The following is a 110135-nucleotide window of genomic DNA, read 5'->3' as shown; positions in this document are numbered from 1 at the left end:
CTGGCGCGCGTGAACGGGGCGAGGGCGCCCTCGTCGGGCAGCCGGTCCTCCGACCGGTGGTGCAGGATCGACCGCAACGGGCGACGGGTCGCCTCCTCATCGGCCATTGTGCACCGCCCTCCCCGCGCTCTCGCCGGCCCGGCGGGCCATCGCGTCCACGTCGACGATCGCATCGGCGAACGCGCGCGGCGCCTCCTGCGGGAGGTCGTGCCCGATCCCTCCGGCGACCTCGCGGTGCTCGTACGGCCCGGTGAACCGGTCGCGGTAGGCCTCGGCCGGGGGATGCGGTGCGCCGTTGGCGTCGCCCTCCAGCGTGATCGTCGGCACCGCGATGGTCGGGCGGGCGGCGAGCCGCTGCTCGAGGTCGGCGTGCGCGGCCTCCCCGTCGGCCAGGCCGAGTCGCCACCGGTAGTTGTGGATGACGATGTCGACGTGGTCGGGGTTGGCGAACGATGCGGCGGTGCGCGGGAACGTCGCCTCGTCGAACTGCCACTGCGGGGAGGCGGTGTGCCAGATCAGCCGCGCGAACTCGTCGCGGTTGCGGTCGTAGCCCAGCCTCCCGCGCTCGGTGGCGAAGTAGAACTGGTACCACCACGAGAGCTCGGCGGCGGGAGGCAGCGGCTGGGCGTTCGCCTCCTGGCTGCCGATCAGGTACCCGCTGACGGCGACCTGTCCGCGGCAGCGCTCGGGCCAGAGGGCGGCGAGGACGTTCGCCGTGCGGGCTCCCCAGTCGAATCCGCCGACGACGACATCGCCGATGCCGAGGGCGTCGAGGAACGCCACCGCGTCCGTCGCGAAGACCGCCTGCTCCCCGTTCCGCACGGCGTCGTCCGAGCGGAACCGGGTGCCGCCGTATCCGCGGAGGTTCGGCACGAGCACGCGGTAGCCGTCGGCCGCGAGCATCCCGGCGGCCTCGTCGAAGCTGTGGAGGTCGTACGGCCAGCCGTGCAGCAGCAGCACGGCCGGCCCGTCGCGAGGCCCGACGTCCGCGTACTCGACGTCGAGCTCGCCCGCCGTCACGTGCGCGAGGCCTCCCGTCGCGTCGCTCATCGCAGCGACCGGAACGCCGCCCGGACCTCCTCCGAGAACAGCTCGGGCTGCTCCCAGGCCGCGAAGTGGCCACCCTTCTCTAAGCGGTTGAAGTGGATGAGCTGCGGGTACGCCCGCGTGGCCCAGCTGCGCGGGGCGGCGTAGATCTCGTCCGGGAAGACGCTCACCCCGGTCGGCACCGGCACGCCCTTCGGCGCGAAGAACGCCAGCTTGCTCTCCCAGTAGAGGCGCGCGGACGACACCGCCGTGTTGGTCAGCCAGTACAGCGTCGCGTTGTCGAGCACGTCGTCGCGGGTCAGCCCCTCGGTGCCGCCGGCGAAGACGCGGGCGATCAGGTCGTAGCTGCGGGCGTCGTGGTCGAGCATCCACGCGGCGAGCCCGACCGGCGAGTCGGCGAGGGCGTAGAGCGTCTGCGGGCGCCCTCCCATCTCCTGCGCGTAGGCCAGGCCGTGCGCGTAGAAGAATGCCAGCTGGTCCCAGGCGTACCGCTCCTCGGCGTCGAGGTCGGCTGGCGGGTCCTCGTGGGCGTCGAGCGCGGCCTGGATCTCGTCGGGCACGGTCGCCGGCATGTTGGTGTGGATGCCGATCAGGCCGTCGGGCTTCAGCAGCGCGAGCTGCTCGGTGACGGCGTTGCCCCAGTCGCCGCCCTGCGCGACGTAGCGGTCGTAGCCGAGGCGCCGCATCAGCTCGGCCCAGGCGCGCGCGATCCGGATCGGGTCCCAGCCCGGCTTATCCGGCTTGGCCGAGAACCCGTGGCCGGGCAGCGACGGGATGACCAGGTCGAACGCGTCTTCGGCGCTCGCGCCGTACATGGTCGGGTCGGTCAGCGGGCCGACGATCTTCAACTGCTCGATGACGGAGCCGGGCCAGCCGTGCGTGACGATCATCGGCAGGGCGCCTTCGTGCCGCGACTTCACGTGGATGAAGTGGATGTCGAGACCGTCGATCTCGGTGACGAACTGAGGGAGGCTGTTGAGCCGGGCCTCCACCCCGCGCCAGTCGTGATGGTCGCGCCAGTACTCGAGCAGGTCGTTCACGACCTGCAGGCGCACGCCCTGCGACGTGTCGTCGACGGTCTCCCGCTCGGGCAGGCGCGTTTCGCGGAGCCGTCGCTTCAGATCGTCGAGATCGGCCTGGGGCACGTCCACGCGGAACGGTCGGATGGCGGTCGGGTCGTCGCTCTGGTCGGTGCCGGAGTGCGGTGCGGCGATGGACATGTCTGATCTCCTTCTGGGTCCTCCGGCGCACGGGGGTGCGCCGCCGCGAGACACATTCCTCCTGGCGGCGACCGACCGGCTATACGGGACACCCCTCAACCTGAGGCGCGTGCGACCGCGAGGTGCGGAGAACCACTCAATTCGGTCGCCGGGGCCGCGGAGCTCAGAAGAACTCGCCGTCCTCCTCGGCGTCGGTGGACCACTGACTGGTGCCCGCCGCATAGCCGTAGGGGAACAGCGCGATCGCCACCGGGGAGGCCATGATGTGCGCGGCGATGACCGGCAGCAGCGGCCCGAGGATCCGGGTGAGCTCGCCGGGCCGGGAGGCGTCCAGGTCGGTCGCCACACGGGCGAGCGTCTCCGGCCGGTCGTCGACGGGCCGGTCGGCCTCGTCGGCGATCTCGGCGGAGAGCCGGCCGCGCAGATCGGAGCGCTGCTCGTCGGTCAACGCGGCGAACGCCTCCGCGTGCACGCGGTAGAGCTGATCGGGCTGGCCTGTCGCGAGCACGTACTCATAGCGGTCGATCGCCGCCTGGTCGTCGCCGGATCCGCGGTGCTTCCTGAACACGAGACCCGAGTGTAGACGCGGGCGCGCGCGGTGGGGAGCGTCAAGATCGTGTGGCCTCACGCCTCCGGGATCACCATCGCGAAGCGCTCGGGCCGGGGCACGTCGGGGTCGGGGCCGTTGCGCACGCCGGTGTCGAGGGCATCGATGCGGGCCAGGTCGGCGTCGCTGAGCTCGAAGTCGAAGACGTCGAAGTTCTCGGCGATGCGACCGGGATTCACCGACTTCGGGATGGCCGACCGGCCCTGCTGGAGGTGCCAGCGCAGCATGATCTGGGCCGGCGACTTGCCGTGCGCGGCGGCGAGCTCGGCGAGCACCGGGTCCTCCATGACGTTGCGGCGCTGCTCGCCCCAGCCGGGGTAGAAGGTGATCCCGCCGATCGGCGACCACGCCTGAGTGACGATGCCCGCTGCCGCGTCGGCGGCCTGCACCTCCGGCTGCGCGAAGTACGGGTGGAGCTCCACCTGGTTCACCGCCGGCACGACGCTCGTCTCGGCGAGCAGGCGCTCGAGGTGCTGCGGCATGAAGTTGCTGACGCCGATCGCGCGCACCTTGCCGTCGGCGAGGAGGGACTCCAGAGCCTTGTACGCCGCTATCGTCTTCTCGAAACGGTCGGGAGCGGGCTGGTGGAGGATGAGGAGGTCCAACTGCTCGATCCCGAGCTTTCCGGTGGCCTTCTCCCACGCGTGCAGGGTCTCGTCGTACCCGTAGTCCGACACCCACACCTTGGTCTCGACGAACACCTCCGACCGGTGGAGGCCGGAGCGGCGGATGCCCTCGCCGACCTCCCGCTCGTTGCCGTAGGCCGCCGCGGTGTCGATGTGCCGGTAGCCCGTCGCGAGCGCGGCCTCCACGGCGGCGGTGGTCTCCTCCGGCGGGCTCTGGAAGACGCCGAGCCCGAGCGCGGGCATCGTGACGCCGTTGTTGAGAGTGAGTTCGATGGTCATGGGTCCACGCTAGACGCGGACCGCTGCGCGAGGGAGGCCGTGCCAGTGCCTCCCACGGCCGTGGCCCGCAAAGTGCGGGAGTTCCGGAAGCGCAGCGCTCAGCGCGCGGGCGGGGGTGCGGTGCTCTCGCGGATGACGACGGTCGGGCGCTCCGAGGAGAACTTGCGCACCTTGCCACCGCTGATGACGGTCTCGAGCAGCTCGTACGCGCGCGAGCCGAGGCCCGCGAAGTCCTGGTCGACCGTCGTGAGCGGCGGCGTCCACATCCGGGCGAGCGGGTGGTCGTCGAACCCGACGACGCTCACGTCGGCCGGCACCGACTTTCCGCCTTCGGTCAGCCCCCGGATGACGCCCATCGCGATCTCGTCGTTGCCGCAGAACACGGCGGTCACCGACGGGTCCGCGGCGAGCGCGAGCCCGATCTCGCGGCCCGACTCCGGCTCCCACGAGGCGTCCACCGGAGCGGGGACGGGCGCACCCGCGGCGACGAGCGCGCGGCGCCAGCCGGTCGTGCGGCCATCTTCCTTGCGCGAGGGCGGCACCCGCACGTGCTGCACCGTCTCGTGCCCGAGCCCGAGCAGGTAGCCGACGACCTCTTCGGCGGCGTCCGCTTCGGCGAGCACCGCCTGTGGCACCCCGGTCTCGCGCACTCCCGAGATCGACACCGTGGGGATGGACTTGGGGATGCTGTGCAGCGCGGCCACACCTGGAGGGTCGAACTTCAGCACCACGACACCGGCGATCGGCTGGTCGAGCACGAGCGAGACCGCGCGCGCGACCGTGTCGTCGTCTGCCGACTCGACGACGGTGATCGACACCGTGTAGCCGGCGGCGCGCGCGCTCTCCTCGACCCCGCGGATCGTCTCCGCGTAGCCGTAGCGGGAGGTGTTGCCGGCGATCACGGCGATGAGCTTCGGCTGACGGGCGACGAGCGCGCGGGCCGCCGCAGAGGGCCGGAAGTCGAGCTCCTCGATGGCCTGCATCACCTTCGCGCGCTTCTCCTCCGACACGTACGCGGCACCGTTGAGGACGCGCGACACGGTCGGCACCGACACCCCGGCCCGGCGCGCGACATCGCTGATCACGGGCGGTTTCGGGGCGTTCATCGTCCTCAGCATAGCGAGGCCCCTCCCCCAGCCCCCGGCGCGGTCACTTGACGGCGCCGCTGGTGATGCCCGAGATGATCTTGCGCTGCATCACCGTGAACGTGACCAGCAGCGGGAGGCTCATCAGGATGATGTAGGCGAAGATCAGGTGCCAGTTCTGCAGGTACAGCCCGGAGCTCGCCACCTGGTACAAATTGAGCGGAAGGGTGTCGAGCCGGCCTCCCACCACGAACAGCGCGTAGAAGACGTCGTTCCAGATGTAGAGGCAGATCAGGATGGTCGCCGTCGCGAGCGTCGGGCCGAGCAACGGCAGGATCACCCGGAAGAAGATCTTCACCGGTCCGGCGCCGTCGACGCGGGCGGCCTCCTCGAGCTCGACCGGGATGGTGCGCACGAAACCGGTGACGAAGAAGATCACCGTGGACAGGTACATGCCCATGTAGACACCGATCATGCCGAGCGGGGTGCCGGCGAGACCGATCTGGCGCAGCAGCAGCACGATCGTGACCACGGCGGGCGGGAGGACGATGCCGCTGATCCCGAGCGCATAGACGAACGCGATCGGCTTGCTGCGGCGCCGGCCGAGGATCCAGGAGGCCATCGCGCCGAGAAGCAGTACGCCGAACACCGAGGGCACCATGATCAGGAGACTGCCGAAGAATGCGACCACCATGCGGCCCTGGTCGAGCACGGTCGCGAAGTTCTCGAGCAGGTGCCAGGTGGTCGGCAGGGCCAGGCTCGGGTTGAGCGCCTCGGCCTGGTCCTTGCCCGCGGTGACGACGACGAGCCAGAACGGCACGCCGAGCAGCAGCACGACTAGCAGGATGGCGACGATCGGCTGGATGACGCGCACCGGCGTGAGACGGCGGCGGATGCGACGCGACGAGCTGAGGACGCTCACAGCACGTTCTCCCTTCTGCGCAGGAAGTAGATGACGGGGAAGGCGAGGATCGTCACCATCAGGAACAGGCTGAGGCTCATCGTGGTCGCCTGCGCGAACAGCCCCTGCCCGAAGGTGCGGAAGATGAAGATGTTGAGCAGCTCGGTCGTGCCGCCAGGGCCTCCCGCGGTGGTGGCCTGAACGATGTCGAAGCCGTTCATCGAGCCGAGCAGGGCCGTGGCCACGTTGAAGGTGACCGCCGGGGCGAGCAGCGGGAAGCGGATCGTGCGGAACGTCGTCCACCAGCCTGCGCCGTCGAGCCGCGCGGCCTCCAGGATGTCCTCATTGATCGTCTTGAGGCCGGCGAGGTAGATGAGCATCGAGAGTCCCATCCATTTCCAGGCGTGGATGAGGGCGACGACGACGATGGTCCAGGTCGTGCTGCCGAGCCACGCGATGGTCACGTGCTGCCCGGTGACAGACGACAGGATCTGGTTGAGGCCGCCCTCGGGCTTCAGCAGCGCCTGGAAGATGTAGCCCACGGCGAGCGCGGACATCACGACCGGCACGAAGAACGCAACGCGGGCGAAACGGTTGATGCGGGTGTCGCGCTCCAGCACCAACGCGAGGATGAGCCCGAACAGGTTCTGGAAGATCGCGACCAGGACGGCGTAGATCAGCGTGATCCGCAGGTCGTTCAGAAGGCTGCCGTTGCCGAACAGCGCAGCGAAGTTGTCCACGCCGACGAACGAGATGCTGCTGTGGAAGCTCGACCAGTTCGTGAAGGCGTAGACGAAGTTGAAGATCGTCGGGACGAAGAAGAACACGACGAGCACGATCAGGGCGGGCACCAGGAACCACGCGGGGTGGTCCTGCCGCCTCCTGCGGCTGCGCCGCGGCGCTGCCGCGGTTCGCGGCGGCGCCGCGGCCGGGGCCTGGCGGGTGAGCTGAGCGGTCATCGGGGTGCGTTGCCTTTCGTGGTTTGCATTCCGGCGGCGGGCGGGGGAGGCTGCCTGCCGTGGAGCCGGGGCGGCGGTTCAGCACCGCCCCGGCTCCCGGGTGCCGGGGTGTCGGGCTAGAAGCCCTTCACCCCCTGCGCCTTCGCGAGCTGGGCGAACTGGTCCTGGGTGGTTTGCGCCACCTGGACCGGCGTCTTGGTGCCCTGGATCATGTCCGCGAGGTTGAGATACAGGTCGGGGTTCGCCACGGCCAGCGCCTGCATCGAGCCGACCGACCCGTCGAGCGACTTGGCGACGTCCTGGAGCGCCGTCGGGACGTCGCTCGGGGTGTCGACGCCCTTGATGAGCGACACGGTGGACTGCGCCTTCACGAAGTCGGCGTAGCCATCGCCGAGCCAGTAGCTGAGGAACTGGCGCGCTGCAGCCTCTCGCTTGCTGTCACCGGTCTTGAAGGCGACGAGGGCGTTGGACTGGTCGGGGATGAAGGTGCCGACGTTGCCCTTGGGCGAGATCGGGAAGAAGCCGATCTTCTTGTTCAGCTCGTCGGTGTTGGAGGTCGCCTGCAGCTCCCCAAAGAACGAGTTGACCTGCATGACCATGGCGGCCTTGCCGTCGAGCAGCGCCTTGCCCTGGTCGACGAACGTCGCCGTCTTGATGTCGGAGTTGAACAGCCCCTGCTGGATCAGCGTCTGGTAGTTGTCGATCGCGCCCTGGATGGTCGGGTCGGTGAACTTCTCCTCGTTCTTGTTCACCTTGTCCCAGAGGCCGTCCTTGGCGGCGTCGGCGAGCTGCGCCTGCACCCACCACTGGGTGGCCCACTTGTCGCCGCCCATCTCGTAGAACGGGTCGACGCCCTTGGCTTTGAGAGCCTGCGCGTCGGCGATGAACTCGTCCCAATTCTTCGGGGTGGAGGTGATGCCGTTGGCGGAGAGGACGTCCTTGTTGTAGTAGACGCCGATGACGGCCGGAGTGGTGACGAGGGCCGCGTAGCGGGTGCCGTCGAGGATGCCGGTCATGTCACCGAGGTTGCCCGTGTAGTTCTTCACCCAGGGCGCGCCCTCGAGCGACTGCAGGTTCTGCTTGGCGTTCAGAGCGGTGAGCTCGGACGCGGTCGGCTGCCAGAACGCAAGGTCGGGCTTGTCACCGGTCGCGACCTTGGTCTGGATGCCCTGCTCATAGGGGTCGGGGATCGTGACGACCTTCACCGTGGCACCGGTCGCCTTCTCGAATCCCGAGATGACGCTGTCGGCGGTCTTGTTGGAGTTCTGGGCGGCCCAGATGGTCAGGGTGACGCCGTCGAGCTTCGTGTCCTGCGCCGGCCACGAGGCGGCTCCGGTGTCGGAGCCTCCCGAGCCGGGGTCGCTGCATCCGGTGAGGACCAGCGCCGCTGCGGCCGCGATGGCCGCGACAGTCGCGGCTCCCTTCCAAGCGATCTTCATTGAACTGCTCTCCTTGATATGTCGTAGCGAGGTTAACGCCACGGGGTTCGAGTTGCGGAATGTGCTGCGGTCGCAAGCTGCCCTCCGCTGGAGGGGCCGGCGGCCTGGAGGCGGAGGACGCGCGCGCCTGCTTCATCGGCAGGGCCGGCGACACGCAGCCGTCCGTTTTCCGCGTCCCAGTGGGTGGACCACTCGGGTAGCGAACGCGGAAAGATCGTCGTGACCGTGAGGTCGGCGCCGGCGAAGCGGCGCAGGTCGAGTTCGACCGCACCCGCGGAGGGGTCGCGGTTCCACACGGTGAGGAGGGCGCCGCCGTCGACGGCGAGGCCGAGCGCGGTCCAGGGCGCCTCCCAGGTCGGTACGCCGAGAGGCCAGAACGGTGCGGACACGGCGAGCTCGCCGCGCAGGCTTTTGGCCACGGTGACCGCCTCGGCGACCAATGCCAGCCTCGGCTCGTCCATCCGACCCAGGTGCCCCGATACGTAATAGCGGCCGAGCAGGCCGGTGGCGAGGCAGAAGGCCGCCTCCTCCTCGGTCATCTCGGGCTGCGGGTACGCCCAGCTCGCGGCCTGCTCCGGAAGGATGGATGCCGGCGCCGCGGCGGCGATGGGCGGGTACTTGAGGAAGTCCTGCTGGTCGGAGGTCGACTGCATCTGGAGGCGCGACAGCATCGCGTAGTCGGCGCGCATCCCGCCCGAACCGCAGTTCTCGAGCACGAGGTCGGGGTGGCGATCGAGCACGCCCTCCAGCCACTCGAGGTGGGCGCGGTTGTGCGCGAGGAGGCCCGCGCCGACGCTGTCGGCGTCGCGATCCGTGCCGGGACCCGGGTTGATGTTGTAGTCGAGCTTGAAGAAGCCGACACTGTAGTCGCGCACGAGGCGGTCGACGACCTCGTCGAGATGAGCTCGCGCCGCCGGGTGGCGCAGGTCGAGGTGGTAGCGGTGGTGCTCCACGACGCGCTTGCCGCCGCGCTGAAGGAACGCGGCAGCGGGCAGCCGTTCGGCCATCGGGCTGTTGACGCCGATGACCTCGGGCTCCAGCCACAGGCCGGGCACCATCCCGGCTGAGCGGATGCGGTCGATGACCTCTACGAGTCCGCCCGGGAAACGCGTGGTGCTGGGCAGCCACTCGCCGACGGTGTCCCACCAGTCCCCGCTGTCGTCGTACCAGCCTGCGTCGATGCAGAAGATCTCGGCACCGACCGCGGCGGCGGCGTCGATGAGCGGCAGGAGCTTCTCGGTGGTCGGGTCGCCGTTGAGAGTGTTCATGTAGTCGTTGAAGACCACCGGCATCGCCGCGTTGTCCGGGTGCGGGCGGCGCGCTCTGCGACGGTAGGCGGTCAGTTGGGCGATCGCCGCCGTGAAGTCGGGGGCGAGTGCGAGGGCGACCGGGACGGTCTCGAACGCGTCGCCCGGGTGGAGGGTCTGCGTCCACTGGTGGTCTGTGTCCGTCGGGCCCGAGAGTGCGACGTAGCCGCTGGCGGTGTCCTCGCCGATCTCCCAGCGCCACGCGCCGTTGTGCTCCACCTGCCAGGCCCAGGCGGCACCGAGCCGGGCCGAGCCGACGGCCGCGACGGGGAGGTGCTTGCCGGTCGACCAGGTACCGGTCGAGATCACGCTGAACTCGCCCCGCGGGTTGTGGTTGGTCAGGTGCTGCTCGAGGCGCGGGAACCGGACGCCGTTGAGCGGCTCGGTGATCCAGCGACCCTCACCCAGCCAGTCGCTGAGCGCGTGGTGCACATCCCAGTCGCGGATGCTGCTGGAGGCGTCGCCGCCGAGATACAGTGCGAGCGAGGGGATGGAGCGGAGCACGAGGTCGCTGTCGCCGCGGTTCGCGACCGTGACGGAGGAGCGGAGCACCGCGAGGCCGTCGGGGAGCTGCAGGAGCAGCTCGATCGCGAGACCGGTGCCCGCGTGGTGCAAGCGGATCCTGAGCTCGCGACCTGCGTCAGTCGTCCGGTCCTCGTGCGCGACGTAACGGGACTCGTGGCCGATCACGGTGTGCACGAGGCGGTCGTTGGCGAGCGAGTGGCCGTGGCACACGGTGAGCACATCCACCAGCGGGAGGCCGGCTGGCATCTCGAGTCGCACTCCCCCGGCGGTGACCGCTGCGATGCGCGGGGCGGAGTCGGCCGACCATTCGAGTTCGACGGTCAGGGTGCCGTTGCCCCAGCTCAGGCGGTCGGTCATCGGGTTCCTCTTCTTCGCGGATGCGGTGATGCGGCGCTTCGTTCGGACGGTGGCGCTCGAATCATGATAGCGGTATCAGAACAGAACGCAACTTGCATTCTGATAGCGGTATCAGCCATGTGAACATTGGAGTCGCTTCCCCCTTGCGAGGGTAGACGAAATCGCTATCATGATAGCGGTTTCAGGTTGTGCCGATGTGACCGGAGCCGTCCATCCATCCCGTACGAAGGAGTACTGCTTTGACCGCACCACAGGCCCGGCGCTCTCGCCGCCGAGCACTACTGCCCGCGATCGCCGCCTCCGCCGGCATCGCCCTCACGGTCGGCTGCTTCGCGGCCGCTCCTGCCTCGGCGGCGCCCGCCGATCCGCTCAGCGTGGACTTCTCACAGACGACGGGAGCCTTCCGCGGCGGCGCCACCGGCACCCTCTACGGCCTCGGCGACGACGGCGTCCCCAGCCAGGCCGTGCTCGACGGCGCTCGCATCACCAACACCTCACAGAAGCCGCCGCAGGGGGCGCAGCACCCCAGCGGCGACGCCCTGCAAGTCGAGAAGTCGTTCTTCGCCGGAGGCGGCCAGGACCTCTACGTGTACGTGCAGGACATGTACCCCGACTGGCCGTACAACGGGGGCAAGCGTCCTGGCGACGCCAACGCTGACGGTGTCTGGGACTATCTCCCCATCCTGAAGCAGGCGGTGGAGGAGGTCGCGACGAAGTCGCAGGATCCGTCGAAGTACGTGTTCATTCCGTTCAACGAGCCCGACGGCGGCAACTGGTACCCGAACTGGTCGACGCAGAAGGACCAGTTCCTCGCCGACTGGACGGCGGCCTACGACACCATCCAGAGCGTGTACGCCGAGCACGGCCTCGGCCACGCGCGGATCGGGGGTCCGGGCGACTCCGTCTGGCACGCCGACCGCAGCGCGGACTTCCTCGCCTACGCGAAGCAGCACTCCGAGCTGCCTGACATCTTCATCTGGCACGAGCTCGGCACGAACAACCTCGCCTCCTTCCGCGGTCACCACGATGCGTACGAGGCACTCCTGAGCCGGCTCGGAATCCCGCCCATCCCGGTGAACATCACCGAGTACGGCATGCTGCGCGACATGAGCGTGCCGGGGCAGCTCGTGCAGTGGATCTCGATGTTCGAGAGCGAGAAGGTCGATGCGCAGACCGCGTTCTGGAACTACGCGGGCAACCTATCCGACAACTCGTCACGCACGAACGGCGCGAACGGCGGGTGGTGGATGTTCGACTGGTACGGCGATCTCGCCGGCTCCCGGACCGCGACCGTCACCCCGCCGCATCTCAACACCCCGGACAGCCTTCAGGGCCTGGCCGCGATCGACACCGCGAACCGGAAGGCAACCGTGCTCTTCGGAGGAGGGTCGGCCGACGTCGCGCTCGACGTGAAGGGGCTCGACGTCGCCACCTTCGGCAAGACCGTCCAGGTGCAGGTGCGTGCCGACCGGCTCAACGGCGCCGAGGGCGCCTCGCTGCAGCCGCCGGTGATCCTCTCGACGACCGCGAAGATCCGCGACGGCAAGATCCAGCTCACGGTGCCGAACAGCGACCGCTACGCGGCATACCAGCTGCAGGTCACCCCGCAGCAGACGGACCCGCAGCCGGTCTCCGCCGCACTGGTGAACAGCACGGAGGCCGAGAACGCGACGATCGCGAACGCGACGGTCTACACCCAGGACCCGTCGCGCGAGTGGTCGTTCATGGCTTCCGGAGGCAAGGACGTCGGCTCGTTCAACAAGGCCGGATCGTCCGCGACCTGGAACGTGACAGTTCCCAGCGCCGGTGACTACCGGCTCTCAGTGCTCGCGGGCGCCAACCAGTCCCCCGGCCAGCACGCCCTGTTCGTCGACGGCACCTACAACCGACTGGTGAAGTACTCGGCCGATCTGAGCTGGACCTACCGCGGCACGACCGACGTCACTGTCCACTTGACGGCGGGCACCCACGCCCTGTCGCTGCGCGCCAGCGCGAACGGGTCGAGCGTGCTGCCCGGCGCCGACATCACGCTCGACCGGTTCGACCTGTACGACGTGACAGACGGCGAGCAGGCCACGTACCCGGCAGTCGACGCACGCCTCGCGGGCGGCGCCTCCTTGTCGTGGCAGCAGCCCGCCGCACGCGGCTACGCGGCCGTGTCGGGCGACGCGAGCGCCACGTTCTTCGCGACCACTGCGGAGACCGGATACTACGACGTCACCGTGCACTCGGCGACGAGTGGAGGCGGCGCCACGCTGGCGCTCGCGGTGAACGGACGCACGGTCACGCTCCCGGCGACCACCGGACCCGGCACATTCGACTCGACCGCGCGGGTGTTCCTGCCGCAGGGCGTCAACGAGCTCGCGGTGCGAGCCGTGTCCGGCACGGCGCTCGTCGGGGGAGTCTCGACCCTGCGAGGCGCTGCCCAGAAGGCGGCCGACGCTGACCCGGCGGCGGTGTTCCACAGCGAGGCGGAGGCTCTGCCTCGCTCCGGAGCGGCCATCGTCCAGACCGACCCGGCGAATTCCAACGGCTCGGCCGATGCGAACGGCGTCGTGCACGACGTCGGTTACATCGGCAACGGCGCGGCGAACACGCTCAGCGTCCCGCGCCCGACCGGATTCGGAGCAGGCGACTACCAGCTGGTGATCTCGGCGGCGAACGCTGACAAGTCCGCCGCGATCAACTACAACCCGCAGGTGATCAGCCGCTTCCTCGACATCACCGAGGCCGGCGGCGGCAGCCAACGAGCGGCGTTCCGCCACAACTACTCGTGGAACAGCTTCTGGGACACGACCGTGCCGCTGACGCTCACCACGGACGGCGGCGCACTGACCCTGGGCAACGCCACCGCCTACGGCCCGAACGTGGACACCATCACGCTCGCGCGGTTCGTGGTGGGTGCACCCAGCACGACCGCGGTGCAGACAGGCCTCGGCCAGTCCCACTGATCGGCGCGGCCTCCGGGCCGTGAACGACGCCGAAGGGCACGTTGTTGTCGCTTTTCCGGGTGGAAAGCGACAACGACGTGCCCCTCGGTGACGTGCTCCTCGGCGGGAGCGTGCCTCAGGTCACTTGGCCGGAGGCATCAGGACGGAGTCGATGAGGTACACCGTGGCGTTGGCCGTGTGCACGCCTCCGCAGATGACGTTCGCGTCGTTGACCTTCAGATTGTCACCGGACCCGGTCACAGTGAGCGTGCCGCCCTCGACGGTCTTGTGGGTGCCGACGATGTCCTTCGGTGCGAGCTGCCCGGGGACCACGTGATAGGTCAGGATGCTGGTCAGCGTCGGAGCGCCGGCATCGGTCTTGAGGGTGTCGATGGTCGCAGGGTCGATCTTCTTGAAGGCGTCATCGACCGGCGCGAACACGGTGAAGTCGCCGCTGTTGAGGGTGTCGACCAGATTGACCTTCGCGTTCAGCTTGCCGGAGACCGCGGCCACGAGGGTCGTCAGCAGCGGGTTGTTGCTCGCGGCGGTCGCGACGGGGTCCTGCGCCATGCCGGCGACCGAGCCGGAGCCCGAGGGCACCTGCTTGGCGTACGCCGCGCATCCGGGACCGACCAGGTCGGCCGCCGGATCCATCGAGGCGGAGGCCTTCGGTGTCGAGGAGCTCATGGACGAGCTGGTGTCGGTCGTCGCCGAGCCGGCTCCCGACGAGCAGGCCGTGAGCGCGAGTGCGGCGGCGGCCAGGATTCCTGCCGCGGCGAGGCGAGTGGTGGATCGCATGTTCTTCTCCTTCGAGACGTGCTTCGAGCGGTGCGGTTCGCGAAGCCGCATCGGCGGCTGTCAGGAGGGGTTCGGCCCGGAGGCCCGATCGGATTGGATCCGGTGTTCGGCGACCGTGGCCAATCCGGGAGGCCCCTCGGCGCCGAACAGCACTCGTGAGCATCAGCAGAAGACGTGTGGCGACCTGGGGATGGGCCGCGCTCGCCGGCGCGGTGAGCGGCGTGCTCTTCGTGGCCGTCGCCGAAGTCGTGGCGCTCGTCGCGGCCCGTGACGCGAGCCCCCTGATCGCGGTCGGGTCGTTCGTGGTCGACATCGTCCCCCGCTGGGCGAAGGAGCCCGCCATCCAGCTGTTCGGCTCGAACGACAAACTGTTCCTGCTGGCCACGGTGGGGGCCGCCGCACTGGTCGCGGCGGCCGTCGCCGGCCTCCTCGAGCTCTGGCGGCGCTGGGCGGGCGTCGTCGCGTTCGCGGTGGCCGGAGCGGCTGCGCTCGCGGCGAGCGTGACGCGGGCCGACGCGAGCCCGCTGGCGTTCCTGCCTCCCGTCCTCGGCGCGGTCGCGGGCGCGGCCGGCGTCCACGTCCTCGTCGAGGCGCTGCGACGCTGGAGGGAGGCCGATGCCGGCGATCCGGCCTCGACGGGTGTCGACCGCCGGCGGTTCCTGTGGCTCACGGGAGCGGGCGCCGCCATCGCCGCGATCGCGGGCGTCGCCTCCCGGATCGGGTCGGCCGCGACCTCCTCCATCGCGGGCGTCCGCGCTGCGTTGCGCCTGCCCGCGCCTGCCACCCGGCTGCAGGTGCCCGCCGGAGCGGAGCTGCGCGTCACCGGCCTGTCGCCCCTCTTCACTCCGAACGCCGACTTCTATCGCGTGGACACCGCGCTGACGGTGCCGTCCGTCGACCCGTCCGGCTGGCGGCTCACCGTCGACGGGCTGGTCGAGAAGCGGGTCGAGTTGAGCTTCGACGACCTCCTCGGGATGGGCCTCCACGAGTACGGGATCACGCTCACGTGCGTGTCCAACGAGGTCGGCGGCAACCTCGTCGGCAACGCCCGGTGGCTGGGCGTCCCCGTTCGCGACGTGCTCGCCCGCGCGCGCCCGCGGCGCGGCGCCGACATGGTGCTGTCCCGCAGCGTCGACGGCTTCACGGCGGGCACCCCGCTGAGCGCGCTGACCGACCCGGGCCGCGACGCCATCCTCGCCGTCGGCATGAATGGCGAGCCGCTGCCGTTGGAGCACGGGTTCCCGGTGCGGATGGTGGTGCCCGGGCTGTACGGCTATGTCTCGGCGACCAAGTGGCTGACCGAGCTGAAGGTCACGACCTTCGCCGCCGACCAGGCCTACTGGACTCCCCGCGGCTACAGCGAGAAGGCCCCGATCAAGCTGTCCAGCCGCATCGACACCCCCCGCGTCGACAAGCCGCTCTCAGCGGGCCCGACGAAGATCGCCGGCGTCGCCTGGGCGCAGACGGTCGGCATCCAGAAAGTGGAGGTGCAGATCGACGGCGGCGGGTGGCAGGAGGCGACGCTCTCCGCGCCGATCAACGCGGACACCTGGGTGCAATGGTCGCTGGACTGGAACGCCACCAGCGGCAGCCACACCCTCGCGGTGCGCGCGACCGACCGCGCCGGCCGCCTCCAGGAGCAGAAGCGGACGGCGATCGCCCCGAACGGGTCGACGGGGTGGCAGTCGACGCTGGTGCGGGTGGGGTGAGTCTCCGGCGCTGAGACCCCGCGACCTTCGTCACGAATGTCACGATTCGTGGCACGAATGTCGACATTCGTGACGAATGTTGGGCCCGGGCACGGAGAAGCCCGCCCGGTGCGCTGGATGGCTGGACGCACCGGACGGGCTGGCGATTCGCGTCGGGCTGCTCAGCCGTCCGCGCCGGCGGGCGTCGTCGTGGTCTTGTAACCCTCGAGCTTGTTCGCCGCGTCCGCGTACTTGTTCGTGAAGGTGTCCGAGATCTTCACCTTGGAGGTGTCGACGCCGATGGTCTTCTCCATGTCGAAGATGACCTTCGGGCCGCCGGCGGGCATGATTCCGTCGGGCAGGAACTGCCCCTTGTCGGTGCTCAGCCCGTCGATGTACTGCTGCTTGGTGATCGTGCTGTTCTGCACGAAGTCCTGCGGCATCTTGTTCGCGATGTCGGCGGCCGAGTGCGACGCGATCCAGTGCATCGTCGCGACGAGCGCGTCGACGACCTTCTGCGCGGCGTCCTCGTGCGACTTCACCCAGCTGGCGTTGGCGAGGAGGCCGGCGGCCGGCCACGCTCCGCCGAGGGCCGCAGTAGCGCCCTTCGTCGTCGCCATGTCGACCGCGGACACCGCGAGCTTCTGCGAGGTGAGGGCGCCGACGGTCGGCTGGGTGGTCATCACGCAGTCCGCCGAGCCGCGCTGGATCGCCGCGATGGCGGTCGAGCCGGCGTGCACCGCGATGGTGTTGTACTGCTTCTTGTCCACGCCCTGCTTGGCGGCCAGGAACTGGGTGAGCTCGTCGGTGCCGGAACCGAGGTCGGTGACGCCCATGTTCTTGCCCTTGAAGTCCGCCGCCGACTTCACGTTCGCCTTGGGGCTGCACATGACGCGCTCGCCCGGCGCTCCCGAGAGCTGCACCAGGTTGATGACGTCCTTGCCCTTGGACTGGAAGTCCACGGTGTGGATGTACCAGGCGCCGGCCATGTCGACCTGGCCGGAGGCCATGGCGTCCTCGGCGCCCACGCCGCCGTTCTGCTCGGTGGAGAGCTCGACGTTGACGCCGTACTTCTTGTAGAACCCGAGCTGCTGGGCGAGCTGGTAAGGGAGGTAGATCTGCTTGTCGATGCCGCCGACCATCATCTTGACGGTCGGGACCGAGCCGGAGCCGGAGCCGCCGGCGGCCGCGGTGCCGCCTCCCCCGCCGCTGCAGGCCGCGAGGCCGAGGGCCACGACGCCCGCCGCCGCGATGGCTGCGATGCTGCGCTTCTTCATGGGATGTGTTTCCTTTCGTCGTGCCGGCCGGGGCCGGCTCTGCTTCATTGCAGGACTCGCGGGCGGGATGCGCCCTAGATCGCCTGGGCCTCGGAGCGGCTCGGCGGACGCCACTTGAGAAGCGACTTCTCGAGCAGGGTGATGAGGTACTCGGCCACGAGCGTGACCACGGCGACGATCACCATGCAGGCGAAGACGGTGTTCGGGTCGAAGTTGCCCTGCGCCTGGCTGATGATCAGACCGACGCCGTGCTGAGCGCCGAGCACCTCGGCGACGAGCGCGCCGATGATGGCGAAGCCGAACGCCGTGTGGAGGCTCGCGATGATCCACGTCATGGCCGACGGGATGGTGACGTGCCGCGCGACCTGGAACGGCGAGGCGCCGAGCACGCGCACGTTCGCGATCAGGTTCTGGTCGACCTCCCGCACGCCCTGGAAGGCGTTGAAGAAGACGACGAAGAAGACGAGCACGGCCGCGAGCAGCACCTTGGGGAAGACCCCCAGGCCGAAGGCGACGATGAAGATCGAGCCGAGCACGATGCGCGGGATGGAGTTGACGACCTTGATGTACGGGCCGAACACCGACGCGAGGTAGCGGTTGGAGCCGAGGAGGATGCCGAAGACCACGCCCAGCACCGTGCCGAGCAGGAAGCCGAGGAACGCTTCCTGGACGGTGATCCACAGGTTCTCCCAGATGGTGCCGAACGCGGTGCCCTGCGTGAACAGGTGCACGAGGCTGTCCCAGATGCCGGACGGCTGGCCGTAGAAGAACTTGTCGATCCAGCCGGCGGTCGTGAACCACTGCCAGCCGCCGAGCACGACGACGGCGACGGCAGCGCGGCCCGTCCACACCCAGGCGGTGCGTCGACGGTGCGTGCGGCGGGCGGAGGCCTTGAGCTCGACCTCGCGCTCGGCTGTGCTGGGGGTGAGGTTCTCTGCAATGGTCATGGTGGTCACGCCGCCGCTCCTGCCGTCTGCTGGTACGCCCGGGTCACTTCGTCGCGGAGGGACTCCCAGATGCGCCCCTGCAGTTCGATGAACCGCTGCTCGTGCCGGATCTCCTGCACGTCTCCGCGCGGCCGCGGGAGGTCGATGTCGAAGACGTCCTTGACCGTCCCCGGGCTGCTGGTCATGATCACCACGCGGTCCGAGAGCGCGACGGCCTCGTCGAGGTCGTGGGTGATGAAGAGCACGGAGGGCCGCAGCTCCTCCCACAGCGTGAGCAGCTCGGTCTGCATGATCGCTTTGGTCTGCACGTCGAGCGCGCCGAACGGCTCGTCCATGAGCAGGATGCGCGGGTTGTTGATGAGCGCCGCCGCCATGGCGACGCGCTTGCGCATGCCGCCGGAGAGCTGGTGCGGGTAGCGGTCCTCGAACCCGGCGAGGCCGACGCGGCGCAGCCAGTCCAGCGCGAGGGCGGTGGCCTCCTTCTTGGGCGTGCCGAGGAGGATCGGGCCGATCATCACGTTGGCCAGCACGGTCTTCCACGGGAAGAGCGAGTCGGCCTGGAACATGTAGCTCACCCCGCTCGTAATGCCGTCGACGATGCGGCCGCCCACGCTCACGGAGCCGGCGCTCGGCCGCTCGAGGCCCGAGACCTGCGCGAGCGTGGTCGACTTGCCGCAGCCTGTCGGGCCGACGATCGCGCAGAACTGGCCGGGCTCGACCGTGAGCGTCACGTCGCGGATCGCGGTGAAAGTGTCGCCTTTCGGCGTCAGGAAGCGTTTCGTCAGTCCGACGATGTCGATGCGCGCCGCCTCGTCCGCCGCGGAGGCGGCGCCGGGGGCGCTGCGGGGTCGGTGTTCACCCATGAGCCAAGACCTCTCTGTCTTCGTTGCAGGCCCGGCCGTTGGTTCGAGGCCCGGTGCCTGTGGAGATCGATGCTCGTCGAGCGGAGGGGCGCCTGTCTCGCTTGAGGGCGATTCGTCCGGTTGTGTGCGTTGTCGCAGGTTTTGGGCGTTCTGCGCGCATGCGGTCGCCAGCCGCAAGTGAAACAATCTCGGGTGATGCGACGACGGATCAGACGACTCTCGAGCCAGATACTGCTGGCTCAGCTGGCGATCCTCGCCGCCTCGATGCTGATCGGCTTCCTGCTCCTCGCGCAGACCGCGCGGGCCAACCTCGACGCCGATTACCAGGCGCGCGCCGCCGCCATCGCGCAGACGTTCGCGGGCATGCCGGACATCCAGAACTGCATGACGACCGGAGGGACCGGCTGCGCCACCACCGTGCAGAACCTCGCCTCCCAGACCGCGAACCGCACGGGCGCGGCCTACGTCGTCGTGATCGACAGGAACCGCGTGCGGCACTCGCATCCCGACGCGGCGCTGATCGGCCAGAAGGTGGAGGAGCCGCTGGTCGCCGCCGACGGCAAGGTGCACCTGGGCACCGACCAGGGCGCGACCGGCCTCAATGCGAACGCCCGCGTCCCGCTGTTCGCGCCGGATTCCGACCGCATCGTCGGGGAGGTGTCGGTCGGCATCCGCGAGAGCTCTGTCGCGAGCGAGTTGCTCTCCGAGCTGCCCGCGTACGGGGCGTGGTTCGTGCTCGCGCTCGCGATCGGCGCGCTCGCGTCGTTCGCGCTCGCGAGCCTCCTGAAGCGCCGGACGTTCGGGCTCGAACTCGACGAGATCGCGCGGCTGCTGCAGGAGCGGGAGGCCACCCTCCACGGCATCCGCGAGGGCGTCATCGCGATCGATCCGGCCGGCCGGATCACCGTCGTCAACGACGAAGCCCAGCGGCTGTTGCGCCTCCCGGAGGGCGCACGGGGCCGCCTGCTGAAGGACGTGCTCGTCGCGGGACCGATCCGCGACACCCTGACCGGCACGACGGAGGTCAAGGACGCCATCGCTCTCACCGACGACCACATCCTGGTCATCAACCGGATGCCCGTGACGATCGGCAGCCGACAGCACGGCGCGGTGTTCACCCTCCAGGATCGCACCGAGCTCACGGGTCTCACCCGGGAGCTCGACGGCGAGCGCAGCTTCAGCGAGTCCATCCGCGCGCAGCAGCACGAGTTCTCCAACCGGATGCACGCGGTGTCCGGGCTGCTGGAGCTCGGGAGGACGCAGGAGGCCCTCGAGTACCTCAACGAGATCCGCGGCACCACCGCCGACCTCGACGCCACGCTGCGGTCGCACATCGGCTCGCCGATGATCGTCGGGCTGCTGCTCGGCAAGGCGGCGGAGGCGAACGAGCGCGGCATCGACCTCGTGATCGCGCCCGACACCGACCTCGGGGAGGCGCCGGAGCGGGTGCACGCGCTGACGACGGTGCTCGGCAACCTGATCGACAACGCGTTCGACGCGCTCGCGGGGGCTCCGGCGCCGCGGCGGGCCGTCGTGAGCGTCGTCGAGACGCCGGAGTCGGTCACGGTGCGCGTCGCCGACAACGGGCCGGGCGTGCCGAACGCGGAGCTGCCGCGGATCTTCGAGAGCGGCTACTCCACCAAGCGCGGCTCGCTGGTGCGGCACAGCGGGCTCGGGCTGTCGCTCGTGCACACCACCGCGACCAAGCTGGGCGGCAGCGTGACCGTGTCGGGAGGACCGGGCGCGGTGTTCACGGTGGTGCTCCCTCGCGCGGGCGCGGGCACCAGTGCGACAGGCGCACGCGTGGCGCCGACCGGAGGTGCGCGATGAGCGGCGACTCCGGCACCACGGCCTCCCCGTCGCTCAGCGTGCTCGTGGTCGACGACGACTACCGGGTCGCCTCGGTGCACGTCGGGTTCGTGGAGGCCGTGCCCGGCTTCCGCGTGGCCGCGCAGGCGCACAGCGCCGCCGACGCTCTGCGCCTCGCGAGCGAACTGCATCCGGATCTGGTGCTGATGGACATCTACCTGCCCGACGGCGACGGCCTCCAGGTCGTGCGGCGACTGCTCGCGGAGCCGTCGGCGCCCGCGGTCATCGTCATCTCGGCGGCCAACGACGTCGCGACCGTCAAGCAGGCCGTGCAGCTCGGCGCACTGCACTACCTGGTGAAGCCGTTCGGCTTCGCGCAACTGGCCGAGCGGCTCACGGCGTTCCGGCGGGCCTACGACGATCTGAACGGCTTCCCCGCCGAGGCGACGCAGCACGACATCGACCGGATCTTCGACCTCCTGCGCCCGGGCACACCGGCCCAGACGGAGGCCCTGCGCCGGCTCGCACCGACGTTGCAATCGGTCTACGACGCCGTCGCCGCCAGCGACGGCAGCCTGTCGGCCAACGACGTGGCGACCGCGATCGGGATCAGCCGCACGACGGCGCAGCGGGCCCTCACCCAGTTGGAGCAGAGCGACGTGCTCAAGCTGGAGCTCCGCTACGGCGCGACCGGCCGGCCGGAGCACCGCTACGGAGTCAAACGCCGCTGAACGACGAGGGCGTCTGCGACGACCGCGATCACGACGACGACCAATCCCGCCGCGAGAGCCAGTCCGATGTAGAGGCCGGTGCGCTGGATGCGCTGCTCGGTGCGGTGCAGCGACTGGCCCGCCACGATCGAGCCCTTCCCGAACGGCTGGGCCACGATCGCGAACCGGAGGCCCGGCTCGGGCTCCCAGCTGACGGCGTCCTCGCCGGCCGCACGCGCGTTCTGCAGCACCCCGAACGGCACCTGGGCCAGCGACCCGCGGAGGACACCGTCGCCGGCGACCGGTGTGCCGGCGGCGTCGTACCGCACCCAGAAGGTGCCGCGGTACTGCTCGAGATCGAACCGGCGCGACGGCGAAGCGGTCACGGCCGACGCTCCCGCGGACAGCAGCACGCGCGGGGCGTCCTCCGCCGCGCTCCGGCCGTCCTGCTGCACGACGACGTACAGTGTCGCGAGGCCGCCCGCGAACAGCGCGTAGGCGGCGACCGCGACGATGATCCTCCGGAGCCACATGCAGGAATCATGCTCCTGCACCGGGCTCGGCGGCATCCCTCTCTCGATGGATACCGGCCAGCACGCGGACGCGCCCCCAGGTCCTCCCCCGCGCGGAGGCGCAGCGGGAGGACCTGGGGGCGCGAGGCCGTGTGTGCGTCAGTGGGCCGCGGTGACCGTCTGCTCGACCTGGTCGGCGACCTGCTGGATCTGCGCGCCGTAGCCGCCGGAGAGCGCCGTGGTCGCGATCCGCTGCACGTCGGCGGTGCGAGCGGCCGCAGGCGCCGTAGCGAGCTCCGAGAGGTCGTTGCGCAGCGAGTCCGGGAGCTTCGACGCGAGCTCGCTGTCACCGGTCACGGTGGAGGCGATGCCCGCCGCGTCGGCGCCGAGCTGCGAGGCGGCGCCAGAGCCGGAGCTCAGGAGGTCGCCGCTGCGCAGACCCTGGAGGAGGCCCTTCACGTCGAGGCCCTTCACGTCGAGGCCGCTCAGCGCGTCGTCGTTCTTGCCGTCGGCGGCTTCGCTGCCCTTGAGCTGGGTCGCGAGCTTCTGGATGGCGCTGCCGTAGCCTCCCGAGAGCGCCGTCGACACGATCTTCTTCGCGTCGGCCGTGCGGTCCTGGGCGGAGGCGCCGGCGAGGGACTTCAGGTCCCCCTGCAGGCTGTCCGGCAGCAGCGAGAAGACCGCGCCGTCCGCGACGATCCGCTTGGCGAGCTGCTGCGCCTTCTCGCCGTTGACGTGTCCGTTGAACAGCGCGTGGGCCTGACCGGCCAGGGAGGAGCCGTGCGTCCCGCCGCTGAACGAAGCGGCGCCTCCCGCGCTCGCGCCGCCGAACGGCGTCGAGGCGGTCGCCGACGCCGAGCCGGAGCCGCTCGCACCGGTGTCGCCGGTCGCCGCGAAAGCTCCCTGCGCCCCCACGCCGATGAGGGCTCCCGCCGCCACGACCGAGGCGGCGCCGATCACGAAACGCCGCGCGCCGAAGGCGGTACGGCTGGAGGTGCTGGGGGCGGAGGTGTTCTGGATGGTGTTCTTCACGTGGATCCTTTCCGTCGCCCGCGACAGGGCCGGCTGGGGTGCCGGCCTGTTCCGACCGCGGGCATCCGGCGACGCTACGGGACGGTTCTGGACCTCCCGTCCGTACCCTCTTCGAGGTCACGAAGAGCACTTGAGGTGTCGCCGCCATCGCGGTATCGGGCGGTGCGCGCGGTGGCTTCCAGGCTCTTGCACCGCAGCACGCACAGCGCGAGGATCGTCGCCAGGAGGCACGAACCATGGACGATCTCGAAGGTACGGCGGCCGAACGCCTCGACCGCCTGGCACGGCTCGGCGAGGCCGACGGCGTCTCGCACGAATGGACGCGCAGACAGCTCGAACGCGCCCTGCGGGACTGGGCGATCGACCAGGACACGCTCGCGGTCCTGGGCGAAGGCCGCGAGGACTACTGACTCCTGTTACGCGCCGGGTACGACGGCCCTAGACAGCGTGCGCGCGGCAGCGATAGCGTCCGAACACGTCCGTCCGCTCCACCAGAAGGGTCCCGCGATGTCCACTTCTCAGCCATCCGCTTTCGCGTCGTTCTCGCTCAACGGCAGAGACCTGACGCCTGCGGTCATCAACAGCGTGCGCGTCGCACTCGGCATCAGCGGGGCCGTCGCGCTCATCATCGGTGTCATCATCGTCTTCTGGCCCAAGACCGCAGCGGCCGGGCTGACGGTCCTGATCGCGATCTCGCTGCTCGTCTCCGGGATCGCCTACCTCGGCATCGGGATCTTCGCCAAGGGGATCGGCGGAGGCGCCCGAGCGCTCGACATCATCTTCGGCATCCTGCTCGTGATCGCCGCGATCGTGGCGTTCGCCAACCTCGCCGGCACGACCGCCTTCCTCGCCGTGTTCATCGGGATCCTGGTCGGCATCGCGTGGATCGTGGAGGGCGCCGTCGCGCTCGCCCAGCTCGGCGACTCTCCATCGCGAGGCTGGTCGATCTTCTTCGGCATCCTGAGCATCATCGCCGGCATCGTGCTGCTGTTCAGCCCGCTCTGGGGCATCGTGGTGCTGTTCATCCTGGCAGGCATCAGCCTGATCGTGCTCGGGATCGTGCAGATCGTGCGCGCGATCACTTTCGGTCGCGGAGTGGCCACCCCCTCGGCGTAAGTCTCAGCAGGAGTCGGAGGTCGGTGGAACACTGAGGACGTGCTCCTCGAGACGGTAGTCACCACACTCGATACGGTCGCGGCCACACGCTCGCGGCTGGCCAAAGTCGACGCGCTCGCCGGCCTCCTCGGCGAGCTGGCGCCCGACGAGATAGCCCCGGCGGTCGGGTTGCTGGTCGGCAAGCCGCGGCAGGGTCGCGCCGGCGTGGGCTGGCGCGGCGTGTCCGCGGTGATCGGGGAGCCGGCCGACGAACCGACGCTGACCGTCCTCGACCTCGACGCGCTGCTGGAGGAGCTGGCGGCGCTCGGCGGCGCCGGCTCGGCGAGCGACCGCAGCGCGGCTCTGCGCGACTTCGCCGCGCGCGCGACGGCCGGCGAGCAGGACCTCCTGCGCCGCGTGCTCCTCGGAGAGATGCGCACGGGCGCGCTGGAGGGCGTGCTGATCGACGCGATCGCGCGCGCGGCAGGTCGCCCCGGCCCGAGCGTGCGCCGCGCCGCCATGCTCACGGGCGATCTCGGCGAGACCGCGGTGATCGCGCTGACCGGCACGGCGGAGGAGCTCGACGCCGTCGGCCTGGAGGTCGGGCGTCCCGTGCTGCCGATGCTCGCCGCGACCGCGTCGTCGGCCGCGGCGGCGGTCGAGACCACGGGACCCGCCTCGGTCGAGTACAAGCTCGACGGTGCGCGCATCCAAGTGCACCGCTCCGGCGACAGCGTGCGGGTGTTCACGCGCAACCTCGCCGACATCACGCACCGCGTGCCCGAGGTGGTCGAGATCGTGCGCCGGCTGCCCGCTCGCGACCTCATCCTCGACGGCGAGACGCTGTCGCTCGACGAAGACGGAGGCCCCCGGCCGTTCCAGGAGACGATGGCGCGCTTTGCGCGGTGGAGCTCAGGGGCAGCGCGGAGCGATGCCGCGACCCCAGCGCCGAGGGAGCCTGCGACCGAGGGTCCCGCGGAGGCGGCGCGGGAGACGACGCTCCATCCCTGGTTCTTCGACATCCTCCACGTCGACGGGCGCGACCTGCTCGACGAACCGCTCTCGGTGCGGCGCCACGAGCTGGAGCGGGTGGCCGGCGAGTACCGGATCCCCGGCGAAGTCACCGACGACCCCGAGACCGCGGAGCGGGTGTCGCGCGAGGCGCTCGCGGCCGGCCAGGAGGGCGTGGTGGTGAAGGCGATCGACTCGTCCTACGCCGCAGGGCGACGCGGGTCGAGCTGGATCAAGGTCAAGCCGGTGCTCACCTACGACCTGGTCGTTCTCGCGTGCGAATGGGGTTCGGGGCGCCGCCGCGGGCTGCTCTCCAACCTCCACCTCGGCGCGCGCGATCCGGACGGCGCCTTCGGCGAGCCGGGCGGCTTCGTGATGGTCGGCAAGACGTTCAAGGGGCTCACCGACGAGCTGCTGCGATGGCAGACCGAGGAGTTCCAGCGCATCGAGGTGCGTCGCACCCCGGGAACCGTCTGGGTCGCCCCGACCACCGTGGTCGAGATCGCGATCGACGGCGTGCAGCGGTCGTCCCGCTACCCCGGCGGCATCGCCCTGCGGTTCGCGCGGGTCAAGTGCTACCGCGACGACAAGCCGGCGGCGGAGGCCGATACGATTGCGACCCTCCGCTCACTGCTGCGCGAGTAGGGGCGGCGCGGGCGACGCCCGGGCGCTACACCCGCGCCGGTTCCGCCGAGGGTTCCGCTGCCTCCTCGGCAGGCGCCAACACGTGGTGCCGGCGCTCCAGGGCCGCGCCTTCCACGTCGACGTTCGGCATGATGCGGTCGAGCCACTTGGGCAGCCACCAGGCCGAACGGCCGAGGAGGTGCATCAGCGCCGGCATGAGCAGCATGCGCACGACGAACGCGTCGACGAGCACGCCGAAGGCGAGACCGAAGCCGATCGAGCGGATCATGGTCGACTCGCTGAAGATGAAGCCGCCGAAGACGGAGATCATGATGAGCCCGGCGGCGATGACGACCGAGCGGCCGGCCCGGACGCCCTTGACCACGGCGAGCCGCGCGGAGGCGCCGTGCACATACGCCTCCCGCATCCCGGAGGCCAGGAACAGCTGGTAGTCCATCGCGAGGCCGAACAGGATGCCCACCAGGATGACCGGCAGGAAGCTCAGGATCGGCCCGGTGTGGATGCCGAGCGCGTCGGCGCCCCAGCCCCACTGGAACAGTGCGGTGATCGCGCCGTACGTCGCGAACAGCGACAGGATGAAGCCTCCCGTCGCGATCAACGGCACCAGAATCGACCGGAACACGAGGATCATGATGAGCAGCGACAGGCCGACCACCACCGCCAGGTAGAGCGGCAGCACCGAGGCCAGGTTCGCCGAGATGTCGAGGTTGATCGCCGTCTGGCCCGAGACGCCCAGCTGGTACTTGCCGTCGACGGCGTCGAGGCCGCGGAGCGCGTTGACGAGGTTCTCGGTCGAGACGCTGTTCGGGCCTTCCTCCGGCACGACCTGGAACGCGAACAGCGTGCGGTCGCCGGACACGGCGATCGGCGCGACGGCCACGACGTCCTTCTGGTCGGCGAGGGTGCGCGCGATGTCGAGCTGCACGGAGGTCACGTCGTCTTTCGCGACGGCGTCCTTCGCGGTCGCCGTGACGAGGAGCGGGCCGGTGGTGCCGGCGCCGAAGGCCTTCTCGGTGACCGTGAACGCATCGTAGGTGGTCGAGCCGACCGGCTCGGAGGAGCCGTCAGGCAGCCCGACGCGCATCGAGAGCGCAGGGATGGCGACGATCAGCAGCACGACGGCGGCACCGACCGCAGTGACCACCGCCCGCCAGGTCTTCATCGGCTTGGCCGTGGTGTCGTCGTGGTGCACCTGGCCGACGCGCGCGCGAGCCCGGCGACCCAGCACGCGCAGCTTCAGGAGACCGAGGATCGCGGGGGTCAGGGTGACGGCGATCAGCACAGCCAGCACGACCGCGATGGCGCCGACCGTGCCCATCAGCCCGAGGAACGGCACCCCGGTGACGTTGAGCGCCAGCAGGGCCACGACCACGGTGGTGCCCGCGAACACGACCGCGTTGCCGGAGGTGCCGTTGGCGAGACCGATCGACTCCCGCGGCTCAGCGCCCTCCAGCAGCTGCTTGCGGTGCCGGTTGACGATGAACAGGGAGTAGTCGATCCCGACCGCCAGCCCGAGCATGATCGCCAGCACCGGGGTGACGGAGGCCATGTCGACGACGCCCGAGAACGCCAGCGACCCCAGCGCGGCGACCGCGACGCCGAAGAGCGCGGTGACGATCGGGAGGGCGGCGGCGATGACGGAGCCGAGCACCACGATCAGCACGATCGCGGCAAAGACGACACCGACCGCTTCGCCGACGCCGACGATCTGCGGCACGCCCTGAGCGATGTCGGTCGAGAACGAGACGGTGACGCCCTCCACCTTCGTCGACTCGAAGTGGTCGATGACGGCCTGCTTGGCGTCTTCGGAGAGCTCGAGCCGCGGCTTGGTGAAGGCGACGTTCACCAGCGCCGTCGAGCCGTCGGAGGAAACCATGCGGATGTTCTCGGAGAGCTTCAGCAGCTCGGCGCCCTGGTCGAGCTGCTTCTGCTGGGCGGTGAGCTGCGACTGCTGCGCGGCTAGCTGGGCGAGACCGTCGTCGATGGTCTTCTGCTGCGCCGCGAGCTGGGCCTGCGCAGCGGCGAGCTGCTGGGCCGGCATGCTCCCCGCCGGGGCGGCCTCCAGTTGCGCCTTCGCGGCGTCGAGCTGCTGCTGGCCCGAGGTCAGCTGCGCCTTGGCCGCGTCGAGCTGCGACTGGCCGGCCGTGAGCTGGGACTGTCCGTCGGTGACCTTGGCCTGCTGCGCCGAGCGCTCGGCCTCGGTCGAGAACGGATCGATGACGCCGGAGACGTCGGGGAGTCCGTCGGCGTCGGCGATGAGCGAGCTGATCGCCTTCTTCTGCGAGTCGCTCAGAGCCGACCCGTCGTCGGTGCGGAACACGACCGTGCCCGAGGCGCCGGCGTAGTCGGGCAGCTTGTGCGTGAGCTCGTCGACCACGGCGCCGGCCGCGGTGCCGGGGATGTCGAAGGAGCTGGTGAGCCCCTTGAAGCCGACGAGGAAGCCTCCCACCGCGATGCCGAGCACGACGAGCCAGGCCACGATGACCGTCCAGGCGCGGCGCGCCGAGAACTTCCCGAGGCGGTAGAGCAGTTCGGCCATGTGCGGTCCTTTCGACGTCCCGCCGAGAAGAATACGCAACGGTCCGTCTCGTTGAATGTATGTAGGCTGTGAGCATGCCTGAAGGTCGACGGGGAGCCGTGCGCAGCGAGGCCGCGCGCGTCGCGATCCTCGAGGCGACGGCGGCGCTCTTCGCCGAACGCGGCTACGACCACCTCAGCATCGAGGGCATCGCCGCGCGCGCCGGCGTCGGCAAGCAGACCGTCTACCGGTGGTGGTCGGGCAAGAGCGCGCTCATCGCCGACTGCCTCCTCGAGGGGATGCTGCTGCCCGAGCGCTTCGCCGTGCCCGACAGCGGCGACCTGCGCGCCGACCTGATCGCGTGGCTCGCCGCGGTGGAAAGCGTGCTGGACAGCCCGGCCGGGGAGGGCCTGTTCCGGTCGTTGATCGCCGCGGCGTCCGAGAACGCCGAGGTCGCGCAACGGCTACGCGAGTCGCTCGCCGACCCGCGGTTGTTCGCGCCGCGGCTGCGCGCCGCCCGCGACTCCGGAGAGGTGCGGGCCGACCTCCCCGTCGACGAGGTCAGCGAGGCCCTCATCGGCGCGATCATGCTGCGCGCGCTGGCGCGCACCCCCGCCGACCCCGGCCTCCCTGAGCGGCTCGTGGATCTGACGCTCGGCCCGCGCCCGGCGTAGACCGCGCGCTCCTCGGCCGAGGGGCACGTCGTTGTCGCCCTCGGGCCGCGAAGGGGACAACGACGTGCCCTTCGAACGGACTGTTCGCCGGTGCAGGCGCCGGGATAGGGTGCGGGTACCGCTGAGCGGACGGAGGAGCGACGTGACGAACAAGACGCCTCGCGAAGAGGAGATCCAGAAGGAGCAGGAGGCGAAGGACGCCGAGAAGGAGCGCCTCGAACGCGAAGAGGAGAACCGCCTCCGCTGAACCTCCCGACAGGCGCGTCGAGGGGCACGTTGTTGTCCCCCTCGACGCGCGAAGGGGACAACAACGTGCCCTTCGGCTGGGTCAGCGGCGCGCGGTGGCGCGGGCGCCCGCGTCGTGCGGGAGCAGGAAGGCGCCCCCGAGCGGGATCAGCAGCAGTGCCGCGGCGAGCGCGAACGCCCAGTGGTAGCCCGGCAGCGGTGAGCCGGTGACGCCCTCCGCCACCGCGGTGGAGGCGCGCACGAACACCGCCACGACCGCCAGGCCCAGCGCGGTCGCGACCTGCTGCAGCGCGGAGGCCAGGGTGTTCGCGTTGTTCGTGTCGGCGGCCTCCACGTCGGCGAACTGGAGCGTGTTGTACGCGCTGAAGCCGATCGACCGGAACACGCCGCTCGCCACCAGCAGCAGGAGCAGCACCGGCAGCGGCGCCGCCGGGCCGATGCCGACGAACGCGGCCAGCACCAGCATCCCGAGCAGGTTCGACCAGATCAGCACGGTGCGGAAGCCGAACCTCCGGATCAGCGGGGTCGTGAACGGTTTGATCGCCAGGTTGCCGACGAAGATCGCGATGACGGTGAGGCCGGCGACCGTCGCGCTCCACCCGTAGGCGAGCTGGAACAGCAGCGTGAACAGGAACGGCGCCCCGGTGATGATCATGCGGTACACGCCGCCGCTGATGTTGCCGGCGCGGAACGAGTGGAGGCGCAGAACACTCCAGTCGAAGAGCGCGTGCTCCCTGCCGCGCGACGAGCCGATGGCGACCCAGCCGATCGCGATCGCGACGAGGATCGCGGCGCCGCCGGCGAGCTGGAACCGGGCGTCCTCGGCGCTGAGCCCCTCCGCTCCGGCCGTCAGCAGCACCAGGGCGAGCGCGATCGCCGCATAACCACGGCCGTCGAAGCGGAGGCCGGGCTCGCGGATGGTCTTCGGCACCAGGACGAGCCCCGCCACGAAGGCCGCGATGCCGAGCGGGAGGTTGATCAGGAAGATCCAGCGCCAGCCGACCGTGTCAGAGAGGATGCCGCCGAGCGCCGGGGCGATCACCGGCGCGATGAGCGCGGGCCAGGTGAGGTACGCGATCGCGTCGAGCAGGTCGACCGGGTCGATGTCGCGCAGCACCGCGAGCCTCCCCACCGGCACCATGAGCGCGCCGCCGATGCCCTGCAGCACGCGCGCGACGGTCAGCAGCGTCAGCGAGGGCGCGAACGCGCACAGCAGCGACGCCGCGGTGAAGACGACGATCGCGGTGATCAGCACCGGACGGATGCCCAGCCGCCGCGACAGCCAGCCGGTGGCCGGGATGCCGGCGGCGACGGCGAGGAGGTAGGCGACCATCGCGACGCTCACGTCGGCCGGCGCCACGCCGAACTCGCGCGCCATCGTGGGTGCGGCGGTCTGGATGATCGTGCCGTCGAGGTTCTCCATGAAGAACGTCGCGGCGACCAGCAGCGCGAGGCCGCGGCTGAACGAGACGGCGGTGCGGGTCACCCGCTACACCGAGCGTCCTCGATTACGCCGACGCACCTCCCGCGGCGCCCGCCCCGCGAGGAACGAGCGACCGGGGTCGACGACGAAGCCCTGGCGGAGGGCTTCCCTGCCCACGAGCATCCGGAACCCCATCTGGTCGCGGTTGCTCAGCGTGGTCTCGGCGAGCACGGTCTGCGCGCCGAGCGAGAGTTCGAGCAGCACCACGATCCGCTCCTCCGTGTGGCCGGAGGAGCTGCGCACGACGCGGCGGTCGTGGATGGGGCGCTCGACGACGGTGGCATCGCTGTCGGCGTCCTGCCAGGGGTGCACCGTGAAGCGCACCCGGTCGCCGGGCAGCTCCTCCAGATCGAACGCGTGCAGGGCCGAACTGCGTGCTCCGGTGTCGACCTTGACTTTGATCCACGGAATGCCGATGCTGGGCAGGCTCGCCCATTCACGCCACCCCACGACCAGGGTGTTTGAATGGAGGTCACCGGCCATCCCCCTATCTTTGCAGGATCCATCGATGAAGCTCGCCATCCTCTCTCGCGCTCCGCACGCGTACTCGACCCAGCGCCTGCGCGCCGCGGCCCGGGACCGCGGCCACACCGTCAAGGTCCTCAACACCCTGCGGTTCGCGATCGACCTCTCGGGAGAAGAGCCCGACCTGCAGTACCGGGGTCGCCTGCTGTCGGACTACGACGCGGTGCTGCCGCGCATCGGCAACTCGATCACGTACTACGGCACCGCGGTCGTGCGGCAGTTCGAGCAGATGGACGTCTACACCCCCAACACGGCCAACGGGATCACCAACTCGCGCGACAAGCTGCGTGCCAACCAGATCCTCTCCCGTCACAACATCGGCATGCCGGCGACCACGTTCGTGAACAGCCGCGCCGACGTGCGCATGGCGATCGAGCAGGTTGGCGGGGCGCCGGTCGTCATCAAGCTGCTGGAGGGCACGCAGGGCATCGGCGTCATCCTCGCCCCGGAGGCGAAGATCGCCGAGTCGATCGTCGAGACCCTGCACTCGACCAAGCAGAACGTCCTCATCCAGAGCTTCATCTCCGAGAGCCGCGGTCGCGACATCCGCGCCCTCGTGGTCGGAGACCGCGTCGTCGCGGCGATGCGCCGGGTCGCGAGCGGCGACGAGTTCCGCTCCAACGTCCACCGCGGCGGCACGGTCGAGAAGGTGGAGCTGACGCCCGAGTACGAGGAGGCCGCGGTGCGCTCGGCGCAGATCATGGGCCTCCGCGTCGCCGGCGTCGACATGCTCGAAGGCCACGAAGGCCCGCTGGTGATGGAGGTCAACTCCTCCCCCGGCCTGGAGGGGATCGAGCGCGCGACCGGCCTCGACGTCGCCGGCGCGATCATCGACTTCATCGACAACCAGGTGGCGTTCCCCGAGATCGACGTGCGGCAGCGCCTGAGCGTCTCGCGCGGCTACGGCGTGGCCGAGCTGCTCGTGCACGGCAACGCCGACCTGATCGGCAAAACCATCAAGGAGTCGGGGCTGTGGGACCGCGACATCACGGTGCTGACCCTGCACCGTGGCGCGACGGTGATCCCGAACCCGCGCAGCGGCGTCGAGCTGCAGGCTGGTGACCGGCTGCTCTGCTTCGGCAAGCTGGAGGAGATGCGCTCGATGATCCCCGACCGCCGCAAGCGTCGCCAGAAGGTGCGTCGCCTGCCGAAGGAGCCGCTGGTCGAGGCGTGACCGTAGCGGCCTGCGTCACTCTGGTGGCGCGGCGTCCCACCAGCGGAGGACGCGCAGGGCGCGCAGGGTGACCCAGCGACTGGGCATGCCCTCGTTGTCGCCGAAGTCGTTCCAGGTGGGGCCCTCGTGCCGGTTCTCGAGGTTCCAGCGGCCGTCGGCGTCGGCCTTCGACCGCAGCAGCTCCACGGCCTCCTGAAGTCGCGGGTCGCGGCGGTCGACGCTGCGGAAATGCTCGAGCCCGCGCAGGATGTCGTGGAACCAGCGCACGGGACTGCTCAGCATCGTCATCCGCGGGTCGGCGACGTCGCCCGTGCTCAGCCGGCGGAAGAGGCCGCGGGCCAGGAGGTACTCGTCGCCCGATCGCAGCGCGTCCGCCGAGTCCGCGTCCGCTCGTCCCGTCGCCTGCCACGCCGCCAGACCTTCGACGGCGCAGATCGTCGAGTGGAAGGACGAGACGCGCGCGCCGTACTCGGCCCAGCAGTTCCAGGCGCCGTCCTCGAGCCGGCCACCGGCCAAGGTCGAGGCCGCGCGGGAGCCGTCCTGCCCGAAGTACGAGGCGACCGACAGCACCACACCGTTGATGCAGGGCTCGACCTCGCCGTCGAAGTAGGGCTCGCCTCCGTGATCCCAGCGCACGTGATCGCGCACGTGCGACACCGCCTCGAGCGCGCGCGGGTGCCGGGGGTCGACGCCGAACTCCACGAGCTGCTGGAGGACGAAGTGGGTCGCGGTCCAGGCGTCGAAGAACGGCCGGTCCTCCTGCGCCCAGCCGGGCCGGTAGACCCCGCCGTCCCAGTTGCCGTCCGGGCCCTGCAGGTCGAGCAGGTGCGCGCCCCAGCCTTCTGTGGCGACGCGGTCGCGCTCGGCGGCGACGGTCTCGTCGGACGCCCCGGCGAGGTCGCGCAGCACCTGCCAGCGGATACTCGGATCGGAGTCGAGGAGCCACTCGATGGTGTCCATGGCAGGCATGGTACTCAAAGGCGCCGACATGTCGCACGCGCGCCCCTAGGCTGGTCGCCATGCCCTCTGATTTCGTCGCCGATCCCGCCCGCTACGACTCGATGCCCTACCGCCGCGCCGGACGCAGCGGGCTCCGGCTGCCTCCGCTGTCACTCGGCCTCTGGCAGAACTTCGGCACGGCCCGCGCCTTCGACACGCAGCGCGCGATCGTGCTGCGTGCGTTCGACCTGGGCGTGACGCATTTCGACCTCGCCAACAACTACGGGCCGCCTCCCGGGGCCGCCGAGGAGTTCTTCGGCCGTATCCTCGCCACCGACCTCAAGGCGTATCGCGATGAGATCGTGGTGTCCACCAAAGCCGGTTACCTGATGTGGCCCGGCCCGTACGGCGAGTGGGGCTCCCGCAAGTCGCTGCTGTCGTCGCTCGACCAGAGCCTCCAGCGACTCGGGCTCGACTACGTCGACGTGTTCTACCATCACCGCCCCGACGCCGAGACGCCGCTCGAGGAGTCGATGGGCGCGCTGACGACCGCCGTCGCCCAGGGCAAAGCGCTCTACACGGGCGTCTCCAACTACGACGCGGCCCAGACGGAGGCGGCCGCCGGGCTGCTCGCCGCCGGCGGCACGCCGCTGCTGCTGCACCAGCCGCGCTACTCGATGTTCGACCGCACTCCTGAGGAGGGCGTCCTCGATGCGGTGGAGGACGCCGGCGCGGCCGCGATCGTCTACTCGCCGCTCGCCCAGGGCATGCTCACCGACCGCTACCTGAACGGCGTGCCGGAGGGGTCGCGCGCCGTCACGAGCGTCTTCCTGCACGAGTCGGACCTCACGGACGACGTGCTGACGACGGTGCGCGCGCTGAACGAGATCGCAACCGGGCGCGGGCAGAGCCTCGCGCAGCTCGCGCTGCAGTGGGTGCTGCGCGAACCGGTCGTCGTGTCGGCGATCATCGGCGCGAGCAGTGTCGCGCAGCTCGAGCAGAACCTCGGCGCCCTGCGTGCGCCCGCTCTCACCGCGGACGAGCTCGCCGCGATCGACTCCGTTCTCGGGTAGCCCCGGACGATCTCAGGCGAGGGTCGGGAGGGTGCGCAGCGCCTGCTCGACGTGGGAGGTCAGGGTCGCGTCGGCGGGGCCGGCGATCCACTGGGCGAAGCCCACGTGGAAGGCGCCGACCGCGGCCTGGCCCGCCAGGCTGGCCGCCGGTTCGGCGACGCCGCGGGCGCGCAGCGCCTCGCCGCTAGCGGTGGCGAGGGAGGCCAGCTTGAGCAGCTCGCGCTCCTGGAGGCTCGGATTCGCAGCGATGACTGCGGAGCGCCGGCGCGGGAAGTCCGCACCGCGGCTGTCGATGAGCGCGGCGGCGGCCCGCATCCCGTCGGCCGCGACCGCGAACGGCGGCGCGTCGGCCGGCGCCGCGGCGATCGCCGCGAGCACTGCCTCCTGCATCGCGGACGAGCCGGCGAAGAGGACTTCGCGCTTGTCGGCGTAGTGCCGGAAGAAGGTGCGCTCGGTGACGCCGGCGCGCTCCGCGATGTCGGCGACGGTCGTGCCTTCGAAGCCGCGCTCGGCGTACAGCTCGATGGCCGCCTTCTCGAGGCGGCCGCGCGCGTCCGGTGTCCAGCGTCCCACGCCGCAAGTGTAGCGGCTTCGGAAGACGTGATGACAGTTGCTGTCATCGGTGCTATCGTGATGTCAGTCACTGACGACAGTCACTGACATCAATGCGAACACCACCGACTCTGGAGGTCATTCCCATGCGCGTCTTCGTCACCGGGGCATCCGGCTGGATCGGATCCGCCGTCGTCCCCGAACTGCTCTCCGCCGGCCACGAGGTGACCGGCCTCGCCCGCTCCGACGCCTCCGCCGAGCGCATCCGCGCCACCGGCGCCACCCCGGTGCCCGGCTCGCTCGACGACCTGGAGAGCATCCGGTCGGGCGCCACCGCTGCCGACGCGGTCATCCATCTCGGCTTCAAGCACGACTTCTCCGACTACGCCGGAGCCGGCCGCACCGAGCGCGCCGTCGTCGCCACGATCGGGGACGCGCTCGCCGGCTCCGACCGGCCGTTCCTCTTCGCCTCCGGCATCGTCGCCCGACCGGGTGAGGTGTTGACCGAGGACGTCCCGTCGCCCTACATCGGCGCCGACGCGCCACGTGGAGGAGGCGAGGCGTTCGCGTTCGAGTACGCCGACCGCGGCGTCCGGCCCGTCGCGCTGCGGTTCTCGCCGACGGTGCACGGCCACGGCGACCACGGCTTCAGCGCCGAGCTCGTGCGGGTCGCCCGCGAGAAGGGCGTCGCCGGCTACGTCGGCGACGGCAGCAACCGCTGGCCCGCCGTGCACCGCCTCGACGCGGCGCACCTCGTCCGGCTCGCCCTCGAGCAGGCGACCCGGCGGCGCGCGTGCACGCCGTGGGCGAGGAGGGCATCCCGACCCGCGACATCGCCGAGGCGATCGGAACCGGTCTCGGCCTCCCGGTCGAATCGATCGCGCCGGAGGACGTGGACGGGCACTTCGGCTGGATCGGACGGTTCTTCGGCATGGACATCCCGGCCTCCAGCGCGATCACGCGCGAGCGCTACGGCTGGACGCCCACCGGGCCGACGCTGCTGGAGGACTTCGCGTCCGGCGCCTATTTCGACGCGGTTCCCGCGCGCTGACTCCAACCTCGGTCGCAGCCCACTCGGGGCCGGGGTCGCGGCATCGCTTCGCGCTGCCCTACGAGCGCGCGCAGGATGGAATCTTCTTGTTGACGAGACCCGGTTGACCGCATGCGATTTTCACCGACCAATACCCGCCCGTCCCGTTGCAGGCTTGGATGCGCGCCTCGGTCCAGTCCCCGTCGAACTTTTCTGGTCGAGCCGCGACCCCATAGTGAGAGCCAGGGAACTTTATCTCGAACAGGAAGTTGTTCACCCTGTGCCACGATATTCGGCCGCTGTAGGTCTTCTCGCCGGTTACCGGGGTACACGGGCGGTCTGACGGCTTCCGATACCCTCGCGGGAGGTCCACACCGAAGCCGGTTCCGTCGGGCCGAAGCGTCAAAGACATCCGTCCATTGTCCACGCGGGACGAGCCGGTTTCTCTGGCGTAGAAGGTGCCGCCTCTCCACGTGATTGTGCCTGTGAACGGGTCCGAACATCCCGTCAGCGATAGGACAGCCATTGTCGCCGCCAGGAGCAGGAATGCCCTAGTCCGTAAGGTTCGCATTCNATTGTGCCTGTGAACGGGTCCGAACATCCCGTCAGCGATAGGACAGCCATTGTCGCCGCCAGGAGCAGGAATGCCCTAGTCCGTAAGGTTCGCATTCGCTACTTCTTCGTAGTACTGCTTCTCTGACAGCCCGTTCGGATATTTCTTGTAGAGGTCGTAGCCGAACTTCGCGGCCCGATCATCCAGCTCGTCATTCACTCCAGCATCGACTCCTGCGGCGGTGCCGGCGTTGGCGCCTTTGAGCGCGACTTCCAGGTCGACGTCCCAATGGGCGAGCATGGCGCCATACATGACGTTTCCGAAGACATCCGATCGGACGACCCGTCCTTGCTGGTCATGGAGATAGAAGGCACCGCTTTCGTACCCGGTGTCTTCGGCGAGGTAGCGTTTCAGGTCCCACTCGCCGTTCGTTTTGAACTTTTCGAGCATTGTTTGACCGCCCTGGAGGGCGATCCAGCCGTTCTCACTCAAGAGGTTGAAGAGAGCACCTAGGGCGCCCAGTGGGTCGCCGTCGACCTTCAGCTTGTAGGCCTCGCGGAGCATCGAGTCCAGGAGCCCGGGGTTGTTCCGGGCGAGTGAGTGGAGCCGGCTGGCATCCTCGGAACCTAACCATTCCACGAGTTTTTCGTAACTGAACCCTGCGACGTGCTCAAGGGTGTCGTAGACCACTTCACCCTCAGGGATGCCGAGGCCGGCGTGACTGTGCGTGGAAATCTTCGCAGCGGACAGCCCGCGAATGGGTGCGAGGTCTACGCCGTTGGTGTAGTAGCTGCCGTCGGCTTCGACCGCGACCTTGTTCAACTCGACAGCAGCCTGGGTGGCGAGGCGCATCACTTCCAGGCTGTCGGAGAAGTATTTCGACACGTCAGCGACGAACCACTCCAGCTTGTCGATCTTTTCCTTGAGGTCATCGATCTCGCTCTCGACTTGGTCTTTGAGCCGCTCGAGCACGGTGTTCTGGTAGGTGAGTTTCTCCAGATCGCCGGTGAACACCGCTTGGAGTTGGGTGAAGAAGTCGTTGTTGTGTTCGATCTGCTCCTCGATCAGACGAAGACGCTCGTTTGCCTCCTGCAACGCCTGCGTGAGGTCGTCATGGTCAAGGTTCCCGTACTGGGCGAGCACGGAGTGCGCGTGTTCGTACGACGCCAGCTCGGCCTGAATATCACTTACGGCTTCACGGATGTGAGGTCGTCATGGTCAAGGTTCCCGTACTGGGCGAGCACGGAGTGCGCGTGTTCGTACGACGCCAGCTCGGCCTGAATATCACTTACGGCTTCACGGAGTTTCGCGATCCCCGGCAGGATCAACTCCGTGAACAAGCCCTGCCCGGCCGTGAACGCCGCCCCCTGAAGCACGCCCGCGCCCAGTTGGGCGATCAGATGCTGCGACCCCGCGTCCAGACGGCCGATGATCAGGTTCGCGCTCGTGACGTTGTTGCTCATCGCGGTGATGAGATTGCTCGAATCGGCGGCGCTGAACCTTATTCCCACGGCAGTGCGTTCCTCTCCTTGGCGAGCAGCTCTAACTCATCGTCAAACGACTGCCGGGCGCTGAACCTTATTCCCACGGCAGTGCGTTCCTCTCCTTGGCGAGCAGCTCTAACTCATCGTCAAACGACTGCCGGACTCGCGAACGCGTCTGCTCAAGCTCCTCTGACGTTTCTTCGACGTACCGGTCAACCCTCACCAGCAGGTCGCGACGTGCCTCCAGTTCGTGCTGCACGCTACTGTCACCGGCCTGCATTCGCTCCCCGAGGGACGACTCCCGGTCCCGCCCCACCGCATGGAACCGCTCACGGAACTGCTCCACCGAACGCTCGTAACGCTGCCGAGCCTCGGAGAACTCGTCCTCCTGCCATTCGACCCGCTCGATCTGCCGGCCCAATTCCGCGCGTTCCGTCGCGCTCCTATCCACACTCACAGGACGCTCGCCCACCGTTCGGCATCCGCAACATCACGCCTCTCGATACTGCTCGCAAGCTCCGGGAACTTATTCGCGACATCACGCCCCGCGTCCATCCCAGAGATGCCGGCGGCGAACCCGAACGTCACCTGCTGATCCGCATACCCGGAAGTGTCGATACCCACCAACTCATGCACCGCCGCATCGGCATCGACCGTGCTCGAAACGATTCTTCCCGCTGACATCTGTCCCCTCGCCACTCTGCGTGCAGGCCGACTCGCCTGATCACTGAACTACAAACATACCAACTGCGGAACGCGCGACAGCGACATGGTTCGATTGCGACCATCGGTTGGGCGGACTAAAAGTTGCGTGCAACGTCCAGCGCGAACCTAGGTGCGTGCCTATGACGCTCTGTTGACGTGCGCTCTAAGCCCCACCGCGCGACGCCGTCGCCGCGCGCTGACCCCCGGCGCCCGAGGGCGTCGGCAGGAGGCCGATAAGTGCCGCCACCAGGAAGCACAGCGCCCCGCCCACGGTCCCGACGCCCGTCCAGAACGGGCTCAGCAGGGCGTCCGTCCCCGGCAGCTCGAACGCCCCGACGGCCGCGAAGCCGAACAGCACCGAACCGGCCAGGTTGAGCCACCCTCCGACGATGTCAGGGCCGTCGGCCCTCTGACGCGCGAGCGCGACCACCGCGAGCACGCTCGACACCAGGAAGCAGATCGAACCGTAGACGTCCGGGCGCCAGCCGCTGCTGCCGGAGGCTCCGGCCGGCACCGCCGCGGCGAGCGCGAGCGACGTGCTCGCGTTGAAGAACAGCGTGCCGACGAACTGGATGATGGACGAACTTCGGTTCGGCAGGCCGAGCGCCAGCCCCGCGCCCGCGGTGAAGAAGATCGAGCCGATCACGAACACGACGTTCGTCGCGATCGCCCCGATCGTGGCGGCGATCGACGGGAGGGCGGCGAAGGCGAAGCACGCCGACCCCACGGCGAAGGAGACGTCAGAGAGCAGAACCCTGTTCCGCTCCCATTCGCCTCCTTCGCCGCTCACGCTCGGGCCCCGCTCACGCCGCGCTGATCAGTGCGCGAAGTGCGACTTGGTGCGCGCGGACTCGGTCGCCTTCGCGCCGGCCTCCGTCGTTGCTCCCGCCTTCTGCGCCTGCTCCCCGAGCTCGGCGCAGACGGCGCGCACATCCCGCACGAGGTCGTCGGCCAGGTCGGCGTTGAAGCCGTCGCGCACGACGATCCGCAGTACGGCGACATCGGTCGCGTCCGCGGGCATCGTGTACGCCGGAACCTGCCAGCCGCGGGCGCGCAGCTCGTGGGAGACCTGGAAGACCGTGTACGGGGTGCCCTCCTTCAGCGCGAACGACAGCACGGGGATCGCGGACCCGTCGGTGATGATGTCGATCACCGGGTCCTCAGCGAGGCCCGACGAGATCCGCAGAGCGATGTAGCGCAGCGCCTCCATGATCGCTGTGAACCCCGCCCGGCCCAGCCGCACGAAGTTGTAGTACTGGCCCACGATCTGGTTGCCCGGGCGCGAGAAGTTCAGCGTGAACGTCGGCATGTCTCCGCCGAGGTAGTTCACGCGGAAGACGAGATCCTCGGGCAGGTGCTCGGGCGACCTCCACACCACGAACCCGATGCCCGGGTAGGTGAGGCCGTACTTGTGCCCGCTGACGTTGATCGAGACCACGCGCGGCAGGCGGAAGTCCCACTCCAGGTCGGGGTCGAGGAACGGCACCACGAAACCGCCGCTCGCCGCGTCGACGTGCACGGGGACGTCCGGGCCTCCGGAGGCCGCGAGCGCGTCGAGGGCCGCGCAGATCTCGGCGATCGGCTCCAGTTCGCCCGTGTAGGTCGTGCCGAGGATGCCGACGACGCCGATGGTGTTCTCGTCCACCGCATCGACCACCTGTTCGGGCGTGATGACGTACCGGCCCTTCGAGACGGGGAGGTAGCGCGGCTCGACCTCGAAGTAGCGGCAGAACTTCTCCCACACCACCTGCACGTTCGAGCCGAGCACCAGATTGGGCATGCCTCCCGGCTCTGCGCCTCCGGTCGCCCCAGCGCGACGCGCACGCCACCGCCATTTGAGCGCGAGACCTCCCAGCATGACCGCTTCGCTCGACCCGATCGTGGCGGCGCCCGTCGGCTCTCCGGGCTCGGCGTGGAAGAGGTCGGCGACGATCGAGACGCAGCGACGCTCCATCGCCGCGGTCGCCGGGTACTCGTCCTTGTCGATCATGTTCTTGTCGAACGCCTCGGCCATCAGGAACTCGGCCTCCGGGTCCATCCACGTCGTCACGAACGTCGCGAGGTTGAGTCGCGAGCTGCCGTCGAGCAGCAGCTCGTCGTGGATCAGCCGGTACGTCGACGCCGGGTCGGTCGCCTCGTCGGGCAGCACGCTGGGCGGGCTCTTACGCGAGAGCCGCCCGGTGTAGGCGGGGGCGAGGCGGGTGTCGCCGCTCGCCGATGGGTTGTCTGACTCGAGCTGCGCCATGCGAGCCCCCTTCCGGTCCCACGGATCACTTCTTGGGGAGTGTTCCGATCTGGTTTCCGCTGATGTCGTAGACGACCATGGTGTTGCCCTTGGCCGTTCCTGTTGCGGCCTTGCCCAGCCACTCGTCGACCCCGGTGCACGCCATCATCGTGCTGGCGATGGGCCCGAACGTGATGCTGTCGCCGTCGATCGAGCCGCGGCCGGTGAGCCGGTTGCAGCCGTCGGTGCCGGAGAACGCGCCGTCGTTCTCGATCGTGAGGTTCGGTTGCTTCGCGGCGGTCGAGCCCCAGGTGCCGACGACCGCTGCGCCGCTCGGGGTTCCCGCACAGCCCGCCAGGAGGCCGACGACGGCCGCAGCCGCTGCGCACGCGCCGAGCAGGCCGGCGGGCGCCCTCCGGATCGTTCGCGTCATGGTCGCCCTCTCCGTCCGCCGTCCGCCATGCGGGCGGCCCGGCCTTCACGAGGCCGAGGATAGCGGTGCGCGGCGAATGCGCAACAGGGTCCGTCGGCGGCGGATCAGCGGCCGGAGACGTCGTCGGCGAAGTCGTCCGTGAGGTCGTCCACCAGCGCGAGCACCCGGGGGCTGCCCAGGATACGGAAGTGGCCGCCCACCGGAACCTCGATGTTGCGCGCTCCCGGCAGAGCGCAGCCTCCCGGGATGTGCGGATCGAACCAGCCCCAGATCGAGACGATGCGCGACACGTCGACCTCGGCGGTCGCGAGCCGGACGAAGTCGGGGCCCGTGGGCCGCAGCGCGTGTACGGCAGGGATCGGGATCCAATGGGCGAGCACCGATCCGGAGAACGGCGTCGAGATCGCGACGACGCGGCGGATGCGGGTGGCGACCTCCGGCCGGCCGAGCAGCGTGCGCGCCACGAGGCCGCCCTTGCTGTGGGCGACGATGGTCACGTCGCCCAGGTGGTTCTCGAGGAGGTGGCGCTGAACGAGGTCGGCCGCCTGCTCGAGCGACATCCGGTTGTCGCCGAGCGCCGAGACGACGTGCACGGGGTGGCCGGCGGCGTGGAGGCGACGCGCCAACGGGTGCAGGAATCGCCAGGTCTCGTAGATGCCCGGCAGCAGGACGACGGGTTCGCCGGTTCCGCTGTCGTCGACCAGCGCGGCGGGCTCTGCGCGGTCGAACGCCGCACGCAGCTGGTGACGGAGGACGTACTCCCAGTCGGCCAGCAGAACAGCGATGCGGCGCAGCAGGTGTAGGCCGCGCGCCCGGGCGGTACGTCCCTCCACCGTTCGCTGCTCCACCAGCACAGCATCGCGCCTGCGGGCGCTCTTGCCAAGCCGAAGGGCGAGGTGGATAGTTGCGGCATGGGCGACGTGATCGCATTCATCCTGTGCTTCCTGCTCTTCCTGGTGGGGCTCTTCCTGCTCGGCCTCGCAGACACGTTGCCCGCATGGGAGGGCCTGGTCTTCTTCGCCGGCATCCTCTGCGTCGCACTCTCGTTCGGCATCCCCGTGCACGTGCTGGGGCATTCGGAGCACCAGTAGCTGCCTGCCGCGGCGCCGAGGGGCACGCGATCCGGCCGCGGCCCTAGGGTGAGGGGATGGTGCGGATTCACGAGACGGCGTCGGTGGCGGCGAGCGCGGTGCTCAGCGGGGACGTCGTACTCGGGCCGGGCGCGCGGGTCCTGGCCGGCGCCGTTCTCGACGGCTCGCGCGGCCCGATCACCATCGGGGAGGATGTGCTCGTCATGGAGCACGCGGTCCTCCGGGGGCGCGCCGGGCATCCGGTCACGGTCGGCGACGCCGTGCTGATCGGCCCGCACACCAACATCACCGGGGCCCGGATCGAGGAAGAGGTGTTCGTCGCGACGGGCGCGTGCGTGTTCGCGGGCGCGGTCGTCGGCGCTCGATCGGAGCTGCGCATCCACGCCGTGCTGCAGGTCAACTCCGTGCTGCCCCCGGACACCGTGGTGCCGATCGGCTGGATCGCGGCCGGCGACCCCGCCCGGTTGTTCTCACCCGACCGGCACGACGAGCTGTGGGAGGTACAGCGCGAGCTCGACTTCCCCGGCACGATGTACGGCGTCCCCCGCGGCGCCTCGATGCGGGAGCTGATGCGCGGGCTGAGCGCCGGGCTCGGGGACTAGTCCTCGCCGGCGAGCACCTTCAGCTCGCGCCCGTGCACGGTCACGGCGTAGATGACCAGGAGGTCGACGGTCACCATCACGATCGACCACCACGGCTGGGCCGGCAGCGACATCAGCTGGGTCACCGCGTTGAGGGCGGCGATGATCACGGCGAAGATGCGCGCCCAGAGCGCGCCGCGGACGAGGAAGATCCCGGCGAGCAGCAGGAGCACGCCGATGATCACCGACCACCATCCCCACGCCTGGAGGTTGAAGCTCACCAACGCCTTCGGCGACACGAAGTACGCGGTGTCCGGCGCGAAGATCGCCATGAAACCGTAGAAGAGGTCGATCGCCGCCCCTATGAAGAGCAGGATCGACGCGAACCAGGCCCACCCTGTCCAGCCCGTCACGCGAACATCGGTCATCATGCACCCCGTCTCGCCCACGATGGCGACACAGCGCCGCCATGCTGGCGACACGATACGACGGCGCGACCGCGCGTGGCTACGTCACATATCGGGTGGTGTTCTGACGCCGCCGTCGGCGCGGAAGCCGGCCGTGGCCTCCTCGTAGGTGGTGTGCTTGCGTGCGGGGTGGGATTCGGCGGGAGGCGGCACGTCGGCCCGGCTGAGCGCGTGCAGCACGAGCTGCTCGACGAGCTCGGCCGCGGTGGTCTCGCGGTGGCGGGCGATTCGGACCAGCGCGGCGAACTCGCGCTCGCCCAGGCGGATGGTCAAGGGGATTCCTGCAGGCGCACGACCGGGGCCGTGAGCGGAGGCGGGCTCAGCGACATCAATACCGTGAGAATCCTTCATATAGTGCATGGTCTCATGGACACGTCCACTTTAGAAGAACCCAAAAAACGAAACGTACGCCGGATTGCGCAGTTGTCGAGTAGACGAGATGCACAAGAGGTGCCTGGCCGACTCCCGGAGGGCTCCGCGTCCCCCGTTCGGGGCTGTCGGCGTGACCGTCGGGTGAACATCGAATGAAGGCCCTCCAGCGACGCACAGGCGCCTCCTAGGCTCGCTCCTGTTCCACGACCAGGAGGCCTCCCGCCGATGTCACAGCGCGCCCGACTCACGGCGCTCTTCGGCGTACTGGCCGCGGTGGTCGCCGTCGTGATCGTGCTCGCCGTCGCCGTGCGGCCGGCCGCGGTCAACGCGGCGCCGTCGGGCGAGATCGCCGTGACCGCGGGCATGGACGACTGCGGCGACGGCTGGGGCTCCGGAGGCACGGCGCCGGGAGGCACGGCCGCCTTCGACGTCGACAACACCACGGTCGGCGGCATCGAGGTCTACCTCCAGGCCCTCGACACCCACAAGGTCTACCTCGACCTCGAGAGCATCGGCGCAGGGGCCCACGCGCACGCCCGCGTCACCCTCGGCTCCGGGCGCTACCGGTTCGTGTGCCTGCCGGCCGACGCCGATCCGGTGCGCGGGCCGACGGTCGCGGTCGGCCCCGCGCCCAGAGGATCGGCGCTCACCCCCGGCATCGTGCCGGTGACGCGCACCGACCTCATCCCGGCCGCCCAGGCCTACGGCGCCTGGGTCGCATCGCGCCTCCCCGCCCTGCGCCAGCAGGCCGCTGCAGTCGCGGCCGACGCCGAGGAGGGCGACTTAGCGGCTGCCCGCCGCGACTGGCTCACCGCCCACACGACGTATGAGACGCTCGGCGCCGCCTACGACGCCTTCGGCGAGATCGGCGACGAAATCGACGGGCTCCCCGGTCACGGGCTGACGGGTTTCCACGCAGTGGAGGCCCCGCTCTTCACCGCGGGGTCGGCCTCCGCCGCCGTCGGCCCGGCGCAGCAGCTCGTGGCCGACATCGACCAGCTGATCGCCGCGTTCCCCTCGGCGCAGATCGACCCGGGCGACATGGGCCTGCGCGCGCACGAGATCGTGGAGGACGCCCTCCGCGACGTGCTCGCCGGCGCGGCCGACGCGGGATCGGGGACCGAGCTCGCCACGATCGACGCCAATCTGTCCGGCGCGGCGCAGGCGTTGGCGCCGCTGGACGGCATCCTCGCCTCCCGCTACCCCGGCCTGGCGGCGACGCAGCAGTCGATCGCCGCGACGCAGAAGCTCGTGGAGGGCTTCCGTGGCGCGGACGGAACCTGGACGCGCCTCTCGGCCCTGACCACCGCCCAGCGCGAGCACGTCGACGCAGCGCTGAGCGAGACCGCCGAGCTGCTCGCTCCGGTGGCGGCCATCTGCGACCCGAGGAGGGACCCGTGACGGGCATCGGACGACGGGACTTCCTGCACGCGGGCGCCGGCGTCGCGGCGGGTGTCGCTGCGACGGGCGAAGTGACGGGCGGACTCGGCGCGGCGCACGCATCGCACGCGGCCGGGTCGCGTGCCGCCACGGGCGCCCTCGCGTTCCACGGCGAGCACCAGCAGGGCATCCTCACCCCCGCGCAGCGATCGGCCGCGTTCGTGGCGCTCGACGTGACCGCGGCCTCCCGAGCCGAGCTCGCCGACCTGCTGCGCACCATCACCGAGCGCGCGCGGTTCCTGACCACGGGAGGCACGCCTCCCGACCCCGGGCTGACCGCGCCGCCGCGCGACTCGGGTGTGCTCGGCCCTACCGTCGTCGCCGACGGGCTCACCGTGACGCTCTCGGTCGGCGCCTCGCTCTTCGACGACCGCTACGGACTGGCCTCCGCCAAACCCGCGAAGCTGCGGACGATGGACGAGTTCCCCGACGACTCGCTGCGCCGCGAGGTCTGCGACGGCGACCTCCTGCTGCAGGTCTGCGCCGACGACCGCGACGCCGTCACGCACGCCGTGCGCGAGATCGCCCGCGCCACCCGCGGCGGGATGGGCGTGCGCTGGCGGCAGGACGGGTTCGTCTCGCCGCCGCGGCCGAGCGGCACCCCGCGCAACCTGATGGGCTTCAAAGACGGCACGAGCAACCCCGACACGAGCGACGCCGCCCTGATGAAACAGCTCGTGTGGGCGCGCGGCGGGTCGGGCGAGCCCGCCTGGGCGACGGGAGGCAGCTATCACGTCGCCCGCGTCATCCGCATGCTCGTCGAGTTCTGGGATCGCGTGAACCTCCATGAGCAGGAGAACATGATCGGCCGCCGCCGCGACACCGGCGCACCCCTCACGGCCTCCGCCGAGCACGACGACCCGCACTTCGAGAACGACCCCACCGGCGACGTCATCCAGCTCGACGCGCACATCCGGCTCGCCAACCCGCGCACGAAGGCGTCGGCCGACCAGCGGATGCTGCGCCGCGCCTACAACTACGACGGCGGCGTCGACGCCAACGGGACGCTCGACATGGGCCTCGTCTTCGTCGCCTTCAACCAGGACCTCGACCGCCAGTTCGTGGCGGTGCAGAAGCGCCTGGCCGGCGAGCCGCTCACCGACTACATCCAGCCGTTCGGCGGCGGCTACTACTTCGCGCTCCCCGGAGCGCGCGACTCCTCCGACTGGCTCGGGCGCAGCATGCTCGCGTGAGCCGGAGGTCCCGAAACACCCATCGAACAGAAGGAAGCAGGATGTCCAGACTCTCTCGCCTGCGGCGCCACCCGGTCGCCTCGGCCGGCTTGGCGCTGCTCGGCGCGGCGACCCTCACGGCGGCCGGCGTGCTCGCGGTCGCTCCCGCGTCGGCGTTCCCCGACCACGGAGGCCCCGACCACTCCCACCAGACCCAGACTCCGATCAAGCACCTCGTCGTCATCTTCGACGAGAACATCTCCTTCGACCACTACTTCGGCACCTATCCGAACGCGGCGAACACCGACGGCACGGCGTTCCACACCGCCCCGAACACCCCGAAGGCGAACACCCTCGTCACCAGCGGGACCCTCACCAACAACCCCAACCTCTACAAGCCGTCGCGGCTGACCTCGGCGCAGGCCCTCACCTGCGACCAGAACCACAGCTACGCGGCCGAGCAGGCGGCGGTCGACGGCGGCAAGATGGACATGTTCGTCCAGAAGACCGAGACCGACACGTGCTCCGGCGCCTTCGGCCAGCCGGGCCTCGTCATGGACTACTACGACGGCAACACCGTCACCGGGCTCTGGAACTACGCCCAGAACTACTCCATGAGCGACAACATGTGGGACACCGGGTTCGGTCCCTCGACCCCCGGGGCGCTGAACCTGATCTCGGGCCAGACCCACGGCGGCACCGCGTACGACCCGAAGACCGGGGCCGTGCTGCCGACCTCCACCGCCGTACAGTCGCCGAACGCCGCCGGCGTCGGCACCGTCATCGGCGACCCCGACCCGGTGTACGACGACTGCTCCGACAGCGACCACACCGCCACCTCCGCGCTGGTCGGCATGGCCGGCAAGAACGTGGGCGACCTGCTCAACGCGCGCGGCGTCACCTGGGGTTGGTTCCAGGGCGGCTTCACTCCGACCACCGCCTGGAACGGGCAGTCCGGCAGCTACGCCAAGTGCGACGCGACCACCGCGAACGTAGGAGGCGCGACGCCGAAGGACTACTCGCCGCACCACAACCCCTTCTCGTACTACAAGTCAACGTCGAACCCGCACCACCTGCCGCCGACGTCGACCAAGGCCATCGGGCACACCGACCAGGCCAACCACCAGTACGACCTGACCTCGTTCGACAAGGCCGTCGCCGCGAACAACCTGCCGGCCGTCTCGTTCCTCAAGGCTCCGGAGGCGCAGGACGGGCACGCCGGCTACTCCGACCCGCTGGACGAGCAGAAGTTCGTCGTCAACGAGATCAACGCCCTCCAGAAGTCGAAGGACTGGTCGAGCACCGCGGTCATCGTCACGTATGACGACTCCGACGGCTGGTACGACCACGTGGCGCCGACCGTGACCAACGGCTCGCACGACGCGGCCGTCGACTCCACGGTCTGCACCAGCGTCTCGAAGGTCGCCGGCGGCTACGCCGACCGCTGCGGCCCGAGCCAGCGGCTGCCATTCCTCGTGGTCTCGCCGTGGGCCGCTCAGAACACGGTGGACCACACCGCGATCGAGCAGACCAGCCCGCTGAAGTTCATCGAGGACAACTGGGGCACCGGCCGGATCGGCGACGCCTCCTTCGACAGCCGTGCCGGCTCGCTGAACGGGCTGTTCGACTGGCATCACCCGCAGCAGCGGGAGGTGCTGCTGAGCCCGACCACCGGAGCCGTCACGCAGGTCGTCCCGACCCACGGCCACGGGGGCGACGACCAGCACTAACCCACCACGCGAAGGGCACGTTGTTGCCGCTTCTCCACGCGGAAAGCGACAACGACGTGCCCTTCGTCATCTCTCGCCGTCGAGGTACTCGTCGAGGGAGAGCGGACGGCGGCCGGTGACGCGCTCGACGTCGCCGCTGACTCCGGCGAGCTCGCCCGCGGCGATGGCCGTGTAGGTGGAGACCCAGGCGTCGTACTGCCACTGCGGGGCGTCCCACTTCTTGCGGGACTCGTACGCCTCCTCCACCGACTCGTCGTGGAACGACACGGGCCGGCCCAGGTGCGCGGTCAGCTTCTCGGCGACCTCCGACATCGTCAGCTCCTCCGGCCCCGTGAGGTCGTAGGCGACGTCGCGATGCTGCTCGGGATGCTGCACCGCGATCGCGGCGACCCGCGCGACGTCGGCGCGGGCGACCATCGCCGCGCGCCCGTGGTCGGCCGGGCCGCGGATCACGCCGTCCTCACCCACCATGAACTCGACGAAGTCGAGGTACAGGTTGTCGCGGAGGAACGTGTACGACATCCCGCTGCCCGCGATCCGCTCCTCGGTGGCGAAGTGGTCGCGCGCCAGCGTGAAGGTCGCGTCGGGCGCAGCGCCGAAGAACGACGTGTAGACGATGTGCCGCACGCCCGCCGCCGCAGCCGCGTCCACGAAGGTGACGTGCTCGCGCAGGCGCTCGGCGTTCTCGGCGGCCGACACCATGAGGAGGGTGTCGACGCCCTCCAGCGCCGCGCGCGCGGACGCGGCGTCGCCGTAGCTGCAGGCGACGATCTCGCTGTTCGGGTACCTCGGCGCCCGCTCGGGCGAGCGCGCCAGCATCCGGAACGGGACGCCCGCATACGACAGCGCATCCGCCGCGAGCCGCCCGACCGCCCCCGTCACCCCCGTGACCGCAACAATCCCCATCACGCGCTCCGTCCTCCGAGCCGACCCGCCGTCGTCCGGTACGCCCATGATCGGTCAGGAACCGTGGCGTCGTCCACTGGGATCGACCTCCTCGGCGGTCAGGCGAAGTGGGCGGCGGCGAAGGCGAGTTGCGCGGGGGCCTCGCGCCTCCAGAAGTCGAGGTCGTGGCCTCCGGGAGGGAAGCCTCCTGCGGGGTGCGGGTGGAGGCCTGCGACGTAGTCCTGCACGTTCGGGCAGAAGCCGTCGCCCGTTCCGCAGCCGACGCGCAGCGGAATGCCGGCCAGCGCGGCCTCCTGGCCGAACGGCGTGTTCGCGGCGAAGTCGGCTGCGCCGTCGAACGCGCCGTGGGCGGCCTCGGCGGCGGTGTGCCAGATCGCCGGGCTCTCCGCCACGACAGACGCGACCCGGGCGGAGCCGAGCAGGCCGCCGAGGTGGAGGGCGCCGTAGCCTCCCATCGACCACCCGAAGAGCGCCACCTTCGACGTGTCGAGCCCGGCCTGTGCCAGTACCGGGAGGAACTCGTCGGTCACCATCGCGCCCGCGTCCTCCCCGCTCGACCGTCGATGCCAGTAGGTGTTGCCGCCGTCGACGGACGCGACGGCGAAAGGCCGCGACCCCCGCTCCACGGCCTGCGCGAGGAAGCGGTCGAGTCCGAGTCCGTTCCCGAACGCGGAGCGGTGGTCGCCGCCGTAGCCGTGCAGCGCGACCAGCACCGGGAGGGCGTCGCCCGGCTTCGCCCCCGGCGGGTAGCTCACCGTCCACCCGCACGTCACGCCGAGGCGGGCGGCCGAGACGAACGACCCGGAGACCTCCGGGCCGGGCGCCGTCGACGGGATCCGGCCCGGCTCGCCGTTCAGACCGAGCAGCTGATGGAGTTTCGAGCGGCCCGGCAGGATCCGCTCCTCCACCGCGAAGGCCGCCCCGGCGCCCAGGAGGGCGAGCGACGCGACGCCGATGCCCGTACCGATCAGAGTGCGCCGGGCGACGCTGCGCCTGCGCGGCTGTGCGGCCTCCGGCGTGGTCGGTTCGGGCGCAGACGCGTCGTCCATGCGCTCACCCTAATGGGGCTTGACCCTCACATCGTGTCAGGCTGGAGCGTGGCTTCCATCATGTACACCATCGGAGAATTCGCCGCGATCGGGCGGATCAGCGTCAGGATGCTGCGGCACTACGACGCGATCGGTCTGCTGCCGCCGGCGCGCGTCGACGAGCGGAGCGGGTACCGCTACTACTCTGACACTCAGCTGGGGGACCTCCTGCTGATCGTCGAGCTGCGCCAGCTCGGGATCGGTCTCGACGCCATCGCCGCCGTGCTCGCCTCGGCCGACCCGCGGCCCGCCCTCACGGCGGCGCTGCGGCAACGCCGGGCCGAGCTGGAGGCGGGAATCGCCGACGACCGCACCCGGCTCGACCGCCTGGAGCGGCGCCTCCGCATACTGGAAGGAACGGAGACCATGTCCACACCCGTCGAATACCGCCCCCTGGAGGCGCTCACCGTCTACGCCGTCAGCGGCACCGCGCCCGGGATGGGTCCCGAGCTGGTCGGCCCGATGGTCGGGCCGCTCATCGGCTCGCTCGACCAGGCGCTGGAGGCCGCGGGCCGGCCGATCCTCGCGCCCTCGGTCTTCTGGTACGAAGCGCGCGACGACGAGCGGCTGGAGGTGCACATCTCGTACCCGGCCGAGACGCCGCCGCAGCCCGGCGAGGGCTACGAGGTCGTCGAGCTCCCGGCCGTGCCGCTCGCGGCGACCGTGCGGCACGTGGGCGACATGTCCGGAATCGGCGACTCCTGGATGGCGCTCACCGAGCGCCTCGTGGAGGACGGCTACCGCATCGTCGGCCCGACCCGCGAGGTCTACGTGCAGGCCACCGGGCACGCCCCCGGCCCCGACTGGATCACCGAGCTGCAGGCCCCCGTCGAGCGCACCTCCTGACCGCGCCGCCGCAGCCGTCGAGTGCGCGGACTGTTCGCGCACTCGACGGCCGGCGCGTGGAGGTGGGACCCGGGCGCCGACGCCGATGACATGCCGGCGACCGGGAGTGGAGGCCGCGGCTAGATGCCGCGGGCGAGGCGGTAGTAGGCGGCGTTCCAGTCGAGCTCGCGGGAGAACGCGCGCAGCGTGGTGTCGTCGTCGATGATCAGCAGCTCGGTGCGGGCCATCCGGGCGAAGTCCTCGAACGCCTGGATGCCGACCGCGGTGCTCATCACGGTGTGGTGGGCCGCGCCGGCCTCCAGCCACGCGGTCGCCGAGGTGCGGAAGTCCGGAGCCGGCTTCCACACGGCGCGGCCGACGGGCAGCTTGGGCAGCGGAGCCGACGGCTCCACGACCTCCACGACGTTGGCCACGAGCCGGAACCGGTCGCGCATGTCCGAGAGCGCGACCACGACGGCGGGACCGGGGTCGGCCGTGAAGACCAGGCGCACCGGGTCGTCCTTGCCGCCGATCCCGAGCGGGTGCACCTCGAGCGTCGGCTTCGTGGAGGTGAGGGAGGGCGCGACCTCCAGCATGTGCGCGCCGAGGATGCGCTCGTCGCCGGGCGTGAGGTCATAGGTGTAGTCCTCCATGAGCGAGGCTCCGCCCGGGAGACCCGCCCCCATGACGTTCGCTGCACGCACCAGGATCGCGGTCTTCCAGTCGCCCTCGGCGCCGAAGCCGTAGCCCTCCGCCATGAGGCGCTGAACGGCCAGGCCGGGCAGCTGCGTGAGCGCACCGAGGTCCTCGAAGCTGGTCGTGAACGCGCCGAAGCCGCCCCCCTCGAGGAACGAGCGCAGCCCCAGCTCGATCGCGGCGCCGTCGCGCAGCGACTGATGACGGTCGCCGCCCCGGCGGAGCTCGGGGACGACGTCGTACAACTCCTCGTACTCGGCGACCAGAGCGTCGACATCGGACGAAGCCGCAGCGGCGACGGCGTCGGCGAGGTCGTTGACGCCCCATGTGTTCACCTGCACGCCGAACCGCAGTTCGGCCTCCGTCTTGTCGCCCTCGGTGACCGCGACGAAGCGCATGTTGTCGCCGAAGCGCGCGAGCTTGAGCGAGCGGGTCGCCGCCCAGCCCGCCGCGGCACGCGCCCAGGTGCCGATGCGGGAGGTCACGGCGGGGTCGCTCACGTGGCCGACGACGGTCGTGCGCGGAACGCCGAGCCGGGTCTGGATGTACCCGAACTCGCGGTCGCCGTGCGCGGCCTGGTTGAGGTTCATGAAGTCGAAGTCGATCTCGCCCCACGGCAGTTCGACGTTCGCCTGGGTGTGGAAGTGCAGCAGCGGCTTCTGGAGGGCGTCGAGGCCGGCGATCCACATCTTCGCGGGGCTGAAGGTGTGCATCCAGGCGACCAGGCCGATCACGGCGTCGTCGGCGTTGGCCTCCAGCGCGATGCGGCGGATCGCGTCGGAGTCGGTGAGGACGGGCTTCCAGACGACGCGCACCGGCATGTCGGTCGAGGCGGCGAGCTGGTCGGCGATCGTGCGGGACTGCTCGGCGACCTGGGCGAGGGTCTCCGGGCCGTACAGGTGCTGGCTGCCGGTGAGGAACCAGACCTCGTAGCCATCGAGGGAGGTGGAGAGCTTCGGCATCAGGAGAGGGATCCTTCCGGGTTCTGTCCGTAGACGTTCTGGTAGCGGTCGAAGAGACTGTCGATGGCCTCCTGAGGGAGGGGGACGAGCGGGCCGCCCTGGCGGGCGACGTGCACGGTGCGGGCCACGTCCTCCGCCATCACCGCGGCCTTGACGGCGTCGCGGGCGTCGCGGCCGATCGTGAAGACGCCGTGGTTCTGCATGAGCACCGCGCGGCTGCGGTGGCCCTCCAGCGTCGCGACGATGCCGCGGCCGATCGAGTCGTCGCCGATGATCGCGAACGGGCCGACGGGGATCTCCCCGCCGAACTCGTCGGCCATCGCGGTGATGACGCACGGGATGGCCTCGGCGCGCGCGGCCCAGGCCGTGGCATAGGTGGAGTGGGTGTGCACGACACCGCCGACCTCCGGGAGATGGCGGTAGACGTAGGCGTGCGCTGCGGTGTCGCTGGAGGGCGAGCGCTCGGAGCCGAGCGAGCCGGGCACCACCGCGCCGTCGAGGGTGCAGAGGATCATGTTCTCGGGGGCGAGGTCGTCGTAGTCGACGCCGCTCGGCTTGATGACGAACAGCTCCTCTCCCGGCACGCGGCCGGAGACGTTGCCGCCGGTCCAGACGACGAGCCCGTAGCGCACCAGCTCGGCGTGCAGCGCGGCGACCTGCTCCCGCACCCGGCGGACGGCGGGGGTCTCGAGGTCGGTGGTCATCGGGCGGCTCCCTTCAGAGCGATCGACTCGACGGCGGCGCGCTCGGCGGCCAGGCCGTCGCGGTAGCGGTCGAGGTGGGCGGCGAAGCCGCCGACGTCGTCGGGGTGCGGCTCGGTCGTCTCGAACACGAAGCCGCCGAAGACGTCGCGGCGGAGGTAGCGGTCGAGCGTCACGCCTGCCCGCGCAGCAGGGAGGTAGGCCGCGAGCACCGCGATGCCCCACGCCCCGCCCTCCGACGCGGTCTCGGCGACCGAGACCGGGGTGTCGATCGCTCCCGCGAGGAAGCGTTGCGCGACGCCCGCGGTGCGGAACATGCCGCCGTGCGCGAACATCCGGTCGAGGGCCACGCCCTCCCCGTCGAGCACGCGCATGCCGAGCGCGAGCGTGCCGAAGACGCCGTAGAGCTGGGCGCGCACGAAGTTTCCGAGGGTCAGGCGGCTGTCGGGTGTGCGGACGACCAGCGGCCGGCCCTCCTCGAGGCCGGTGATCGGCTCGCCGGCGAGGTAGTTGTAGGCGAGGAGGCCTCCCGCGTCGGGCTCCCCGGTAAGCGCTTCGCGGAACAGGGTCTCGAAGACGGCGTCTGCCGCGACCGGTGCTCCGGCGGCCTCCGCGAACCGCCCGAACAGCGACGCCCACGCCGAGAGCTCGCTCGCGCCGTTGTTGCAGTGCACCATCGCGACCGGGTCGCCGGCCGGGGTGGTGACCAGGTCGAGCTCGTGGTGCACCCGCTCCAGCGGGCGCTCCAGCACGACCATGGCGAAGATGCTGGTGCCCGCGCTGACGTTGCCGGTACGCGGGGCGACCGAATCGGTCGCGACCATGCCGGTGCCCGCGTCGCCCTCCGGCGGGCAGAGCGGGACGCCGGGGCGGAGCGACCCGGTCGGGTCGAGCAATGCGGCGCCCTCGGCGGTGAGCTCACCGGCAGGATCGCCGGCGACGAGCACCTCGGGCAGGAGGTCGGCGAGCGCCGGGAGGTCGATGCGCGTGCGGACGAGCGCGTCGTACCGCTCGACGAGCCCGGCGTCGTAGCCTCCGGTCGTCGCGTCGATCGGGAACATCCCGGACGCGTCGCCGACGCCGAGGACACGACGGCCGGTGAGCTTCCCGTGCACGTACCCGGCGAGCGTGGTGATCGAGTGCAGCCGGGCCAGGTGCGGCTCGCCGTCGAGGACGGCCTGGTGGAGGTGTGCGATCGACCAGCGCAACGGAATGTTGACGCCGAACAGCTCGCTCAGCTCGGCGCTCGCGGCGCCGGTGGTGGTGTTGCGCCAGGTGCGGAACGGCACCAGCAGCTCGCCGTCCGCGTCGAACGCGAGATAGCCGTGCATCATCGCCGAGACGCCGATCGCCGCGAACGTCTGCGGCGCTGCGCCGTGGCGGCGCTCGACGTCGGCGAGGAGGTCGGCGTAGGCCGCCTGGAGGCCGGACCAGACCGCGTCGAGCGAGTAGGTCCACATCCGGTCGACGAACTGGTTCTCCCAGTCGTGGGAGCCCACGGCCAGCACGGTCGCCGGGTCGTCGGCGTCGACCAGACAGGCCTTGATGCGGGTGGAGCCGAACTCGATGCCGAGCACGGTGCGGCCGGAGAGGATCGCGCTGCGGGCTGACACCGCGGATTCGTCATCAGTGGCTGGCGCCATGGCGGTTCCCTCACTTCGTCGTGTCGACCACGCATCTCGTGCGCGTGTGACCGGTCACATTGATTCTCCGAGGATAACCCATCCCCGAGGGGCGGGTAAACGCCCCTAAAACGCCCGGGAAGCGGCCATTGCGCGCCCCTCGATCACCCGGGAGCCGGTCAGGCCGAGTCGCGGAGCACCAGCACGGGCGCCACGGGCGCGGCGAACGCGAGCTCGCGGCCCTCGATGAGCGCGACGAGCCGCGCCACGCAGCGCCGGCCCAGCTCGGGGAAGTCCTGCCGCACGGTCGTCAGCGGCGGCGAGAAGAAGGCGGCCTCCGGGATGTCGTCGAACCCGACGAGCGCGATGTCCTCCGGCACGCGCAGCCCGAGCAGCCGCGACGCGTGCAGCACGCCGAGCGCCATCTGGTCGTTGGACGAGAAGATCGCGGTGGGAGCCTCCGGGCCCGCGAGGAGCTCGGCGCCGATGGCCGCACCGGAGGCGGCCGTCCAGTCGCCCTCCCGCGACACCACGGCCTCGAGCCCTGCGGCCGACAGCTCGGCGACGAAACCGTCGCGCCGGGCGCGCGCCTCCGACCAGTCGCCAGGCCCGCTCAGGTGCGCGATGCGGGTGTGCCCGCGGTCGAGCAGGTGGCGGGTCGCGATGCGGGCGCCTTCGAACTGGTCGACGAACACACCGTCGTCTCCGGCCACCCCCGCCCCGTGCAACGTCACCGACGGGACCGACAGCGACAGCGCGGCCATGGCCTCCTGAACCGCCCGCTGCGGGGCGATCACTACGACGCCCTCCACGGACTGCGCGCCGAGGTGGTCGATGGCGGCGGCCAGCTCGGCACGGTCGAGGGAGGCCGCGTGCGCCACCGTGACGAAGTAACCGGCCTCCCGGCCGGCCTGCTCGACGGCGTCGATGCTGGAGGCCGGACCGAACAGCGACGACGCGGACGCCGCGAGTACCCCGATGGTGCGAGACCGCGCGGTGGTCAGCATGCGGGCGGCGCGGTTGGGCCGGAAGTTGAGAGCGGCCATCGCGTTCAGCACGCGCTCGCGCGTCTCCGGGCGGATGCTGGGGTGCTCGTTGAGCACGCGCGAGACGGTCTGCCGCGACACGCCCGCCGCCGCCGCGACCTCCCGCACGCCCGGCGCCCGCCCGCTCTCGCTCACATCCACACACTAACCGCCGCATCATCATCGCCCGCAATGAGGGGCGAAGCCCAGTGTCGCATCACCGAAGCGCACCGGTACACGCCAGCACTCCGATATGAATGCGGTGCTCGCGTAGACACTGAGCGCGAACCGGAGTTGCCAGTTCAGCTCGCCGACACACCATGAACGAGTAACTAGTCACGTCGATTAGTTTATTGATAGACTGCGACTATGACGGTAGAACTCACCACACACATCGGGCCGGGGTACATCACGGCCCCGACTTTCGAGCAGATGCGCTTCCCCGCCGGCGAAGCACACATCAAGGTTGCCAACGACAACGCCGGAAAAGGTCCGCTGACCGAGGTCGCCCGCATCTACGGCGCTGACGGCAACGACCTCATCACGCTCGCGATGTGGGCCGATGCCGCCCGTCAGCGCGGCGCCCGAACCGTCCTCCACATGCCCTACCTCCCCGGCGCCCGCCAAGACCGCGGCCTACCCTTCGGCGCTTGCGTCTACGCCGACGTGATCAACGGAATGAGCGTCGACCAGATCGTCTGCGTCGACCCGCATTCCCTCGTCATGCCCAGCCTGCTGAACAATCTCACCGTCATCGACTCGACCACCCTCGTCCGTCACCACGTCGTCGGCCGCGCCGACGACGACGAGCAACCCCAGCGCTATCAGGGCATCATCGCGCCCGACAAGGGCGCGTTCGACCGGGCCGCCCGTGTCGCCGACGCGTGCCACCTCCCGCTCTACCGCGCCGAAAAGCAGCGTGACCCCGCTACCGGTCAGCTATCCGGGTTCACCTGCGAATTGCTTCCCCCGAGCGGCCGGTTCCTCGTCGTCGATGACATCTGCGACGGCGGGGGGACCTTCATGGGCCTCGCCGAGGCTACCGGCCTCCCCAAAGACCGCCTCGGCCTCTACGTCAGCCACGGGATCTTCTCGGGCAACGCCCACCTGCTCCACGACCACTTCGGAGAGATCGTCACCACCGACAGCTATCGCCCGGCTGCCGGAGACCCTAGCCGACTCGGCGTCACGCCGCGCGTCCTCTCGCTTCAGCGACAGCTCATCGCCGCGACTGGCAGCGGCGACGCTCCCGTCAAAACCGACCTCGGCCTCGCCGACTGAATGACCACAAATCACTTAGCACCCGCCCACAGAACGGATCACAGCAATGAACACTGTCGCCACCCTCAATGCCGGACCATCGAGCGCCAGCCCGATCGCCGCACTCCTCGCCGCAGACGGATACAAGCAGTCACACCGCATGGCCTACACACCCGGCACCACCGCGATCCTCATCAACTGGACGAACCGGTCCAATAGATTTCTCCCCGACGCGACACACGCTGTCCATTTCGGAGTCCAGGCCTTCTGCCAGCAGTACCTCAATGAGGCCTGGGCGCCATTCTTTGCCGCCCACGAGGACACCGTCGCCACTGAGTTCGAGAAGGTCCTGCTCGATTACTTCGGCCCGAACGACATCGGCAGCGATCACATCCGGGCTCTCCACCGCAAGGGCTACCTCCCCCTAGTCGTCCGCTCCCTCCCCGAGGGGACGCTCGCCCCCATCGGCATCGCCACCGTTCTGATCGAGAACACCGATGCCGAGTTCTTCTGGTTGCCGAACTACATCGAGACCGCCCTCTCCGCAAGCATCTGGCACCCGACCACCGTCGCTACCATCTCCTCCCTGTACCGCGAACTCGTGGAAGAGTGGGGGGCGCGCACGGGCGGCGACGCTGACGGGATCGGATTTCAGGCCCACGACTTCTCGTTCCGTGGCCAGCACTCCATCGACGCTGCCGCCGCATCCGGCGCCGGCCACCTCCTGTCCTTCCTCGGCACCGACACCATGTCCGCTCTCGACTGGATCAGCCGGTACTACCCAGGGGAGAACGGCTGGGTCGGTGCTTCGGTCCCCGCCACGGAGCACTCCGTTATGTGCTTGGAAGGGCGGGCGGGCGAACTGGACACATTCCAGCGAATCCTCAAAGTCTTTCCCGAGGGCATCGTCTCGACCGTCGCCGACGGCTTCGACTTCTGGGGCGTACTCACCAACCTGCTCCCCCAGATGAAGGACCAGATCATGGCCCGCGATGGCAAGCTCGTCATTCGACCCGACTCCGGCGACCCAGTGGATATCATCACGGGGGAGATCATCGTCAAGGACCAGGAAAGCCGAGCCATGTACGAGGCAGAGAAGGCCGCAGGGGCCTACGGCCCTGCCGACCTCGGCGCGATCGAGGTCCTCGGCGACTTGTTCGGCTACACGGTCAACGAACGGGGTTACAAGGAGCTCGACAGCCATATCGGCCTCATCTATGGCGACTCCATCACCCTCGAGCGCGCCAAGCAGATCTTCGAGCGGCTCGAAGCCAAAGGTTGGGCTTCTACCAACGTCGTCCTCGGCATCGGCTCGTACACGTTCGCGTATCTGACGCGCGACGTCCTCGGCTCAGCCGTGAAAGCCACCTGGGCCCTTGTCAATGGCAATCCGGTCGACATCCAGAAGGACCCGAAGACCGGCAGCGGCAAGAAGTCAGCGAAGGGGCGCCTTGCCGTCCTCCGTGACGAGACCGGCGAGCTTTACATGGTCGAGCAGGCCACTCCAGCGCAGGAGAAACAGTCGGAGATCCGGCCCGTCTGGATCGATGGGCAGTTCGTCGCCGCACAGTCCTTCGCGGAGGTCCGCTCCACGCTCGAGGCCGAACGCGCCGCCCGTGCCGAGCGCAGGGCACGCGACCTCGTCCAGATCTGATCGACGGAGGGAGCAGTCCATCATGGAAGGCGCGGGAAGGAGCCCGGAGTCTGAGTTCGACCAGCCGCTGATCGCGATCGACGTCGTCCCGCTAGCGTTCTCCGTTGTCGACGGGCTCCGCGTCGGAACCGCGACGCGCCTATTCGAGCCGTATGCCGGTCATCAGGCGCTCCCCGGGGTGCTGCTCCGCTCTGGAGAACGCCTAGGCGTGGCCGCGTATCGGGCGCTGCAGGACAAGACTGGTATCCACGCCTCCGACGTACTGCGCACGGTGCAGCTCGGCGCATTCGATCGCCCTGGCCGCGACCCCCGCTCGCACGCGATCTCGATCGCTTTTCTCGCTATCGTCACACCCGGGTCCGGGGACCACACGGTGTGGTCCCCGACCGGTGCCGAGCTCGGCCTGCCCTTCGACCACGATGCCATCATCGACGCGGCCCTCGAGCAGGCGCGAAACCGGCTCTGGACCGACCCTGCCACCACGCGCGCCCTCACCGGCGACACGTTTCCCGGTAATGTCGCGAGCTCGCTGACCACAGCACTTACCGGCAAAGTCCCGATCCTTTCCAACCTCAACCGCGTCCTCGCCTCCAACCCGAATGTGACCAAGCTCAGCGGAGACTCCACAGGCGGACGCGGCCGTGCAGCGTTGTGGAAATGGAACGACTGGATCTCAACCGTCAGTCGATGAGGTCGAGCGCCGCCAGGCGCTCGAGGACCGCGCGGCCGGCGGGCGGGCAGCGATCGGCGTCGACGGTGGTGACCCAGTGGAAGGCGCCCACCTCGGCCGACGGTCGCGGCTCCGCGTCGGTCTCGGCGCGGAAGACAGCCATGTGCACCATCCGGCCGTCGGGTTCGCCGTGCGCCTGCGTCCGCACCTCGAAGAGCTCGGTGAGCCCGGCCGGGTCGAGGACGAGCGACACCTCCTCGCGCGCCTCCCTGGCCGCGGCCTCTGCCGCCGATTCGCCCGCGTCGATCTTGCCGCCGGGCATGTAGTAGACCTCTCGCCCGCGCGCAGTGACCATGAGCACCCGTCGGTCGCGCACCACCGCGACGGCCGACACCAGCAGCGGAGGCAACGTCATGCCTCCACGCTACCGATCGGGCCAGCCCTTCCGCCGCGGTGCCATGCTGTGGGGATGATCAGCGCCGACTTCGCCCGCCGGTTCGTCGACCAGTGGGTCGCCGACTGGAACGCCCACGATCTGGAGGGCCTGCTCGACCACTACACCGACGACGTCGTCTTCACGTCCCCGCTCGCGGAGCGCTTCCTGCCAGGCAGCGGAGGCGTGGCCCGCGGCAAGGAGGCGCTCCGCACCTACTGGACGGCGGGGCTCGCCGCGCTCCCCGACCTCCACTTCGAGGTGCTCGACCACTACGTCGGCGCGAGCACGATCGTGATCCGCTACCGCAACCAGAACGGCGGGGTCGTCTGCGAGGTGCTCGAGTTCGACGGCGAATTCGTGAGGCGCGGGCACGGGACGTACCTGGCGGCCTAGCTGCACCGCCGCCGGAACGCCGACGGCGGCGATTACTGCTGGATGAACGCGAGGAGGTCGGGGTTGATGACGTCGGCGTGGGTCGTCAGCATTCCGTGCGGGTAGCCCTCATAGATCTTGAGCGTCGAGTTCTGGAGGAGTTCAGCCTGCTTCAGCGACGCATCTTTGTACGGCACGACCTGGTCGTCATCGCCCTGCATGACCAGCACCGGCACGGAGATCGCCTTCAGATCCTCCGTCTGGTCGGTCTCGGAGAAGGCTTTGATGCCTTCGTAGTGGGCGAGAGCGCTTCCCATCATCCCTTGACGCCACCAGTTGGCGATCACCGGCTCGGAGACGGTGGCGCCCGGGCGGTTGAACCCGTAGAACGGCCCAGCGGCCACAGCCTGGAAGAACTCGGCCCTGTTCGCGGCCAACGCCTCGCGGAACCCGTCGAACACCGCGATCGGAGTGCCGTCCGGGTTGGCGTCGGTCTGCACCATCAGTGGCGGCACCGCGGAGACCAGGACCGCTTTGGCGACCCGTCCCTGCGGTTCTCCGTACTGGGCGACGTAGCGCGCGACCTGGCCGCCGCCTGTCGAGTGCCCGATGTGGATGGCGTTGCGGAGGTCGAGGTGCTCGACGACGGCGGACGCGTCGCTGGCGTAGTGGTCCATGTCGTGACCCGTGCCGATCTGGGATGACCTGCCGTGACCTCGCCGGTCACTGGCGATCACCCGATACCCCTTTGCGAGGAAATACAGCATTTGGGCGTCCCAGTCATCGGAGGAGAGCGGCCAGCCGTGGTGGAACATGATGGGCTGCGCGTCATGGCTGCCCCAGTCCTTGTAGAAGATCTCTGCGCCGTCATCCGTGGTCACGAAAGCCATTTCAGTCTCCAGTTCAGGTCGCGCCGAGCAGGGCGGCACGATTGTTCGTTTCACTGTTACCCGAATAGCGTCTCGCGGCTCCTGCATTCCCGTCTAGGACGTTCAGTCGAACGGCGGGCTAACGATCCTCTGCCGCCTGCTTCAGGGCCGATCCGAAGAAGGGGCTCCGGCCCGATCGGTTTTCTACAGCCTGAGCTTCCAGGTCAGCGTGTAGCGCGTCGCGGCCGATTTCATTCGTTCTCACCGCGGAGCGGAGCCGTGCGACGCTAAGCGCGATCGTGCGCAGGATGACGTTGGCCGACGGGTCGATTCGGTGATGCTCCACTTGTAGCCGATCGGCGGCAGGTACTCGCCCTCAGCTGTGTACTCCGCTCGGCACGAGGTGGCCGGTCACAACAGAGTCTTGGACCAGAATTCGATCAGCAGAATCAGGAACAGCGAGAGTGTAGGCGGGACGCAGAGCGAGGAGAGCACTAGCGTCAGGGTGGCGAGAGCGTTGTGAGGTGCGTGGATTGCGGCGCGCGCGGCGAGAACGATGCTGGCGATTATCAGCGGGAAGATGAGGACGCTGGCGTACACGGGGTATGCGAGGAAATTAAGCCTGTAGATCGCTGCGGATCTCGAATCCGCGATCACTCCTCCCATGAACGCTGCCAGGAAAACGAGCACCGCGGCGATGAGTAGCAGGAACGCGAGGAGCGCACGGGATTTCTTCTGGGTAATGGTCGCCGTGTCGGTCACAGAAAGTCCCTTTCGCTAAAGCGGCCTGCCTCAGGTGAGTTACGTGCGGGCTGCGGACAATCACCAAGCCCACCCGTCGTCGTCTGCACTCGCCTCCGCCCTCGTCGAAGATGCGTCTGAGGATGCGTCCTCACGGAACTGGCGGAACAGCTCCGACGGGTCGACGACCGTCGCCGAAACCTCCGGGTTGACACCGTCGGGCCCACCTTCCCCGAGAGACGCAGGCGAGGAAGGCGTCGGCGTCGGCGCATTCAGGTCACGCAACGACCGCTCAAGTGCCCAGTCGTCGATGGAGGGGTGAACGGAGCACTCCGTCCTCACGTGGATGGAGACGAGGTCGTTGGTGGCGGTGAGCCCGTAGTACACGCCGTCGGGACGTACCGCGCGAACGACGACGCTTTGCCAGCCCTTCGGGGTGGTCCAGTCGATGGTCCTAGTGACGGTAAAGCCTTCGCTCTCCCAGTAGGCGGTGAGTTTGTCCGCGATCGGGTGCGGGTCGTGTTGGAACGGGTCGTGCTGGACGCCGGCGTCCAACTGGTGGGCTCTTTTCGACCCCACCGTTCCGCAGGGGGACAAGCCCACCCTTTCAGTGGCCGGGTCCCAGGGCTCCTTCTTGATGATCGGGCTGCGGTACCAGTCCTCGGTGTCGCCGGTGGCGGCGATCGCAGCGTTGGTGAGGTCTGCCCATTGGGTCAGCAGCTGGGTGATGGTCTTCTGCGGGGCGCCCGGGGATTGCGGGACGGGGCCTCTGAGAGCGGGGACGGACATGCATCCTCCTAAGAGTGTTGCGGCGAGTGCCGCCACGATGCCTAAGCGCACGACACGAACCACGATCCCGTGCGTACCGCGGTTCATCCGGTGGGCCTCGACCCGCCCACGACCTTGCCCGGAAGACCGATCAACGCTGCGTTGCACAGCGCCTTCGTACCTCGCGGCCTGTGGTGCTACGTGCATCGGCCGGGCGGCCCGAACAGTCACCAGACCCACCCGTCGTCGTCCGCACCCCCCTCCGCTCTCGTCGCATACGGGTTCGCGGATGCGTCCTCGCGGAACTCACGGAACGGGTCGGCCGGATCGAAGCCCACCGCGGAAGCTGCCGGATTGACAGCGTCGGCTCTCCCGTCCGCGACAGACGCAGACGGGGTAGGCGTCGGTGTCGGTGTGGCATCCAGTTCGTCAAACCGCTTCTGCAGCCCCTCCTCGGCCCAGTCGTCGATGGAGGGGTGCACGGAGCACTCAGTCCTTACGTGGATGGAGACAAGGCTTTTGGTGGCGCTGAGTCCGTAGTAGACGCCGTCAGGCCGTACTGCGCGAAGGACGACGCTTTGGTCGCCGGTCGGGTCGGTCCAGTCGACGGTCCTGGTGACGGTAAAGCTTTCGCTTTTCCAGTAGGCGGTGAGTTTGTCCGCGATCGGATGTGGGTCGGGTTCGAACGCAGCGTGATACACGACCGCGGCCAACTGGTGAGCTCTTTTCGACCCCACCGTTCCGCAAGGGGACAGGCCCACCCTTCCGGCGGCTGGATCCCAGGTGCGGCTCTTGTCCAGTGGTGTGTCGTCTTTCCAGTCCAGGGTGTCGCCGGTGGCGGCGATCGCGGCATTGGTGAGGTCCGCCCATTGGGTCAACAGTTGAGTGATCGTCTTCTGCGGGGTGCCCGGGGACTGCGGGACGGGGCCGCTCAAGGCGGGGACGGACATACATCCTCCTAAAAATGTTGTCGCGAGCGCAGCCACGATGCCTACGCTCACGACGCGTCTCATAGCCGAGTGTGTCGTGCGGTTCATTCGGTGGGCCTCAACCCGCCCACGACCTTGCCCGGAAGACCCAGCGTGGTCAACGCTGCGTTGTAGAGCGCTTCCGTGCCCTCGTCGAGGTAACCGTAGCCTTCGGGCGCGGTCCCGTTGAGCGGATCCAGTGCGACGTCGTCCTTGCCCAGCGAGCTGTGCCCCCTGGTTTGCTTGAGCACCTCGCCATTGGGCAGTGTGGCGCCTTCCGAGGAGAACGACTGCGCCCCGCCCATCGTCTTCGGCACGCGCGTCGCGCCAGCCAGAAGTGAAACCCCCGTCCACACGGACAGACCGGCGATAGCGCCGGGTGACCGTGCTGCTTCGGGATTGGGCTCGGCGCGGCCTCCCACCACCGCTCCGAACGGGGCCAGCAGGTCCGCCGCCGCCGCAGTGGTATAGATCGCCGGGACCCCACCGGCCTGTTTCACATGGAGGTCTGTCAAGGAGTGCACTGTGTCGGTGTCGATCCCCGCCGAGCCCAACATCGTGAACGAGTCCACCGCATACTTCGTATGCGTGAGCGCGTCCGCGGCCATGGTCGTCCCGTACGAGTGCGCGACCACCCCCACATACGGCAGGCTCCCGGCCCGGGCAGCATGGGTTCCATCCAACTCGTTCGCGAACCGCCAGGCGCCATCCTGTGCCAACGCCGGCGTGTTCACGCTCACCGGGTCTGGGGTGTCGTACCCCAACCAGCCCACCACACCATGCGTGCGGCCGCCATCGAGATCCTTCTGCTGCACATAGATGTTCTTCACTGCCTGTGACCAGTCTCCCGTGGCCTCGGCGGCGTCGGAGAACATTCCGGGCGCCGCCCAGGCGACCGTGTCGGCGGTGTCGAGGTCGCCGTACCCGACTGCGACCATCGGAACCGACGCGTCGAGATTGAAGCACACAAGCGACGCATCAGGGTCCCTAAGCACGTCTTTCAGAGCGCTGAGCACCTTCCGCTGGTCGTCCGTCAGCTCGGCCTTGTGCTTGAGCGCGTTCTTGTAGGCAGCCAGGTTGCACCGGTTCCGGAGCGCATACGGCAGCCCCGCGAGGTTGCCCAGAACCCCGGGTGCGGCCTCCTCGAAGCCGACCCGCTGCTCCGGTGTCAAACCCTCCCACCACTTCGCCACCGAATCCGGCGACGGCGGATGCTGCCAGAACTGCTGCAGCACGCCGGGATCTTCCGCCACCAGCGCCGCCAACTCGGCCGGGCTCAACCGGCTCAGCGTCTGCATCAGCGACGAATTCGTGCTCGCGAAGGGGTCGATCGCGGCAAGCTTGCCCAGCGCCGACGCCAACGCGGTCGATCCGGGCGCCGAGGGGGCTGCAAGCGCGCCATGCAGGGCGCCGTCGAGAGTATCGGCGAAGGTCCGCTGGCCGGCGTCGTAGTGCTCGCTCGCCTGCTGTGCCTTGCGCTTCGCGTCATCCAAGGCGTGCTGCGCATCTTCGAGGCGCAGGCGCGCCGTGCTCAGAGCCACAGGATCGACGCCGGCCGCCAGCATGGATGCCTCGGCCGCGGAGATGTCTCTCTGCGCCTTCTTCGCGTCCTTCAGCGCCTGATCCGCCTTCGCCTGGGCCACCGACATGGATGACGCCCACGCGCGCGCCGCGGTCGCGCACTCGTCGTGCCGCGCGGCGGCGACGAGCGCCGCCGCCGACACCGCGTGCAGACGTGCCGAGAACGCCTCTGCCGCCAGCCCGGACCAGGCCGATCCGCTCAGGTGGACTCTCAGGACCTCATCGGCGGCGTGCGCCTGACCCCGCAACCGCCAAGACGCGTCACCGGCCTCGATGGCCAGGTATTGCACCGTCTCGTGCTCGCCCGGCGTCGGATCGTCGTCCAACCCGACCGGCGACCAGTCCTCCGCCCTAGAAGCCAAAGGACTGGTCCTGACCGTTGCGCACAGCCCGCGCGTCTTCCGCATCACGTCGTTCGTAGGTGCTCGCCGCCGTCTCGAGCCCCTCTGCCAGCGTGACGAGGCTCTGTGTGACCGCCGTCTGACCGGCCGACCAGTACGACACGAAACGATCGAACGCGCCACACGCGGTACTCCCGCCGAGTTCGCGAGGATCGACGCCAGACACCCTGCTGTCAGCGAGCGAACGCTTGAGCGTTCGCGCCCCCGCACGCAATTGCGAACTGTCGACCCCGACCGACCTCGCCATCGAACCTCCGAAATGTCAAATATGTGTGAGACATTTCGAGGTTAGCAGGAAAGAACCGACGGTGCCCCGGGCGTCCGCTTGCGCGGCAACAGGATCGGGCAAGCCATCGTCGCCGCGGCGCTGGACGAGCTTCCGTCCGGGCTGATCCGGCTAACGACCCTCCGCGACCTGCTTCAGCTGCCGCAGCCCCTTCTCGAAGTCGCCGCCGACGAGCTTGTCGAGGCTGAAGAAGCGGCTGAAGAACGTCTTGGGGCTCTCCATCCGCCAGATGACGCGGGTCTGCTCGCCCTCCTCCGTGAGCGAGAACCGGATGAGGCTGTGCGACCGGAACGGGCGCGTGAAGACCAGGTCGATGCTGACGCCGTCGTGCTGCACGCCGTCGATCCGCATGCGGCCGGCACCGGCCTTGCGGTTGCCCTTCCAGGCGTACGTGGAACCGACGGTGCCGGGCGTGCCGGTGTACTCCCGGCTCATGGTCGGGTCGGTCCCCTCCCACGGCGACCACTCCACCCAGCTCGGAAGCTCGGCGATGAGCGGCAGCAGCGCCTGCTGGGGCGCACGGATCGTGTCGGTGCGCTCGACGATGACGGTTCCGGCCATGCGCACACCTTAGCGGCATGGCATGATCGGGCTGTGACCGGGCGAACGATGCTCCTCGACAGCGCATCCCTCTACTTCCGCGGCTTCTACGGCGTCCCCGACACGGTGCGCGCACCGGACGGGACGCCGGTCAACGCCGTGCGCGGGCTGCTCGACATCATCGCCAAGCTGGTGACCGAGTACGGCCCGGAGTCGCTGGTCGCCTGCTGGGACGACGACTGGAGGCCGCGCTGGCGGGTCGACCTCATCCCCAGCTACAAGGCGCACCGCGTCGCGCAGGAGGTGCCGGGCGGGGTGGACGTCGAGGAGGTGCCGCCCGAGCTGGTGGCGCAGGTGCCCGTCATCCGCGAGGCGCTCACGGCTCTCGGCATCCCGATCGTGGGTGCTGCGGAGGCCGAGGCCGACGACGTGATCGGCACGCTCGCGACCGGCGCGTCCGGGCCGGTGGACGTCGTGACGGGCGATCGCGACCTGTTCCAGCTGGTCGACGACGAGGCGGATGTGCGCGTGGTCTACACGGCGCGCGGCATGAGCAATCTGGAAGTGCTGACCGACGCGGTCGTCGTCGCGAAGTACGGCATCCACGCGCGGCAGTACGCGGACTTCGCGGTGATGCGCGGCGACACGTCAGACGGGCTGCCGGGGGTGGCCGGCGTGGGCGAGAAGACGGCGACCGCGCTGCTCACCGAGTACGGCGACCTCGCCGGGATCGAAGCGGCTGCGGCCGATCCGGACTCGGCCATGAAGCCGGCGCTGCGCGCGCGGTTCGCCGCCGCGGTGGACTACCTCGCCGTGGCGCCGACGGTCGTGGAGGTCGTGCGCGACCTCCCGCTCGGCGCCGTCGACGCGCGCCTGCGTGCACCGAGCGCCGAGCAGCGCGCCACGCTCGACGCGCTCGCCGAGCGCTGGGCCCTCGGCGGCTCCCTCGATCGCGCCCTCACGGCGCTCACCGCCGCCGCCGGCTGACCGAGCGGCTCCGCCTCTACTGGGCGTCCGGGTCCCAGCGCCAGAGTTCGCGCTGGGCGAGGAGGGCGAGCTCGCGGAGGACGTCGAGGTCGGCCTCCGATTCGGCGGGACGCCTCGGCGAGCGGCCGAAGACGCACATCGCGCCGATGCGCGTTCCGTCGGGGGCCTCCACCGGGTAACCGGCGTAGAAGCGGAGGTGGGCAGGACCGGTCACGAGCGGACTCGACGCGAAGCGTTCGTCGTGCTCGGCGTCCGGCACCACCATCCCGTCCGGCGACTGGATGGTGTGCAGGCACGCCGACTGCTCGATGGGGATCTCGGCCAGTGAGGCGCCGACGGCGGCGAGCGGCCACTCGGTGCGGTCGTCCAGCACCGTGAACATGGCGATCTCGGCGCCGAGCGTGCGCTGCGCGGTGCCGACCAGCCCGGTCAGCCTCCCGTCGCGCTTGTGCTCCGCGAGCCGGAGGCGCTCGATCGCCGCGACGCGGTCCTCGGGCTCGGAGGTGTGGTGCTCCTCCTCGATCTCATGGCCGATGAGAACAGCCGCCAAGGTGTCCGCGATCCGCCGCGCCCAGAACAGATAGTCGGCGGGACTGCGATGACGCCCGCTCTCCGCCTGGGGCGACGCCGGCAGCGGGACGAAGATCGCGCCCGTCGCGGCGCACGCGGCGGCAGCGGCGCGGTTGAGCCGTTCCGCGTGCGCCTGCGCGAAGGCGCGGAACTCGTCGTCGTACGGCGGAAGCGACCGGATGGGCTGCGCGCCCAACCAGGCGACGGTGGGCGCGCCGCTCGCGCGGACCTCCCGGATCAGCGCCTCGACGCGCGCACCCCAGCGGGTCGGCTCGACCATCCGGATCGTGTCGGCCACCGCCGCGCTGAGGATCACCACGTCATAGCGCTCCACCTCCGCCGACCGCAGCAGACGAGCGAGCCTGCGCACGCCTGCCGACGGGTCGGCGACCACGTCGACGACGACCCCGCGCCCGGTCGTCGCGCCGACCGCACGCGCCACGGCGCCGGGCAGCGCCAGATCGTGGCTGCCGACACCCCAGCCGACCACCGGGCCGGAACCCGCGAGCAGCACGCGCAGGCTCGCCCGCCCGGCGACGAACGCCTGCGGGGAGTCCGCCGGCCGCGCCAGCCCCTGCCGCACGCCGCCGACGCGCAGCAGGCGGAGGCGCGCAGTGAGCCGCCGCGACGCACTCAGCCGGTCGTCCTCCACCCGAACGACGGTAGCCCGGTCCGCGACGCGGAGGTAGCACCCCGCCGGTACTGCGCGGACATACCGACAGGTACGTTCGAGCAGCCCGGCGGGACGGCGGCGACGCTAGGGGAGGATGTGCCCCGCCAGGCGGAACAGCCGGTACCACTCCTCGCGCGTCAGCGGCACGTCCGAGCCGGCGGCGGCCTCCTGCACCCGGCGCGGCTTCGTCGTGCCGAGCACGACCTGCATGTTCGCCGGGTGGCGGGTGATCCAGGCGGTCGCGATGCCCGTCGGGGTGATCCCGTAGCGCGCGGCGAGCTCGTCGATCGCGTCGTTGAGCTCTGCGTATTCGTCGCGGTCGCCGAGGAACACGCCGTCGAAGAAGCCCTTCTGGTACGGCGACCAGGCCTGGAGGGTGATGTCGTGCAGGCGCGCGTAGTCGAGGATGCCGTTGTCACGGTCGATCGACTGGTCGAGCGCGGCCATGTTCGCGGCGACGCCCTGCGCGATGATCGGCGAGTGCGTGATGCTCAGCTGCACCTGGTCGACGCCGAGCGGCTGCTTGACCCAGCGGCGAAGCAGCTCGATCTGGCCGGGCGTCTGGTTCGAGACGCCGAAAGCGCGCACCTTGCCGGAGGCCTCCAGCTCGTCGAACGCGGCCGCGACCTCCTCGGGCTCCACCAGGGTGTCGGGACGGTGGAGCAGCAGGATGTCGAGGTAGTCGGTGCGCAGGGCGGCCAGCGACTCGTCGACCGTCGTGAGGATGTGCTCGCGCGAGAAGTCGAAGTACCCGTCGCGGATGCCGACCTTGGACTGGATGATCACCTGGTCGCGCTCCGACGCCGGGATGGCGCCCGCGTCGCCGAACCGGGTCTCGCACCCGTGCCGCTCGTCGCCGTAGATGTCGGCGTGGTCGAACATCGTGATGCCCGCGTCGCGCGCCGTTCCGACGAGCGTCCGGATCTCCTCGTCGCTGAGCGGCGTGATCCTCATCAGGCCGAGGATGACGTTGGACGCGGGGACGGGCACGTTCGGGAGCCTCAGGGTTTTCATGCCTCCATCTAACCCCTCGTCAACCCCCTGGAAAGGTCCGACGATGAGACTAGCGTTCAGAGTCCGGGACCGGCCCCGGCGGTTGGTAGGGAGGGGACCGATGACGATCACGACAGCGGCGAGGACGGCGGTCGACGGTTTCCGGCAGGAGACGCGGCTCGGCAAGCGGCCTCCGCAGAATCACGGTTTCGTTGTGCACGCCCTCGGGCGCGACTTCACAGTGAGCGACGAGATGGCGCGCATCTTCCTGCACCAGGTCGAGAGGGTGGCGGAGACGGACTCCTCCGCGCTCGTGGTGTTGCGGCATGCGCACGGCGTCGAGCTGCTGATGGTGAGCGACGACCGGTCGTTCTCCATCCGGCCGGCGACCCCGGCCGATCACGGCCGCGCGCCCGCGCCGTATCCTCGGATGCGTGGATGAGCAGCGCGCCGACGAGGAGGCCGTAGCCGGCATCCGGAGCGCGCTCGACGACGCAGTGCGGGCCCTCGCGGAGGCGGGAGCACGCGACGAGGCGCTCGCGGTGCTCGTGCCGCGCAGGCGCACCCTCGGCATCCCGCGCGAGCCTGTGCTCAAGCCGGTGGGCCGGGTCTGGAGGCTCGGCGTGCTGCTGCTCGGCGCCGACGGCACCCTGTACGCCACCGGCCGGCTCGTGCGGGCGACGCCGCCCGGGCGCACGCAGTACGTGTCGGTGTCGGCCGAGACGCGTCGCGCCTACCGCGCGGCGGCCGAGCGCGGCCACTTCCACGACGGCGAGACCGTCGACTTCGACGCTCCGGCGATCGAACTCACCGTCGACGGGCTGCGCGACTCGGGCGGGCCACTGCTCCTGCGCGACGGTCGCCCGCTCGTGCGCTGGAGCGCGTCCTCCGCTCAGACCGTGGACTTCCACACCTACCTGGCGGAGCGCGTCGACCTGCTCGCGCGTCCGCCGGAGGGAGCCTGAGCGTCTCCCGGCTCAGGCCTCGGTCGGAGTCGTCCCCGCGTTCTTGCCGGTGACCTCGTCGAGCTTGTCTGACGCCTTGCCCACGGCCTCCGACACCTTGTCCCCGAGGTCGGACGCGGCGCGGCCGGCGAGGTCGCGCACGTCACCGGCCACCTTCTGCACCGGGTCGGAGTCGGAGAAGCCCTGCCATTTGCGCCGCATGTTCTCGTACGCGCCACGGCCGGCGCGCGACCCGATCACGAATCCGACAGCGACTCCCGCGACAAAGATGATGACCTTCATGGGCTGCACCGTACGCGCGCGAACGCCAGCGCGACAGGGGCAGAATGAGGCTCGTGACGCGACCGATGACGGGCGAGGACGATGCCGTGACCGGCTTCGAGCGCGCCGTCGCGGCCTGGACCGCGCGACGCGAGCGCCGGAGGGCCGCGGACCTGCAGGCCCCGCCGGCGGCGGTCACGGGCGCCGTGCTCGTGGAAGGCGCGAGCGACGCCGCCGCTCTCCATGCGGCGGCAGAGACCCTCGGTGTCGAGCCGGCGTCGGCGGGTGTCGCGATCCTCCCGATGGGCGGCGCGATGAGCGTGCGGTGGTTCGTCGGCGCCCTGGCGCCCTGCGGCGTGCGGCTGCACGGTCTGTGCGACGAGGGCGAGGCGGGTTTCTTCCGCCGCGCCGGCCTCGGCGACGACGAGATCTCGGTGTGCCGGCCCGATCTCGAGGGCGAGCTGCTGAGGGCCCTGGGCAGCGAACGGGTGGAGGCCGTGCTCGCACGCCAGGGCGACCTCGGGTTGTTCCGCACCTTCCAGCATCAGCCGGCGCAGCGGGGCCGGGAGGTGACCGCGCAGCTGCACCGTTTTCTCGGCACGACCTCCGGTCGCAAAGAGCTGTACGGCCGACTGCTCACCGCCGAGCTCGCCGCGCAGGAGCTTCCCGCGCCGTTGCGCGACGCTCTCGCCGAGCTGTGACGGCGAGCGGCACGTAGGGTGGACGGCATGGTCTCCACTCCTCCCGAGCTGCTCGACAGGCTCGCGCTGCTCTTCGCCGCGCGCGACCGCGAGAACATGGCGCCGACCGTCGCGGCCCTCCTGGAGGTGCTCGACGAGCATCCCGACGACCCGCACGTGCTGTACGAGGTCGGCGGCTCGTACGACACCGCGGGCGAGGAGGAGACCGCGGCCGGCTATTACGAGCGGGCCCTCGCGGCCGGCCTCGACGGCGACACCCTCCGCAAGTGCCTGCTGCAGTACGGCAGCACGCTGCGCAACCTCGAACGGTTCGACGAGTCGCTGGCCGTGCTCGACCGGGCGCGCGCGGAGTTCCCCGACTCGGAGTCGGTGCAGGTGTGGCATGCGCTCTCGCTGCACGCCGCCGGACGCAGCGACGCCGCGGTCGCCGAGCTCATGGAACTGGCCGTCGACCGCATCCGCACCCCCGACCTGCTGCGTTACGAGGCCGCGGTGCGCGGCAACGCCGAGTACCTCCGCTCGCTCGACCGCGCCTAGCTCGCGAGGTCAGGCGAGGAGGGCGGCGATGACCAGGAGCGCGGGAACGGCGAAGAGCGTGGTCAGCAGCACGATGTCGCGCGCGATTGGCATCCCGCGCTCATAGCGCGCCGCGAAGTTGTACACGTTCTGCGCGGTCGGCAGGGCGGCGAGCGCCACGGCGGCGAAGAGCGCGTGGCCCTCCAGGCCGAAGGCGTACTTCGCCGCCAGGAACGCGACCAGTGGCATGCCCACGACCTTCAGCGCCACTGCCGCCGCGATCTCGGCGCGCCCCTGACCCGCCTGCAACGGCCGCGACCCGTGCAACGACATCCCGAAGGCCATCAGCACGAGCGGCACCGCCGCTCCTCCGATCAGCTCGAACGGCTGGTAGACGGCGTCGGGCAGGTGGAGGCCCGACACATCGACGAGGATGCCGAGCACCGACGCGATGATCATCGGGTTGCGCACCGGCTGGGTGACGATCGACCACACCGAGACGGTGCCGCGACTCGTGACGTCGAGGACGGTGAGCGCGATCGGCGCGAAGACGATCAGCTGCAGCAGCAGCACGGGCGCCACGAACGACGCGCTCCCGAGCACGTAGACGGCGACCGGGAGGCCGATGTTGTTGGCGTTGACGTAGCCCGCGCCCAGGGTGCCGATGGTGGTCTCCGGGGCCGGGCGGCGGAAGAAGAGCCGGGAGAGCAGCACGAACAGGCCGGCCGACACGACGGCGGCGATCGCCGCCACCAGCAGCTGGGTCGAGAACACCACCTTGAGATCGGCGTGCGCGAGCGTAACGAACAGCAGCGCGGGGTTCGTGATGAAGAACGCGATGCGGTTGAGGACGAACGGAGCGGCCGGACCGCCGACGCCGAACCTCCCGGCGATGTAGCCGACCAGGATGACGAAGGCGATGATCCCGAATCCGGTCAGCACTCCAGCCATCGCGGCGCGGTCTCCTCTCGCTGTCCCTCGGCGATCCTCGCAGAGGTCTGCGTCGATCCTGTCAAGAACTCTGCGGATCGCGCGCCACCGCGCGGTGCCGACCGCGAGCTGCTCGCCGCCGTTTCGCCGGGGCGGCGTCGCCGTTCCGCCGGCCGGAGAGCGCGAGCACGCCGATCCCGGTGCCGATCAGCGCTCCGAGAGTGTTGGCGATCACGTCGTTGACAGTGGCGAACCGGGCGGGGAGGAGGACATGCTGGGCGAGTTCGATCGCGATGCTGCCCAGGAGGCCGACGATCGGCGCGATCCACCAGCGCCTCCGCCCGACAATGAGCACCACGAGCGTTGCCGGGATGACGAAGAACGCCACGTTCGCGGTGAACTCGATCACGGTGTACGCGTCGACCGGGCGCACCCCGAAGCCTTTCAGGGCGGCCAGGACGCGGAACAGGGCGGCATCGAAAGGCCTGTCGACCGGAGTCGGCCAGAGCCCGATGACGGCGACGAACACCGAGTAGCCGATGAGCGCGACGATCGCTCCGGCCCGGATCCGACGGTCGAGTGGCATGTGGACAGCCTAGGTGGGAGGAATTCAGGATTCCTGTGCGTCAGAGGTCAGGTCTGGGAGGTCAGCCCCGCCGCACCCGACCGCCGCGAGCGACGCGCACGGCGACGGTGACCAGCAGGATCAGGATTCCCGCGGCCAGCGCCGTCACCGCGACGACGTCCTCCTGCAGGCCGCCCTGTGCACGCGCGACCGCGATCCACACGAGTCCCCAGGCCGCGGCGAGCGCCGGGGCGAGGCGCCCGCGATCCCAGATGGCGAGCGCGCAGCCGATCAGGGCGACGATGACGAGCAGTGCGATCGCCCACAGGGCCGGGCTCACGCCGAAGCCGGTGAAACCGGCCGCCTGGATCCAGGCAGCGATGTTCGCGACGGTCGCCACCATCACCCAGCCCAGGTAGAGGCCGACTGTGCCGTCGAGCAGGACCGCGTCGGCGGTCGTCTCCGCCGGGTCGCGACGAAGTCGCGCGAAGGCGATGGCGAGCATGGCGAGCAGCAGAGCGATGACCGGGACGCTCAGCGCCAGCAGTCCGGCCTGCACGCTCAGGATCCATGCGGCGTTGAGCAGCAGCGAGGCGACGATCCAGTAGCCCACCGCGCGCTGCCGGCGGCGTGTCGCCTGCGACGGGAGTGCCTGCCAGACCGCGTAGCCGGCGAGTCCGGCGTAGATCACCGACCAGATCGCGAAGGCCGGACCGGCCGGTGCGACCAGGGTGGCGTCGGACGCGAGCGCGCCGCCGGCGACATCCGGGATGGGCCGCCCTCCCGCAAGCCCGGAGCCGTACACGGCGGCGGCGAGAGCGGCGATGGTCGCGGCGATCACTCCGCTCTGCCGAACGCGATCGGAGGCGGTCGGACGCGTCGTTCCGAGCGGCAGCCTTCGGGCCAGGCTGGTCATGGCGCACACGGTACCCCCGTCGCGCTCGCGCATCCATCCGTCGCGACACGCCGCGTCGGGCCGCTGATGACGGCGTGTCGGGACGAATGCGCCCCTGTCAGCTGGCTCGGGTGGCGATGACGACGGTGGCGTCGAGGTCGTCGTCCTCGACGACGCGCGGGGAGAAGCCCGCGGCGCCGAAGAGCGCTGCGGTGCGTGCCGACTGTTCACGGCTCGTCTCGATCACCACCGAGCCTCCGGTCGCCAGCCAGCCCGGCGCCTCCGCGGCGATGCGGCGATGGAGGTCGAGGCCGTCCGAGCCGCCGTCCAGCGCCACGGCCGGCTCGTAGAGACGGGCCTCCGGCGGCATCAGCGCGATCGCGTCCGTCGGCACGTACGGCGCGTTCACCGCGACGACCGCGATCCGGCCGTGCAGGTCCTCCGGGAGCGCAGCGAACAGGTCGCCGGCGAACACGCGGTCGGGCGGGAGGTTCATCCGGGCGGCGCGCACGGCGGCGGGATCGATGTCGGCCGCATAGACGACGACCCCGGGAACGCGCGCGGCGACCACCGCGCCGATCGCCCCGACGCCGCAGCACAGATCGAGCACGATGTCGCCGGGACGCGCCAGACCCGCGGCCTCTGCGGCGAGCAGCTCGGTGCGCCGCCGCGGCACGAACACACCGGCGTCGACGTGGATGCGCAGGCCGCCGAACTCGGCGAAGCCGAGCAGCGGTTCGAGCGGCTCGCCGCCGACCCGGCGTGCGACCAGCGCCTCGAGCTCCTCGGGCGAGCGCGCGGCCTCCACCAGCAGGGCGGCCTCGTCCTCGGCGAAGACGCAACCGGCGCCGCGCAGCCGCGTCACGATCGCCTCGATCCCGCCGCCTCCGCTCACGCCCTCATGCTAGAGGCCGACCACGGCGTGCGCTCAATCCGGCAAACACCGATAAGGCAACCCCCCTGCCCCGACCTTGACCGCGCCCGATTCGGCTCGTACGAATGGGGTATGAAGAGGATCCACTACGCCAGCGGCTCGGTGCTGACCGGCGACGACATCGCAGACGCGGTCGTGCGATATGCGGCCGCGCTCGCAGAGAACGCCGCAGCTGCGGAGGTCCGCGCACCCGCGATCCTCGACAACGGCGATGTCGGGGAGGCCCTGATGCTGCTCGGCCCAGCCAGCCAGATCCTGGCGGAGACCGAAGCGTACGACGGCGCGGAACTCCTCGCGGACGGCTTCGTGACCGACCTCGACGAGCGCATGGCCGCCATGGGACCTCAGCGGGCGACCTTCGTGCATCAGGGCACAGAAGAGGTCGAAGGACTCGATATCGAGCTGTTGTGAAATTCCCGGTCCGATACGGCAGCGCACTGGCACAATGCGGAGGGCCGCGTACTATTCGGCCAGAGGGCGAGATTCCGGGGAGTTGAGCATGCAGGTGTTCCACGTCTATATCGACGAGCTGCGCTTCACGTTCGTCGATCGAGAGCCGGTCGACGAACTCAAGCGGCGCGTCATCGAGGCCAGCCGCATTGCGGGCGACTTCGTGGCGATCACTCAATCGAGTCGTCCGCCTAGTGAGATCTTCGTGACCAGCCAGACGCGCGTGCGCATCGAGACCGCCAGCATCCCGCGAGAAACGGTCGCCGCGAGCGAGCATGAGGAGGACGACTCCTTCTGGTTCGACTTCGACTCCCTCACCTGAGGGTCGCCCCCGGAGCATTCCCGAATCCCGGATCATGTCCACCTCGCTCTGGCTCCAGTCCGCTCCCGCCATCCCCGCCGACCCGTTCGAGCCGGACGGCGCGTACGAGGTCGTGATCGCCGGGGCCGGCTTGACCGGTCTGACGACCGCGGTGATGCTGGCGCGCAGCGGATCCCGGGTGTGCGTGCTGGAGGCGCGCAGCGTCGGCGCGGTGACGACCGGTAACACGACGGGCAAGGTCAGCCTGCTGCAGGGCACGCAGCTGTCGCAGATCCAGCGCTTCTCGTCGGAGCGCGTCCTGGCCGCGTACGTCGACGGCAACGCGGCGGGGCAGGGCTGGCTGCTCGATTTCCTCGAAACCCGCCAGGTGCCCTACGAGGTGCGCGACGCGTACACGTACGCGACGACGCTCGACGGCCTCGACCGCCTGGACGTCGAACTGCGCGCCGCACGCGGCGCCGGCCTGCCGGTGTCGGAGGAGCGGGTGTGCGAGCTGCCCTTCGCCGTGGAGGGCGCCCTGATCCTGCGCGGCCAGGCCCAGGTGCATCCGATGCGGGTACTGGCCGCTCTCGCCGACGAGCTGCGGCGGCTGGGCGGCCGCATCGTCGAGGGCGAGCGGGTCACCGCCGTCTCGGCGGGCGAGCCGGCGGCCGTGACCAGCACCTCCGGGAGGACGACGGCGGACGCCGTGATCCTCGCGACCGGCACGCCCATCCTCGACCGCGGTCTCTACTTCGCCAAGGTCGAGCCGCACCGGTCGTACGTCGCGGCGTTCCGCGTGCCGGGTGCCCTCCCGCAGGGCATGCATCTGTCGGCCGAGACGCCCGCACGGTCGCTCCGGACGGCCCGTGACGACGAGGGCGAACTGCTCCTGGTCGGCGGCAACGGCCACCCGGTCGGCCGTGGCGGCTCGACGGCCGCGCGCCTCGCAGACCTGACCTCGTGGGCGGAGCGGACGTTCCCCGGCGCCGAGCGGACGACGTGGTGGGCGGCGCAGGACTACCGCTCCGCCAACCGCGTGCCGTTCGTCGGCTGGCTGCCCCGCGGACGGGGCCGGATCTTCCTGGCGACCGGCTATGACAAGTGGGGCATGACCAACGCGGTCGCCGCCGCGCTCAGCCTGGCCGCCGATCTGACCGGGGCGGAGCCTCCGGAGTGGACCAAGACGCTGCACCACCGCGTCACACGCCCGATCGACCTGGCGGACGGTGCCAGGGCCAACGCCTCCGTCGGGGTCGAGGCGGCCAAGGGCTGGGCGGCAGCCGAGACCGCAGGCGCTATCGGGGAGGTAGCACCTGCCGAGGGAACGGGAATGGTCGGCCGTCGCGGCGTCACGCCGGTGGCGGTGTCGACGGTCGACGGGAGCACGTGCACGCTCAGGGCGGTCTGCACCCATCTCGGCGGCATCGTGCGCTGGAACGACGCCGAGCGGTCGTGGGACTGCCCGCTGCACGGCTCCCGGTTCGCGCCGGACGGCGCTGTTCTCGAAGGTCCGGCGGTCGAACCGCTGGGCCACGCGTGACGTGCGGCCTCCGAGCGATCCTCACGCCGCGCGCGGGCCGCTATAGCTTGAATACGTGTATTCCAGTATCGTCGCGGCATGAGCACTCCTGAGGACGAGAACACGCCGCGGCCAGCGCCGGGCGGCGACCAGAACGACGCTGTCCCGCCGGCCTCCGAGCCGGCGACGCCTGCGGAGCCGGCCGCCGCGCCCACGCCTCCGGCGCCGCCGGTCAGCGATGTGCCGCCCGCGCCGCCCGTCGCGCCCGCGCCGCCTGTCGCTCCCGAGCCCGCCGCACCGGCCGCTCCCGCCGGTGGCTACCCGGCCGCCCCTCCGCCGCCTCCCGGGGCCTTCCCCGGGTACGCCGCGGCCCCGGCGGCGCCGGTGGAGCCTCCGACCGGCATCCCGACGACCGTCAACACCGCGTTCTGGCTGTACATCGCAAGCGCTGTGCTCAGCGTCATCGGCGGCATCGTGACCGTGGTCGGCGCCAGCAGCAATCGTGCCGCCGCGCTCCGTCAGCTGGCGAACTCCAACGCCGACCTCCACGGTCAGAGCGCCGAGCAGGTGGTCAACGCGGTGATCGCATTCGCCGTGGGCTGGTCGATCGTCACACTGATTTTCTGGGCGATCGTCTTCGTGCTCTTCGCATTCTTCGTGCGCCGCGGCGCCAACTGGGCCCGGATCGTCCTGACCGTGCTCACGGCACTGTCACTGCTGAACATCATCCCCGGCTTCCCGTTCGGACTCCTGCAGGTGCTCGCCTCGATCGTCGGTCTGGTGCTGCTCTGGCTGCGCCCGTCCAGCGCGTGGTTCGCCGCGATCAAGGCATCGAAGGCACCGCGAGCGTAGTTCACCGCGCACCGCTTCATGAAGGACCCGTGGCCATCAGGCTGCGGGTCCTTCGGCGTCCACGGAGACAGGCCCCCCCTGACCGGACACCGGCCGAGGCGTACCGTGCGGGCTGCACGACGGAAGGAAGGAGCGCATCATGCCCGGACGGGAGTTCTCGCTGAAGGACCAGGAGCTCTACGAGAAGCTCCGCGACGAAGGCGACTCGAAGGAGAAGGCGGCCCGCATCTCCAACGCGGCCGCTGCCCGCGGACGCAAGGCGGTCGGCCGCAAGGGCGGCGAGTCCGGATCGTACGACGACTGGACCGTGCCCGAGCTCAAGAAGCGCGCGAAGGAGCTCGGGCTCAGCGGCTACTCGAAGAAGAAGAAGTCGGAGCTCGTGAAGGAGCTCCGCAACCACTGACGTCCGGCCCTGATCCGCCTCCGCGCCGGCACTCGTGGAGCGCGTACACTCGCGCCATGAACCTGCGCGACGTGGCGGCGGAGCTGTACGGGGTCGCTCCCGCGGAGTTCGTCTCGGCACGGGCGGCCGCGGCCTCCGGCGCGGATCGCGAGCTCCGCGCCGACATCAAGGCGCTGCGCAAGCCGACCACGTCCGCCGCGGCGGTGAACGCGCTGACGCGCCGAGACCCGGCGCTGATCGACCGCCTCCTCGCCCTCGGCGACCGCATGCGCGACGCGTTCGCCGCGCGCGACCGCGACGCCATTCGCGAGGTGACCCGACAGCGGCAGCGCCTGCTGCAGACGGCTCTGCGCGACCTCGACGCCAGCCCGACGGTGGCGCGGGAGGTCGAGGAGACCCTCCAGGCGGCCGTCATCGATCCAGCGGCGGCCGCCGCGGTGCGCAGCGGAATGCTGGTGCGCGCGCTGGAGTCGACGGGCGTCGAGTCGGTCGACGTCTCGGAGGCCGTTGCCGTGCCGCTCGACGAGTCGGAGCTGGCAGCGCGTGCGACGCCGGTCGTGGACGCGGCACCGCGCGCAGCGCATTCGAAATCGGCGGAGGCGGTGCCTGAGTCCGGCGAGTCCGGCGAGTCCGGCGAGTCCGCCAGCGACCGCCGGGAGCGCCAGCGCGCCATCCGGGCGGCGGAGCGTGCGCTCGAACGCGCGCGCTCCGAAGCGGTCGCCCTCGACGACGAGCTCGACGAGGAGGTCGACCGGCGCGCTGACCTGGAGGCGGAGCGTGCCGACCTCGACCGTCGCTTGCAGCGCACGGAGGCGGAGCTGTCCGAGTCGAAAGCCGCCGAGCGGCAGCTGAGGAAGCGCATCCCCGAACTGCAGCGGGCGGTGCGCGACGCCGAGCGCGCGTTGGACGAGGCCCGCGGAGATTAACGGCTAGGGCAGGTGCTGACCGATCTCGTCCTCGGACATCACGACCATGCCTCCGGTGCGCTGCGAGGTGTGCATCAGCGCCTCCAGCCACTGGGCGTTGATCGCCGGTGGGCGGCTGCCCGAGAACTGGAAGGCGAGCGGGATCTCGCGGCTGATCCAGAGCGAGACGCGTCCGGAGCCCTGCTCGACAGGCACGTCCCAGTTGAGGAGGAAACTCTCGTGCCGACGCAGTTTGGCGACGATCGCGAGCTTGACGTGGCTCAGTACGCGGTCGTCGAGGTCATATTCCTGACCTGCGCCGTAGAGCAGTTTTCCCATGACCCCATAGTGCCTCACGCCTGGCTCCCCCGTGCAGCCGAAGAAAGGGGATTGACAGCGATGCGGAACGCCTATATTGCTTCAGTCTTCGAGGAATCTCAGCAGCAGCGGCAGGAACGCGCGCAGAGCGCGGTCGTCTCCCGCGGCCGCCAGCGTTTCGCCGAGGTAGTCGCCGTGGACTCCAGGGACGATCAGGAGCCGCGCCTCCGGGAGCAGCTCGGCCAGGTCGACGAAGTGCCCGACCCGGATGACGTCCGAGTCGGCGCCGACGACGAGGGTCGGCGCCGAGACCGACGCGATCAGCTCGTCCGGGAAGTCCGTGAAGCCGAGCATCAGCTGCCGGTCGAGCTCGAACATCCTCCGCGCGTGCTGCGGGTCGCGGCTCAGGGCGAGGTCGGCCTGCGCGTAGATCGCCGGCAGGTCCTCGAAGCGCCCGGCTTCGAGCCCCTCCCAGAACCCGTCGACCATGGCCTCCCGACGCACCGGCGTGGAGGCCAGGACGAGCCGGCGCACCCGCTCGGGATGCCGGGCGGCCAGCTGCAGCGCCACCTGGCCGCCGTTGCTGAAGCCGAGCACGTCGACGGGCGCGAGCTGCAGTTCGTCCAGCACCGCCGCGACATCGTCGGCCGACTCCTCGAACGACGGTTCCCTGTCACCCGCCGCCGTGCGGCCGTGGCCCTGCAACTCGACCGCGAGGAGCGAACGGCTGCGCTCGAGCAACGGGATCAGCATCCCCCAGTTCGACGGGATGGTGGAACCGCCGCCGTGGATCAGCAGCAGCGGAGGGTGCGGCGAGTCCTCGTCGCCGTACCACTCGCGGTGCAATCTGATGCGCGTCACAGTGCCTGACGGTACCCCTCTCGAACTTCTGCTGGCAATCCTGCAAAAGGTCTTCGAAGCGTGCCGCGAAGTGGTTAGGCTGGATGCGTTCGCGCGCATCGAATACCAGGCAAGGAGGCCTTCACAGGTCATGTCCCATCCACTCGCTGTCGCTGCGATCGGTTTCTGGCACGTGCACGCGGGCGATTACGCCCAAGCCGCTCAGAACCATCCCGGAACCACCCTCGTCGCCATCTGGGACGACGATCATGAACGCGGTCGGGCCGCCGCCGAGCAGTTCGGCGTCGAGTTCGTCGCCGACCTCGACGAGTTGCTGGCCCGCGACGGGCTCGACGCCGTCACCATCACCACCTCCACCGATCAGCACCGCGACGTCATCGGCCGCGCCATCGCGGCCGGCAAGCACGTCTTCACCGAGAAGGTGCTCGCACCGACCGTCGGCGACGCCGATGAGCTCGTCGCCGCCGCCGACGCGGCCGGGGTGTCGCTCGTGGTCTCGCTGCCGCGGCTCTACCACGGCTACACGCTGGCCATCCAACGCGTGCTCGACCAGGGCACGCTCGGAGAGCTCGCCTACAGCCGGGTCCGGCTCGCCCACGACGGGTGGATCGCGGGCTGGCTGCCCGACCGGTTCGGGTATCCAGCGGAGGCCATCGGCGGCGCGCTCACCGACCTCGGCTGCCACCCGGCCTACCTGACCCGGCTCTTCCACCGGAGCGAGCCGACGCGCATCACCGCGACCTACGGCAGCGTCACCGGCCGCGAGGTCGAGGACAACGCGGTGGTCACCGCCGAATTCGAGGGCGGTAGGATCGGCGTCTTCGAGGCGAGCCTCGTACAGGGCCAGGGCGACTTCACGATCGAGCTGCGCGGCACGAAGGGCGCGCTGACCTACGGCGCGGCGGGTGGAGGCCTCCTGGTCGACACCGGCGACGGCTGGCGCGAGCTGCCGCTGCCCGACGACGAGCCGGGTGCGTTCGACGAATGGGTGCGGAGGATCCACGACGGCAGCAGAGCCGACGCGAACCTCGATCACGCCCTCGCGCTCACGCGCACCGTCGTGGCCGCGAACGAGTCGGCCGCCGCACACACCTCCGTGACGCCGGCCCTCCCGGTCGCCGCCCACTGATCTCAGCCCACTGATCTCAGCCCTCTGATCTCCGCCCGCGAGGGGCACGTCGTTGTCCCCTTCGGGCTTCGAGAGGGACAACTACGTGCCCTTCGGCACATCGACAAACCACGTTTTTGGAGACTTCATGTCCAACAGCAGCACCACCACCGTCCGCATCGGCCTCATCGGAGCCGGCGGCATCGCCGGCGCCCACCTCGAGGGCTACCTGCGCAACCCCGACACCATCACCTTCGCCGCGGTCGCCGACCCTGTTCGCGAGAGCGCTGAGACGCGCGCCGAAGGCACCGACGCGGTCATCTACGCCGACTACCGGACCATGCTCGCGGAGGCCGACATCGACGCCGTCGACATCTGCCTCCCCCACCACCTCCACAAGGACGCCATCGTGGCGGCCGCCCGGGCCGGCAAGCACATCCTGTGCGAGAAGCCGCTCTGCCTGACGCCCGAGGAGGCCGCCGAGGTCTCCGCCGCGGTCGAGGAGGCCGGGGTCACCCTGATGTGCGCGCACAATCAGCTGTTCCTCCCGGCCGTGGCCCGCGCGAAGGAGCTCATCGAGGCCGGCGAGCTCGGGCGGGTGTACGAGGTGCGCACGACCGACTCGTTCTTCAACGACTTCGATCCGGCGAACATGGGCTGGCGCGCGCACGCGTCGACCTCCGGCGGCGGCGAGCTGATCGACACCGGCTACCACCCGACGTACCTGCTGCTGCACCTGGCGGGCGGCGCTCCGGTGGAGGTCACGGCGATGCTCGCGACCCACCGCCTCGCGTTCATGGAGGGCGAGGACTCCGCCACCGTGCTCGTGCGGTTCGACAACGGCGTGATCGGCACCGTCGTCACCAGCTGGGCGTATGAGGCGGCTCCCGGCACCGAGAAGTTCTCAGCGGTCGGCGAGCTCGGGAGCCTGAGCAGCGACGGCACGACGCTGACGGTGAAGAAGCGCGGCGAGGCCGAGGCGACCGTCATCGAACTGGAGCCCGTGCACCAGTTCGGCGAGGAGCTGAAGCACTTCGCGCGCAGCATCCTCGACGGCACGCGCCCGCTGCACACGCAGAAGGAGGGCATCGAGGTGCTCGGCATCATCCTCGGCGCCTACGAGTCGGCCCGCACCCGTGCGGTCGCAGCCATCCCCGCGCTGACCCCGGCCGAGTAAGCGCCGGTCCGCCCGGGATCAGCCGCGAACAGCCGAGTACACAGACGAACTGTGTGCTCGGCTGTTCGGCGTAGATCGGGTTCCGGGTGGCCCCGCGGCCTCCACCCCGACCGATTGACACGAGATCTATTGCATATCTTCAGGGTAGGAACTGTTCCCAAAGGGTGGTCCTTGGGGTTAAAGTGACACATGAGCACTCCGAAGGCGGGGGGCCAGATCAGCGGTCCCGAGCACGCGCGACATGACGATTTCGTCGCGGTGCCGTACCTGCGTCAGGGCCAGCTCATCTCTCTGATCCGGTGGACGCAGGTCTCCGGCGACTGGCGCTACACCACCATGCTCGCCCAGTACCTCCATCGCGACGAGGAGAGCTGGTACCTGGTCATCAACGGGCAGCGGGCGAAGCTGAGCCGCTCGGAATGGGCGATCTTCAACTGATCCGCCGAATCGGCGTACTGTCGCTCGCGTGAACCGCGATGCCCCCACGTCTACGGACGACGACCGCCGGGACCGGCAGGTCGCCCCCGAGCACCGCTGGCCCGCGCTCATCGCGACGCTGGTCGCGCTCGTCGCCTACGCCTTCTTGCCGAGCATCATCCCGCCGTTCGCGCGGTGGGCGGTGGTCGGGGTGTGCGTGCTCATGCTCGTGGTGCTGATCGCCTACAATCCGCACCATCTCACGCGCGAGTCGCGCTGGTCGCGCCGGGTCGAGATCGCGCTCGCGGTGCTCATCCTCGCCGCCAACCAGGTCGCCTTCGTGGAGACGATCGTGCGGCTGCTGAACAAGCACGGCAACGGCTCCGAGCTGCTGCTGGCCTCGTTGCAGGTGTGGATCACGAACGTGATCGCCTTCGCGCTCGTGTACTGGACGATGGACCGCGGCGGCCCGGTCTCCCGCGTCACCGTGAAGCGGAGCGAGCTGCCGCTGGCCGACTTCCGGTTTCCGCAGGACGAGGACAAGGACGACATCGACGAGGTCGCGCGCGGCTCCAGCCAGGTCATGGACTGGGTCCCCAACTACATCGACTACTTCTACTTCTCGCTCTCCAACTCCATGGCGTTCAGCCCGACCGACACGATGCCGCTGACGCACCGCGCCAAGCTGCTGATGTCCCTGGAGTCGTTCGCCGGTTTCGTGCTCCTGGCACTGGTCATCGCCCGCGCGGTGTCGTTGATCGGGTAGCCGCGTTCACGCGCGCCGCCAGTCGTCGGACGTGAGGTGCGAGCCGGCCTGCGGCCCCATCTGCAGCATCCCGCCGTCGACGGTCCAGGAGGCGCCCGTGACATAGGAGGCCGCGGGCGAGGCCAGGAACGCGATGACGGCCGCGACCTCCTCCGGCGCACCCGGCCGACCGAGCGGGATCCCGGGGCGGTGCACACCGTGCGGGTCCACGTCCTCCGCGTCGTTCATCGGCGTCTCGATCTCGCCGGGTGCGACCGCGTTGGACGTGATCCCGTACTCGCCCAGTTCGAGCGCGAGCGTCTTGAGCAGGCCGCCGAGCCCGTGCTTGGCGGCGTCGTAGGCGGCCGAGCCCACTCGCGGCTGGTGCTCGTGCACGCTCGTGACCCCGATGATGCGCCCGCCGCGCCCGGCCGCCACCATCCGTCGCGCGATGCGCTGGATGCACGCGAAGGGGCCGTCGAGGTCGGCCAGCAGCGTCGTCCGCCAGGTGTCCCAGTCGGTGTCGAAGAACGCGGGGCCGCCGTTCAGACCGGCGTTGTTCACGAACACGTCGCAGCCGCCGAGCTCGTCGGCGAGCGCGTCGACGACGTCGGCGCAGGCCGGCGCGTCCGTGGTGTCGAGCCGGGTCACCGCGGTCCGGCGGCCCTCGGCCCGCACCAAGCGCGCGGTCTCCTCCGCACCCTCCTCGTCGGAGTGCCAGGTGACGCCGACGTCGAGCCCTGCCCGGGCGAGGGCGATCGCCGTCGCCCTCCCGATGCCGGAGTCGGATCCGGTCACGATCGCGGTGCGGGGGTCGGTCAGTTCGGGACGTCGGTTCTCGGCCATGCGGGGCATGGTCCGCCCGGCTCGCGCTCCTGACAAGGGGGTGCCCCGGGTGGCGTCTGCGCAGACCGGGTGTAGACCGGGAGGCATGACCCTCACCACCGTGCTCTTCGACGTCGACGGGACCCTCGTCGACTCGAACTACCTCCATGTCGACGCGTGGCAGCGCGCGTTCGCCGACCTCGACACCGCCGTGGACGCGTGGCGCATCCACCGCGCGATCGGCCAGGACTCCGCCCGGCTGCTGCGCAGCGTCGCCGGTGAGCGCGACGAGGCCTGGAACGAGCGTGCGAAGGCGCTCCACAGCGAGCACTACCGCGCGCTTGCTCCGCGGCTGCGCGCCTTCGACGGCGCTGCCGGCCTGCTGCGGGCGATCGCGGCGCGCGGCGTGCGGGTGGTGCTCGCGACCTCTGCGCCCGAGGACGAGCTGGCGCTGCTGCGCGAGGCCCTCGACGCCGACGACGCGATCCACGCCGTGACCTCGGCCGACGACGTCGAGACGGCCAAGCCCGATCCCGGCATCCTGGAGGTCGCCCTGCGCCGCGCGGACGCGACGCCCTCCGACGCGCTCATGGTCGGCGACTCGGTGTGGGACATGGCCGCCGCCGCCCGGGCACGCATCCGGTCGGTGGGCGTGCTGTGCGGCGGGGTCGGCGCGGCCGAGCTGCTCGGCGCCGGCGCGCAGGCGGTCCACGACGGCCCTGCTGCGCTGCTCGCCGCGCTCGACGGCGTGCTGTAAGCGCTCCTCTCATGTCGCCGATTCCGGAGAGTCTTCCCGCCGCACCGGTCCGTGAGCCGGATTTCGAGGACGACTTCAGCTCGGGGCTGAGCGTGGAGAAATGGGTTGCGAGTTATCTGCCGCAGTGGACGACTCCCGAGCGTGCGCGTGCGCGATACGCGATCGTCCCGGGCGGGATCGAGTTGCGGATCGACGTCGATCAGCCGGATTGGCGGGTCGAAGATGCTCCTCTGCGTGTCTCCAACCTGCAGACAGGTGTGTTCTCCGGGCCGGTCGGATCGCCAGTGGGGACGCATCGCCACCGAGTCGATCTCGATGTCCGCACCGAGACACCACGCCGACTCCTGTTCACGCCCTCGCGTGGGCGAGTGGAGATCACGGTGTCCGCAAGCCGAGACACGAACTGCATGGTCGCGGCGTGGCTTGTCGGGACGGAGCATCGATCCCCGGCAGAGTCCGGCGAGATCTGCATCTTCGAGATCGACGCCGTCGCGGTCGGCAAGACCACGGTCGTCCGCACAGGAGTCAAGGCACACCACGACCCTGACCTCACCACAGACATGATCGACGTCACGGTCCCGGTGGACGCTTGCTCGCCGCACACCTGGACCGTCATCTGGGGAGACGGCGAGACCATCATCGGATGTGAAGGCCGCGCGCTGCGACGTGTCGCCCAGGCTCCCGACTATCCGCTCTTTCTCATGATCGATCTGTTCGAGATCGGACCACCCGGCGGAGACTACCCCAAGACCGCCACCATCCACCGTGTCCGCGCATGGCGATGACGAACGAACACGAGCGGTTCAGCGGCACGCCCTAGTCGCCGGGCAGCTCGCGCAGTTCGCTTGTCCGCTCGCCGGGCTGGTCGCCGGTGTTCACGGTGCCCTTCGGCTCGACCATGACGACCAGCGCCTCTTCGTCGGCGCGGGGCCGGTGCTCGACGCCCTTCGGCACGACGAAGACGTCGTTCGGGCCGAGCTCCACGTCGCCGTCGCGCAGGCCGATGGTCAGGCGGCCCGACACCACCAGGAACAGCTCGTCGGTGTCGGGATGCGTGTGCCAGATGAACTCGCCGCGCAGCCGGGCGACCTTGACGTCGTAGTCGTTGACGCTGGTCAGCCGGTGCGGCTGCCACGGCTCGGGCACGAGGGCGAACGCTTCGAGGAGGTTGTAGACAGTGCCGCTCATGACGCCAGCCTAGAAGGCCGGATCTTGCCAAGGACAGCCCTTCGGGCGTTGGATGCATGCTGAGAGCGTCCACCGACGGAAGGGATGAGCGATGTCCGCCAGCGAACTCGAGATGTCGAGCGTCCGTTACCCGTACCGCGAGCGCATCTTCCACATCGAGAAGAAGGCGCCAGGGCAGTGGGTCGTCCTCGACGAATCGCACGCGGAGCTCGGGCGTCTCGTGCGGGTGTCGGTCGAAGGCGAAGAGCACGAACCGGTCTTCGGCGCCATCCCGCTCGGGTACGCCGAGACGCTGCACGAGGGCTCCGACTGGAGGTTCCTCGTCGCCGCGCTGATCAACGAGGCTCTCGACGAGGAGCCCGCCACCACGGGCAACCAGGGCGAGGCCTGAACTCGGGCGACCTGGCGCACACGTCGCCCGCAGCGCAGCGGGCTACGATACCGGGAATGAACGCAGCGCTGCGCAGGACGCTCGGCTGGGTGGCCGCCGTGCTGCTCAACCTCGGTGCGGTGCTGTTCCTGATCGGGCTGATCGTGCCGCGCAGTGGAGACGCGCCGATCCTCGGCATCGGGATCGGGATGCTGCTGGCCGGACTCGCCGTCGGCGCCGTGTGGATGTACGGGAACCGGAACTCGGGCACGCGCTGAGGACATGCAGCGGCCCCGCCCCGGGATGAGAGGGACGGGGCCGCAACCTGGGGCGAACGCCCGGACTCACTCGCGGATCGCTCGCGGGCTCATCAGTCCGGGGGCTCGACGTTCTTGACCATGTCGGGGTTCGACGGCTGCTGGGCCGGGTCGAAGTCGGCGGGAGGCGGCACGGCGCCGCCCTCGTCCTCCCCCTGTCCCTGCTCGGTCTCGGCCGGTTCCGCGGCCTGGGCGTCACGCTCGTCGCCGTCGCCGTCGCCGTCGCCGGCGGCGTTGGCGCCCTGCTCGAACCGTTCCGGGTCGTCCTCTGCGGGGACGCCCTGCTGGTCGGTGTTCGGAAGCCCGCTGGTGTCGCTCATGGCCTGCCCTCCTCGCTGTACGACGTCATGCCGCCACAGAACGCCGAATCCCCTCGCTCTCGCAAGGGGCTTCACCGTGCCGCAAAGGGGCGTACGCTAGCCGTTCGTCGCGGCCACCAGCTGGTCAAGCTGCTCGCGGGTGACCGGGCTGCCGGGGAACGCCGCCGCGCGGATCAGCGGGATGGACTCGGCCATCCGGCGCAGGCCCGGGTCGGCCAGCATGGCGCCCATGCCCTCGGCCTCCGCGCTCTGGGCCAGCGCCGCCATCAGGATCGGGCCTCCCACCGGGTGCTCGAGCCATTCGCCGAGGGTCGAGTCGACGGTGAGCGGCGCGGTGCGCCCGTCGCCCGCCAGGGTGACGGTGGCGGAGCCGCGGAGGTCGCGGGACGATGCCCCGACCTCCACCACGTAATCGGCGCCCTCGAGCGACCAGCCGCCGAGTTCGGTGTCGTAGTACGCCAGGTCGGACGCCGGCAGGTCGACGACGACCGTCTCCGTCGCTCCGGCCGCCACGGCGACGTTCGCGAAGCCCTTGAGCTCCCGCACCGGGCGCTGCACGCGGGAGGCCGGGACCGACACGTAGACCTGCACGACCTCCCGGCCGTCGCGGTCGCCGGTGTTGGTGACCTCCACCGACACGCGGATGCCGCCGTCGGCCGCCGGGATCGCGGTCGGTGCGCCGAACGCAAAGGTCGTGTACGAGAGGCCGTGACCGAACGGGAAGCTGACGGCCGCCCCCCGGGCGTCGAAGTCGCGGTAGCCCACGAACAGGCCCTCGCCGTAGCGGACATGGCCCTTCTCGCCCGGGAAGTTGAGGTACGACGCGGTGTCCTCGATGCGCACGGGGATGCTCTCCGCGAGGCGGCCGGACGGGTTGACGACGCCGAACAGCACGTCGGCAATCGCGCCACCGCCGGCCTGCCCGAGCAGCCAGCCCTCCACGATGGCGCGCACCCGGTCGGCCCAGCCCGAGACCCGCACGACGCCGCCGTTGGACAGCACGACGGTCACCCGCGGGTTGGCGGCGATCACGGCCTCCAGCAGCGCGGTCTGGGCGGAAGGCAGCTCGAGGTGCTCGCGGTCGAAGCCCTCCGACTCGTCCTCACCCGGGAGGCCGACGAAGACCACGACGTCGTCGGCGGCTGCGGCCGCGGCGACCGCCTCCGCGGTGAGAGCGGCTACATCGGCGACGGCGTCGCCGAGAGCGTAGCCGGGGGCGAAGGTCACCGTCGCGTCGCCCGCGAGCGCCCTGATCTCGTCGAGCGCGTTGTCGAGGCGGGTCGGGACGATCTGGGAGGAGCCTGCGCCCTGGTACCGCGGCGTGCGGGCGAACTCGCCGACGACCGCGATCGAGCGGCCGCCAGCGGTGGAGAGCGGCAGCACGCCGTCGTTCTTGAGCAGGACGATGCTGCGGCCGGCGACCTCCCGGGCGAGCGCGTGGTGCGCCTCGGCGTCGTACGTCGCGTCGGCGTCCGCTCCGGCGAGCGCCTTCTCGACCAGGTCGATGACGCGGTCCGCCGCGGTGTCGAGCACGGACTCGGCGAGCGAGCCGTCGCGCACGGCGGCGACCAGCTGCGCGTCGGTGACGCCTCCGCTCGACGGCATCTCGAGGTCGAGGCCCGCGACGAGCGCGCTCACGCGGTCGTTGACGGCGCCCCAGTCGGAGACCACGAGACCCTCGAAGCCCCACTCGTCGCGCAGCACGGAGGTGAGCAGCCACGGGTCTTCACTGGCGTAGACGCCGTTGATGCGGTTGTAGGAGCACATGACCGTCCAGGGCTGGGTCTGCTCGACCACGTGCTGGAAGCCGCGAAGGTAGATCTCGCGCAGCGGCCGCTCGTCGACGTCGGCGCTCACGCGGAGGCGGTCGGTCTCCTGGTTGTTGGCGGCGAAGTGCTTGAGGGAGGCGCCGACACCCTGCGACTGGAGGCCGCGCACCAGCGCCGCGCCGAGTCTGCCGGAGACGATCGGGTCCTCCGAGAGGTACTCGAAGTTGCGGCCGCAGAGCGGCGAGCGCTTGATGTTGATGCCGGGACCGAGCAGCACGCCGACCCCTTCGGCCTTGGCCTCCTCGCCGAGCGCCGCGCCGACGCGTTCGAGCAGTTCGGCGTCCCACGACGAGCCGAGGGCGACGGCGGGCGGGAAGCAGGTGGCCGGCACGCTGTCGCCGATGCCGAGGTGGTCACCGCCCTGCGCCTGCTTGCGGACGCCGTGCGGGCCGTCGGTGAGGTAGAGCGAGGGAATGCCGACGCGGTCGACGGGTTCGGTCTCCCAGAAGCTGCGGCCGCTGGTGAGCGACGCCTTCTCTTCGACGGTCAGTTCGGATGCGCTGGTGAGGCGGTCGACCATGATTCTCCTTCGATGACGGTCGCGGGTCGGGCAATACCTTACACCAGTCGGTTTTTGTGTCACACCCGTCGCATCAGGTCCCGCAGCGCTGCCATGTACTGCGACGACGCCTGGTAGCCCGGGTGCGTGGCGACCTTGACGAGGTAGAGCGGAGGCCCGAACTCGTCGGTCCCCCTGTCGATCTCATTGTCTTTGAAGGAGGCGTCGGGAAAGCCCAGGTAGTCGGTGCGGCGCCAGAGGTTGACCCAGGCGACCTCGCCGTCCGGCTGGGTCAGCAGCTCGCGGAGGGTCGGTTTGTCGCGCAGCTCCGGGTCTCGGCCTCCCGAACCATCGGTGCGATGGTCCTCGACCACCTGCCGCAGCCAGGGGTCGGGCTTCCACAGCGACGGCCCTCGGCTCGGGAGGGTGCCCAACGCCTCCGGACCGAACAGCTCGGGGAAGAACCGGCCGAAGAAGGCGCGCAACTGCGTGCCGTAGGTGAGCAGCCCGACGTTCCTGAGGCCGTCGACGGTGTCGGCGCCGAGCGTGAAGATCGTCGAGACCGCGAGCACGCCGCCGAGGCTGTGCGCGCTCACGATGACCTTGCGGCGCTGCCGGGTGGTCAGCGCTCGCAGCTCGTCCCGTGCCCGCTGCTCGGCCGTGCGGCGATCCTCCACACCGCCCGCCCCCTGCGCGATGTCGGCCTCCAGCCAGGCGACGATGCGGTCGCGCAGCTCGGGGATGACCCGCTCGGCGTAGCACGGCGGGCCGAACGGATGGCCGGCCCGCGGGAGGAAGCACATCAGGTCCCACATCACGCCGATCGGGCGCTCCTTCGTGGTCAGCGCGTTCTCCGCGATGGTGACCACAGCGATCACGGCGATCAGGCCGAGAGCGGGAAGCGCGAGATCGAGCAATGCCGGCCGGAGCGGCTGCGGCAGCGCGATCGCGACGATCACGCCCAGCGCGAGCAGCCCGGCGAGCACGCCGAGCACCGGCTCGCCGCGGTGGAACAGCGCGGCGGAGCGCCGGGCGCGCAGCATCCGGAAGTCGAGCTTGCCCGCCGACTTCACCTGCGGCACCCGGCCGTCGCGGTACGTCCGCAGGGGCTCCCGCAGGGCACGGCCGCCGACGGTCTCCGGCGTCGTCAGCCGCGGGGTCGTCCGCATGCGGAGCAGCGCGACGACCAGCACGAACACGGCGAGCAGCACCGCGAGCACCGGCACCATCCCGCCGAAGTTCCGGTAGGCGACGGGTGTGGTGAGGCCGCCGGGGGTCAGGGGGCAGACCGGGCTCGACCCCGTCGAGGCGAGCGCGCACTGGGCGCCGAGCACGAGCAGGGTCGAGAGCAGCATCGCCGCCCCGAGTGACAGCAGCATGATGACGCCCGGCCCGGTGCCTCGCCAGCCCTGATACGCGTGACTGCGCCCACGGCCCATCGGCCAGAAGATCACCAACGCCGCCAGCAAGACGGCGCAGAGGGCTGCGATCGCGTAGGCCGTGATGGTGAGCGGCGCCACGTGGAGGTCGCGCGGCGTCGAGACGACGGCGACGAGCAGCGAGACGCCGCCGACCACCACCACGATCACCGAGAGCCAGCGCGGCACCCCGCGGCGCCAGCCGAGCCCCGACAGCGCGATCGCGAGCAGCACGCCGAGGATGATGGAGGGCGCGATCACCAACCCGAGGAACGACGGCGAGTGCCGGTCCACGGCCGCATCGGGCACCGCGACCGACACCGCGACCACGAGGTACACGGCCGCCGAGGCGAGCAGCATCCAGCCGGCGATGCCCTCCCTGCGCCGCAGTTTCGCGCGGATGATCGCGTGCCGGCGCTCGTCGCGCTCGGAGGGGTCCATGCCCTCCATCGCGTGCTCGGCGCGGTCGGCGACGGTCGTGTCGGCCTGCCGCACGACGAACGCGATGACGACGACGAGCCCCACCGCGGCGAGCGCCGCCGCGCCGGTCAGCCACCACCGGGCGAACACCGGCGACGTCGCCGGGTCGAGGCACGCGGGCGGGAGGTCGAGTCCGGCCGGCGCGCAGGAGCCGAAGACGCCGTCCCAGCCGATCAGCAGCGAGACGAGGAAGAAGGCGGCAGCCACGTGCAGCAGCTCGCTCGGGAGCTTGACCCGGGTGATCCCCCAGAAGCCGTCGGTCGCGAGCGGGCGACGCGGTGCGGCAGGCTGCCCGGTGGCGACACCGCTGAGGTCGCTCGCCGTGCGGATCTTCGCGACGGTGCCGAAGATCCCGGCCTCGTAGCGCGTGCGCGCCTTGTGCGAGACGAAGAACAGGAGGAGGACGCCCGCGATCGGCACCAGCGAGAGCAGCGCCACCCGGATGCCGCGGTGGTCGAAGCCGGGCGCGTCGAAGAAACCGGCCACCCAGCCGGGGAGGGCGGGGCACAGCGACGGCCGGGCTAGGCACTGCGTGCCGATCAGGTCTAGGCCCACCGAGGCCAGCGCGCACACGTAGAGCAGGGTGAGCCCGAGCGCGAACACCCGCAGGGAGGCCGCGCCGCGGCCGGCATGCCACTCGCCGGTCCGCGTCTGGTCGGGGATGAAGCGGGTCCAGTAGGCGGTGTTGCACAGGCCGAACGGGAGGATGAGCAGCCAGGCGAGCTGCACGAAGAACTGCCCGATCGCCACCAGCGCCCCGCCGCCGTAGCGCGCCAGCATCCCCCAGGAGTAGCCCTCGCGACGGATGACGGTCGGCGGAGCCGCCGGGTCGGCAGGGTCGACGGGATCGACGGTCGGAACGTAGAAGCCGCCGTTCTCGTCGGCCTGGTCGGCGCGCACGTCGCCGGGCGCGACGCCGAGCATCTCCCCCGGCGGCGTGTTCTTGATCCCGTGGATCCTCAGCTCGAGGACCGCCGGACCGCGCTTCGCGAAGACGGAAGGCGACCGCGCCATGACCGAACGATAGCGGGGGCCGCGGGGGGCTGGCTACGCCGGTCTCCGCCGGCTGTACAGGCCTCTGGTCGAGTGGGCCCGGACAGCGTACGCTCACGCTATGAGCACCCCAGAAGGCGACGCCCGCGAGAACCTCGAGGGCAGCTACACCGAATCCGACGACGAAGGACCCCACGAGCGCACGGTCCACGGGCAGTACACCGAGACCGAGGGCGACCCGGGCCCGGATCCCGACGTCGAGGGAACGTACACCGACGCGGACGAACCCGCCGACGCCCCCGAAGGCGAGTACACCGACGGCGACTACCGGGAGCCCTGAGCGACCGCCGCGATCAGCTGTACTTGTTGCGGGCCTTCACGGCCTGCTTCTTGGCGCTCTTGCGCGCCTTCTTCACGTCCGGGCTGTTCCAGAACGCCGTCATCGCGTCGACGATCTGGTCGTAACGCTCCCGCCCCGCCCGCGCGCCCAAGATGTAGGCGGTGACGATGATCAGGAACACGAAGAATGTCTTGGGTCGCATGCCGCGACGATAGCCCTCGACCCCCGCTCTGGGAAGGCCCGTCGGCGAGCGGCCCGCGCACTCAGGCGCCCGCGCTCGCCTTCGAGCGGAAGAGCCTGGTCAGGAGGATGTGAAGCGGCTTCGAGAGGAACAGGATCAGCAGCCAGAACATCCCGACGTGCGGGAAGAGCACGGCGAGCGCCAGCGCCACCGCCATCAAGATCACGAACGTCCAGCCGCGCAGCAGATCGGCCTGGCCGGCGGCCTCCGGCAGTAGCAGCCCGGGCGTGCGGACGATGACCAGCTCCATGACCTGCATCGTCAGCGTCGCCAGCAGGAGGTTGCCGACGTAGAGCGCATAGACGTCCGGCTGACCGTTCGGGCTGTCCGAGAGCACATTGGCGGTGAACGGCATGAATACGATCGCCGCCAGCCAGAGGATGTTGAGCCACAGAAGACCGTTGGTGTAGCCGTCGATCCAGTCGAACACCTCGTGGTGCACCATCCAGAGCCGTGCGATGACGACGAAGGAGATGGCGAAGGCGAGCAGCTGCCAGAAGTTGTCGTTGAAGTAGGGGCCGATGCCCTCTTTGACGACCTCCGGGCTCGCGTCCACCAGCGGGAGGATCAGCAGCGTGATCGCGATCGCGACCACGGCGTCGGAGAAGTTGACCAACCGGTCGAACCCCCGCTGCGTGCGTATCACCGCCATACGCCCCATAGTGCCAGACTGCTTGGATGCCGCACCTCAACACCGGGCCGGGCGAGTACGACCTCACCGCGAGCGCCCTGATCCTCCGGGAGATCGACGGGCGCCTGCACCTCCTGGTGCACCGGCACCGCAAACTCGGTCTCCTGATGCAGCCGGGAGGCCACGTCGAGCGCACCGAGGACCCGTGGGCAGCCGTCGCGCACGAGCTGCGCGAGGAGTCCGGCTACGACCTGGGTCAGCTGCTCCTCCTGCAGCCGACGCACCGCATCGATCACGCCCCCGGCATCGCGGTCCTCCCCCAGCCGCTGTGCGTGGACGTGCACCCGATCGGCGACGACCACTTCCATACCGACCTGCTGTACGGCTTCGTGACGACAGCGGATCCGGCGGGACGACCCGGCGACGACGAGTCGCAGGAGCTGCACTGGGTGCCGGTCGACGTGCTCGGCACGCCGGAGGGGCCGGCCGACCTCGCGCCCGGCCTCGCCGAGGTCGCCCGTTACGCGAGCGCGTCGATGAAGGCGTCGATGCTGGTGACGGTGACGCCGCCACGGGCGAACACCTTCTCGGTGAGCACCCGGTGGACCTCCGGGTCGGAGTCCCAGCAGCCGTCCTCGAGCACGACCAGCCGGTAGTCGCCATCGGAGGCGTCGCGCACCGTCGACAGCACGACCCCGCTCGTCGCGACGCCCGTCAGCACGAGCGTGTCGACTCCTCGGGCGGCGAGCTGCTCGTGGAGGTCGGTCGTGCTGAATGCGCCGACGCGCTTCTTGCGCACCACGATCTCGTCGTCGGCGGGAGCGATCCGAGGATCGATCTGCGTGTGCGCGGCGTTCGCGTCCAAGCGCTCGGCGGCGCCTGCGAAGCGGGAGGTCGCCGGGATGCCCGCGACCTCCTCCGCGGTGACCGCGACGCGCACGTAGCCGATAGTGAAACCGGCTGCGCGCGCGGCCTCCTTGGCGCGGGTGAGCCCGGCGAGGAAGGCGTCGGAGTCGGGCAGGCGCTCCAGGATGCCGGGCTGGAGGTCCATGAGCAGGAGCGCGGTGGTCGACGGGTTCAGATCGAGATCGTTCACATAGATAAACTACCTCGCCCGAGCCGCCGAATCACCACCCTCAGATCAGAGCCACATCCCACGTGAAGACCAACTGGTCATGCCGAAGCGGGCGCCCCCGAAAGTGCTCGCCAGTTCCAGGCCGCGCACCATGATGTCAGGCGGGAGGATCCGCGCGATCACGTCCAAAGCGGTGTACTGATTCAACGGAGTGTCGAACGGGAATCCGACTGATATCCACCCTTCCTCGAGCGATCCGTCTTCCAAGATGACCATGTCGATAACCACGTCAGCGGATCCGCCTGCGTAGGTCTCTCCGAATACGGTTCCAGGGTGTGCCCGAGCCGAACGATAGAGATCGGCACCTAGCGACGTGATGCCGTCAACGAAGTTTGCTGGGGTGATCTCTTCAAGCAATTCGTAGTCGCTCGGCGTCGGGAGCAACTCGCCGCGCCGATACAGCGACTCAAAATAGCGGTATGCGTCTCGAAGTTCGCCGCTCGCATGAGTTGGGCTGAACGCGAGCAGCCAGCAAACATCGTTGTCGGCATCCCAACGTGTAACAGCGCGCCATCGGTTGTGGTGGAGGCTGAGATAGACGCCGTGGGGCTCAAGCCCCCGGATCGGCTCGCCCTCTGCAGGAGCTCCCTCACGCTTGTTGACGAACGCTCTCAGCACATCATGGCGCGGCTTTATGGAACGCGCGTCGCGGCCGGAATCCTCATCGGCGAGGCTCAGATCGTCTCGAAGGCACCGCGTGGTTACCCTCAGGTGAGGCGAGTACACCAATCACTGCGCGCGAAGCGCCGCCGCAGCTCGTTCGGCGCGATCACGCCGCTCGGAACGCTGCCGCTCTTCGATCTCCAGACCCGACATGTGCCGAGCGTCGTCGATGCGCTGCCGAATGTCCTCGATTGGCATGGCATTAATTGCCGAGACGAGACGCTCTGCACGACTCTGGTGAGTCTCCGCAGCGGGAGCGCTGGCATGCGTAGTCCTTGGCATGAATGCAGCATAACGATGCAACCTCTGCCCGGACAGGGTGAAACCGCCGTCCCGCCGGGTGAAAACGGCCCGATGCTCTACTACCTCGCCCGCGCCTTGTTGTTGCGCGCGTCGTGCGTGAGCTCGATGAGTCCGAGCGCCTCCAGCAGCGGGGGCAGGTACATCCCGAACCGGCCGCGGTAGCCCTTGCGGAGGCCGTACCAGCCACCCACCGGGTTGCCCGGATCGCGACCCCACGCCTCGATCGTCCCCTCCGCAGCGGGCTTGTTCTCGTCCGCGGCGCCGAGCGGCACCCAGTCGCCCTGCTCCCGCAGCCACGCCGCGAGATCGTCGACGGCGCTCGCGCGGTAGCTCAGCCGGGTGGAGCCCACCTGGCAGACCAGCGCGGGCGGGTCGCCCGCGTCGTCGCGGTACATGGTGTACTCCGAGGTGCCGGGAGCCGTGGTCAGCTGCCACGGGTCGTCCTTCGTTCCGGCGTTCATGACGCCCTCCGTCCCGGGGCCGCCGGCCTCCCGCGGCCCCTGCCGAAAGTCTGGACCGTTCAGCCGCACGCCACCAGGACCGCGTCGCTCACGTCGCTGAGGTGGCGCAGCGCCCGTCGTCGCTCGTCGGCGGTGTTCGTCAGGTAGGCCACGACGAGGTCGCGCGCCGGATCGGCCCAGACGTTGCAGATGCTGCTGCCGTTGTGGCCGAACGTCCGCGGGTCGGCGCGGGAGCCGGTGGGCCGGGCGAGGCCGATCGGTCCGCCGAGCTGGAAGCCGTACGACCAGCGCACCGGATGGCCCATGATGCGGTCGGGCTCGCCGTCGCTGGAGACCTCCCTCGCCGTCGCGATCGTCTCGGGCCGCAGCACGCCCTCTCCGCCGGCGAGCAGTAGCCGGTAGAACTCCGCGAGCTCCCGCCCGTTGGTGCTGAGCGCGGCCGCCGGCACCGGGACCGCACGCGTGCTCGGGCGGTTGAACAGAAGGGTCCTGGCGCGCTCAGGAGCGCTGAGCGCGCGCAGCGGCACCCCGCGGGAGGCCCGCGCCTCCGGCAGGCCGAGGGTCGTCTCGGTCAGGCCCGCCGGCCGCAGGAGGTTCTCGGCGATGAACCGCTCCACCGGCATCCCGCTGACGCGTCGCACGAGTTCGCCGAGGATGAAGCCGAAGCTGAGCACGTGGTATCCGACCACCTCCCCCGCCGGCCAGCGTGGCCGGGCATCCTCCGCTGCGACGACCGACCGCAGCGGGTCCGTCAGCCGCACGGTGTCGCCGAGGAGGGTGCCCGTGGAGTACGGGACGCCCGCGCGATGCGAGAGGACGTGCCGGACGGTGATGTCGGCCTTGCCGCCGCGCGCGTAGGCGGGCCAGTGCGCCGCGACCGGGTCGTCGAGCCGGAGCATCCCGCGCTCGACGAGCAGGTGCACGGCGAGGGCCACGAAGGGTTTGCTCACCGAGAACGTGTAGAACAGAGCGTCGGGCCCGCACCCGGTGCGGCGGTCGAGGAGGACCTCCCCGCCCCGCAGCACGGTCAGCCAGGAGGCGCCTCCGCGCGCGTCCACCAGGTCGGTGACGCGGCGGAAGTCAGGCATGCTCGCATCCTCGCGCGCGGCCGGAAGGCATGCAAGGAGGCACTTGCATTCGACATCTGCCTACTGTATACAGAATACAGACGTACCCGCGCTGCATCCTGGCGCACCCCCAACACAGCAGAGACTCTCAAGGAACGAGGTACTCATGTCTCGCGTCGACTCAAAGGTGAGAAGGGCGCTGGCCATCACGGCGGCCGCCGCACTGGCACTCGGACTGGCCGCCTGCTCGGGCTCCGGCTCGGGCTCGGGAACCAAGACGGTGGTCTGGTCCACCTGGGGAACCCCCGAGGAACTCACCCGGTACAAGGAATTCGACACCCAGTTCATGAAGGAGCACCCCGACATCAAGGTCGTGCTCCAGCCGGTCGCCGACTACGGCGATTACCACACCAAGCTCCTCGCACAGCTGGCCTCCGGCACCGCGCCCGACGTCTTCTACATCGGCGACGACAAGATCGGCCAGTTCGTCAACTCCAAGGCGCTGCTGCCGCTGACCTCCCTGATGAACTCGAGCGCCAGCAAGACCAAGCCGGCCGACTTCGCGCAGGGCCTGTTCGGCGCGACCAAGAAGGGCGACGAGATCTACGCGGCGCCCAACGACTCCAACCCCGACGCCCTCTGGTACGACAAGGCCGCCCTGAAGAAGGCCGGCGTCACCGACGACCCGGCGAAGCTCGCGGCCGAGGGCAAGTGGACCACCGAGGCGTTCCTCGACATGAACCAGAAGCTCCACAAGGCGGGCCTGACCGGCTCGATGTTCTGGAACTACTGGTCGACCCACTACAGCTGGATCTCGTCGCAGGGCGGCACGGCATTCGACGACTCGGGGAAGTTCGTCGCCAACACCGACCCGAAGAGCGTGAAGGCCATGGACGTCCTCGCGAAGAACTTCCAGAACGGCACTTTCGTCGTCGCCGACACCCTCCCGGAGGGCGCGGGCGCCGACAGCGTGTTCGTCACCCACAAGGCCGGCTTCTTCGTCCAGGGCCGCTACACGATCGGCACCGTCAAGGCAGCGGGCGACCCGGAGAACTACGACGTCGCCCCGTGGCCGACGCCCTCCGGAAAGGCCGCGCCGACCGGCGTGGCGGTGAGCTACCTCGCCATCAACGCCAAGACGAAGAACAAGGACGCCGCGTTCACCTTCTGGACGAACTTCCTGTCGGCCCAGGGCCAGACCTTCCGCCTGAAGGGCGGCGGCAACGCGGTCCCGTCGATCAAGGGCGCCGACTCGGTCGTCCTCGACGGCTACCCGGCGCACGCCCAGACCATGCTCGACATGCGCGACATCGGCTTCGAGGATTACACCACCGAGGCCTCCGTGCCCGGCCTGTCCAGCGACATCAGCGACAAGATGCTGGCGCTGTACCAGGGCAAGGAGTCCACGCAGGCCACGCTCGACGACGTCGCGAAGATGATCGCCGACAAGACCGGCGGCAAGTGAGGCGAACGACGTGAGCGCATTGGGAGAAGCATCGGTCGTCACCGAGGCCGAGGTCACCCCCGCTCTGCCGGGCGGGCTCCGCAAGGAGTCCGCCTGGCGGCGTCGCGACCGGCGCTGGGGCTACGTGTTCGTCGGGCCGCAGCTGCTCGGGATGGCGCTCTTCGTCGTCGTGCCGTTCATCGCGAGCCTCGTGCTCGCCTTCGCCCACTGGGACGGTCTGAACGACCTCAGCTGGGTCGGCTTCGACAACTTCAAGACCGAGCTCACCGATCCGCTGTTCGGGAGGTCGATCCTCAACACCCTGCTGATCGCACTCATCACGGTGCCGATCGGCCTCGGGCTGGCCGTGGTGCTGGCCGTGGCCCTGGAACGGCTGAAGACCCGCACGCTCTACCTGATCCTGTTCTTCGCACCGGTGGTCACCTCGTCGGTGGCGGTCGCGATGATCTGGCAGCAGCTGTTCCGCAAGGACGGCGTGATCAGCGGCTTCATCGCCTCGGTCTTCCACGTCGCGCCGCCGGACTGGCTGGGCGACCCGCACCTCGCGCTCCTGGCGGTGTGCATCGTCACGATCTGGTCGTCCGTCGGCCTCAACGTGATCATCTTCCTGGCCGGCCTCCAGAACATCTCGCCCGCTGTCATCGAGGCGGCCCGCCTCGACGGCGCCGGCGCGCTCACCCTGTTCTTCCGGGTGCGCCTGCCGTTGCTGTCGCCGATCATCTTCTTCTCGACGGTCATCGCGTTCATCAGCTCGCTGCAGACGTTCGACACCGTGTTCATCCTCACGGCGAACGCCGGGCCCGACAACGCCACCCGCACGATCGTCTACCACATCTACGACCTGGGCTTCGGCAAGTTCCAGTTCGGGCCGGCCAGCGCGGCCTCCATCATCCTGCTGATCATCACACTGGTGATCACGGGCATCCAGTTCACCGCGCAGAAGAAGTTCGTCCACTACGAGGATGGTGCCGCATGACCACCGCCGAACTGACCTCGACCTCCACCGCCCCCGCGGCACCCGCCCCGCGCGCACCGCGAACCGGCAAGGGCGCCGCCCGGGCCCGCAAGGCCGTCCTCCACCTCGTGCTGCTGGCCGGCGGAATCGCGATGGTGTTCCCGTTCCTCTGGATGCTGTTCACCTCGTTCAAGTCGCTCCCCCAGCTGCTGAACGACCCGCTGAGCCTCTGGCCGCAGCCGTTCACCCTGCAGAACTACGTGGACGCCTGGAACGACGTGCCCTTCGGGTCGGCGTACTGGAACACGATCTACATCGCCGTGCTGGTGGTCGCCGGAACGCTGATCACCGCCGCGATGGCCGGCTACGCGTTCGCCCGCATCCCATTCCGAGGCAGCCGGGTGCTCTTCATCGTCTTCCTGGCGACGCAGATGATCCCGATGCAGGTGACGCTGATCCCGTTCTACTTCCTGATGGCCCGCCTCGGCTGGGTGGACTCCCACCTCGCGCTGATCGTGCCTGCGGCACTCGCGAACCCGTTCGCCGTGTTCCTGATGCGCCAGTTCGTGCTGTCCCTGCCGAAGGAGCTGGAGGAGGCGGCGATCGTCGACGGCGCAGGCCGCTGGCGGATCTTCTGGAGCATCATCCTCCCGAACCTCAAGCCCGGGCTCGGCGCGCTCGCGATCATCGTGGCGCTGAGCACCTGGAACAACTTCCTGCTGCCGCTGGTGATCCTCAACTCGCAGGAGAACTTCACGGTGCCGCTGCTGCTGCAGAGCTTCCGCGGCCAGTTCGGCTCGGTCAACTACGGCCTGATCATGGCCGCCTCGGCCATCGCCACCATCCCGATGCTGATCGCGTTCGTGATCGGGCAGCGGCGCATCCTCAACAGCATGGCGGCGTCGGGGCTGGGCGGTCGATGAGCATCCCCGATCGTGTCTCGCCGTTCCTCGACCTGGTGTCGGCGCCGTTCACACTTCCGGGGTCGCGCCTCCTGGTGTTCCGCGACGCTGCGCTGCCCGACTCGCTGACCATCCGGCTCGCCGAGTACGAGCGCGACCTCGACGACTGCGTGCTCGTGCGGACGCTGCGCGTGCTCGACGGCGAGGGGCACGTCGCTCCCGTGTCGACCGTGCATCCCGACCGCATCGCGTTCAGCGGCACCGACGTGACGGTGACCTTCGACGGGCCCGCGGCGCTGAGCGTGGGCGGCGGCGGGACATGGTCCGTGGAGGTCGGCCTCCCCTCGGACGGTGCGCCCACGTTGTACTCCTCAGCGGATGGCGCAGTGTGGATCTCCGCCGACGGGGTCTCTCGTGTCCCGGCGGAGGCGCACGAGACCGCTCTCGCGGCGACGACTGCGGTGTGGGACGAGTGGTTCGCCCGCACGCCCGCCGTGCGCGACGACCTCGCCGACATGACCGCCTTCTGCTGGTGGGTGCTCGGCGCCAACATCGTCTCGTTGCCCGGCCGCGGGGCACGGGCGGTCGTGCCGTCGAAGATCGGCTACGTCGGCCTCTGGCAGTGGGACGCGTACTTCATCGCCTCCGGTCTCCGGCACGGCGACCCCGAGCTGGCGCGGGAGCAGCTGGAACTGGCGTTCGCCTACCCGAGCGCCGACGGCCAGCTGCCGGACGTCGTGCACGACGAGGGCGTCCTCGCGTCGAGCGACGACCTCCCGCCCGGCGACAGGGAGAACCTGCGCCGCGCCGGCTCTGCCATCGCCGACCCTTCCGCGCCGATCCCGCTCACCAAACCGCCGCTCGCCGCCTGGGCGCTGCGCCGGCTGGAGGGCTTCGTCGACGACCCCGCGTTCTTCGACAGAGCGTGGGAGGTCGTGGCACGCAGCCAGGAGTGGTGGTTCACGCATTCCGACCTCGACGGCGACGGGATGCCCGAGTACGGGCACCCCTACTCGTCCGGGCTCGACGACAGCCCGGTCTTCGACGCGGAGCTTCCGGTCGCGTCGCCGGACCTCGCGGCCTACCTGATCCTGCAGGACGACCTCCTCGCGGCCCGGGCGCGGTCGGTCGGGGATGCAGCAGGAGCTGCGCGCTACGCCGCGCGGGCCTCCCGGACACTGGGGCTGCTGGAGGGGATGTGGGATGACGCCTCGGGCTACTTCCGGTCGTCCGGCGCGGGCACACCGATCGCCGCGGAGACGGCGGTGTCGCTGCTGCCCCTCATAACGGGCCGGCTGCCCGGTCGCTACGTGACCGGCATCGTCGCAGCACTCTCCGACCCCGACCGCTTCGCGACCACCTGGAGCGTGCCGACCGTCGCCCGTCGCGACGCCCACTACTCCGATGAACGCATGTGGCGCGGCCCGGTCTGGGTCAACGTCAACGCACTGCTGGCCGAAGGCCTCGCGGTGTCGGGGCACGCGTCGCGGGCGCGCGAGCTGATCGAGGAGACGCTGCGCCTGGTCATCCACGGCGGCGGACCCCACGAATACTTCAACCCGACCACGGGCGAGAGGGCGCGCACGGCGACGACGGCCTTCGGGTGGTCGGCCGCGCTGTTCGTGGACCTGTCGGTAGCGGTCAGCCCAGCCGCTCCCATTTGATGCCGGCGTCGGCGAGCAGTCGGCGCATGCCGTTGGTCCAGTTCTCGGAGAGGGCCGCCTTCGCGGCGGGCACGTCGCGCTCGACGAGGTGGCGCGCGATCTCGGCGTGCTCCTCCGCGGAGCGCTCGACCAGCACCTCGTCGCCCACGAGAAGCGACTCGTAGCGGTGGATGGCACTACGCACCTGGGCGATCTGCTCCAGCAGCTTCTTGTTCGGGCAGGCGCTCAGCATGAGGTTGTGCCACTCGTCGTCCTTGCGGTTGACGACGGCGTGCTCGGCGACGTCGTCCGAGAAGGCGGCGGCCAGAGCACCCAGGCGCTCGCCGAGCGCGGACAGCTCGTCGACGGGCGAGAGGTCGAGCGCGAGGCCCTCCAGGGTGACGATGATCGGGCAGAGCTCCTCGAACTCGCGCGCACTGAGCGGCACGAACCGGAAGCCCTTGCCGTTCTCGCTCTCGATCTGGCCCTCCGACTCGAGGGCGATGAGGGCCTCCCGCAGCGGCGTGCGCGACACACCGAGCTCGGCGGCGAGCTGCACCTCGTTGATGCTCTCCCCCGGGCGCACATCTCCGGCGCGCATGCGCGCGATCAGTTCCTCGCGGACCTGGGAACGCAGGTTCTTGCGCTCGATCGCCATGTGTGACCCTCCTGGCCGGACTCGTGGTCGTCAGCTTAGGGCTTGACCCGTGGCTTCGATCCCTTTAGCGTTGCTGTATACAGAATACAGTCGACACTGACCACACACAAGCGATCCGAGGAGACCGATGACGATCCCCGAGCCCCGGAGCATCCGGCTCGACGCTCTCGCCTACGGCGGGGACTACAACCCCGACCAGTGGCCGGAGGAGGTCTGGGCCGAGGATGTGCGGCTGATGGTGGAGGCCGGCGTCAACATCGTCACGCTGCCGGTGTTCTCGTGGCCGCTGCTGGAGCCCGAGCCCGGCCGCTGGGACTTCGCGGGGCTCGACCGGATCATCGACCTGCTCTGGGCCTCCGGCATCACGATCGACCTGGCCACGGCCACCGCGACGCCTCCCGCCTGGCTGGTGCGCGAGCACCCCGAGGTGCTGCCGTGGAACGCCGACGGAGTGCGGCTCGAGTTCGGCTCGCGCCAGTCGTACTGCCCGAGCTCCCCCGTGTTCCGGCAGGCAGCGCTGCGTCTGACCCGCGCCCTCGCCGAGCGCTACGGAGAGCACCCCGCCCTCGCGCTCTGGCACGTCTCCAACGAGTACGGCGACCATGTCGCGCGCTGCTGGTGCCCGGAGTCGGCGCGGCACTTCCGCCGCTGGCTGGAGGCCCGCTACGGCGACATCGCCGGCCTCAACGAGGCGTGGGGCACGAGCTGCTGGGGCCAGCACTACCTGAGCTTCGACCAGATCGAGCCGCCACGGACCGCGACCGGTCCGATCAACCCGGCGCACGTCGTCGACTTCGAGCGGTTCTCGTCCGACGCCCTCCTCGAGCTCTTCACGGCCGAGGTCGACGTGCTGCGGGAGGTCACCCCCGAGATCGCGGTGACCACCAACTTCATGAGCCTCTTCCGCGAGCTCGACTACTGGGACTTCGCCGACGCGGAGGACCTGGTGACCGACGACGCCTATCCCGACCCGGCCGACCCGCACGCCCACGTGGCCGCGGCCCTCAATTACGGGCTCATGCGCAGCCTGAAGGACGGCCGCCCGTGGCTGCTGCTGGAGCAGGCGCCCAGCGCCGTGAGCTGGCGCGACGTCAACGTGCCGAAGGCGCCGGGGCAGCTGCGGCTCGGCAGCCTCCAGGCCGTCGCCCACGGCTCAGACGGCGTGATGTTCTTCCAGTGGCGGCAGGCGAAGTTCGGGCCCGAGAAGTTCCACTCGGCGATACTCGGTCACCGCGGCGAGCGCAGCCGCAGTTACCGGGAGTCGAAGGCGCTCGGCGCCGAGCTGAAGAGGCTGGAGGCCGTGCGCGGCACCCGCGTGCGCTCATCCGTCGCGCTCGTGGCCGACTGGGACGCCTGGTGGGGAGTGACGCAGACCGAGTCGATGCCGTCGCAGCGGCTCGACTGGCTGATCGAGGCGCGGGCCTGGCACGCTGCGGCCTTCGCGCTGGGGCAGCCAGTGGATGTCTCCCGCGCCTCCGGGCCGTTCGGTGATCACCGCGTCGTGCTCGTCCCGAACCTCTATGCGGCGACGGCAGAGCAGGCGGAGGCGCTGAGCGCGTTCGTCGCGGCCGGCGGCCACGTGGTCGTGGGCCCGTTCTCCGGGGTCGTCGACCACCGCGAGCAGGTGCACGCCGGGGGAGCGCCCGGCCCGCTCCGCGACCTCCTCGGCGTCGAGGTGGACGAGTGGTGGCCGCTGGCCGACGGTGCGCACCGCGCGGTCGAGCTGGGCGGCGTCCTGCACTCCACGAGGGTCTGGGGCGAGTGGATCGAGGCGGCGCCGGGCACCGACGTGCTCGCCCGCTTCGCCGACGGCGACCTCGTCGGCCTCCCGGCGCTGACCCGGCGCGCGCACGGCGACGGCGCCGCCTGGTATCTGGCCGCCGGACTGGACGACGCCGGGATGCGCGCGGTGCTCACCGACGTGTTCACGGCCGCCGGCGTCGAGTTCGGCGAGCCCGACACCTCGCTGGAGGTCGTCACCCGCACCGACGGCGTCACCGACTTCACCTTCGTGCTCAACCACGGCCGGGAGGCGCGGGTCGCACCGCGCATCCCGGGCGGCACCGACCTGCTCACCGGCGCGGACGCCGGCGCGGGACTGCCGCTCGGGGCGTTCGGCGTCGCCGTGATCGAGCACCCGACCGTCTGAAACACCGAGAGAGGCCAGCATGACTCACCCCTTCGTCCATCCGTATGTGCCGAACACGGCACCCGAGTCGCGGCAGGCGATGCTCGACGCCGTCGGTGCAGCGAGCGTCGAGGAGTTCTACGCCGACGTCCCCGCCGACCTCCGGCTGGGACGCGACCTCGACCTTCCGGAGCCGCTCGTCGCCGAGCAGGATCTGGTGCGTCACGTCGGCGGGCTCCTGCGCCGCAACCGCGCCGTGGAGCCGGGGCGGCTGTTCCTCGGGGCCGGCACCTACAACCACGCGGTGCCGGCGGTTGTGGACGAGGTCATCAACCGCAGCGAGTTCCTCACTGCCTACGCAGGTGAGCCGTACGAGGACCACGGGCGGTTCCAGGCGCTGTTCCAGTACCAGTCGCTGATGGGCGAGCTGCTGAACCTCGACGTGGTCAACGTACCCACCTATGACGGTTACCAGGCGGCGGCAACCGCGCTGGCGATGGCGACCCGCGTCACCGGACGCCGTGGAATCCTGCTCGTCAGCGATGCCCACCCGGACAAGCTCTCGAAAGTGCGCGACTATCTGCTGCCGGTCGCGGACCTCCACGTCGTGCCGACCGTGAACGGCGTCGCTGACGTCGCCGCAGCGACCGCCCTCATCGGCCCGGACACCGCCGCGGTGTGGGTCGAGACGCCGAGCTTCCACGGAGCGCTCGAGACCGCCGTCGCCGAGCTCGCCGACGCCGCGCACGCGAGCGGAGCGCTGCTGGTCGCCGGCACGGACCCGATCGGTCTCGGTGTGCTCGCCTCCCCCGCCGATCACGGCGCGGACATCGTGCACGGCGACATCCAGTCGCTCGGGCTGCACCCGTGGTTCGGCGGCGCGCACGGCGGCTTCATCGCCGTCCCCGACGACACCCGGCTCGTGATGGAGATGCCGTCGCGGCTGTTCGGCCTGGCCTCCACCGACGTGGAGGGCGAGTACGGCTTCGGCGACGTCGCCTACGACCGCACGTCGTTCGCGGTGCGCGAGGAGGGCAAGGAGTGGGTGGGCACCGCGGCCGCCCTGTGGGGGATCGCCGCCGGCGTCTACCTCGCTCTGATGGGCCCGCAGGGGATGGCCGAGCTCGGCGACACCATCATGTCCCGAACGGCATATGCCCGCGCCGCCCTTACCGCGGTGCCCGGCGTGACCGCCGCCGACGACGCCATCCACTTCCGCGAGTTCGTGCTCGACCTGGGGGAGGCCTCCCTCACCGTGCCCGCGCTGGTGTCCGCCCTGCGCGCCCGCGGCTTCGAGCCGGGCCTCGCGCTGGATGACATGCGCCTGCTGGTATGCGTCACCGAGCAGAACACCCAGACCGACATCGACGACCTCGCCGCCGCGTTCGGCGCCGTTCTGAAGGAGAGCGACCGATGAGTCTCCCCATCGCCCCCAAGCCCGCGCTGCGCCGCTTCCACCAGGCCCGCTGGGACGAGCCCATCGTCTTCGAGCTGCACACCCCCGGTGAGCGCGGTGTCATCCCCTCGCGCACGGAGGACGGCGTGCGCGCCGCCGTCGGCGACGTGGTCGCCGCGCTGCCGGCCTCCCTGCGCCGTGCCGAGCCGCCCGCGCTGCCCGAGATCGGTCAGATGCGCGTGCTCAAGCACTACCTCCGGCTGAGCCAGGAGAACCTCGGCGCCGACCTCAACGTCGACGTGGGTCAGGGCACCTGCACCATGAAGTACGCGCCGAAGGTCAACGAGGCGATCATCCGCACTCCCGACCTCACCGAGCTGCACCCGCTGCAGGACCCGGAGGCGGCGCAGGGCGTGCTCGAGATCATCTGGCGCACCGAGCGGATGCTCGCCGAGATCTCGGGGATGAGCCGGGTGTCGCTGCAGACCAGCGGCGGGTCGGAGGCCATTTGGGCGAACATCTCGATGATCCGCGCCTACCACGCCTCCCGTGGCGAGGCGGAGACCCGCGACGAGGTGATCACGACGATCTTCTCGCACCCGTCGAACGCGGCGGCCGCGAAGATGGCCGGCTACAAGGTCATCACGATCTTCCCCGACGCCGACGGCTACCCCGACGTGGAGGCGCTGCGCGCGGCGATCTCGCCCCGCACCGCCGCGATCATGGTCACCAACCCGGAGGACACCGGCATCTACAACCCGCGCATCCGGGAATGGGTCGACCTGGCGCATTCCGTCGGAGCGCTCGCGTCGTACGACCAGGCGAACGCCAACGGCATCCTCGGAATCACGCGTGCTCGCGACGCCGGCTTCGACGTGTGCCACTTCAACCTCCACAAGACCTTCGGCACGCCGCACGGCTGCGGCGGCCCGGGCTCCGGCGCCAACGCGGTGTCGGAGGCTCTGGTGCCGTTCCTGCCGGGACCGGTGGTGGAGAGGGTCGGCGACCGTTTCGTGATCGACGCCGACCGGCCGCAGTCGATCGGATCGGTCGCGCCGTTCTACGGCGTCGTGCCGAACATCGTGCGCACCTACGCGTGGATCCGCGCGCTCGGCGCTCCCGGGCTGCGCGCCGTGGCCGAGACGGCGGTCCTCAACAACAACTACCTGATGAAGCTGGTGCTCGACATCCCCGGGGCCAGCGCTCCCTACGCCACCGGGCGCCGCCGCATCGAGCAGGTGCGCTACTCGTGGCAGGAGCTGTTCGAGGAGACCGGGATCACCTCCGAAGAGATCGGCATCCGGGCGAGCGACTTCGGGATGCACTACTGGACCAGCCACCACCCCTACGTGGTGCCTCAGCCGTTCACCCTGGAGCCGACCGAGTCGTACTCCAAGGCCGAGCTCGAGGAATACGCGCGTGTGCTGGCCGAGGTCGCACGGGAGGCGCGCGAGACGCCGGAGGTCGTGCGGACCGCCCCGCACAACCAGACCGTGCACCACACCCACCACGACGACCTCGACGACCCCGAGCGCTGGGCGGTGACGTGGCGTGCATACCGGCGCAAGCACTTCGGCGAGGGTGCGGCCGCCGCTCCGGTGCTGGAGGGCGCGGTCGCGTGAGCCCGCTGGCGCGGCGATCGGCGGTGCAGCCGTGAAGATCGGGGTGATCGTCAACCCCGTCGCCGGCATCGGCGGGCCCGCGGGCCTCGCCGGGAGCGACGGCGTCGCGGTGCAGCGCGAGGCGCTGCGCCGCGGCGGGCGGGCACGGGCCGGCGACCGGGCGGTGGAGGCGCTCCGGGTGCTGGCCGTCGCCCGGCCGGGCACCGAGGTGCTCACGGCCGCAGGCGCGCTCGGCGAAGACGCCGTGCACTCCGCCGGACTCATGCCTCGCGTCGTATACACGCCTCCGGCCCTCCCGAAGGGCACGTCGTTGTCACTTTCGACGCCGGCAAGCGACAACAACGTGCCCCTCGGCGGCGGGTTCGGGACGACCGGGGACGACACGGCCCGCGCGGCGGCAGCGCTGCACGCGGCCGGCGCCTCGCTCGTCCTGTTCGCGGGCGGCGACGGCACCGCCCGCGACGTCGCCCGCGGGCTCCCCTCCGGCACGCCGATGCTCGGCATCCCGGCCGGGGTCAAGATGTATTCGGGCTGTTTCGCCGTAGGCCCCGCTGCGGCCGGCGCTCTAGCTGCCGACTGGCTGGATCACGGCCTCCCGACGGCGGAGGCCGAGGTGCTCGACCTCGACGAGGAGCTGCTGCGAGCAGGCCGGCCCGAGCCCCTGCTCTTCGCCCTCGTCCCTGTGCCGGTCGCTGCCGGGCGGACGCAGGCGCGCAAAGCGCCGACGCCGGCGAGCGCCCAGGATGCGGTGCGCCGGGCGGCCACGGGCGCCGCCGATCGCCTGCGAGCCGGCACCCGCTACCTCCTCGGCCCCGGAGGGACGACCGTCGAGCTCGGCCGCCTCCTCGGTCTCGACACCTCCCCGCTCGGCGTCGACGTCATCCAAGATGGGAAGCTGCTCGCCCGCGACGTCACCGAGCAGCAGGCCTACGAAGCGGTCTCCGGGCACGACGCGCAGGCGATCGTCACCGTCA

At 70.1% G+C, this 110135-nt stretch carries 116 protein-coding genes and 2 pseudogenes (2 of these 118 running past the window's edge); 51 read left to right on the top strand and 67 right to left on the bottom strand.

The features are described 5' to 3' along the window. The 10 genes from ASF88_RS19145 to ASF88_RS19100 form a co-directional block, all read right to left on the bottom strand. Positions 1-107, bottom strand: the 5' portion of a protein-coding gene (locus ASF88_RS19145) for a redoxin domain-containing protein (RefSeq protein WP_055922609.1). Its footprint begins 928 nt before the window's first position; only the first 107 of its 1035 coding nucleotides appear in the window; the start codon lies at positions 105-107; the stop codon falls past the left edge of the window. Then, entirely contained in the window at positions 97-1050 is a 954-nt protein-coding gene (locus ASF88_RS19140) for an alpha/beta fold hydrolase (RefSeq protein ID WP_055922606.1), read from the bottom strand. The genes ASF88_RS19145 and ASF88_RS19140 overlap by 11 nt, the downstream gene beginning before the upstream one ends. Further along, entirely contained in the window at positions 1047-2267 is a 1221-nt protein-coding gene (locus ASF88_RS19135; RefSeq protein WP_055922603.1) for an epoxide hydrolase family protein, read from the bottom strand. Before ASF88_RS19135 ends, ASF88_RS19140 begins: the two co-directional genes overlap by 4 nt. 163 nt (positions 2268-2430) lie before the next feature. Further along, complete coding sequence (locus tag ASF88_RS19130; protein WP_055922600.1) at positions 2431-2835, bottom strand: hypothetical protein; 405 nt, start codon at positions 2833-2835, stop codon at positions 2431-2433. A gap of 56 nt (positions 2836-2891) precedes the next feature. Then, positions 2892-3779 carry an aldo/keto reductase gene (locus ASF88_RS19125; protein WP_055922597.1) on the bottom strand — a complete coding sequence of 296 codons (888 nt, stop codon included), beginning with the start codon at positions 3777-3779 and terminating at the stop codon, positions 2892-2894. Positions 3780-3877: 98 nt separating this feature from the next. After that, a complete protein-coding gene (locus ASF88_RS19120; protein WP_055923112.1) occupies positions 3878-4885 on the bottom strand; it encodes a LacI family DNA-binding transcriptional regulator in 1008 nt (335 codons plus the stop codon). 43 nt (positions 4886-4928) lie between these two features. Beyond that, a complete protein-coding gene (locus ASF88_RS19115; protein ID WP_055922594.1) occupies positions 4929-5786 on the bottom strand; it encodes a carbohydrate ABC transporter permease in 858 nt (285 codons plus the stop codon). After that, positions 5783-6724, bottom strand: a complete 942-nt coding sequence (locus ASF88_RS19110) for a carbohydrate ABC transporter permease (RefSeq protein ID WP_235493563.1) — start codon at positions 6722-6724, stop codon at positions 5783-5785. The genes ASF88_RS19115 and ASF88_RS19110 overlap by 4 nt, the downstream gene beginning before the upstream one ends. A gap of 116 nt (positions 6725-6840) precedes the next feature. Next, positions 6841-8163: an ABC transporter substrate-binding protein gene (locus ASF88_RS19105; protein WP_055922590.1), complete on the bottom strand. Its 1323-nt coding sequence runs from the start codon at positions 8161-8163 to the stop codon at positions 6841-6843. A 32-nt stretch (positions 8164-8195) separates the two neighbouring features. Further along, entirely contained in the window at positions 8196-10352 is a 2157-nt protein-coding gene (locus ASF88_RS19100) for a glycoside hydrolase family 36 protein (RefSeq protein WP_055922585.1), read from the bottom strand. A gap of 239 nt (positions 10353-10591) precedes the next feature. On the opposite strand from ASF88_RS19100, the gene ASF88_RS19095 reads away from it, so the two are divergent. Next, complete coding sequence (locus tag ASF88_RS19095; RefSeq protein WP_055922582.1) at positions 10592-13303, top strand: CBM35 domain-containing protein; 2712 nt, start codon at positions 10592-10594, stop codon at positions 13301-13303. A gap of 120 nt (positions 13304-13423) precedes the next feature. Here the strand turns inward: ASF88_RS19095 and ASF88_RS19090 are convergent, their stop codons facing one another. After that, complete coding sequence (locus ASF88_RS19090) at positions 13424-14080, bottom strand: fasciclin domain-containing protein (protein WP_055923108.1); 657 nt, start codon at positions 14078-14080, stop codon at positions 13424-13426. A gap of 176 nt (positions 14081-14256) precedes the next feature. Here ASF88_RS19090 and ASF88_RS19085 point away from each other — a divergent pair, with 176 nt between their 5' ends. Then, on the top strand, positions 14257-15789 hold the full coding sequence (locus ASF88_RS19085) for a molybdopterin-dependent oxidoreductase (RefSeq protein ID WP_235493562.1): 1533 nt from the start codon (positions 14257-14259) through the stop codon (positions 15787-15789). A 161-nt stretch (positions 15790-15950) separates the two neighbouring features. Here ASF88_RS19085 and ASF88_RS19080 read toward each other — a convergent pair whose 3' ends face one another. The 3 genes from ASF88_RS19080 to ASF88_RS19070 form a co-directional block, all read right to left on the bottom strand. Further along, a complete protein-coding gene (locus ASF88_RS19080; protein ID WP_055922577.1) occupies positions 15951-17045 on the bottom strand; it encodes an ABC transporter substrate-binding protein in 1095 nt (364 codons plus the stop codon). A 74-nt stretch (positions 17046-17119) separates the two neighbouring features. Beyond that, a complete protein-coding gene (locus ASF88_RS19075) occupies positions 17120-17992 on the bottom strand; it encodes an ABC transporter permease (protein WP_082519110.1) in 873 nt (290 codons plus the stop codon). Positions 17993-17997: 5 nt separating this feature from the next. Continuing rightward, entirely contained in the window at positions 17998-18855 is an 858-nt protein-coding gene (locus ASF88_RS19070; protein WP_055922570.1) for an ABC transporter ATP-binding protein, read from the bottom strand. Between the two features lie 195 nt (positions 18856-19050). Between ASF88_RS19070 and ASF88_RS19065 the strand changes: the two genes are divergently transcribed. Beyond that, a complete protein-coding gene (locus ASF88_RS19065; protein ID WP_055922567.1) occupies positions 19051-20685 on the top strand; it encodes a sensor histidine kinase in 1635 nt (544 codons plus the stop codon). Then, on the top strand, positions 20682-21395 hold the full coding sequence (locus ASF88_RS19060; protein WP_055922564.1) for a response regulator: 714 nt from the start codon (positions 20682-20684) through the stop codon (positions 21393-21395). Before ASF88_RS19065 ends, ASF88_RS19060 begins: the two co-directional genes overlap by 4 nt. Here the strand turns inward: ASF88_RS19060 and ASF88_RS19055 are convergent. Both ASF88_RS19055 and ASF88_RS19050 read right to left on the bottom strand, forming a co-directional pair. Beyond that, positions 21374-21907, bottom strand: a complete 534-nt coding sequence (locus ASF88_RS19055) for a hypothetical protein (protein ID WP_157498434.1) — start codon at positions 21905-21907, stop codon at positions 21374-21376. The two genes, ASF88_RS19060 and ASF88_RS19055, sit on opposite strands and share 22 nt — an antisense overlap. Before the next feature lie 138 nt (positions 21908-22045). Next, complete coding sequence (locus tag ASF88_RS19050) at positions 22046-22918, bottom strand: hypothetical protein (protein ID WP_055922558.1); 873 nt, start codon at positions 22916-22918, stop codon at positions 22046-22048. A gap of 236 nt (positions 22919-23154) precedes the next feature. On the opposite strand from ASF88_RS19050, the gene ASF88_RS20555 reads away from it, so the two are divergent. From ASF88_RS20555 to ASF88_RS19040, 3 genes are all read left to right on the top strand, one after another. Continuing rightward, positions 23155-23328, top strand: a complete 174-nt coding sequence (locus ASF88_RS20555; RefSeq protein WP_157498433.1) for a hypothetical protein — start codon at positions 23155-23157, stop codon at positions 23326-23328. 97 nt (positions 23329-23425) lie between these two features. After that, a complete protein-coding gene (locus ASF88_RS19045; RefSeq protein ID WP_082519065.1) occupies positions 23426-24034 on the top strand; it encodes an HdeD family acid-resistance protein in 609 nt (202 codons plus the stop codon). A gap of 39 nt (positions 24035-24073) precedes the next feature. After that, positions 24074-25669, top strand: coding sequence for an ATP-dependent DNA ligase (locus ASF88_RS19040; RefSeq protein WP_055922555.1), 1596 nt, complete (start codon positions 24074-24076; stop codon positions 25667-25669). A 25-nt stretch (positions 25670-25694) separates the two neighbouring features. Here ASF88_RS19040 and ASF88_RS19035 read toward each other — a convergent pair whose 3' ends face one another. Then, positions 25695-28208 carry an MMPL family transporter gene (locus tag ASF88_RS19035; RefSeq protein WP_055922553.1) on the bottom strand — a complete coding sequence of 838 codons (2514 nt, stop codon included), beginning with the start codon at positions 28206-28208 and terminating at the stop codon, positions 25695-25697. A gap of 74 nt (positions 28209-28282) precedes the next feature. On the opposite strand from ASF88_RS19035, the gene ASF88_RS19030 reads away from it, so the two are divergent. After that, complete coding sequence (locus tag ASF88_RS19030; RefSeq protein ID WP_055922550.1) at positions 28283-28861, top strand: TetR/AcrR family transcriptional regulator; 579 nt, start codon at positions 28283-28285, stop codon at positions 28859-28861. Between the two features lie 328 nt (positions 28862-29189). Here ASF88_RS19030 and ASF88_RS19025 read toward each other — a convergent pair whose 3' ends face one another. Together ASF88_RS19025 and ASF88_RS19020 are read right to left on the bottom strand one after the other, a co-directional pair. After that, positions 29190-30593 carry an MFS transporter gene (locus ASF88_RS19025; protein WP_157498432.1) on the bottom strand — a complete coding sequence of 468 codons (1404 nt, stop codon included), beginning with the start codon at positions 30591-30593 and terminating at the stop codon, positions 29190-29192. A 3-nt stretch (positions 30594-30596) separates the two neighbouring features. Further along, on the bottom strand, positions 30597-31073 hold the full coding sequence (locus ASF88_RS19020) for an ATP-dependent zinc protease family protein (protein WP_055922547.1): 477 nt from the start codon (positions 31071-31073) through the stop codon (positions 30597-30599). Between the two features lie 25 nt (positions 31074-31098). Between ASF88_RS19020 and rimK the strand changes: the two genes are divergently transcribed. Then, the gene (rimK, locus tag ASF88_RS19015; protein ID WP_055922544.1) at positions 31099-32289 is read left to right on the top strand and encodes a 30S ribosomal protein S6--L-glutamate ligase; all 1191 of its coding nucleotides are present in this window, start codon (positions 31099-31101) and stop codon (positions 32287-32289) included. Between the two features lie 15 nt (positions 32290-32304). Here rimK and ASF88_RS19010 read toward each other — a convergent pair whose 3' ends face one another. Beyond that, positions 32305-33249 carry a hypothetical protein gene (locus tag ASF88_RS19010; protein WP_055922541.1) on the bottom strand — a complete coding sequence of 315 codons (945 nt, stop codon included), beginning with the start codon at positions 33247-33249 and terminating at the stop codon, positions 32305-32307. Between the two features lie 59 nt (positions 33250-33308). Here ASF88_RS19010 and ASF88_RS19005 point away from each other — a divergent pair, with 59 nt between their 5' ends. Beyond that, complete coding sequence (locus tag ASF88_RS19005) at positions 33309-34301, top strand: aldo/keto reductase (protein ID WP_055922538.1); 993 nt, start codon at positions 33309-33311, stop codon at positions 34299-34301. A gap of 12 nt (positions 34302-34313) precedes the next feature. Here the strand turns inward: ASF88_RS19005 and ASF88_RS19000 are convergent, their stop codons facing one another. Further along, positions 34314-34874, bottom strand: a complete 561-nt coding sequence (locus ASF88_RS19000) for a TetR family transcriptional regulator (RefSeq protein WP_055922535.1) — start codon at positions 34872-34874, stop codon at positions 34314-34316. A gap of 92 nt (positions 34875-34966) precedes the next feature. On the opposite strand from ASF88_RS19000, the pseudogene ASF88_RS21130 reads away from it, so the two are divergent. Further along, positions 34967-35572 (top strand): annotated as a pseudogene (locus tag ASF88_RS21130) (NAD(P)H-binding protein); the annotation flags it as partial. 74 nt (positions 35573-35646) lie between these two features. Further along, positions 35647-35904 carry a nucleoside-diphosphate sugar epimerase gene (locus ASF88_RS21030; protein WP_235493561.1) on the top strand — a complete coding sequence of 86 codons (258 nt, stop codon included), beginning with the start codon at positions 35647-35649 and terminating at the stop codon, positions 35902-35904. A 628-nt stretch (positions 35905-36532) separates the two neighbouring features. Here ASF88_RS21030 and ASF88_RS18990 read toward each other — a convergent pair. The 8 genes from ASF88_RS18990 to ASF88_RS18955 all read right to left on the bottom strand — a co-directional run bounded on the left by ASF88_RS18990 (position 36533) and on the right by ASF88_RS18955 (position 42130). Next, positions 36533-37579, bottom strand: coding sequence for a polymorphic toxin type 44 domain-containing protein (locus ASF88_RS18990; protein ID WP_055922532.1), 1047 nt, complete (start codon positions 37577-37579; stop codon positions 36533-36535). A gap of 44 nt (positions 37580-37623) precedes the next feature. Next, positions 37624-37899, bottom strand: a complete 276-nt coding sequence (locus ASF88_RS18985; RefSeq protein ID WP_157498431.1) for a hypothetical protein — start codon at positions 37897-37899, stop codon at positions 37624-37626. A 115-nt stretch (positions 37900-38014) separates the two neighbouring features. Next, positions 38015-38392, bottom strand: coding sequence for a hypothetical protein (locus tag ASF88_RS18980; RefSeq protein ID WP_157498430.1), 378 nt, complete (start codon positions 38390-38392; stop codon positions 38015-38017). Beyond that, positions 38374-38604 carry a hypothetical protein gene (locus tag ASF88_RS18975; RefSeq protein ID WP_082519064.1) on the bottom strand — a complete coding sequence of 77 codons (231 nt, stop codon included), beginning with the start codon at positions 38602-38604 and terminating at the stop codon, positions 38374-38376. The genes ASF88_RS18980 and ASF88_RS18975 overlap by 19 nt, the downstream gene beginning before the upstream one ends. Before the next feature lie 184 nt (positions 38605-38788). Beyond that, complete coding sequence (locus ASF88_RS18970; protein WP_235493560.1) at positions 38789-39415, bottom strand: YrhK family protein; 627 nt, start codon at positions 39413-39415, stop codon at positions 38789-38791. A gap of 27 nt (positions 39416-39442) precedes the next feature. Further along, the gene (locus tag ASF88_RS18965) at positions 39443-40870 is read right to left on the bottom strand and encodes a glutamate decarboxylase (RefSeq protein ID WP_082519063.1); all 1428 of its coding nucleotides are present in this window, start codon (positions 40868-40870) and stop codon (positions 39443-39445) included. Positions 40871-40895: 25 nt separating this feature from the next. Then, a complete protein-coding gene (locus ASF88_RS18960) occupies positions 40896-41282 on the bottom strand; it encodes an META domain-containing protein (protein WP_055922518.1) in 387 nt (128 codons plus the stop codon). Between the two features lie 104 nt (positions 41283-41386). Then, the gene (locus tag ASF88_RS18955) at positions 41387-42130 is read right to left on the bottom strand and encodes an esterase/lipase family protein (protein ID WP_235493559.1); all 744 of its coding nucleotides are present in this window, start codon (positions 42128-42130) and stop codon (positions 41387-41389) included. Between the two features lie 63 nt (positions 42131-42193). Here ASF88_RS18955 and ASF88_RS18950 point away from each other — a divergent pair, with 63 nt between their 5' ends. Continuing rightward, positions 42194-42373, top strand: a complete 180-nt coding sequence (locus tag ASF88_RS18950; RefSeq protein WP_055922515.1) for a hypothetical protein — start codon at positions 42194-42196, stop codon at positions 42371-42373. A 56-nt stretch (positions 42374-42429) separates the two neighbouring features. Next, positions 42430-42975, top strand: a complete 546-nt coding sequence (locus ASF88_RS18945) for a gamma carbonic anhydrase family protein (RefSeq protein ID WP_055922512.1) — start codon at positions 42430-42432, stop codon at positions 42973-42975. Here the strand turns inward: ASF88_RS18945 and ASF88_RS18940 are convergent. Then, complete coding sequence (locus ASF88_RS18940) at positions 42972-43385, bottom strand: DUF7144 family membrane protein (RefSeq protein WP_235493558.1); 414 nt, start codon at positions 43383-43385, stop codon at positions 42972-42974. The two genes, ASF88_RS18945 and ASF88_RS18940, sit on opposite strands and share 4 nt — an antisense overlap. A gap of 81 nt (positions 43386-43466) precedes the next feature. Further along, positions 43467-43694: a hypothetical protein gene (locus tag ASF88_RS18935; RefSeq protein WP_235493557.1), complete on the bottom strand. Its 228-nt coding sequence runs from the start codon at positions 43692-43694 to the stop codon at positions 43467-43469. 324 nt (positions 43695-44018) lie between these two features. Here ASF88_RS18935 and ASF88_RS18930 point away from each other — a divergent pair, with 324 nt between their 5' ends. From ASF88_RS18930 to ASF88_RS18920, 3 genes are read left to right on the top strand one after another with little or no spacing between them, the layout of a single operon-like run. Continuing rightward, the gene (locus ASF88_RS18930; RefSeq protein WP_055922506.1) at positions 44019-45194 is read left to right on the top strand and encodes an EfeM/EfeO family lipoprotein; all 1176 of its coding nucleotides are present in this window, start codon (positions 44019-44021) and stop codon (positions 45192-45194) included. Continuing rightward, positions 45191-46426: an iron uptake transporter deferrochelatase/peroxidase subunit gene (gene efeB, locus ASF88_RS18925; RefSeq protein WP_055922503.1), complete on the top strand. Its 1236-nt coding sequence runs from the start codon at positions 45191-45193 to the stop codon at positions 46424-46426. The genes ASF88_RS18930 and efeB overlap by 4 nt, the downstream gene beginning before the upstream one ends. Before the next feature lie 41 nt (positions 46427-46467). Further along, the gene (locus ASF88_RS18920) at positions 46468-48135 is read left to right on the top strand and encodes a phospholipase C (protein WP_055922500.1); all 1668 of its coding nucleotides are present in this window, start codon (positions 46468-46470) and stop codon (positions 48133-48135) included. Between the two features lie 66 nt (positions 48136-48201). Here ASF88_RS18920 and ASF88_RS18915 read toward each other — a convergent pair whose 3' ends face one another. Next, complete coding sequence (locus tag ASF88_RS18915; protein WP_055922497.1) at positions 48202-49041, bottom strand: SDR family oxidoreductase; 840 nt, start codon at positions 49039-49041, stop codon at positions 48202-48204. 98 nt (positions 49042-49139) lie between these two features. Beyond that, positions 49140-50090, bottom strand: a complete 951-nt coding sequence (locus tag ASF88_RS18910) for an alpha/beta hydrolase-fold protein (protein WP_055922494.1) — start codon at positions 50088-50090, stop codon at positions 49140-49142. A 48-nt stretch (positions 50091-50138) separates the two neighbouring features. Here ASF88_RS18910 and ASF88_RS18905 point away from each other — a divergent pair, with 48 nt between their 5' ends. After that, on the top strand, positions 50139-50975 hold the full coding sequence (locus ASF88_RS18905; protein ID WP_235493555.1) for a MerR family transcriptional regulator: 837 nt from the start codon (positions 50139-50141) through the stop codon (positions 50973-50975). Between the two features lie 119 nt (positions 50976-51094). Here ASF88_RS18905 and araA read toward each other — a convergent pair whose 3' ends face one another. From araA to ASF88_RS18885, 4 genes are all read right to left on the bottom strand, one after another. Then, a complete protein-coding gene (gene araA, locus ASF88_RS18900; protein WP_055922488.1) occupies positions 51095-52612 on the bottom strand; it encodes an L-arabinose isomerase in 1518 nt (505 codons plus the stop codon). Further along, entirely contained in the window at positions 52612-53316 is a 705-nt protein-coding gene (locus ASF88_RS18895; protein WP_055922485.1) for an L-ribulose-5-phosphate 4-epimerase, read from the bottom strand. The genes araA and ASF88_RS18895 overlap by 1 nt, the downstream gene beginning before the upstream one ends. Continuing rightward, complete coding sequence (locus ASF88_RS18890; RefSeq protein WP_055922482.1) at positions 53313-54956, bottom strand: xylulokinase; 1644 nt, start codon at positions 54954-54956, stop codon at positions 53313-53315. Before ASF88_RS18890 ends, ASF88_RS18895 begins: the two co-directional genes overlap by 4 nt. Positions 54957-55114: 158 nt before the next feature. Continuing rightward, the gene (locus ASF88_RS18885; RefSeq protein ID WP_055923098.1) at positions 55115-56116 is read right to left on the bottom strand and encodes a LacI family DNA-binding transcriptional regulator; all 1002 of its coding nucleotides are present in this window, start codon (positions 56114-56116) and stop codon (positions 55115-55117) included. Between the two features lie 213 nt (positions 56117-56329). Between ASF88_RS18885 and ASF88_RS18880 the strand changes: the two genes are divergently transcribed. From ASF88_RS18880 to ASF88_RS18870, 3 genes are read left to right on the top strand one after another with little or no spacing between them, the layout of a single operon-like run. Continuing rightward, complete coding sequence (locus tag ASF88_RS18880) at positions 56330-57241, top strand: ribose-phosphate pyrophosphokinase (protein WP_200935328.1); 912 nt, start codon at positions 56330-56332, stop codon at positions 57239-57241. Between the two features lie 46 nt (positions 57242-57287). Continuing rightward, on the top strand, positions 57288-58874 hold the full coding sequence (locus tag ASF88_RS18875; protein WP_055922479.1) for a nicotinate phosphoribosyltransferase: 1587 nt from the start codon (positions 57288-57290) through the stop codon (positions 58872-58874). A 22-nt stretch (positions 58875-58896) separates the two neighbouring features. Next, positions 58897-59565 (top strand): NUDIX hydrolase, encoded by a 669-nt coding sequence (locus ASF88_RS18870; protein ID WP_055922475.1) that lies wholly within the window; start codon positions 58897-58899, stop codon positions 59563-59565. Here ASF88_RS18870 and ASF88_RS18865 read toward each other — a convergent pair. Continuing rightward, complete coding sequence (locus tag ASF88_RS18865) at positions 59555-59959, bottom strand: NUDIX hydrolase (protein WP_055922472.1); 405 nt, start codon at positions 59957-59959, stop codon at positions 59555-59557. The two genes, ASF88_RS18870 and ASF88_RS18865, sit on opposite strands and share 11 nt — an antisense overlap. Positions 59960-60013: 54 nt before the next feature. On the opposite strand from ASF88_RS18865, the gene ASF88_RS18860 reads away from it, so the two are divergent. Continuing rightward, positions 60014-60373: a nuclear transport factor 2 family protein gene (locus tag ASF88_RS18860; RefSeq protein ID WP_055923097.1), complete on the top strand. Its 360-nt coding sequence runs from the start codon at positions 60014-60016 to the stop codon at positions 60371-60373. Between the two features lie 32 nt (positions 60374-60405). Here the strand turns inward: ASF88_RS18860 and ASF88_RS18855 are convergent, their stop codons facing one another. The 7 genes from ASF88_RS18855 to ASF88_RS18825 form a co-directional block, all read right to left on the bottom strand. Beyond that, positions 60406-61242, bottom strand: a complete 837-nt coding sequence (locus ASF88_RS18855; RefSeq protein WP_055922470.1) for an alpha/beta fold hydrolase — start codon at positions 61240-61242, stop codon at positions 60406-60408. Between the two features lie 390 nt (positions 61243-61632). Beyond that, positions 61633-61983: a hypothetical protein gene (locus ASF88_RS18850; RefSeq protein WP_055922467.1), complete on the bottom strand. Its 351-nt coding sequence runs from the start codon at positions 61981-61983 to the stop codon at positions 61633-61635. A gap of 60 nt (positions 61984-62043) precedes the next feature. After that, positions 62044-62751 (bottom strand): hypothetical protein, encoded by a 708-nt coding sequence (locus ASF88_RS18845; RefSeq protein ID WP_235493553.1) that lies wholly within the window; start codon positions 62749-62751, stop codon positions 62044-62046. Between the two features lie 206 nt (positions 62752-62957). Further along, on the bottom strand, positions 62958-63680 hold the full coding sequence (locus tag ASF88_RS18840; RefSeq protein ID WP_200935327.1) for a hypothetical protein: 723 nt from the start codon (positions 63678-63680) through the stop codon (positions 62958-62960). Positions 63681-63763: 83 nt separating this feature from the next. Next, positions 63764-65605: an alpha/beta hydrolase gene (locus tag ASF88_RS18835; protein WP_235493552.1), complete on the bottom strand. Its 1842-nt coding sequence runs from the start codon at positions 65603-65605 to the stop codon at positions 63764-63766. Positions 65606-65630: 25 nt separating this feature from the next. Then, entirely contained in the window at positions 65631-65927 is a 297-nt protein-coding gene (locus ASF88_RS18830) for a hypothetical protein (RefSeq protein ID WP_055922465.1), read from the bottom strand. Positions 65928-66077: 150 nt separating this feature from the next. Beyond that, the gene (locus tag ASF88_RS18825; RefSeq protein ID WP_055922462.1) at positions 66078-66527 is read right to left on the bottom strand and encodes an SRPBCC family protein; all 450 of its coding nucleotides are present in this window, start codon (positions 66525-66527) and stop codon (positions 66078-66080) included. A gap of 48 nt (positions 66528-66575) precedes the next feature. Between ASF88_RS18825 and ASF88_RS18820 the strand changes: the two genes are divergently transcribed. Then, positions 66576-67493, top strand: a complete 918-nt coding sequence (locus tag ASF88_RS18820; protein ID WP_055923095.1) for a 5'-3' exonuclease — start codon at positions 66576-66578, stop codon at positions 67491-67493. A gap of 16 nt (positions 67494-67509) precedes the next feature. Here the strand turns inward: ASF88_RS18820 and ASF88_RS18815 are convergent, their stop codons facing one another. Both ASF88_RS18815 and ASF88_RS18810 read right to left on the bottom strand, forming a co-directional pair. Continuing rightward, positions 67510-68715 (bottom strand): GDSL-type esterase/lipase family protein, encoded by a 1206-nt coding sequence (locus ASF88_RS18815; RefSeq protein WP_055922460.1) that lies wholly within the window; start codon positions 68713-68715, stop codon positions 67510-67512. A 105-nt stretch (positions 68716-68820) separates the two neighbouring features. Continuing rightward, positions 68821-69750, bottom strand: coding sequence for an aldo/keto reductase (locus tag ASF88_RS18810; RefSeq protein WP_055922458.1), 930 nt, complete (start codon positions 69748-69750; stop codon positions 68821-68823). A 100-nt stretch (positions 69751-69850) separates the two neighbouring features. Between ASF88_RS18810 and ASF88_RS18805 the strand changes: the two genes are divergently transcribed. Both ASF88_RS18805 and ASF88_RS18800 read left to right on the top strand, forming a co-directional pair. After that, positions 69851-70171, top strand: coding sequence for a hypothetical protein (locus tag ASF88_RS18805; protein WP_055922455.1), 321 nt, complete (start codon positions 69851-69853; stop codon positions 70169-70171). Then, positions 70164-70694: a hypothetical protein gene (locus ASF88_RS18800; protein ID WP_055922452.1), complete on the top strand. Its 531-nt coding sequence runs from the start codon at positions 70164-70166 to the stop codon at positions 70692-70694. The genes ASF88_RS18805 and ASF88_RS18800 overlap by 8 nt, the downstream gene beginning before the upstream one ends. A 12-nt stretch (positions 70695-70706) precedes the next feature. Here ASF88_RS18800 and ASF88_RS18795 read toward each other — a convergent pair whose 3' ends face one another. Continuing rightward, positions 70707-70976 (bottom strand): hypothetical protein, encoded by a 270-nt coding sequence (locus tag ASF88_RS18795; protein WP_055922449.1) that lies wholly within the window; start codon positions 70974-70976, stop codon positions 70707-70709. Positions 70977-71029: 53 nt separating this feature from the next. Here ASF88_RS18795 and ASF88_RS18790 point away from each other — a divergent pair, with 53 nt between their 5' ends. Both ASF88_RS18790 and ASF88_RS18785 read left to right on the top strand, forming a co-directional pair. Next, positions 71030-71656 (top strand): TOPRIM nucleotidyl transferase/hydrolase domain-containing protein, encoded by a 627-nt coding sequence (locus tag ASF88_RS18790; protein WP_235493551.1) that lies wholly within the window; start codon positions 71030-71032, stop codon positions 71654-71656. 27 nt (positions 71657-71683) lie between these two features. Further along, entirely contained in the window at positions 71684-72193 is a 510-nt protein-coding gene (locus ASF88_RS18785) for a tetratricopeptide repeat protein (protein ID WP_055923091.1), read from the top strand. Positions 72194-72202: 9 nt separating this feature from the next. On the opposite strand, the gene ASF88_RS18780 is transcribed toward ASF88_RS18785, so the two are convergent. From ASF88_RS18780 to ASF88_RS18765, 4 genes are all read right to left on the bottom strand, one after another. Further along, on the bottom strand, positions 72203-73123 hold the full coding sequence (locus ASF88_RS18780; RefSeq protein WP_055922446.1) for an AEC family transporter: 921 nt from the start codon (positions 73121-73123) through the stop codon (positions 72203-72205). A gap of 61 nt (positions 73124-73184) precedes the next feature. Next, positions 73185-73688 (bottom strand): VanZ family protein, encoded by a 504-nt coding sequence (locus tag ASF88_RS18775; protein WP_055922443.1) that lies wholly within the window; start codon positions 73686-73688, stop codon positions 73185-73187. A 61-nt stretch (positions 73689-73749) separates the two neighbouring features. Beyond that, positions 73750-74583, bottom strand: coding sequence for a tryptophan-rich sensory protein (locus ASF88_RS18770; protein WP_055922440.1), 834 nt, complete (start codon positions 74581-74583; stop codon positions 73750-73752). Positions 74584-74680: 97 nt separating this feature from the next. Next, positions 74681-75457 carry a putative protein N(5)-glutamine methyltransferase gene (locus ASF88_RS18765; RefSeq protein WP_235493550.1) on the bottom strand — a complete coding sequence of 259 codons (777 nt, stop codon included), beginning with the start codon at positions 75455-75457 and terminating at the stop codon, positions 74681-74683. A gap of 111 nt (positions 75458-75568) precedes the next feature. Here ASF88_RS18765 and ASF88_RS18760 point away from each other — a divergent pair, with 111 nt between their 5' ends. The 6 genes from ASF88_RS18760 (at position 75569) to ASF88_RS18735 (ending at position 79950) form a co-directional block, all read left to right on the top strand. Then, the gene (locus ASF88_RS18760) at positions 75569-75907 is read left to right on the top strand and encodes a hypothetical protein (RefSeq protein ID WP_055922437.1); all 339 of its coding nucleotides are present in this window, start codon (positions 75569-75571) and stop codon (positions 75905-75907) included. 88 nt (positions 75908-75995) lie between these two features. Further along, positions 75996-76268: a hypothetical protein gene (locus ASF88_RS18755; RefSeq protein ID WP_055922434.1), complete on the top strand. Its 273-nt coding sequence runs from the start codon at positions 75996-75998 to the stop codon at positions 76266-76268. A gap of 34 nt (positions 76269-76302) precedes the next feature. After that, entirely contained in the window at positions 76303-77790 is a 1488-nt protein-coding gene (locus tag ASF88_RS18750; protein WP_055922431.1) for an FAD-dependent oxidoreductase, read from the top strand. 78 nt (positions 77791-77868) lie between these two features. Then, entirely contained in the window at positions 77869-78621 is a 753-nt protein-coding gene (locus ASF88_RS21025) for a hypothetical protein (RefSeq protein ID WP_235493549.1), read from the top strand. A gap of 139 nt (positions 78622-78760) precedes the next feature. Further along, positions 78761-79024, top strand: coding sequence for a DUF7218 family protein (locus tag ASF88_RS18740; protein WP_055922428.1), 264 nt, complete (start codon positions 78761-78763; stop codon positions 79022-79024). A gap of 56 nt (positions 79025-79080) precedes the next feature. Beyond that, on the top strand, positions 79081-79950 hold the full coding sequence (locus tag ASF88_RS18735; RefSeq protein ID WP_055922425.1) for a hypothetical protein: 870 nt from the start codon (positions 79081-79083) through the stop codon (positions 79948-79950). Between the two features lie 3 nt (positions 79951-79953). On the opposite strand, the gene ASF88_RS18730 is transcribed toward ASF88_RS18735, so the two are convergent. Next, positions 79954-80268 (bottom strand): DUF7882 family protein, encoded by a 315-nt coding sequence (locus ASF88_RS18730; RefSeq protein WP_055922421.1) that lies wholly within the window; start codon positions 80266-80268, stop codon positions 79954-79956. An 81-nt stretch (positions 80269-80349) separates the two neighbouring features. Then, positions 80350-81108 (bottom strand): alpha/beta fold hydrolase, encoded by a 759-nt coding sequence (locus tag ASF88_RS18725; protein ID WP_055922418.1) that lies wholly within the window; start codon positions 81106-81108, stop codon positions 80350-80352. A gap of 130 nt (positions 81109-81238) precedes the next feature. Here ASF88_RS18725 and ASF88_RS18720 point away from each other — a divergent pair, with 130 nt between their 5' ends. The 4 genes from ASF88_RS18720 to ASF88_RS18705 all read left to right on the top strand — a co-directional run bounded on the left by ASF88_RS18720 (position 81239) and on the right by ASF88_RS18705 (position 84576). After that, positions 81239-82237, top strand: coding sequence for a Gfo/Idh/MocA family protein (locus ASF88_RS18720; protein ID WP_055922415.1), 999 nt, complete (start codon positions 81239-81241; stop codon positions 82235-82237). 127 nt (positions 82238-82364) lie between these two features. Continuing rightward, positions 82365-83393: a Gfo/Idh/MocA family protein gene (locus tag ASF88_RS18715; RefSeq protein WP_055922412.1), complete on the top strand. Its 1029-nt coding sequence runs from the start codon at positions 82365-82367 to the stop codon at positions 83391-83393. A 189-nt stretch (positions 83394-83582) separates the two neighbouring features. Then, positions 83583-83831, top strand: coding sequence for a hypothetical protein (locus tag ASF88_RS18710; protein ID WP_055922409.1), 249 nt, complete (start codon positions 83583-83585; stop codon positions 83829-83831). 28 nt (positions 83832-83859) lie between these two features. After that, entirely contained in the window at positions 83860-84576 is a 717-nt protein-coding gene (locus ASF88_RS18705; protein ID WP_055922407.1) for a DUF1345 domain-containing protein, read from the top strand. Between the two features lie 6 nt (positions 84577-84582). Here ASF88_RS18705 and ASF88_RS18700 read toward each other — a convergent pair whose 3' ends face one another. After that, complete coding sequence (locus tag ASF88_RS18700) at positions 84583-85401, bottom strand: SDR family oxidoreductase (RefSeq protein WP_055922406.1); 819 nt, start codon at positions 85399-85401, stop codon at positions 84583-84585. 85 nt (positions 85402-85486) lie between these two features. Here ASF88_RS18700 and ASF88_RS18695 point away from each other — a divergent pair, with 85 nt between their 5' ends. Both ASF88_RS18695 and ASF88_RS18690 read left to right on the top strand, forming a co-directional pair. Further along, a complete protein-coding gene (locus tag ASF88_RS18695; RefSeq protein ID WP_055922404.1) occupies positions 85487-86137 on the top strand; it encodes an HAD family hydrolase in 651 nt (216 codons plus the stop codon). Positions 86138-86319: 182 nt separating this feature from the next. Beyond that, positions 86320-86922 carry a hypothetical protein gene (locus tag ASF88_RS18690; protein ID WP_235493548.1) on the top strand — a complete coding sequence of 201 codons (603 nt, stop codon included), beginning with the start codon at positions 86320-86322 and terminating at the stop codon, positions 86920-86922. A 31-nt stretch (positions 86923-86953) separates the two neighbouring features. Here ASF88_RS18690 and ASF88_RS18685 read toward each other — a convergent pair whose 3' ends face one another. Then, positions 86954-87325: a cupin domain-containing protein gene (locus ASF88_RS18685; RefSeq protein WP_055922400.1), complete on the bottom strand. Its 372-nt coding sequence runs from the start codon at positions 87323-87325 to the stop codon at positions 86954-86956. A gap of 91 nt (positions 87326-87416) precedes the next feature. On the opposite strand from ASF88_RS18685, the gene ASF88_RS18680 reads away from it, so the two are divergent. After that, positions 87417-87716: a hypothetical protein gene (locus ASF88_RS18680; RefSeq protein ID WP_055922396.1), complete on the top strand. Its 300-nt coding sequence runs from the start codon at positions 87417-87419 to the stop codon at positions 87714-87716. Positions 87717-87772: 56 nt separating this feature from the next. Then, positions 87773-87973 (top strand): hypothetical protein, encoded by a 201-nt coding sequence (locus ASF88_RS18675; RefSeq protein WP_055922394.1) that lies wholly within the window; start codon positions 87773-87775, stop codon positions 87971-87973. Positions 87974-88065: 92 nt separating this feature from the next. Here the strand turns inward: ASF88_RS18675 and ASF88_RS18670 are convergent, their stop codons facing one another. The 3 genes from ASF88_RS18670 to ASF88_RS18660 form a co-directional block, all read right to left on the bottom strand. Next, a complete protein-coding gene (locus ASF88_RS18670; RefSeq protein ID WP_055922391.1) occupies positions 88066-88332 on the bottom strand; it encodes a hypothetical protein in 267 nt (88 codons plus the stop codon). Positions 88333-88428: 96 nt separating this feature from the next. Continuing rightward, positions 88429-90681 carry a glycoside hydrolase family 3 C-terminal domain-containing protein gene (locus ASF88_RS18665; protein WP_055922389.1) on the bottom strand — a complete coding sequence of 751 codons (2253 nt, stop codon included), beginning with the start codon at positions 90679-90681 and terminating at the stop codon, positions 88429-88431. A gap of 59 nt (positions 90682-90740) precedes the next feature. Then, on the bottom strand, positions 90741-93572 hold the full coding sequence (locus ASF88_RS18660) for a hypothetical protein (protein ID WP_055922386.1): 2832 nt from the start codon (positions 93570-93572) through the stop codon (positions 90741-90743). A 100-nt stretch (positions 93573-93672) separates the two neighbouring features. On the opposite strand from ASF88_RS18660, the gene ASF88_RS18655 reads away from it, so the two are divergent. Next, positions 93673-93891, top strand: a complete 219-nt coding sequence (locus ASF88_RS18655; RefSeq protein WP_055922383.1) for a hypothetical protein — start codon at positions 93673-93675, stop codon at positions 93889-93891. 13 nt (positions 93892-93904) lie between these two features. Here the strand turns inward: ASF88_RS18655 and ASF88_RS18650 are convergent, their stop codons facing one another. Further along, positions 93905-94093 (bottom strand): hypothetical protein, encoded by a 189-nt coding sequence (locus tag ASF88_RS18650; RefSeq protein ID WP_055922379.1) that lies wholly within the window; start codon positions 94091-94093, stop codon positions 93905-93907. A gap of 61 nt (positions 94094-94154) precedes the next feature. After that, positions 94155-94784 carry a TMEM175 family protein gene (locus ASF88_RS18645; RefSeq protein WP_055922377.1) on the bottom strand — a complete coding sequence of 210 codons (630 nt, stop codon included), beginning with the start codon at positions 94782-94784 and terminating at the stop codon, positions 94155-94157. 26 nt (positions 94785-94810) lie between these two features. Between ASF88_RS18645 and ASF88_RS21020 the strand changes: the two are divergent. Then, positions 94811-95242, top strand: a pseudogene (locus tag ASF88_RS21020) (NUDIX hydrolase); the annotation flags it as partial. 41 nt (positions 95243-95283) lie between these two features. Here the strand turns inward: ASF88_RS21020 and ASF88_RS18635 are convergent. From ASF88_RS18635 to ASF88_RS18620, 5 genes are all read right to left on the bottom strand, one after another. Then, positions 95284-95859, bottom strand: coding sequence for a cysteine hydrolase family protein (locus ASF88_RS18635; RefSeq protein WP_235493547.1), 576 nt, complete (start codon positions 95857-95859; stop codon positions 95284-95286). Between the two features lie 45 nt (positions 95860-95904). Continuing rightward, positions 95905-96516, bottom strand: coding sequence for a hypothetical protein (locus tag ASF88_RS20550; protein ID WP_157498429.1), 612 nt, complete (start codon positions 96514-96516; stop codon positions 95905-95907). Between the two features lie 111 nt (positions 96517-96627). Beyond that, the gene (locus ASF88_RS21075) at positions 96628-96759 is read right to left on the bottom strand and encodes a hypothetical protein (protein WP_268765658.1); all 132 of its coding nucleotides are present in this window, start codon (positions 96757-96759) and stop codon (positions 96628-96630) included. Positions 96760-96923: 164 nt separating this feature from the next. Beyond that, complete coding sequence (locus ASF88_RS18625; RefSeq protein ID WP_055922368.1) at positions 96924-97325, bottom strand: DUF6855 family protein; 402 nt, start codon at positions 97323-97325, stop codon at positions 96924-96926. 59 nt (positions 97326-97384) lie between these two features. Further along, complete coding sequence (locus tag ASF88_RS18620) at positions 97385-98413, bottom strand: serine hydrolase domain-containing protein (RefSeq protein ID WP_055922365.1); 1029 nt, start codon at positions 98411-98413, stop codon at positions 97385-97387. 145 nt (positions 98414-98558) lie between these two features. Here ASF88_RS18620 and ASF88_RS18615 point away from each other — a divergent pair, with 145 nt between their 5' ends. The 4 genes from ASF88_RS18615 to ASF88_RS18600 are packed head-to-tail and all read left to right on the top strand — an operon-like array spanning position 98559 to position 103378. Continuing rightward, positions 98559-99857: an ABC transporter substrate-binding protein gene (locus tag ASF88_RS18615; RefSeq protein WP_055922361.1), complete on the top strand. Its 1299-nt coding sequence runs from the start codon at positions 98559-98561 to the stop codon at positions 99855-99857. A 10-nt stretch (positions 99858-99867) separates the two neighbouring features. Beyond that, positions 99868-100833, top strand: coding sequence for a carbohydrate ABC transporter permease (locus ASF88_RS18610; protein WP_235493546.1), 966 nt, complete (start codon positions 99868-99870; stop codon positions 100831-100833). Beyond that, the gene (locus ASF88_RS18605; RefSeq protein WP_055922355.1) at positions 100830-101735 is read left to right on the top strand and encodes a carbohydrate ABC transporter permease; all 906 of its coding nucleotides are present in this window, start codon (positions 100830-100832) and stop codon (positions 101733-101735) included. The genes ASF88_RS18610 and ASF88_RS18605 overlap by 4 nt, the downstream gene beginning before the upstream one ends. Further along, complete coding sequence (locus tag ASF88_RS18600) at positions 101732-103378, top strand: amylo-alpha-1,6-glucosidase (RefSeq protein ID WP_055922351.1); 1647 nt, start codon at positions 101732-101734, stop codon at positions 103376-103378. Before ASF88_RS18605 ends, ASF88_RS18600 begins: the two co-directional genes overlap by 4 nt. Here ASF88_RS18600 and ASF88_RS18595 read toward each other — a convergent pair. Next, the gene (locus tag ASF88_RS18595; RefSeq protein ID WP_055922348.1) at positions 103356-104015 is read right to left on the bottom strand and encodes a GntR family transcriptional regulator; all 660 of its coding nucleotides are present in this window, start codon (positions 104013-104015) and stop codon (positions 103356-103358) included. The genes ASF88_RS18600 and ASF88_RS18595 overlap by 23 nt on opposite strands. A gap of 127 nt (positions 104016-104142) precedes the next feature. Between ASF88_RS18595 and ASF88_RS18590 the strand changes: the two genes are divergently transcribed. The 4 genes in view from ASF88_RS18590 to ASF88_RS18575 are tightly spaced (at most 31 nt apart) and all read left to right on the top strand, a layout consistent with a single transcriptional unit that may run on beyond the window. Then, the gene (locus ASF88_RS18590; RefSeq protein WP_055922346.1) at positions 104143-106164 is read left to right on the top strand and encodes a beta-galactosidase; all 2022 of its coding nucleotides are present in this window, start codon (positions 104143-104145) and stop codon (positions 106162-106164) included. A 19-nt stretch (positions 106165-106183) separates the two neighbouring features. Further along, positions 106184-107560 (top strand): aminomethyl-transferring glycine dehydrogenase subunit GcvPA, encoded by a 1377-nt coding sequence (gene gcvPA / locus ASF88_RS18585; RefSeq protein WP_055922343.1) that lies wholly within the window; start codon positions 106184-106186, stop codon positions 107558-107560. Beyond that, positions 107557-109161, top strand: coding sequence for an aminomethyl-transferring glycine dehydrogenase subunit GcvPB (gcvPB, locus tag ASF88_RS18580; protein WP_055922340.1), 1605 nt, complete (start codon positions 107557-107559; stop codon positions 109159-109161). The genes gcvPA and gcvPB overlap by 4 nt, the downstream gene beginning before the upstream one ends. Before the next feature lie 31 nt (positions 109162-109192). After that, positions 109193-110135, top strand: the 5' portion of a protein-coding gene (locus ASF88_RS18575; RefSeq protein WP_200935326.1) for an ATP-NAD kinase family protein. It continues 275 nt past the right edge of the window; only the first 943 of its 1218 coding nucleotides appear in the window; its start codon is at positions 109193-109195; its stop codon lies beyond the right edge, outside the window.

Origin of the sequence: Leifsonia sp. Leaf336 (assembly GCF_001423695.1) — a bacterium.
GTDB lineage: Bacteria > Actinomycetota > Actinomycetes > Actinomycetales > Microbacteriaceae > Leifsonia.
Note: the sequence above shows the minus strand (reverse complement) of the source record. Positions and strands in the feature narration are given on the sequence as shown.

What these genes read in the sequence shown, in the direction of transcription:
- ASF88_RS19105 (WP_055922590.1), bottom strand. Translation starts at nt 8,163, where the DNA reads ATGAAGATCGCTTGGAAGGGAGCCGCGACTGTCGCGGCCATCGCGGCC.
- ASF88_RS18830 (WP_055922465.1), bottom strand. Translation starts at nt 65,927, where the DNA reads ATGGCGAGGTCGGTCGGGGTCGACAGTTCGCAATTGCGTGCGGGGGCG.
- ASF88_RS18655 (WP_055922383.1), top strand. Translation starts at nt 93,673, where the DNA reads ATGAGCACCCCAGAAGGCGACGCCCGCGAGAACCTCGAGGGCAGCTAC.
- ASF88_RS18950 (WP_055922515.1), top strand. Translation starts at nt 42,194, where the DNA reads ATGGGCGACGTGATCGCATTCATCCTGTGCTTCCTGCTCTTCCTGGTG.
- ASF88_RS19065 (WP_055922567.1), top strand. Translation starts at nt 19,051, where the DNA reads ATGCGACGACGGATCAGACGACTCTCGAGCCAGATACTGCTGGCTCAG.
- ASF88_RS19135 (WP_055922603.1), bottom strand. Translation starts at nt 2,267, where the DNA reads ATGTCCATCGCCGCACCGCACTCCGGCACCGACCAGAGCGACGACCCG.
- ASF88_RS19125 (WP_055922597.1), bottom strand. Translation starts at nt 3,779, where the DNA reads ATGACCATCGAACTCACTCTCAACAACGGCGTCACGATGCCCGCGCTC.
- ASF88_RS18760 (WP_055922437.1), top strand. Translation starts at nt 75,569, where the DNA reads ATGAAGAGGATCCACTACGCCAGCGGCTCGGTGCTGACCGGCGACGAC.
- ASF88_RS18715 (WP_055922412.1), top strand. Translation starts at nt 82,365, where the DNA reads ATGTCCAACAGCAGCACCACCACCGTCCGCATCGGCCTCATCGGAGCC.
- ASF88_RS18775 (WP_055922443.1), bottom strand. Translation starts at nt 73,688, where the DNA reads ATGCCACTCGACCGTCGGATCCGGGCCGGAGCGATCGTCGCGCTCATC.
- ASF88_RS18665 (WP_055922389.1), bottom strand. Translation starts at nt 90,681, where the DNA reads ATGGTCGACCGCCTCACCAGCGCATCCGAACTGACCGTCGAAGAGAAG.
- ASF88_RS19100 (WP_055922585.1), bottom strand. Translation starts at nt 10,352, where the DNA reads ATGACCGACCGCCTGAGCTGGGGCAACGGCACCCTGACCGTCGAACTC.
- ASF88_RS18590 (WP_055922346.1), top strand. Translation starts at nt 104,143, where the DNA reads ATGACGATCCCCGAGCCCCGGAGCATCCGGCTCGACGCTCTCGCCTAC.
- ASF88_RS18605 (WP_055922355.1), top strand. Translation starts at nt 100,830, where the DNA reads ATGACCACCGCCGAACTGACCTCGACCTCCACCGCCCCCGCGGCACCC.
- ASF88_RS21025 (WP_235493549.1), top strand. Translation starts at nt 77,869, where the DNA reads ATGAGCACTCCTGAGGACGAGAACACGCCGCGGCCAGCGCCGGGCGGC.
- ASF88_RS19080 (WP_055922577.1), bottom strand. Translation starts at nt 17,045, where the DNA reads ATGAAGAAGCGCAGCATCGCAGCCATCGCGGCGGCGGGCGTCGTGGCC.
- ASF88_RS18695 (WP_055922404.1), top strand. Translation starts at nt 85,487, where the DNA reads ATGACCCTCACCACCGTGCTCTTCGACGTCGACGGGACCCTCGTCGAC.
- ASF88_RS19120 (WP_055923112.1), bottom strand. Translation starts at nt 4,885, where the DNA reads ATGAACGCCCCGAAACCGCCCGTGATCAGCGATGTCGCGCGCCGGGCC.
- ASF88_RS19035 (WP_055922553.1), bottom strand. Translation starts at nt 28,208, where the DNA reads ATGGCCGAACTGCTCTACCGCCTCGGGAAGTTCTCGGCGCGCCGCGCC.
- ASF88_RS18675 (WP_055922394.1), top strand. Translation starts at nt 87,773, where the DNA reads ATGAACGCAGCGCTGCGCAGGACGCTCGGCTGGGTGGCCGCCGTGCTG.
- ASF88_RS18810 (WP_055922458.1), bottom strand. Translation starts at nt 69,750, where the DNA reads ATGAAAACCCTGAGGCTCCCGAACGTGCCCGTCCCCGCGTCCAACGTC.
- ASF88_RS18795 (WP_055922449.1), bottom strand. Translation starts at nt 70,976, where the DNA reads ATGAAGGTCATCATCTTTGTCGCGGGAGTCGCTGTCGGATTCGTGATC.
- ASF88_RS18880 (WP_200935328.1), top strand. Translation starts at nt 56,330, where the DNA reads ATGACGGTAGAACTCACCACACACATCGGGCCGGGGTACATCACGGCC.
- ASF88_RS18660 (WP_055922386.1), bottom strand. Translation starts at nt 93,572, where the DNA reads ATGGCGCGGTCGCCTTCCGTCTTCGCGAAGCGCGGTCCGGCGGTCCTC.
- ASF88_RS18860 (WP_055923097.1), top strand. Translation starts at nt 60,014, where the DNA reads ATGATCAGCGCCGACTTCGCCCGCCGGTTCGTCGACCAGTGGGTCGCC.
- ASF88_RS18595 (WP_055922348.1), bottom strand. Translation starts at nt 104,015, where the DNA reads ATGGCGATCGAGCGCAAGAACCTGCGTTCCCAGGTCCGCGAGGAACTG.
- gcvPA (WP_055922343.1), top strand. Translation starts at nt 106,184, where the DNA reads ATGACTCACCCCTTCGTCCATCCGTATGTGCCGAACACGGCACCCGAG.
- ASF88_RS18685 (WP_055922400.1), bottom strand. Translation starts at nt 87,325, where the DNA reads ATGAGCGGCACTGTCTACAACCTCCTCGAAGCGTTCGCCCTCGTGCCC.
- ASF88_RS18975 (WP_082519064.1), bottom strand. Translation starts at nt 38,604, where the DNA reads ATGTCAGCGGGAAGAATCGTTTCGAGCACGGTCGATGCCGATGCGGCG.
- ASF88_RS19045 (WP_082519065.1), top strand. Translation starts at nt 23,426, where the DNA reads ATGTCCACTTCTCAGCCATCCGCTTTCGCGTCGTTCTCGCTCAACGGC.
- ASF88_RS18650 (WP_055922379.1), bottom strand. Translation starts at nt 94,093, where the DNA reads ATGCGACCCAAGACATTCTTCGTGTTCCTGATCATCGTCACCGCCTAC.
- ASF88_RS18735 (WP_055922425.1), top strand. Translation starts at nt 79,081, where the DNA reads ATGAACCTGCGCGACGTGGCGGCGGAGCTGTACGGGGTCGCTCCCGCG.
- ASF88_RS19110 (WP_235493563.1), bottom strand. Translation starts at nt 6,724, where the DNA reads ATGACCGCTCAGCTCACCCGCCAGGCCCCGGCCGCGGCGCCGCCGCGA.
- ASF88_RS18960 (WP_055922518.1), bottom strand. Translation starts at nt 41,282, where the DNA reads ATGACGCGAACGATCCGGAGGGCGCCCGCCGGCCTGCTCGGCGCGTGC.
- ASF88_RS18645 (WP_055922377.1), bottom strand. Translation starts at nt 94,784, where the DNA reads ATGGCGGTGATACGCACGCAGCGGGGGTTCGACCGGTTGGTCAACTTC.
- ASF88_RS18720 (WP_055922415.1), top strand. Translation starts at nt 81,239, where the DNA reads ATGTCCCATCCACTCGCTGTCGCTGCGATCGGTTTCTGGCACGTGCAC.
- ASF88_RS18865 (WP_055922472.1), bottom strand. Translation starts at nt 59,959, where the DNA reads ATGACGTTGCCTCCGCTGCTGGTGTCGGCCGTCGCGGTGGTGCGCGAC.
- ASF88_RS18700 (WP_055922406.1), bottom strand. Translation starts at nt 85,401, where the DNA reads ATGGCCGAGAACCGACGTCCCGAACTGACCGACCCCCGCACCGCGATC.
- ASF88_RS19090 (WP_055923108.1), bottom strand. Translation starts at nt 14,080, where the DNA reads ATGCGATCCACCACTCGCCTCGCCGCGGCAGGAATCCTGGCCGCCGCC.
- ASF88_RS19020 (WP_055922547.1), bottom strand. Translation starts at nt 31,073, where the DNA reads ATGGCCGGTGACCTCCATTCAAACACCCTGGTCGTGGGGTGGCGTGAA.
- ASF88_RS19030 (WP_055922550.1), top strand. Translation starts at nt 28,283, where the DNA reads ATGCCTGAAGGTCGACGGGGAGCCGTGCGCAGCGAGGCCGCGCGCGTC.
- ASF88_RS18670 (WP_055922391.1), bottom strand. Translation starts at nt 88,332, where the DNA reads ATGAGCGACACCAGCGGGCTTCCGAACACCGACCAGCAGGGCGTCCCC.
- ASF88_RS21075 (WP_268765658.1), bottom strand. Translation starts at nt 96,759, where the DNA reads ATGCCAATCGAGGACATTCGGCAGCGCATCGACGACGCTCGGCACATG.
- ASF88_RS18770 (WP_055922440.1), bottom strand. Translation starts at nt 74,583, where the DNA reads ATGACCAGCCTGGCCCGAAGGCTGCCGCTCGGAACGACGCGTCCGACC.
- ASF88_RS18940 (WP_235493558.1), bottom strand. Translation starts at nt 43,385, where the DNA reads ATGATGACCGATGTTCGCGTGACGGGCTGGACAGGGTGGGCCTGGTTC.
- ASF88_RS18755 (WP_055922434.1), top strand. Translation starts at nt 75,996, where the DNA reads ATGCAGGTGTTCCACGTCTATATCGACGAGCTGCGCTTCACGTTCGTC.
- ASF88_RS18615 (WP_055922361.1), top strand. Translation starts at nt 98,559, where the DNA reads ATGTCTCGCGTCGACTCAAAGGTGAGAAGGGCGCTGGCCATCACGGCG.
- ASF88_RS18930 (WP_055922506.1), top strand. Translation starts at nt 44,019, where the DNA reads ATGTCACAGCGCGCCCGACTCACGGCGCTCTTCGGCGTACTGGCCGCG.
- ASF88_RS19070 (WP_055922570.1), bottom strand. Translation starts at nt 18,855, where the DNA reads ATGGGTGAACACCGACCCCGCAGCGCCCCCGGCGCCGCCTCCGCGGCG.
- ASF88_RS18855 (WP_055922470.1), bottom strand. Translation starts at nt 61,242, where the DNA reads ATGGCTTTCGTGACCACGGATGACGGCGCAGAGATCTTCTACAAGGAC.
- ASF88_RS18680 (WP_055922396.1), top strand. Translation starts at nt 87,417, where the DNA reads ATGTCCGCCAGCGAACTCGAGATGTCGAGCGTCCGTTACCCGTACCGC.
- ASF88_RS18985 (WP_157498431.1), bottom strand. Translation starts at nt 37,899, where the DNA reads ATGAGCAACAACGTCACGAGCGCGAACCTGATCATCGGCCGTCTGGAC.
- ASF88_RS19060 (WP_055922564.1), top strand. Translation starts at nt 20,682, where the DNA reads ATGAGCGGCGACTCCGGCACCACGGCCTCCCCGTCGCTCAGCGTGCTC.
- ASF88_RS18895 (WP_055922485.1), bottom strand. Translation starts at nt 53,316, where the DNA reads ATGACCACCGACCTCGAGACCCCCGCCGTCCGCCGGGTGCGGGAGCAG.
- ASF88_RS19075 (WP_082519110.1), bottom strand. Translation starts at nt 17,992, where the DNA reads ATGACCATTGCAGAGAACCTCACCCCCAGCACAGCCGAGCGCGAGGTC.
- gcvPB (WP_055922340.1), top strand. Translation starts at nt 107,557, where the DNA reads ATGAGTCTCCCCATCGCCCCCAAGCCCGCGCTGCGCCGCTTCCACCAG.
- ASF88_RS18890 (WP_055922482.1), bottom strand. Translation starts at nt 54,956, where the DNA reads ATGGCGCCAGCCACTGATGACGAATCCGCGGTGTCAGCCCGCAGCGCG.
- ASF88_RS18805 (WP_055922455.1), top strand. Translation starts at nt 69,851, where the DNA reads ATGACGATCACGACAGCGGCGAGGACGGCGGTCGACGGTTTCCGGCAG.
- rimK (WP_055922544.1), top strand. Translation starts at nt 31,099, where the DNA reads ATGAAGCTCGCCATCCTCTCTCGCGCTCCGCACGCGTACTCGACCCAG.
- ASF88_RS19055 (WP_157498434.1), bottom strand. Translation starts at nt 21,907, where the DNA reads ATGTGGCTCCGGAGGATCATCGTCGCGGTCGCCGCCTACGCGCTGTTC.
- ASF88_RS20555 (WP_157498433.1), top strand. Translation starts at nt 23,155, where the DNA reads ATGGACGATCTCGAAGGTACGGCGGCCGAACGCCTCGACCGCCTGGCA.
- ASF88_RS18840 (WP_200935327.1), bottom strand. Translation starts at nt 63,680, where the DNA reads ATGTCCGTCCCCGCCTTGAGCGGCCCCGTCCCGCAGTCCCCGGGCACC.
- ASF88_RS18965 (WP_082519063.1), bottom strand. Translation starts at nt 40,870, where the DNA reads ATGGCGCAGCTCGAGTCAGACAACCCATCGGCGAGCGGCGACACCCGC.
- ASF88_RS18945 (WP_055922512.1), top strand. Translation starts at nt 42,430, where the DNA reads ATGGTGCGGATTCACGAGACGGCGTCGGTGGCGGCGAGCGCGGTGCTC.
- araA (WP_055922488.1), bottom strand. Translation starts at nt 52,612, where the DNA reads ATGCCGAAGCTCTCCACCTCCCTCGATGGCTACGAGGTCTGGTTCCTC.
- ASF88_RS18845 (WP_235493553.1), bottom strand. Translation starts at nt 62,751, where the DNA reads ATGTCCGTCCCCGCTCTCAGAGGCCCCGTCCCGCAATCCCCGGGCGCC.
- ASF88_RS18620 (WP_055922365.1), bottom strand. Translation starts at nt 98,413, where the DNA reads ATGCCTGACTTCCGCCGCGTCACCGACCTGGTGGACGCGCGCGGAGGC.
- ASF88_RS18730 (WP_055922421.1), bottom strand. Translation starts at nt 80,268, where the DNA reads ATGGGAAAACTGCTCTACGGCGCAGGTCAGGAATATGACCTCGACGAC.
- ASF88_RS19140 (WP_055922606.1), bottom strand. Translation starts at nt 1,050, where the DNA reads ATGAGCGACGCGACGGGAGGCCTCGCGCACGTGACGGCGGGCGAGCTC.
- ASF88_RS18870 (WP_055922475.1), top strand. Translation starts at nt 58,897, where the DNA reads ATGGAAGGCGCGGGAAGGAGCCCGGAGTCTGAGTTCGACCAGCCGCTG.
- ASF88_RS18825 (WP_055922462.1), bottom strand. Translation starts at nt 66,527, where the DNA reads ATGGCCGGAACCGTCATCGTCGAGCGCACCGACACGATCCGTGCGCCC.
- ASF88_RS19005 (WP_055922538.1), top strand. Translation starts at nt 33,309, where the DNA reads ATGCCCTCTGATTTCGTCGCCGATCCCGCCCGCTACGACTCGATGCCC.
- ASF88_RS18750 (WP_055922431.1), top strand. Translation starts at nt 76,303, where the DNA reads ATGTCCACCTCGCTCTGGCTCCAGTCCGCTCCCGCCATCCCCGCCGAC.
- ASF88_RS18910 (WP_055922494.1), bottom strand. Translation starts at nt 50,090, where the DNA reads ATGGACGACGCGTCTGCGCCCGAACCGACCACGCCGGAGGCCGCACAG.
- ASF88_RS18875 (WP_055922479.1), top strand. Translation starts at nt 57,288, where the DNA reads ATGAACACTGTCGCCACCCTCAATGCCGGACCATCGAGCGCCAGCCCG.
- ASF88_RS19010 (WP_055922541.1), bottom strand. Translation starts at nt 33,249, where the DNA reads ATGGACACCATCGAGTGGCTCCTCGACTCCGATCCGAGTATCCGCTGG.
- ASF88_RS18625 (WP_055922368.1), bottom strand. Translation starts at nt 97,325, where the DNA reads ATGAACGCCGGAACGAAGGACGACCCGTGGCAGCTGACCACGGCTCCC.
- ASF88_RS18820 (WP_055923095.1), top strand. Translation starts at nt 66,576, where the DNA reads ATGCTCCTCGACAGCGCATCCCTCTACTTCCGCGGCTTCTACGGCGTC.
- ASF88_RS18785 (WP_055923091.1), top strand. Translation starts at nt 71,684, where the DNA reads ATGGTCTCCACTCCTCCCGAGCTGCTCGACAGGCTCGCGCTGCTCTTC.
- ASF88_RS18915 (WP_055922497.1), bottom strand. Translation starts at nt 49,041, where the DNA reads ATGGGGATTGTTGCGGTCACGGGGGTGACGGGGGCGGTCGGGCGGCTC.
- ASF88_RS18710 (WP_055922409.1), top strand. Translation starts at nt 83,583, where the DNA reads ATGAGCACTCCGAAGGCGGGGGGCCAGATCAGCGGTCCCGAGCACGCG.
- ASF88_RS18780 (WP_055922446.1), bottom strand. Translation starts at nt 73,123, where the DNA reads ATGGCTGGAGTGCTGACCGGATTCGGGATCATCGCCTTCGTCATCCTG.
- ASF88_RS18740 (WP_055922428.1), top strand. Translation starts at nt 78,761, where the DNA reads ATGCCCGGACGGGAGTTCTCGCTGAAGGACCAGGAGCTCTACGAGAAG.
- ASF88_RS18920 (WP_055922500.1), top strand. Translation starts at nt 46,468, where the DNA reads ATGTCCAGACTCTCTCGCCTGCGGCGCCACCCGGTCGCCTCGGCCGGC.
- ASF88_RS18600 (WP_055922351.1), top strand. Translation starts at nt 101,732, where the DNA reads ATGAGCATCCCCGATCGTGTCTCGCCGTTCCTCGACCTGGTGTCGGCG.